The organism is Streptomyces sp. NPDC007808, from assembly GCF_042868655.1.
In the GTDB taxonomy this organism is placed as follows: Bacteria; Actinomycetota; Actinomycetes; order Streptomycetales; family Streptomycetaceae; genus Streptomyces.
This window is the reverse complement of sequence record NZ_JBIAEQ010000006.1, coordinates 341475-456462: the sequence shown is the minus strand read 5'-3', so window position 1 is coordinate 456462 and position 114988 is coordinate 341475. Positions and strand designations below refer to the sequence as shown.

Here is a 114988-nt window from a genome sequence, read left to right as displayed (position 1 = left end):
GGCGGCCACGGTCACCGGCAGCGTCTCCCAGACCCAGTACGGTGCGGTCCAGGTACGCATCACCGTCAGCGGCGGCAAGATCACCAAGGCGGAGGCCGTCCAGGCTCCCAAGGGCGGCCAGAGCGACCGGATCACCGCGAACGCCGTACCGAAACTCAACCAGGCGGCCGTGGCCGCGCAGAGCGCCGACATCGATGCGGTCTCCGGAGCCACCTACACCAGCGCCGGCTACAAGGAATCCCTCCAGTCGGCCATCGACAAGGCCAACGCGAGCGCCGGCTCCTCGCAGGGCTCGGGCTCGCAGGGTTCGGGCTCGCAGGGCTCGGGCTCGCAGGGCTCCGGCGCCGCCCAGGCGCGCACCGTCACCGGCAGCGTCTCCCAGACCCAGTACGGCCCGGTGCAGGTACGCATCACCGTCAGCGGCGGCAAGATCACCAAGGCGGAGGCCGTCCAGGCTCCCAAGGGCGGCCAGAGCGACCGGATCACCGCGAACGCCGTACCGAAGCTCAACCAGGCGGCCGTGGCTGCCGGGACCGCCGACATCGACGCGGTCTCCGGGGCCACCTACACCAGCGCCGGCTACAAGGAATCCCTCCAGTCGGCCCTGGACCAGGCCGGTGGCTGACACGGTGGCCGGGCCGGCAGAAGCTCCCGCCGCGGTACGTCGGGCGGAGGAGGCCATGGGGACGGTCTTCTCCTTCGACGTCCGCGGCGGGGATCCCGGTGCCGTGCGGTCGGCGCTGGATGCGGCGGTCGCCGGGTTGCACCGGGTCGACGAGGTGTTCAGCACCTATCGCGACGACAGCCAGATATCGCGGCTGGCGCGCGGGGAGCTGACCGTGGACGAGTGCGATCCGGAGGTCGCCGAGGTGCTCGATCTGGGTGCCGAGGCCGAGCGGACCAGCGAGGGCTGGTTCAGCACGACCTACGCGGGTCACGTCGACCCGACCGGCATCGTCAAGGGCTGGTCGGTCGAACGGGCGGCCCGGCTCCTCGCCGCCGTCCCCGGGGTGACCGGCGTGAGCGTCAACGGCGGCGGTGACGTGCAGCTCCTGGGCGTTCCGGGTGCGCAGCGGCCGTGGCGGGTGGGTGTCGCCGACCCGCTCCGCCCGGGGGGCCTGGCAGCGGTGATCTCCGCCGCCGGTCTGGACGAACTGGCCGTGGCCACGTCCGGTACCGCGGAGCGGGGCGCCCACATCGTCGACCCGCGCACCGGGCGCTCGGCGGTGACGGACCTGGTGGCGGTGACGGTGGTGGCCCCCGAGCTGACCTGGGCGGACTGCTGGGCGACAGCGGCGTTCGCGATGGGGTCACGGCAGGGACTGCGCTGGCTGGAGTCCCTGCCGGGCGTGGAGGCGCTGCTCGTCACGGCGGGCGACGAGGTGCGGTGCACGGGAGGCCTGGCGGCGCGGCTCGGCTGACCGGGCCCCGACTCACGCACCGGCTCTCGTCCCCGCCGGACATGAACGCCCAGCTCGTGTTCGACGGGCGACGGGCGACGGGGTGCAGTGATCGGGTGGCCTGGGCGCGCGGCTCGATCGGCCGAGGCCGCCCCGCGTTCAGGGGCGAGGCACCGTGTTGCCCTGCGCCGGTCGCCGTGTGGGCGCGTCCGGCCATGACACACCCCACCTGACTCGCGACCCGCGCGGCCGCCCCCTCAGTGACCGCCGACCGACCGCGACGCGCGCCCCGCTCGTCTCCCGGCCGCCCCCTCGGCGGGCCCCCCGACCGACCGCGACGCACGCCCCACTTGTCTCGCGGCCGCCGGCTCGGTGGCCGCCGGCTCGGTGGCCGCCGACCGACCGCGACGCACCCCACGCGACGCACGGCCGGGGCCGCCCGCTCAGTGGCCGTTCTGCGCCAGCCTCAGCAGATGATCGGCCAAGGCCTGACCGCCCGTGGGGTTCCGGCTGATCAGCATCAGCGTGTCGTCACCGGCGATGGTGCCCAGGATGTCGTGCAACTCGGCCTGGTCGATGGCCGAGGCCAGGAACTGCGCGGCCCCCGGCGGGGTCCGCAGGACCACGAGGTTGGCGGAGGCCTCCGCGGAGATGAGCAGCTCCTGCGACAACCGCCGCATCCGCTCCTCCTTCGCCGACTCCCCCAGCGGCGCACGGGGCGTACGGAACCCGCCCTCGCTCGGCACCGCGTAGATCAGATCACCGTCGGTGTTGCGGATCTTCACGGCGTTGAGCTCGTCCAGGTCCCGGGAGAGCGTCGCCTGCGTGACGCTCAGCCCGTCGTCCGCGAGCAGCTTCGCGAGCTGGCTCTGCGACCGCACGGGCTGCCGGTTGAGGATGTCCACGATCCTGCGGTGACGCGCGGTGCGGGTCTGCGGCACGGCAGGTCCGGCGACTCCGTTCGCCTCGTTCTGCCCGTGGTCCTGCGGCGCCTGACTCATCGTCGTCTCATTCTCCGGATCATGCGTCCCCGTCGGCCTCGCCGGCCCCGTCCAGGATGCCGGGCAGGGCCTGGAGAAGCGCTTCCACTTCGTCGACGCCGAGGTTCAGCGGCGGCATGAGCCGTACGACATCGGGGGCGGGCGCGTTCACCAGGAAGCCGGCGTCCTGAGCCACCTGCTGCACCTTGGCGGCGAGCGGCTCGGTGAGCACGATACCCAGGAGCAGACCGGAGCCCCGGACATGGCTGATCAACGGGTGACCGAGCGCCTCGATCCCGTCGCGCAGCGTCCCGCTCTGCCGCTTGACGTTCTCCAGCAGCCCCTCGTTCGCGATGGTGTCCAGCACGGCGAGACCGGCGGCGCACGCGACCGGGTTCCCGCCGAAGGTGGTCCCGTGGTGGCCGGGCTGGAGCAGGTCCGCCGCCCGCCCGAAGGCGACCGTCGCGCCCAGCGGCAGCCCGCCGCCGAGCTGCTTGGCGAGGGTGACGACGTCCGGCAGCACGCCCTCGTGGGCTTGGTACTCGAACCAGTGCCCGGTGCGGCCGACGCCGGTCTGCACCTCGTCGAGGACGAGCAGTGCCCCGGTCGCGGCCGTGATCGCCCGTGCCGCCTTGAGGTAGCCGGTCGGAGGCACGACGACACCCAGTTCGCCCTGGATCGGCTCGATGATCACCAGCGCCGTCTCCTGCGTCACCGCGGCGGCCAGCGCCTGTGCGTCGCCGTACGGCACGTGGGTGACGTCACCGGGCAGCGGCAGGAACGGCTCCCGCTTGCCGGACTGGCCGGTCATCGCGAGGGCGCCCATCGTACGGCCGTGGAATCCGCCCTCGGTGGCCACCACGTGCGTCCGCCCGGTCAGCCGGCCGATCTTGAACGCGGCCTCGTTCGCCTCCGCGCCGGAGTTGCAGAAGAAGACCCTGCCCTCCCGGCCGAAGAGTTGCAGGAGCCGCTCGGCGAGGGCGACGGTCGGCTCGGCCATGAAGAAGTTGGAGATGTGGCCGAGGGAGGCGATCTGGCTGCTGACGGCTTCGACGACGGCCGGGTGGGCGTGGCCGAGCGCGTTGGTCGCGATGCCCCCGACGAAGTCGAGGTACTGCCTGCCTTCGGCGTCCCAGACCTTGAGGCCCTCACCGCGGACCAGCGGCAGCCGCGGTGTGCCGTAGTTGTTCATGAGCGCGCCCTGCCACCGCGCGGTCAGCTCCTGGTTGCTCATGACGCCCCCTGTTCGTCCGGCACGACCATCGTGCCGATGCCCTCGTCGGTGAAGATCTCCAGCAGGATGGAGTGCTGTACGCGGCCGTCGATGACGCGCGCGGTCTGGACGCCGTTGCGCACCGCGTGCAGACAGCCCTCCATCTTGGGGACCATGCCGGAGCTCAACTCCGGCAGCAGCTTCTCCAGTTGGGAAGCGGTGAGGCGGCTGATCACCTCGTCGGAGTGGGGCCAGTCCTCGTAGAGGCCCTCGACGTCCGTGAGGACCATGAGGGTTTCGGCGCCCAGCGCAGCAGCGAGTGCCGCAGCCGCCGTATCAGCATTGACGTTGTAGACATGGTGGTCGTCCTGGGAACGGGCGATCGACGAGACGACCGGGATCCGGCCGTCGGCCAGCAGGGCCTCGATCGCGCCCGTGTCGATGTCGGTGATCTCGCCGACCCGTCCGATGTCGACGAGCTCGCCGTCGATCTCGGGCTGGTGCCGGGTGGCGGTGATGGTGTGCGCGTCCTCGCCGGTGAGGCCCACGGCGAGCGGCCCGTGCTCGTTGAGCAGCCCGACCAGCTCGCGCTGCACCTGTCCGGCCAGGACCATCCGTACGACGTCCATGGCGTCCTCGGTGGTGACGCGCAGGCCGGCCTTGAACTCGCTGACGATGCCGTGCTTGTCGAGGGCGGCGCTGATCTGCGGGCCGCCGCCGTGCACGACGACCGGCTTGAGGCCGGCGTGGTGCAGGAACACGACGTCCTGCGCGAACGCGGCCTTCAACTCCTCGTCGATCATGGCGTTGCCGCCGAACTTGATGACGACGGTCTTGCCGTTGTGCCGGACGAGCCAGGGCAGCGCCTCGATGAGGATCTGCGCCTTGGGAAGGGCGGTGTGCTTCCGCGTCGGATTGCTCATGAGCTGTAGGCGCTGTTCTCGTGGACGTAGTCGGCGGTGAGGTCGTTGGTCCAGATGGTGGCGGTCTCGGAGCCGGCGGCGAGGTCGGCGACGATGTGCACCTCGCGGTAGCGCATGTCGACCTTCTCGCGGTCCTCGCCGACGCCGCCGTTCTTGCACACCCAGACGCCGTTGATGGCGACGTTCAGCCGCTCCGGCTCGAATGCGGCGGACGTGGTGCCGATCGCGGAGAGCACCCGGCCCCAGTTGGGGTCCTCGCCGTGGATGGCGCACTTGAGGAGGTTGTTGCGGGCGATCGAGCGGCCCACCTCGACGGCGTCGTCCTCGGTCGCGGCGCCCACCACCTCGACCTTGATGTCCTTGCTGGCGCCCTCGGCGTCCCGGATGAGCTGCCGGCCGAGGTCGTCGCAGACCTGCCGTACGGCCTCGGCGAACTCCTCGTACGCCGGGGTGACTTCGGCGGAGCCGGAGGCGAGCAGCAGCACGGTGTCGTTGGTGGACATGCAGCCGTCGGAGTCGACGCGGTCGAAGGTGACCTTGGTGGCGGCGCGCAGGGCCCTGTCCAGGGTCTCGCTGTCGAGGTCGGCGTCGGTGGTGAGGACCACCAGCATGGTGGCGAGGCCGGGGGCGAGCATGCCCGCGCCCTTGGCCATGCCGCCGACGGTCCAGCCGTCCCCCGTGACGACGGACGTCTTGTGGACGGTGTCGGTGGTCTTGATGGCGATGGCCGCCTTCTCACCGCCGTGCTCCGAGAGTTGCCCGGCGGCCGTCTCGACGCCCGGGAGCAGCTTGTCCATGGGGAGGAGGACACCGATGAGCCCGGTGGAGCAGACGGCCACCTCGATGGCACCGCGGCCGAGCACCTCGGCGACCTTCTCGGCGGTGGCGTGGGTGTCCTGGAAGCCCTTCGGTCCCGTGCAGGCGTTGGCGCCACCCGAGTTGAGGACGACGGCGGACACCTGTCCGCTCTTCAGCACCTGCTCGGACCAGAGCACGGGCGCGGCCTTCACACGGTTGGAGGTGAAGACACCGGCGGCGGCGCGGCGGGGTCCGGTGTTGACCACGAGGGCCAGGTCCGGGTTGCCGTTCTCCTTGATCCCGGCGGCGATGCCCGCGGCCGTGAATCCCTTGGCTGCCGTGACGCTCACGGTGCGACTCCGATCGTGGAAAGCCCGGTGGTCTCGTCGAGACCGAGGGCGAGGTTCATGCTCTGGACGGCACCGCCCGCGGTGCCCTTGGCCAGGTTGTCGATGGCGCTGATCGCGATGATGCGGTTCGCGGCCGGGTCGTACGCGACCTGCACCTGAACGGCGTTCGAACCGTGGACGGACGCCGTGGCGGGCCACTGCCCCTCGGGGAGCAGGTGGACGAAGGGCTCGTCGGCGAACGCCTTCTGGTACGCGGCGCGCACGGACTCGGCGGTCACGCCGGGCCGCGCGGTGGCGCTGCAGGTGGCGAGGATGCCGCGGGGCATCGGGGCGAGGGTCGGGGTGAAGGAGACGCAGACCCGCTCCCCCGCGGCCGCGCTGAGGTTCTGGATCATCTCGGGTGTGTGCCGGTGGCCGCCGCCGACGCCGTACGGCGTCATGGAGCCCATGACCTCGCTGCCCAGCAGATGGGGCTTGGGCGCCTTGCCCGCGCCGGAGGTGCCGGAGGCGGCGACGATCACGGCCTCGGGCTCCGCCAGGCCGGCGGCGTAGGCCGGGAACAGGGCGAGCGAGACGGCGGTCGGGTAGCAACCGGGCACCGCGATGCGCTTGGACCCCTCCAGCGCAGCGCGGCCACCCGGCAGTTCGGGCAGGCCGTAGGGCCAGGTGCCGGCGTGCGGGGAGCCGTAGAACGCCTCCCAGTCGGCCGCGTCCTTCAGCCGGAAGTCGGCACCCATGTCGACGACCAGGACATCCGGGCCGAGCTGCTCGGCGACGGCGGCGGACTGCCCGTGCGGCAGCGCCAGAAAGACGACATCATGTCCGGCGAGGACGTCCGCGGTGGTCTCCTGGAGGACCCGGTCGGCGAGCGGCAGCAGGTGCGGCTGGAGCGCACCGAGGCGCTGCCCCGCGTTGGAGTTGCCGGTCAGGGCACCGATCTCGACCTCGGGGTGCGCCAGGAGCAGACGCAGGACTTCCCCGCCCGCGTATCCACTCGCTCCGGCCACTGCCGCACGTACCGCCATGGAATCCTCCTCCTAGACGGCATGACTATACGTTTCCCTGCACGTTTATGCAATCCTCGCCGTGTCGGCCCGCCGGGGGGCGCCACCGGGCCGCCGTCCTGCCCCCGGACGCCGAAAAAGGCACTGCCGGCGGTCCCGGGTGGGCCGCCGGCAGGTGGGACGTCGGGTCGGGGCGTCGTGTGCCGCCCCGACGCCGTCACCTCTGCTTGATCCGCAGGAACGTGACGGAGCTCGCCGGGAAGGTGTAGGTGAACTTCCCGGCCACGCCCCTGAAGGTGGACGTCACCGGTGTCACCGGCGTGTCCGTCTCGGTGTTCACGGCGTCCTGGTCGGCCGCCAGCGTGGTCACGCGGGCCGTGGAGGAGACCTTGGCGCCGCCGAGGTCGATCGCCGTACGCGCCTCGGCCGACCGGGCGTTGACGACCTTGACGATCAGGTCACCGCTCCGCACGTCCTCGGTGACGACCTGGCGGAACGGCTCGGCCGGCTTGTCGTCCCGGAAGCTGCCCCATTCCTCGCCGTCGAGGAACAGGGTGACCTGGCGGCCGCGCACCTTGATGTCGATGTCGTAGGCGCGGCCCGTCTCGATCGACCCGGGCTTCGTCATCAGGGTGCTCTTGGCGCCGTCCACGGCCTGCTCGATCGCGGACTGGGTGTTGTTCCAGCCGCCGAGGTTCCACCAGTAGTAGGTGCCGGTGTCCTTGACCCCGAAGGCGACGAGGAAGCCCTCCTTGCCGGACTTCTTGGTGGCCCTCACATGCAGGTCGTAGTCCTTCCAGGCCGGGTCGCCCGCCGTGACCATGGTGTTCTCGGCGGCGGTGTCGGTCTGGACGTAGCTCCCGTCCTGGACGCTCCAGCTGCCCGCGCCGGAGTGCTTCCACTTCGAGGCGTCACCGGAGAAGTCGTCGCTCAGCAGGGTCGAGCCGTCCGCGGAGGTGACCTCGACGTCGTCGTACGCGGCGCTGGTCGCCCAGGTGGACAGGCCGACGGCGCCGGAGATCGGGCCGCTGACGTCGGGCGTCGTGGTGGCCCGTGAGGGGACCACGCGGTCGCCGACGTTGGTCATGAACAGCTTCTGGACCTCGTAGTTCGCCGAGTTCCAGGAGGCCCGGTTGTTGAACCAGATCATGTCCGGGCGCCACTGCACATAGTCCTCGTTGGCGAGGAGCGGGGCGTACGAGGCGAGCTTGACGATGTCCGCGTTGCGCTCCAGGCCGGTCATGAATGCGGCCTCGGCGAGGCCGTTCTTCCAGGCGTTGCCCTGGGAGGCGTATTCGCCCAGGAAGACCTTGGGGCCGTTCCTGTCGTAGGAGTCGTAGCGGTCGTTGTTCTGCAGGAACCAGTTCGGGCTGTTGTAGTAGTGCTCGTCGACCATGTCGACCTTGCCCTCGCGGTTGAGCTGCCAGGCGGTGTCGAAGGTCGCGCCGGCGTCGTCCGGGCCCGAGTTGGAGATGACGGTGATGTCCGGGTACTTGGCCTCGATCGCGGCCCGGAACTGCTGGAAGCGGGCGAAGAACTCCTTCGGGAGGTTCTCCTCGTTGCCGACCCCGATGTGGGTCAGGTGGAACGGCTCGGGGTGGCCCATCTTCGCGCGGACCTTGCCCCATGTGGAGGTCGCCGGGCCGTTGGCGAACTCGATGAGGTCCAGGGTGTCCTGGATGTGCCGCTTGAGCAGGGCGTCGTCGTCGGTGGCCTTGTTCTGGCCGCAGCCGGTCACCAGGGCCGGGACGACGGGCAGCGGCATGGCGCCGATGTCCTCGGAGAAGCGGAAGTACTCGTAGTAGCCGAGGCCGTAGCTCTGGTTGTAGCCCCAGAAGTTGGCGTTGGTGGCGCGCTCCTCGACGGGGCCGATGGTGTCCTTCCACTGGTAACTGCGCTTGCGCTGCCAGCCGCTCGCCTCGCTGTAGCCCTCCATGGAGCCGGTGTTGACCAGGCAGCCGCCGGGGAAGCGCACGAAGCCCGGCTTCAGGGCGGCGATCTTCTCGGCGAGGTCCTTGCGCAGTCCGTTCGGCTGGTTCTTGTACGTCTCGCGCGGGAACAGCGACACCATGTCGAGCGCGGCGGCGTTCGTCGCGGCGACGGTGAGACGGCCGCGGTTGCTGGTGCGGGTGGCGGTGAAGGTCGCCTTGTACTTCGCCCAGCCGGCCTTGTCGACAGCGATGTGACGGGCGGTGGCCAGGGTGCCCGCGGAGTCCTTGAGGGAGACGGCGAGCGCGGTGCCGCTGTCGGCGCGGGCCCATACGGAGAAGTCGTACCGCTTGCCCTGCTCGACCCGGATGCCGGTGTTGTAGCCGGCGTTCGTGACGGACGAACCGGCGCCGAGGGAGAGGTAGTTGCGGTTGCGCTCGTTGAGCCGGCCGGCGTCGTCGACGACCTTGGCCGTGCCGCCGACCGCCCAGGAGGTCAGGGGCGTGTAGGAGCCGTTGTCGGCGGTGGAGTACTCGAAGGAGCGGTTCTGCACCAGCTCGGCGTACAGGCCGCCGTCGGCGGCCCGGTTGATGTCCTCGAAGAAGACGCCGTACATCGTGTCGTCGATCGCCGCGCCCTCGGCGGACGGGTCGACGGTGATCGCGTAGTCGGTGACGTCCTCGGCGTGCGCGGGAGCCGGAACGAGGGTGGCCGCCGTCAGGAGGGCGGTGGCCGTGAGACCGAGCCTCCATCGGCTGCGGACGGTGCGTGGCATGGATACTCCGCGCCTCTCTGGTAGAGGGTGTTCGAAATATCAGACAATGGTCAGCATTGCGAACGGCAAGATAGGGAGGGGGCGCAGGCGCGTCAATGGGTCGCGCAGGAGCGGATGCGACGAAAGAGAGGACGCCGTGGGCGAGTTCCGGTCAGTGCCCGACGCACTGGACTACCTCGCCGGAAGCTGGCGGGTGGAACGGTCCGTGCGGGATCTGGCGAGCGGGGAGGAAGGGACGTTCTGCGGTACGACGGTTTTCAGCCCGCTGGACGGCGGCGGCCTCCTGCACCACGAGTCCGGCACTTTCGTCTGGCGGGGAGAGCCCAGGCCGGCCGAGCGGACGCTGCGCTTGCTGCCGGGTGAGGCGGACGGCACGGCGGACGTACGGTTCGCGGACGGGCGGCCCTTCCACGACCTGGACCTGAGTTCCGGGCGGCACATCGCCGACCACCCCTGCTCGGCCGACCTCTACCGGGGCGAGTTCACCGTCCGGGACGAGGACCACTGGCGAACGGTGTGGCGGGTGCGCGGCCCGGCCAAGGACCTGGTGCTGACCACCGACTACGCGCGCGAGAGCCGAGCGGGCGCTCCGTCGAGGCGGAGGTTCCAGCGACCCGCCCGGCCGGTCACGGCGATCGTGGACAGGGGACGTACCTCGATGTTCCAGTAGGTGGAGGGCGGCGCCTTCAGCGCGTACACCAGGGCGGCGCGGATCACCGACGGTTCGGCCACGGCGACGATACGGCCGCCGTCCTCCACGGGCCGGGTGTCGAGCCAGCCGCCGACCCGGCCGATGAACGCCAGCAGCGACTCTCCGCCGTGCGGCGTCGCGCGCGGGTCCGCCAGCCAGGCGTCCACCGCCGCGGGCTCCCGGGCCATCGCCTCACCGAGCGTCAGTCCGCGCCAGCGGCCCATGTCGCAGTCCCGCAGGGCGAGTTGGACCAAGGGTGCGTAACCGAGGGCGTCACCGGTGGCACGGCTGCGCGGGGTCGGCGAGCAGTAGCGCAGTTCGGCCGCCGCCAGCGGCAGCAGGTCACGCGCGACACTCTGCACCTCGTCCCAGCCGGCCTGGTCCAGCGGCCGGTCGTCCCCAAAGCGCTCCGCGAGCGGAGAGGCACTGCGCGCCGCGGCGACGAAGGTGACCTGAAGTGGCATGCGTGGATGGTGTGCCCGGAAAGTGCGCAGGTCAAGAGGTGTTGTGCAGGAGTCACCGAGGGTGGACGACACCTTACTGCCGGGTCAGGACCAGGCGGACATGTCACTGGAAAACGGCTGTTGGACATTCAAGTACAGCCGCCGCGAGGCGAGCTCCTAGAAGGAGAGCGCCATGTACTGGTCCGGCGTCTCCAGCGGCGCGAAACCGAGCTTCTCGTAGACCCCGTGCGCGTCGTGCGTGGCGAGCAGCACCCGCTTCACGCCATATGTCCGCACTTGCTCGCGCACGGCTTCGACCAGGGCCGTCCCGATGCCCTTGCCGCGCACCGAGGGGTCGACGTACACATCGCAGAGCCAGGCGAAGGTCGCCCGGTCGGTGACGACCCGGGCATACGCGACCTGCTCCCCCGAAACCGTCTCGTAGACCCCGAAGTTCAGTGATCCGTCGATCGCCCGGTCCTGTTTCTCCCGCGCCCGCCCGATCGCCCAGTACGCGTCGGTGGACAGCCAGCGGTGCACCCGCTCGCGGTCGAGGCGGTGCGGGTCGGTGGAGATCTCGTGGTCTTCGGCGAGCGGTGGGGTATCCGTCATACGGCGAGACTCGCAAACCGCGGGCGGCGGAGTCGAGCGATTTCAGCGCCCCCGCGGGGCCTGCGTTCGGACCGCGCCGGAGTCGGGGTCCCCGGCACGCCTCGGGAGCACCTCGTCGCACGCCGCACGCAGCCGCCGCACCCCCTCCACGATCTCACCGGCCCCGGCCACCGCCGCGAAGCTCAGTCGCAGGTGCCCCGCCGGCGGCTCCGCGCTGAAGTAGGGCCGCCCGGGAGTGATCGCGACGCCCGCGCGCAGCGCCGCCGACGTCAGGGCCGCCTCGTCGGTGCCGTCGGGCAGGCGCAGCCACAGGTGGTAGCCGCCGGACGGGATGTGCGCAAGCGCGAGTTCGGGCAGGTCGAGGCGGAGCGCGGCCGTCATCGTGTCCCGTCGGGTCCTCAGCTCCGCCGAGACGGCCCGCAGATGGCGCGGCCAGGCCGGTGAACCGACCAGTTCCAGCGCCGCCTCCTGCAGCGGTCGCGGGACGAAGAAGGCGTCGACGACCTGGATGGCACGCAGCCGTTCCAGCACCGGACCGCGGGCGGCGAGCGCGCTCAGCCGGAAGCTCGGCGAGGTCGCCTTGGTCAGCGAGCAGACGTGGACGACGACACCGTCCGGGTCGTCGGCGGCCAGCGGGCGCGGCAGGGGACCGGCGTCCTCGTGCACCAGGCGCCGTACGAAGTCGTCCTCGACCACGAAGGCACCGGCCTCGCGGGCGATGCGCAGCACCTCCGCGCGCCGGTCGGGGGCGAGCACCGCGCCGGTCGGGTTCTGGAAGAGCGGCTGGCAGACGAAGACGCGGGCGCCGGTCGCCCGGAAGGCGTCGGCGAGCAGGGCCGGCCGCACACCGTCCGCGTCGACCGGCACCGGGACCGGACGCTGTCCCGCCGCGCGGGCGATGGCCAGCATCCCCGGGTACGTCGGCGACTCGACCAGCACCGGGGCGCCGGGCGGGGCGAGCGCCCGCAGCGCGGTCGTCAGGGCCGACTGGCCGCCCGCGGCGACCAGCACCTCGGCGGCCGTGACGGATCCCCCGGCGCCGCCGATGCTGCGCGCGAACCACTCCCGCAGCTCCGGCAGCCCCTCCATGGGCGGCCTCCCCCACGCCCCGGGGCGGCGACCGGCCCGGGACAGCGCGGCTGCCATCGCGCGCTCCGGCTGCAGCGACTGGTGCAGATAGCCGCCGTTGAACTCGATCACTCCCGGGGACGGGGCGGACAGCGAGACCAGCACTCCGGAGGCGTCCACCGAGCGCGGTACGAGTTCGGCGGCCGCGTCCGCGCTGAGGGTCACCTCCTGCCACGAGGTGTCCCCGGCGGCGGCGACCGGCGTTCGCGCCTCGGCTCGGAACGCCCCGGCGCCGGGCCGGGTGACCACGAGCCCTTCGGCCGCCAGCTGCGCCAGAGCCCGAGAGACCGTCACGGGGCTCACCCGGAACCGCTCCACCAGGGCACGACTGGACGGGAGCTTTCCACCGGGTGAGTAGCGGTCAAGCTCCCGCCGCAGGTGATTCGCCAGTTCGCCCACGCTGCTACGCTCTTGCATGAGAGCCGAGAATAGCGCTACCAGGCCGACCTCGATAGCAGTCACCGCCCCGACCGACGCCCCGGGCGGCACGGCCGCGGCCACCGCCGCCCGCCCGGCCCTGCGGGGCACGATCCAGGCCGCTCTCGGTGTCGCGGCCTTCTCCCTCACCTTCCCCGCCACCGCCTGGGGCCTGGAGGGCTTCGGCCCGTGGTCCCTCGTCGCCGTGCGCAGTGTGCTGGCCGCGCTTATCGCGGGCGGCTGTCTGCTCGCCCTCCGTGTGCCGCTCCCCGCCCGCCGGCACTGGGCCGGCCTCGCGGTGGTCGCCGCCGGAGTGGTGCTCGGCTTCCCCCTTCTCACCACGCTCGCGCTCCGGACGTCCACGACCGCCCACGCCGCCGTGGTCGTCGGTCTGCTCCCGCTGACCACAGCGCTGTTCTCCGCCCTGCGCGTCGGCACCCGCCCCTCGCGCACCTTCTGGCTGGCGGCGCTCGCCGGCGCGGCCGCGGTGGTCGCCTTCACCGTTCAGCAGAGCGGCGGCGCCCTGACCACGGCCGACCTGTATCTCTTCGGCGCGCTGCTGGTGTGCGCGGCCGGTTACACCGAGGGGGGCCGGCTGGCCCGGGTGATGCCGGGCTGGCATGTGATCGGCTGGGCGCTGGTGCTGTGCCTGCCGCTCACCCTGCCGGCCGCCGCGGTCGCGTTGTCGTCCGAGCCCATGCAGCTGACCTGGCACGGCGTCACCGGACTGCTGTGGGTGGCGGCGGGCTCGCAGTTCCTCGGCCTGGTCGTCTGGTACCGGGGCATGGCGGCCATCGGCATCCCGAAGGCCAGCCAGTTGCAGTTGGCCCAGCCCCTGCTCACACTGGTGTGGTCGGTGCTGCTGCTGGGCGAGCACCTGACAGTGGCCGCCCCGCTGACGGCCGCGGCGGTGCTCGTGTGCATCGCCGTGACCCAGCGGGCGCGTGGCTGAGCGGGCCGTACGACCCACTTCCCACCACCGCTCCACGCCGTAGACTCAAGGCCACGGACCGCTGCTCCCGTACCTGGTGAGGAGGACCGACAGATGCGTGCAACCGTGGGCGACCAGCTTGTCCAGCACGGCAGGGTGGTCGGGCAACACGACAAGGTCGGCGAGATCGTCGAAGTCCTGGGCCAGGAGGGCAATCCCCCGTACCGCGTCCGCTTCGAGGACGGGCACGAGGGGCTGTGCTCCCCCGGCCCCGACACCGAGATCCGTCACCGGGACACGACGACGCGGTAGCGCGTCACGTGGCTCGGCCTCGGGGAGCCGTCAGCGCGGGAGGGCCGCCGGCTTCTGGTAATGGTCGGCGACGACCTGCGCCATGGCTCCGATCCGGTCGGCGGCCACTTCCTTCGCGGCGAAGAAGACATGTCCGCGCGCCTGCGCGTGGTTCTTGGCCAGGGTGAGGTGCCGCGACAACTCGCCGGCGTCCTGCCACGCGGCGGGCTGCGCCGGGTCACCGGCCTTGTAGAGCGCCTCGCCGATGTACAGCTGGGTCCTGCTGCCTCGGGCGACCTCCGCCCACCAGGGCAGCAGCTTGGCGTAGTCCGCCGCGGCGAAGCCGATGTTCCAGTACAGCTGCGGGCAGATGTAGTCGATCCAGCCCTCCCTGACCCAGGTGCGGGTGTCCGCGTACAGGTCGTCGTACGTCTGCACACCGGCCCGTGAGTCCGAGCCGAGCGGGTCGGTGGCGGCGTTGCGCCACACGCCGAACGGGCTGATGCCGAACTGGGTCGTGGGCCTGAGCTTCCTGATGCCGGCCGCCATCTCCTGGATCAGCCGGTCGATGTTGTCCCGCCGCCAGTCGGCCCGGGTCGAGAAGCCGCCGCCGTAGCGGTCGTAGGCGTCCGTGTCGTCGAAGGTCTGGCCCGCCACCGGGTAGGGGTAGAAGTAGTCGTCGAAGTGGACCGCGTCGACCGGGTACCTCTCGACCGCGTCGAGCATCGCCCGCTGCACGAAGGCACGGACCTCGGGCAGCCCCGGGTTGTAGTAGAGCTTGCCGCCGTACGCCACCACCCAGTCCGGATGCCGGCGGGCGGGGTGGGACTCGGCCAGCCTGGTGCGGTCGGTGTGGTTGGCGACGCGGTACGGGTTGAACCAGGCGTGCAGTTGCAGGCCGCGGGCGTGGGCCTCCTCGACGGCCGTGCCGAGCGGGTCCCAGCCCGGGTCGCCGCCCTGGGTGCCGGTGAGGACCTGCGACCACGGCTCGTGCGGCGAGGGCCACAGGGCGTCGGCCGTGGGCCGGACCTGGAGGATCACCGTGTTCAGACGGGCGGCCGCCGCGTTGTCCAGGTGGTCCATCAGCTCGGCGCGCTGTCGGTCCGCGCTCAGCCCCGGCTTGGAGGGCCAGTCCCGGTTCGCCACGGTCGCCACCCACACGCCGCGCATCTCCCGGGCCGCCCGGCGCCGGTCCGGCCGTCCGCCCGCCGTGGCCGCGCCCGCGGCCAGCGCGCCACCTCCCGCCACGAGCGCCGAAAGAGCGGTCACCGCGAACGCCCGTCGTGACAGCCGTGACTTCCGGTGCAGCATCTCTTCTTACCTCCGTGTGCCGTGGTCAAGGGCCCACCCCGGGCCGATCCGTCCGCGCGGACCACACCCCGCGCCAGCTTTTCATGAGGCACCCGAACGATCGATCATGCTGCGCCGAAGGTAACGTGCAGGTTTGGAGCAGGCGTCGAACAACGGCGGACCTGCCGCAGTCGTGGATCAGCGAAGGGGACGATGTGACCGGCATCTCCGGAGATATTGCACGCGTCGGTGTGGTGGGCTGCGGCCAGATGGGAGCGGGCATCGCCGAGGTGTGCGCCCGCTCCGGCCTGGACGTGAAGGTCGCCGAGACCACCGGCGAGGCCCTGGAGATCGGCCGTACCCGGCTGTTCAACTCCCTGGCCAAGGCCGCCGAGCGCGGCAAGATCAGCGAGGAGGAGCGGGACGCCACGCTGGCGCGGCTGTCCTTCACCACGGACCTCGGCGAGTTCGCCGACCGCGACCTCGTGATCGAGGCGGTCGTCGAGAACGAGCAGGTGAAGACCGAGATCTTCCAGGTGCTCGACCAGGTCGTGACCCGCCCGGACGCGATCCTCGCCTCCAACACCTCCTCGATCCCGCTGGTGAAGCTGGCGGTCGCCACCTCGCGTCCCGACCAGGTCATCGGCGTCCACTTCTTCAACCCGGCCCCGGTGCAGAAGCTGGTCGAGCTGATCCCCGCGCTCACCACCTCCGAGGGCACGATCGCCCGCGCCCAGGCCTTCGCCGAGAAGCTGCTGGGCAAGCACGCCATCCGGGCCCAGGACCGCTCCGGCTTCGTGGTCAACGCGCTGCTGATCCCGTACCTCCTGTCCGCGATCCGGATGTTCGAGACGGGCATCGCCAGCCGCGAGGACATCGACAACGGCATGGAGATGGGCTGTGCCCACCCGATGGGCCCGCTGAAGCTGTCCGACCTGATCGGCCTCGACACGGTCGCCTCCGTGGCGCAGAGCATGTACGACGAGTTCAAGGAGCCGCTGTACGCCGCTCCCCCACTGCTGCAGCGCATGGTGGACGCGGGCCGGCTCGGCCGCAAGACCGGTTCCGGCTTCTACACCTACGGCTGATTACAGACCGTCAGATTCCGGCCAAGCACACGTGCCCGGCACCGATGAGGTGCCGGGCACGTGTCTTTCACACACCGTGTGCGCTCCGGGCTCGCATATGCCCCTCGCACACTCTCCCCACGTGCCCACCAGGCGAGTTCACTTTCCCTGCGCATGCAAGGGATGACAGACGACTACGGAAAGGAGCGGACTCGTGACCGCCGATCCCGAGCATCCGGTCGTGTCAGGAGAACTCGCAGAGTTACGGCGTCGCCTCGACGTCGCCTACGCCCGCGTGGAGGGCGGGCTGGCTCTGCTCACCCACCGCACCGAGGAGACCGCGAAGGAACTCGACGAGTTGAACACCCGGATCAACACGCTGGAACACGCGCGCTGGCCGCTGCCCGCGGTCGCCGCCCTCACCGCCGTGGGTGCTCTCGTCGTGGCGATCTGGCAGGCGGTCGGACACTGAGCACGGGCGGGGTGACGTCCGTCAGGGCAGGACGTCCTGACCCAGCCTGAGGTGGTGCAGCAGCAGTAACGCGGCCGCCATGTTGGCGGCCGGGACCTCCCCACGGGCGACCATGTCGGGCACGAGCTTGAGCGGGACCCACTCCCGGCGGTCCGACTCGAAGTCGTCCACGGGATGTCCGACGTACTCGCCCTCGTCGGCCCAGTAGATGTGGTGCCGGGCGTCGGTGAGCCCGTTGGAGGGCTCCACGCTCATGAGGTGGCGCAGGGGTCCCGGCCGCCAGCCGGTCTCCTCCTCCAGTTCCCTGGCGGCCGCGCGGACGACGTCCTCGCCGTCCTCGACGACGCCCGCCGGCAGCTCCCACCCCCAGCTGTCGGTGATGAAACGGTGCCGCCACAGGAGGAGGACCTCGTTGGCCTCGTTGACCACCGTGGCCACGGCCACCGGCCGCAGCCGTATGAGGAAGTGGTCCAGGTGCCGTCCGTCCGGCAGCTCCACGTCTGCCAGGTTGACGGTGAACCAGCGGTTTTCATACACAGTTTGTTCGTTCTGTTTCGTCCACTGCACGGTTCTGCCACCTTCCGTCGAGTAAGTGGCAATATCGCAGCAGGGACTATGAAGGTGTCTGGGTACGAGTACCAGCCTGCCTCCGCCTAGAGCGGTACGCGCAGCGCCCCGTCGATGAGTTCGGCGGCCTCGGCCGTGCCGGCGCAGCCGCTGCGCACCAGGTGCTGGCGTACCGCGCGGAGTCTGTCGCGCAGACGCTGGGACTCCATGCCGCGCGCCTGCTCGGCCATCTGCACCGCGGTGGCCACCGCCTTGTCGGCATGCCCCTGGCGCAGTTCGATCGTGCTGAGCATGGCCAGCCGGTGCACCCGGCCGCGGTCGTGGGCGGGGTTGCCGACGGCGGCCGCGGCGTGCTCCGCCGCGGCCGTCAGTTCCCCGAGGCTGAGCAGCGCCTCCGCCACCTGCACGTTGACGAGCCCGGGCTGGACATAACCCGTCTCGTCGGGTTCGTACCCCCGGCGGATGCGTTCGGCGGCCTGCTCGGCACGCCGGATGCAGGACAGGGCGCTCGTGCCGTCGCCGAGGTGGGCGTACGCCTTCGCCTGCATCGCGTACAGGTCGGAGGCGAGGGCCGGGGTGATGTGCTTGCCGGCGGTCCGCAGGGCGGCTTCCGCGAAGGCGACGGCCTGCCGGAACTCCCGCATGAACAGCGACTGGTTGACCAGCAGAGCGATCACGTACGCCCCGAGCCCCCGGTCGCCGCTCGCCTTCGCCAGCCGCAGCGCCTGGTGGAAGTAGCGCTGGGCGAGCCCGTGGGCGTCGGAGTCGTACGCGCAGATCCCGGCGACGGCCACCAGTCCGCCCGTGGCGCGGTGCAGTTGCCGGCCCGTGGCGTCGGTGTAACTGCCGCGCAGCAGCGGCGCGGCCTCGGCGTTGAGGAAGCCGACGATCCGGGTACGGGTCGCTATGCCGCCGGCCTTGCGGTACATCTGCTCGTAGTGCGTGCGCGCGGCCCGCAGCATCTCGATGTCGGCCGGGGTGACCCGGTGCCGGCCGCCTCGTGAGACGTCGACGTCCTCGGGCGGGTTCTCCCACTCCCACACGGGCATGACCGCGGGCGTGCCGGTGACCGCGGGCGCGCCGAGGATGTGCGGCCGCTGCTGCTCGTCGGAGCGCCACAGGGCGGTGGCCCGCTCCACGAAACCGGACAGCGAGGTGGTGTGCACGGCGGACGGATCGCCGGGGACGCCGAGGCCGATGTCGTCGAGCGTGACAGTGCGCTGCAGCCGGGCGGCGAGCACCTCGCAGATCAGGTCGGGCACCTGGCCACGTGGCCGCTGCCCCTTCAACCACCGGGCGACCGCGGTGTGTTCGTACCTCAGCGCGAGACCGCGCGCTCGCCCCGCCTGGTTCACGTGTGCGGCCAGCCCCGCGTGCGAGATCCCGGCCTCGTCCAGGATCGCGTCGAGCAAGGTGTTGGGCTGCATGGATGCCCCCCGGGTGGCTCGGTGCCGTCAGAGTAGTGCCAACCGCTTCACACGGGGTGTGAACGGAGTGCTCGAATCCGTAGCGTGCGCGCGCTGTCGCGCACAGTGGTGAGCCGGTTGACTGAAATGCCTCGCAAGAGGCCGGCCGGGCCGCCGGCTCCCCCTCGTACACAGCGGCGGCCCGCATCCGCGCCGTCCGCCCAGCCGCCTGCCCGACACTCCGTGGCTGGGCGGATGGCGACTGAACGCCGTCGCGTCATGGGTGGTTGGACGGCTGCGGGTCGCGTGCGGCGGCGCAGCCGCCTCGGTCACGGCCCCGCGCCCCTGGGGAGCCGCGGTCGGCCGTTGTTCGATCGTTCCGCAGGACAAGGAGCGCTATGTCGTCCGCCCGCCTTCCTCGCGTGTGGCGGATGAGCGCCGTGAAGAGGGTGCGCAGGACCGTCTGGGGAGTGGTCGGGTCGTGTCGTACGACTCCTGTGAGCGCCGCCTGCAGGGAGAAGAACCTGCCCCGTGCGTCCCTCGCGTCCTCGACACCGTCCGTGTACAGGACCAGGGAGTCACCCGGCTGCAGCGGCCCGCACCGCACGGGGGCCAGATCCGTCGGGAGCGGGAACGGCCCCAGCGGCGGGAGAGGATCGGCGCGGGCCAGCGGCTCGACACCGTCGCCGCTCAGCAGATACGGCCAGGGGTGACCGCAGTTGAGGGCGGTGACCTCACCGTCCCTGCCGATCTCCAGCAGCAGGACGGTGACGAACTCCTCGGCGACCGGGGTGTCCGGTGTCAGGCCGGACGACGGGTGCTCGTCGCGTGCCCGCTCGCGCAGGTGGCGGGCCAGGGCACGGTCCAGTCTGCGCAGTACGCGGCCCAGGTCGGGTTCGTCGTGGACGGCCTCGCGGAAACTGCCGAGCAGGGCGGCCACCGTGCCCAGGGCGGCGATGCCATGGCCGCGTACGTCGCCCATCACCGCCCGTACGCCGTGCTCGGTGGCGATGACCTCGTACAGGTCGCCGCCGACCGAGGCACCGCGATCCGCGGAGAGCTGGGCGGCGGCGACGTTCAGCCCGTCGATGCGCGCGGGCAGCGGCCGCAGCAACGCGCGCTGGGCGGCACCGGCGACCTTGCGAGCCTGCCGGAGCTCGCGCAGCAGGGCCTGCCGGACGTGGAGGATGAGCCCCGTCCCCACCGCGAAGAAGACGGCGCTGGTGACGACCCGCGCGCCGAGGCCGTCCTGCTGGGCCAGTGGACAGACCAGCTTGTACGAGATCGCCATCGCACCCCAGGCGGTGGGCAACCCCATCGCCAGCACCCTGTGGGGAACCCGAGCCTTGATGCGGAACATGCCGATGGCCCCCCAATAGGCCCTGACAACGCAGACGGACCGGCCTCGAAAGGCCGGTCCGATTCTGTCGGCAGATCGTCCGGAAAAACCGGATCACCCGGAGAAGTCACCCTATTGAGTGAGGTGACCTCAACGCCCGAGGAAATGCGGGGACTTGCGCCCGTCAGGAGCGCGCTACCCCCTGAGCACCGCGCCCGTACGCTCGCCCGCCAGAGCGACCGCGGCGTCCCGAGCCGCCGAAGCCTCGTCCACGGTCAGCGTCCGGTCACCCGCGCGGAAGCGCAACGCGTACGCCAGCGACTTCTTCCCGTCGCCGAGCTGCTCGTCATTGACGTACACGTCGAACAGCCGGATGCCCTCAAGGAGTTCACCCGCCCCCTCACGCAGCGCGGCCTCGACCTCGGCGGCCGGCACCGGCTTGTCCACGACCAGGGCGACATCCTGCGTGGCCACGGGGAACGTGGAGATGCTCGGCGCCTGCGGGGTGCCGTCCCCGACCTGCTCCAGGGCGTCCAGGTCCAGCTCCATCGCGCAGGTGCGCGCGGGCAGACCCAGCGTCTTGAGCACCCGCGGGTGCAGCTCGCCGGCGTGGCCGACGACGCGCTCGGCGCCGTCCACGGTGATCGCCAGCTCGGCGCACCGTCCCGGGTGCCACGGCCCGTACTGACCGGCCTTCACGATCAGCTCGGCCCCGGCCTCACGGGCCACGAGCCGTGCCGTCTCGACCGCGTCGGCCCAGTCGGCCGGACGGCCCTTGCCCCACCAGCCGGCCTGCTCGCGCGCACCGGCGAGCACGACGGCCACGTGCCGGGGCTGCTCGGGCAGCACGGCGTTCAGCCCGGCGAGTTCCTCGTCGGTCGGACGCCGGTCGACGGGCAAGTGCCCGGCGGCACCGCGCTCCTGCCTCGGCTGGAAGACCAGGCCGGTCTCGAACAGCGCCAGGTCGTGCGAGCCCCGCCCGTCGTTGCGCCGCAGCGCGCCGAGCAGACCCGGCAGCAGCGACGTGCGCAGCGCGGGCTCCTCGTCGTTGAGCGGATTGACCAGCTTGACGACGCGGCGGGCCGGGTCGTCGGCCGCCAGACCGAGCTGGTCGAAGACCTGCTCGCTGACGAAGGGGTAGTTCGGCGCCTCGACGTAGCCGGCCCCGGCCAGCGCGCGGCCGACCCGGCGGTGCAGCCGCTGGCGGTGGGTCAGGCCACGGCCGGACGGCGGCTTGGGCAGCGTGGAGGGCAGGTTCTCGTAGCCCTCCAGGCGGATGACCTCTTCGGCCAGGTCGTTCGGCTCCAGCAGGTCGGGCCGCCAGGACGGCACGGTGACGATCAGCTCGTCCTGCCCGTACACGTCGCAGCCGATCTCCTGCAGCCGCCGTACGACCGTCTCGCGGCCGTACCTGACGCCCGCGACCTGGTCCGGATGGTCGGCCGGGGTGGTGATGGTGTGCGGCGCGGACGGCGCGATGACCTCGGTGACGCCCGCGTCGGCCGTACCGCCCGCGAGCAGCACCAGCAGGTCGACCGTGCGCTGGGCGGCCGCGGCGGCGGCCGCCGGGTCGACGCCGCGCTCGAAGCGGCGGGACGCCTCGGAGGACAGCTTGTGGCGGCGGGCCGTACGCGCGATGGCGACCTGGTCGAAGTGGGCGGCCTCGATGACGACCTCGGTCGTCGCGTTCTCCAGGTCCTCGTGGTCGGCGATCTCCGTGTTGGCGCCGCCCATGACGCCCGCGAGGCCGATCGGTCCGCGCTCGTCGGTGATCACCAGGTCCTCGGCGTGCAGCGTGCGCTCGACGCCGTCGAGGGTGACGAGCTTCTCGCCCTCCTCGGCCCGGCGCACCCCGATGGTGCCCTGGACCAGATTCCGGTCGTAGGCGTGCAGCGGCTGCCCGAGCTCCATCATCACGTAGTTGGTGATGTCCACGGCCAGCGAGATCGGGCGCATGCCGACCTTCTGCAGGCGGCGCTGCAGCCAGATCGGGGAGCGCGCCTCGGGGCTCAGGCCGGTCACCGTGCGGGCGGTGAAGCGGTCGCAGCCCACCGGGTCGGAGACCTGCACCGGGTAGCCGAAGGCGTTCGGGCCGGGCACGTCGAGCAGCGCCGGGTCGCGCAGCGGGATGCCGTAGGCGATGGCGGTCTCGCGGGCGACGCCGCGGATGGACAGGCAGTCGCCGCGGTTGGCGGTGACGGCGATGTCCAGGACCTCGTCGACCAGTTCGAGCAGCTCGATGGCGTCCCTGCCGACCTCGGTCTCCGGCGGCAGCACGATGATGCCGTGGGTGCCGTCGTCGCCCATGCCCAGCTCGCTGGTGGAGCAGATCATGCCGTGCGAGACACGGCCGTAGGTCTTGCGCGCGGCGATCTCGAAGCCGCCGGGCAGCACGGCCCCGGGGAGCACGACCACGACCTTGTCGCCGACCTGGAAGTTGCGGGCGCCGCAGATGAGTTCCTGGGGCTCGCCGGTGCCGTTGGCCTGGCCGACGTCGACGGTGCAGAAGCGGATCGGCTTCTTGAACTCCGTCAGCTCCTCGATGGTCAGCACCTGGCCGACGACCAGCGGGCCCTTGAGGTCGGCGCCGAGCTGCTCGACGGTCTCCACCTCCAGGCCGGCCGAAATGAGCTTGGCCTGGACGTCGCGGCCGGTCTCCGTCGCCGGCAGGTCGACGTACTCCCGCAGCCAAGAAAGCGGGACCCGCATCAGATCTCCATCCCGAACGGCCGGGTGAACCGGACGTCACCCTCGACCATGTCTCGCATGTCTTCGACGTTGTGGCGGAACATCAGCATCCGCTCGATGCCGAACCCGAAGGCGAAGCCGCTGTACTTCTCCGGGTCGACGCCGCAGGCGGTGAGGACCCGCGGGTTGACCATGCCGCAGCCGCCGAGCTCGATCCAGCCTTCGGAGGAGCAGGTGCGGCAGGGCCGGTCGGGGTTGCCGACGGACTCACCGCGGCAGACGTAGCACACCATGTCCATCTCGGCGGACGGCTCGGTGAACGGGAAGAAGTTCGGCCGCAGCCGGGTCTTCATGCCCTCACCGAACAGCGACTGGACCATGTGGTCCAGGGTGCCCTTGAGGTCGGCCATGGTCAGGCCCTCGTCCACCGCGAGGAGCTCGACCTGGTGGAAGACCGGGGTGTGCGTGGCGTCCAGCTCGTCGGTGCGGTACACACGGCCGGGGCAGATCACGTAGACCGGCAGCTCGCGGTCGAGCAGGGAGCGGATCTGCACGGGCGAGGTGTGGGTGCGCAGCACGACACCCGACTCGGAGCCGCCGTCCGGGCCCTGCACGAAGAAGGTGTCGGCCTCGCCGCGCGCGGGGTGGTCCGGGCCGATGTTGAGGGCGTCGAAGTTGAACCACTCGGCCTCGACCTGCGGGCCCTCGGCGACCTCGTAGCCCATGGCCACGAAGATGTCCTCGATGCGCTCGGACAGCGTGGTGAGCGGGTGGCGGGCGCCCGACGGTACGCGGTCGTAGGGCAGCGTGACGTCCACGGCCTCCTCGACCAGCACCCGCTGGTCCCGCTCGGCCTCCAGCTCGGCCTGCCGGGCCGCGAGGCCCTTGTTGACCGCGCCACGGGCCTGGCCGACCCGCTTGCCGGCCTCGGCCTTGGCGTGCGGGGGCAGGGCGCCGATCTCGCGGTTGGCGAGAGCCAGCGGCGAGGTGCCGCCGGTGTGGGCGACCTTGGCCTCCTGGAGCGCGTCGAGAGAGTCCGCGGCGGCGAAGGCGGCGAGCGCCTCGTCCCGCATGCGCTCGATCTCTTCTGGTTTCAGTGCCTCGACCTCGACAGGGTCGTACGACTTATTCGGTGCCGACATCTCTTCCCGTGCTTCCGGTTGGCTGGCTGAAGGTCCCCGTACCGACTCGTGGACAGTGCGTCATCGTTTTTGGGACGCAGCGTCCTGGTTTTTGGGACACAAAGGTGCCAAAGGCCGAGTCTAACGGGGTCGAGGTGAGCGAATGCGCCCGTGGGGCTCGGTCCGGTTCTCAGGTGAGATACGCCGGTGCCGCCACGGGCAACGTAAATCGGAACCGCGCGCCGCCGCCGGGGGCGCGGCCGACCGTGATGGTGCCGCCGTGGGCCTCCACGATGCCCTTGACGATGTAGAGCCCGAGGCCCGTGCCACCGCGCTTGCTGCCCCGCCAGAAGCGGGTGAAGACGCGGTTCATGGACTCCTCCGGGATGCCGGGCCCCTCGTCGCTCACCGTGACCGACGTACCGGCGTCCTCACCCTCGCGGGGCGACGCCGTGGCCGTGATGTCGATGGTGACGGTTCCTTCGCCGTGACGCACGGCATTTTCGATGAGGTTGCTGAGCACCTGGTCGATCTTGTCGGGGTCGGCCCACAGGCCGGGCAGGGGCTGCTCGACGCGCAGCAGGAAGCGGTCGGCGGGCTGTCCGGCGGCGACGTACGCCTGGATGTGCCGTCCCACGGCCGCGCCGATGTCGACGGGCTGGCGCCGGACCTCCAGCCTGCCGCTGTCGATCCGCGAGATGTCGAGCAGCTCGGCGATGAGCCGGGTGACCCGGTCGGCGTCGGCGTCGACGGTCTCCAGCATCAGCCGCTTCTGGTCGTCGGTGAAGCGTTCCCACTTGGCGAGCAGCGTGGCGGTGAAGCCCTTGACGGAGGTGAGCGGGGAGCGCAGCTCGTGCGCGACGGTCGCGATCAGCTCGGCGTGGCTGCGCTCGGTGCGACGGCGGGCCTCGGTGTCGCGCAGCGAGACGACGACCCGGCACACCGGGCCGGTGGGTTCCCGGCGGACGTACCGCACCGTGACGAGCACCTCCCGTCCACCCGGCAGGAGCAGATTGCGCTCGGGCTGGCGACGCCGGATGGCGAGGCCGCCGTACGGGTCGGTCAGCTGCCACCAGCGCCGTCCGTCCAGATCCTCCAACGGCAGCGCCCGCTCCAGCCGCTGCCCGAGGGCGTCGGCGGCGGGGACGGCGGTGATGCGCTCAGCGGCGGCGTTGAAGCAGATGACGTGCCCGTGCTCGTCGGCGACGACGAGGCCGTCGGGCAGGTCGTCGGGATCGACGCCGAGCTCGGCGGGGTCACCGGGACCGGCCGCGGACGGCGGCCGCGCGTCCTGTGCTCCCGGCGCGCTGCTCGTGCCGACACTCATCCCCGTACCCCACCTCTCACCACGGTCTGGGGGCCCCGAGCTGGTCACCCTACTAGCTCGTGGTAACCGTGCGGCACCCTCCCGGCGCGCGCTGTGCACGGGCCGAGGCATAGAGACATACGGCGGCCGCGGTGGCGAGGTTCAGGCTCTCGGCCTTTCCGTGGATCGGTACGCGCACGACGGCGTCGGCCAGCGCGCGGGTCTCCTGCGGAAGCCCCCAGGCCTCGTTGCCGAACACCCAGGCGGTCGGCCCGCCCATGGTGCCCTTGTCGAGCTCGTCGTCGAGGTCGTCCGTGCCCGCCCCGTCGGCGGCGAGGATCCGCACCCCGGCGTCCTGCAGCCCCGCCACGGCCCGCTCGACGGGCACCCCCACGGCGACGGGCAGATGGAACAGGGACCCGACGGAGGCACGTACGGCCTTGGGGTTGTAGAGGTCCACGGACGCGTCGGTCAGGACGACGGCCTCGGCCCCGGCGGCATCCGCGCACCGCAGGACGGTGCCGGCGTTCCCGGGGTCGCGTACATGGGCCAGTACGGCGACCAGCTTGGGCCGGGCGGCGAGGATCTCGTCGAAGGGGGTGTCGATGAACCGGCAGACGCCGACGAGCCCCTGCGGGGTGACGGTGGTGGAGATGTCGGCGATGACCTGCTCGGCGGCGAGGTGCACCCGGGCGCCGGCCGCGCGGGCCTCACCGATGATGTCGGCGTACCGCTCCGCCGCCTCGACGGTCGTGAACAGCTCGACGAGCGTGGACCCGTAAGCCGCCGCCTCCCGTACGGCCTGCGGCCCTTCCGCGAGGAACAGCCGCTCCTTGCCCCGGAAGTTCCGCTTGGCGAGCCGCCGGGCGGCGGAGACGCGGGGGGAACGGGGGGAGATCAGCTCGGGGCTGGCGGGAGGCATGGGGGTCACCTTGAGGTTGTGAGGTTCACGGACACAGCAGGACCCGCAGACCTCGTCGGCCTGCGGGTCCTTCAGTCACGTCTGCTTTCGGCAGCCGGTGCGTCACGCAGCCTTCGGCGCGTTGACGTCGCTCGGCAGCGCCTTCTGGGCGACCTCGACGAGCGCGGCGAACGCGCCCGCGTCGTTGACGGCCAGCTCGGCCAGGATCTTGCGGTCGACCTCGACGTTCGCGGCCTTCAGACCCTGGATGAAGCGGTTGTACGTGATGCCGTTGGCGCGGGCAGCGGCGTTGATGCGCTGGATCCACAGCTGGCGGAAGTCACCCTTGCGCTTCTTGCGGTCGTTGTAGTTGTAGACCAGCGAGTGGGTGACCTGCTCCTTGGCCTTGCGGTACAGGCGCGAACGCTGACCGCGGTAGCCGGAGGCCTGCTCGAGGATCGCCCGGCGCTTCTTGTGGGCGTTGACTGCCCGCTTGACGCGTGCCACTTGTTAACTCCTTGTAGCGGGGCCGTGGTTGGACTCACACGACCCGGTATCGATTGGGTCCCGGTCAGAGATCAGGCGCGAGGACCGAGGTGATGCGGTCCGCGCCCGATGTCACTTGCCGAGAAGCTTCTTGATCTTCGCGGCGTCGCCCGGGGCCATTTCGGCGTTGCCGGTGAGGCGACGCGTCACGCGGGACGACTTGTGCTCGAGCAGGTGGCGCTTGCCGGCGCGCTCGCGGAGCACCTTGCCGGAGCCGGTGACCTTGAAGCGCTTGCTGGCACCGCTGTGCGACTTGTTCTTCGGCATAGCGCCGTTCTCTCCTCGTAGATGGCGCTCCGATGCCCGGTCGTGAAACCGGGCACGGTGGAGCGTCGCTCTTGTATCGATTACTGCCGTGGGGACTGGCGTCCCCCGGGATCACGCCTCGGCGGAAGCCTCGGCAGGGGCCTCGGCGATCTCGGCATCCGCGGCGTTCTGCGACTTGCCGGGGTTGGCCTTCGCTTCAGCCTTGCGGGCCTCCTGCGCCTGGCGAGCCTCGGCCATCGCCTCGGTCTTCTTCTTGTGCGGACCGAGAACCATGATCATGTTTCGGCCGTCCTGCTTCGGGTTCGACTCGACGAAACCGAGGTCCTGGACGTCCTCCGCGAGACGCTGCAGCAGCCGGTAGCCCAGCTCGGGCCGGGACTGCTCGCGACCACGGAACATGATCGTGATCTTGACCTTGTCGCCCTGCTTGAGGAACCGGACGACGTGACCCTTCTTGGTGTCATAGTCGTGCGGGTCGATCTTCGGCCGGAGCTTCATCTCCTTGATGACCGTGTGCGCCTGGTTCTTGCGCGCCTCACGGGCCTTCATGGCCGACTCGTACTTGAACTTCCCGTAGTCCATGAGCTTGCACACGGGCGGACGGGCGTTCGCCGCGACCTCGACCAGGTCCAGGTCGTACTCCTGCGCAAGCTCCAGGGCCTTGGCCAGCGGGACGATGCCCACCTGCTCGCCACTGGGACCGACAAGTCGCACCTCGGGAACGCGAATCCGGTCGTTGATGCGGGGCTCGGCGCTGATGGATCCTCCTCGGTTAGCACCACACGACCGTCTGGCGGACAGCCGCGTACGTCTGTTTTCGTAAGACCTAACCGCGCCGAAGCACAAAAAATGCCCCGGACGATCACAGGCGGGGCTCCAAAACACTTCCGGAGCACCGCCGCGATGCCGCGGGGCGCGATTTCGGGCGACTCCATCGTCCGTACGGAACGATGGTGGCCGCCTGACCGGGTGACCCGCCGTCCCAAGGGACGATCAGGTGGGAGATCGGAGCCTCCACTTGTGGGCCGGGCCCTGGTGTTCGCCTGGGTGTCCGGCCGGTCGTCACACCAGGTTAGCAGCTACCCGGGGGCGGTGCTAATCCACGTGCGCCGGGGCCTATCGTGTGGGACATGAGTGACACCCCTTCTGAATCTGCCGAGTCTCCCGACTTCGACGAGATGACCCGGGACATCGCCGAGGTCCCCGCCGTCGAGGTGATCGTGACGGTCGCCGTCAACCTGATGAGCGCCGCCGCGGTGAAGCTCGGTCTGACCGAGGAGGGCGAGAAGCACAAGGACCTGGACGAGGCCCGCAAGCTGGTGCACGCCCTCGCCGGTCTGCTGGACGCGAGCACGACCGAGATCAGCTCGTTCCACGCGGCGCCGCTGCGCGACGGCCTGAAGTCGCTGCAGCTGGCGTTCCGCGAGGCGTCGATCGTGCCGGACGAGCCGGGTCAGGGGCCGGGCGAGAAGTACACCGGCCCGGTCTACGGCTAGATCGTGCCCGCGGAGCCCGGCGTCCCGGGGCTTGCCCACTCAGGGCCGGCCGGGCCGCGGGCGCCAGGGCCCGCGACGCCGGCGTGATCCGGACGACAGGCCCTGTTCACCCGCGTACGTACAGGGGCTCGCCCGGCGGCGTCGCCTCGGCCGGCAGCAGTGCCAGGTCGAGGCCGCGCACCAGGCGGGCCCTCAGCGTTTCGTCGGCGGCGAGGCGCTCCGCCACCGCCCGCGCGGCCCGGGCCGGGGGCGCGGTCGGGTCCAGGACCAGGGCGAGGGTGCCGTCGGCCTGACCGGGGCCGAGGTGGGCGCGCAGGACGGCGGGCTCGGCGGCGACGGCGGCGCGGACGGCCGCCACGACGGCCGGGTCGGCCAGCGGGTCGGTCGTCGTACGGCCCTCGGCGAGTGCCAGCAGCGCGCGGCCGGTCAGTTCGTACGGCACCGGACCGGCCATGTCCAGCACGATCGTGTCCGCCTTCTCGTGTGCCGCGGCCTGCAGGGCCTGGTGCAGGGGTACGGCGACGGGACGTGCCGACGGGTCCCAGCGGGACAGGGCGTCGGTGGAGGTGAAGGCGGGCAGCGCGGTGCGGGCGCCGGCCTTCAGGGTCGGTACGGCCATGTCGCTGGTCTTCTCGCGGCGCAGTCCGTTCTCGTCCTCCTCGACCTCGCCGAGCACGGCCACGACGGGGACGAGCAGCCGGGCGTCCTTGAGGGCGGCCAGGACGGGCCCCTCGGCGGTGCGGTCCTCGGCCCAGGCGGCGAGCGCGGCACTCAGCCGGGGGTCGGCTGAGCCGTCGTCGTCGGAGAAGGGGGAGTCGGGAATGTTCTTGTTCGCCACGGTCACCGACCCTATCGGGGGGGCTCACGCCGCGCCGGTGCGGCCCCGGGTACGTGGCGACGCGAGGAGGTTGCGGTGGAGCGTGCGGTCCGGTCGGCCAGGGATCGCGACGGGCGGTTGGCGGCGGCCATGCGGGCGGTGCCGGTCCCGGAGGGTGCCGACGTGGCGGTGGCCGTGCTGGACGCGGAGTCGGGTGAGAGCGCCTCGTACGGGGACGGGCGCTTCGACACGGCGAGCATCGTGAAGGTCGACATCCTGGCGACGCTGCTGCTCCGGGCGCAGGACGAGGGGCGGCGGCTCACGGCGACGGAGGAGGCGTACGCGACGGCGATGATCGAGCACAGCGACAACGACGCCGCTTCAAAGCTGTGGCGCGCGATCGGGCGGGCGGAGGGGCTCGACGCGGCGAACGAGCGCTTCGGGCTCACCCGGACCGAGGGCGGCGAGGGGACGCTGTGGGGGCTGACGCGGACCACGGCGGTCGATCAACTCACACTGCTGCGGCAGGTGTTCGGACCCGGCTCGGAGTTGGACGGGGTGTCCCGGAGGTATCTGAGCGGGCTGATGGGGCGGGTGGTGCGGGGGCAGCGGTGGGGGGTCTCGGCGGCGGGTGACGGCTCCGGGTGGGCGCTGAAGAACGGCTGGCTGCCGCGTGAGGCGACCGGGCTGTGGGTGGTCAACAGCATCGGGCGGGTGACGGTCGGCGGCCGAGGCTGTCTGGTGGCCGCGCTGTCGAAGGGCAATCCGACGTGGGCGGCGGGGATCGCGCTGGTCGAGGGAGCGGCGGTGGCGGCCGTGTCACTGTTCGGTGTGGAGGATGCGGCGGGGTAGCGGTGTCCGGCGCGGCAGCCGTCGTGGCGTCACCGGAAGTCGTGGGTTTCGCGGCGGCCGCGCACCAGGGCGACCGCCGAGATCAGCAGGAGGCCGCCGGCGCCGCCCGCGAGCACGGCGGTCCAACTGGTCGCGTCCTCCTCCGACGCGGGGGCGTCGGGCCCCGGGCCGAAGTACTTCTCGCCGTACGCCGCCGGCTTCAGGTTCCGCGCTTCGACGCGGGCGGCCTTCTCGATGGCGGCCGCTGGGTCGATGAAGCCGTAGCCGCGGGAGTCGTCGCGGCCGTCGGCGGGGGCGTCGCGCGCCGTGTCCTCCAGGAGCTTCTTGATCTGGGCCGGGGTGAGGCCGGGGTGGGCCGCCTTGATCAGGGCCACCGCTCCGGAGACGAAGGCGGCGGCGGCGCTGGTGCCCCAGCCCTCGTAGTACTTGTGGTCGGGGTCGGCGATGACGACGTCGACGCCGGGGGCGCTGACCGTCGCGTACCAGCGGCGGGTGGAGAAGGAGGCGCGGGTGCCGTAGCGGTCGACGGCGGTGACGGCGATGACGCCCGGGTAGGCGGCCGGGTAGGAGATGTGGTCGCCCTTCTCGCCGCCGTTGCCGGCCGAGGCGACGACGACGGCCCCCTTCTTCAGGGCGTACTGGACGGCCTCGTCCTCGCCGGCCTCGGGGTGGGCGGACTTGGAGTCGTCGCCGAGGGAGAGGTTGATGACGTCGGCGCCGTGGTCGGCGGCCCAGCGGATGCCGTCGGCGAGGGCGTTGCCGCGGGTGCTGCGGGCCTTGGCGCGCGCGGAGTCGCCGTCCTCCAGGATGACCCGGACGGGGAGGATCTTGGCCTCGGGGGCGATGCCCATGACGCCGTCGCCGTTGCCGGCGCCGTGTCCGTGGCCGGCGATGATGCCGGCCATCGCGGTGCCGTGCCGGGCCCAGGCCCGGTCGCCGGGCTCGGCGCCGAAGCCGACCATGTCCTTGCCGTCCAGGACGTTCCCGGCCAGGTCGGGGTGGTCGGCCTCGACACCGGTGTCGAGGACGGCGACGGTGACGCCGGAGCCCTTGGTCGTCTGCCAGGCCTCCTGGGTGTGCATGGCGCTCAGGGCCCACTGCCGGGCGCGTATCGAGTCGGCGTGCGCGGTGGTCGACGGGAGGACGGCGAGGCAGGCGCCGAGCAGGACGGCGAGGGGGGCGGCGGTACGTCGCGGCATGAGGGAGCGCACGGTCCTGCGGCCGCTGTTCGGGGCGGTGGCCGCCGCGCGGCTCGTGCCGGTGACGGTGGTCGCCATGGCGCTCGTGCCGGTGGCCGGGGTCCCACTGCTGGCGCGGGTCACGGTGGCCGCCACCGCGCTCGTGCCGGTCGTCGGGGTCCCGCTGCTGTCGCGGGTCACGGTGGTCGCCACGGCGTTCGTGCCGGTGGCCGGGGCCGCCACGCGGCTCGTGCCGGTGACGGTAGTCGCCACCGCGCTCGTACCGACGGCCAGGGCCCCGCTGCTGGCGCGGGTCACGGTGGCCGCCACGGCGCTCGTGCCGGTGGCCGGGGTCCCGCTGCTCGTGCCGGTGTTCATGACGACTGCTCCGTGGACGGGCCGACGTTCTTGCGCAGGGCGCGTTCGACGCGGTCGGCGAGGCCCCGGGCCTCGTAGCCGAGGCCGGCCTGGGCCACGGACGTGGTGGCGCCGGACTGCATGGCCTCCTCGGCGGGCTCGGGCTCGTCGACGGTGCGGTCGTCGGTCCAGCCGGAGACGGCGTAGACGACGACGGGGGCGTCGGTGAGGACCGAGACGGTCCAGGAGGCGCGCTGTTCGTCCCCGAATCCGGCGGCGGGGCCGGTCCTGGGGGCGTACGGGCGGGGCATGAGGTCGGTGCGGCGGTCGAGGCCCTCTTCGGTGAACCGGGAGTCGAGCTGGCGCATCGCTGTCGCGTCGGCCTTGGTGAACAGCAGGCCGACGGTGGTCACATGGCTCTGGGTGGCGTCGGTGTAGGTGGCGCGCAGCAGGCGCTGGCAGCCGACGGGGGCGAGGGCCTTGCGCAGCAGCGGATCGAAGGCGTCGGCGCAGCCGGTGTCCGGGGCGACGGCGACGCGCGTCCAGGTACGGTCGGCGCCGCCGGGGCCGGCACCCTTGCCGTTCACCGTGGGGGGGAACAGCTGGTCGACGGGCACGCTGTGCCACAGGTCTCCGGCCGCGGCGTAAGTGTCCCGCGAGCCGTCGTCACCAGGTTCCCCGACCAGCCAACTGCCGGTCACAGCACCGCCGATGAGCCCGATCCCGAGGACCACGCAGGCGGCGGCCATGGCGATCCGGGGCCGGAACCGCGCTCCGAGGGGCCGAGGTCGCGCCTGCTCGTCGTAGCCCTCGGGCTCCCCGAACGACACGAGGGGCCGGCCGCCGCCCGGTGCCATGGGGGCGCTCCAGGAGAGGGACGGGTCCGGGGCGAACGAGGCGGGGGCGGGGGCGGGGCGGGCCGCCGGAACGGCCGCGGTTCCCTGAGTGGAAGCGGTGTTCTGCCGGGGGAGCGCGCCGGGGCGGCCCGGCGTGCCGACGGGGCGGGCGGAGGGTTCACCGGCGACCGGTCGGAGTCGGAAGGTGGTCTCCGCGGCGGTCTCGGCGGGGGCGCCCGTACGACGCGGCGGCGAGGGCCGCTCGGCCGGGCGGGGCGGTATCCCGCCGCCGGGTGCGGGCCGTGCGGTGTCCTCCTGGCGCAACGATCCGCCGGATCCGCCGCTGTCCCCGCGTCCGGCGCCGTCGTCCGGCTGCCCCGCGGTGGGCGGCACGTCCGGGAACCGGGCCGAGGCCAGGGGCGGGGGCGGGGCGGCGGGGGTGGCGTCCGGGGCCGGGGGGCGGGGCGGGGCCGCGGGGGGCATGGGGCCGGCGGGGCGCATGGGGCCGCTCCGGTCGGCGCCCGAGGCCGGGGGCGTGTCGCGGGTCACGCCGTCGTCGCGGCGCGGGGACGACGGGGCGGTGGAGTCGGCCGCGCCCGTCGACCCGGCACGGACGGCGTCCGGGGTCGCGGGCGGCTGCGCGGGGCGCGGCGGGGTCGCCGGGCGGGGCGGGGTGGCAGGCGGCGGGGGTGTGGTCGGACGCGGAGGGACGGGTGCGCGACGCGCTTCCGTGCTCATGCACCCCCCGTTTCCTCATGTCCGGGCCCGTGCTCGTACGTGGGCCGTCGCTCTGGTCCTTCCGCCCGGCCGACTCGGACTCGTCCGACCAGGCACGCATACCCGCACGGATGGAGCGTCATCCCGGCGCGGCGGTCGGCCGGGGACTTCCACACATGCGTGCGCGTCACTCTACGGGTTGATCCCGGGCGAGCGGGAACCAGTCCGGGACCCCGTGTGCATCTGCCCGGAACATCCCCCTACCCTGCGGTAATCCTGCATGGCAGGCTTCGTTCATGACTGCGCGCGCCGCCGACCGGGCCCGTTACGACCGGGCCACCGCCCATCTCGACGCCCCTCTCGCGATCGTGGACCTGGACGCCTTCGACGCCAACGCGGACGACATGCTGCGCCGCGCCGGCGGAAAGCCGATCCGCGTCGCCAGCAAGTCCGTACGCTGCCGGGCCCTGCTGGAGCGGGTGCTCGCGAAGGACGGGTTCGCGGGCGTCATGTCCTTCACCCTCGCCGAGTCCCTGTGGCTTGCGCGCTCCGGGTTCGACGACGTCCTGCTCGCCTACCCGTCCGCCGACCGTGCCGGGTTCGCCGAGCTGACCGCCGATCCCAAGCTCGCCTCCGCCGTGACGGTGATGATCGACGACCCGGCGCAGCTCCGGCTGATCGACGACGCCCGGGACGGCGGCCGGGAAGTGGTGCGGGTCTGCCTGGAGTTGGACACGTCGCTGAAGCTGCTGGGCGGCCGGGTGCGGGTCGGCGCCCGGCGTTCCCCGCTGCACTCCCCCGCGCAGGTCGCCGACATGGCTCGTCTGGTCGCCCGGCGACCGGGGTTCGAGGTCGTGGGGATCATGGCGTACGAGGGCCATATCGCCGGTGTCGGTGACGCCGTGCCGGGGCGGCCGCTGCGGTCGCGTGCGGTACGGCTGATGCAGGCCACCGCCCGCCGGGAACTCGCGGAGCGGCGGGCCGAGGTGGTGCGGGCCGTGCGGGCGGTCGCGCCGGGGCTGGAGTTCGTCAACGGCGGCGGGACCGGCAGTGTGCAGCACACGGCCGCCGAGGACTGCGTCACCGAGATCGGCGCCGGGTCGGGGCTGTACGTGCCGCGGCTGTTCGACAACTACACCTCCTTCAGCGGGCGTCCGGCCGCGCTGTTCGCCCAGCCTGTCGTGCGACGGCCGGGGGTGGGCGTGGTGACGGTGCTCGGCGGCGGGTATCCGGCCTCGGGTGCGGCCGGGCCGGACCGGTTGCCGGTGCCGTACCTGCCGGAGGGGCTGCGCTACGACCCCCAGGAGGGGCCCGGAGAGGTGCAGACACCGCTGCTCGGCTCCCCGGCCGACGATCTGCTGATCGGCGACAAGGTGTGGTTCCGGCATGCCAAGGCCGGGGAGCTGTGCGAGCGGTTCGAGTCGCTGCACCTCGTCGAGGGCGACTCGGTGACGGCGACGGTGCCGACGTACCGGGGTGAGGGGCACACGTTCCTGTAGCGCACCGGTTCCGAGTCGGTCCACGACGACGGCCGGGCGTGGGCGGTTCACCTCGGTGCCCCGCCCCCCCGGCCCGGCCCCGCCCGGCACCGCCCGGCACTGGCGGTGACCGGCGGTCCCGGGGTCCGGGAGCGCCGGCAGTCGGCCCGGGCGGTGTGTCCCCCCATTCCAGGTGCGGGGCGGACGGGTCGCGGGACGAGCCGGGCGGGGGTGCCGTGCTCGTCGCGGCGACCGCGGGGCGCCCTACAGGGGTGTGACGTACGCCCCTGCGATCCCCCCGTCGACCAGGAAGTCGGTGGCGTTGACGAAGGAGGAGTCGTCGCTGGCCAGGAAGGCGACGGCGGCGGCGATCTCCTCGGCCTCGGCGAAACGGCCGACCGGGATGTGGACGAGCCGGCGGGCGGCGCGCTCCGGGTCCTTGGCGAACAGCTCCTGCAGGAGCGGGGTGTTGACCGGGCCGGGGCACAGGGCGTTGACCCGGATGCCGTCGCGGGCGAACTGCACGCCCAGTTCACGGGACATGGCGAGGACGCCACCCTTGGAGGCCGTGTAGGAGATCTGCGAGGTCGCCGCACCCATCCGGGCGACGAAGGACGCCGTGTTGATGATGGACCCCTTGCCCTGCTGCCGCATGTAGGGGATGGCGGCCTTGCAGCACAGGTAGACGGAGGTGAGGTTGACCTCCTGGACCCGCTTCCACGCCTCCAGGCCGGTCTCCAGGATGGAGTCGTCGTCGGGCGGTGAGATTCCGGCGTTGTTGAAGGCGATGTCGACGCTGCCGTAGGTCTCGTACGCCGTCCTGAACAGCGCATCGACCTGCTCGGGGTCGGTGACGTCGACCTTGACGAAGATCCCGCCGACCTCCTCGGCGACCGCCTTGCCGCGCTGCTCGTCGACGTCGCCGCAGACGACGTGGGCGCCCTCGGAGGCGAGTCGGCGGGCGGTGGCCAGGCCGATGCCGCTGCCGGCTCCGGTGATGACTGCCGTGCGGCCGACGAGGCGACGGCACACATTCTGTTCGGTCACTGTGCGGGGCCCTCCGTGCTGATGAAGACGTTCTTGGTCTCGGTGAATGCGGTCAGGGCGTCCGGGCCCAGTTCGCGGCCGATGCCGGACTGCTTGAAGCCGCCGAAGGGGGTCCAGTAGCGGACGCTGGAGTGGGAGTTGACGGACAGGTTCCCGGCCCGGACGGCTTGGGAGACGCGCAGGGCGCGGCCGACGTCCCTCGTCCAGATGGATCCGGAGAGGCCGTAGTCGGTGCCGTTGGCCAGGGCGACCGCCTCGGCCTCGTCCTCGAAGGGGAGGACGACGGCGACGGGTCCGAAGACCTCCTCGACGGCCACGCGCGCGTGCGGCTCGACGCCGGTGAGGACGGTGGGCGGGAACCAGAAACCGGGGCCCTCGGGGGCCTTGCCGCGGATGCCGTCCAGGTCGTCGGTGACGTACGAACGGACCCGGTCCAGCTGGGCCTTGGAGATGAGCGGGCCCATGTCGGTCCGCTCGTCGGCGGGGTCGCCCACCGTCACCGCCTCGATGGCCGGGCTCAGCAGCTCCAGGAAGCGGTCGTGGACGGAGCGCTGGACGAGGATACGGGTGCGGGCGCAGCAGTCCTGGCCGGAGTTGTCGAGGAAGGACATGGGGGCGGCGGCCGCGGCGGCTTCGAGGTCGGCGTCGGCGAAGACGATGTTGGGGCTCTTGCCGCCGAGTTCCAGGGTGACGCGCTTGAGGAGTGCCGAGCCCTTCGCCAGCACCTGTTTGCCCACGGTCGTCGAACCGGTGAAGACGATCTTCGCGACGCCCGGGTGCTCGACGAGGGCGTTGCCCGCGACGGGGCCGTGGCCGGGCAGGACCTGGAACAGGCCGTGCGGGAGCCCTGCCTCCAAGGCGAGCTCCGCCAGTCGCAGCGCGGTCAGCGGGGTCGTCTCGGCGGGCTTGAGGACGACCGCGTTGCCGGCCGCGAGCGCGGGGGCGGTACCCCAGGCGGCGATCGGCATCGGGAAGTTCCAGGGGGCGATGACGCCGACGACGCCCAGCGGTTCGAGGATCGTCACGTTCAGGCCGCCGGGTACCGGGATCTGATGGCCGGTCAGCCGCTCGACCCCGCCGGCCGCGTAGTCGAGCAGGTCGCGGACGTTGCCGGCCTCCCAGCGGGCGTTGCCGATGGTGTGCCCGGCCTCGCGGACCTCCAACCGGGCGAGTTCTTCGAGGTGTTCGTCGACCGTGACCGCGAACCGGCGCAGCAGCCGGGCGCGTTCTCCGGGCGCGAGCGCGGCCCATGCGGACTGCGCCTTCGCGGCCCGTACGACGGCGGCGTCCACGTCGGCCGCGGTGGCGGCCGCGACGGTGGCGACGACCTCCTCGGTGGCGGGGTTCAGTACCTGCAGTTCGTGCTCGGAAGACAACAAGGGCCTCACATGCGTTCGAAGGAGCGGCGCAGCTCCCAGTCGGTGACCGCGGCGTCGAAGGCGTCCAGTTCGACGCGCGCCATGTTGCGGTAGTGGGCGACGACCTCGTCGCCGAAGGCGGCCTTGGCGATCGGGCTGTTCTCCCAGAGTTCGGCGGCCTCGCGCAGGGTCGTGGGGACGTGCGCGAAGTCGGCGGTGTAGGCGTTGCCGGGGCAGGGCTCGGGCAGTTCGAGCTTCTGCTCGATGCCGTACAGCCCGGCCGCGACCAGTCCGGCGACGGCCAGGTGCGGGTTGACGTCTCCGCCGGGCAGCCGGTTCTCGAAGCGCAGGGAGCGGCCGTGGCCGACGACGCGCAGGGCGCAGGTGCGGTTGTCGTGGCCCCAGGCGACGGCGGTCGGGGCGAAGGAGCCCGGCTGGAACCGCTTGTAGGAGTTGATGTTGGGGGCGTAGAGGAGGGAGAAGTCGCGCAGCGCGGCCAGTTGCCCGGCGAGGAAGTGCCGCATGACCTCCGACATGCCGCCCTCACCGTCGCCGGCCATGGCGTTGCCGCCGTCGGAGTCCGCGAGGGAGAGATGGATGTGGCAGGAGTTACCCTCGCGCTCGTTGTACTTGGCCATGAAGGTGATCGAGACGCCCTCCTGGGCGGCGATCTCCTTGGCGCCGGTCTTGTAGACGGCGTGCTGGTCGCAGGTGACGAGGGCGTCGTCGTAGCGGAAGGCGATCTCGTGCTGGCCGGGGTTGCATTCGCCCTTGGCGGACTCGACGGTGAGGCCGGCGCCCGCCATCTCGTTGCGGATGCGGCGCAGCAGGGGCTCGATGCGGCCGGTGCCGAGGACGGAGTAGTCGATGTTGTACTGGTTGGCGGGGGTGAGGCCGCGGTAGCCGGCGTCCCAGGCCTGCTCGTAGGTGTCCTTGAAGACGATGAACTCCAGCTCGGTGCCGACGTTCGCCGTGTAGCCGTGCTCGGCGAGGCGCTCCAGCTGGCGGCGCAGGATCTGGCGGGGTGCGGCAACCACGGGCGAGCCGTCGTTCCAGGCGAGGTCGGCGATCAGCATGGCCGTGCCGGCGTTCCAGGGCACGCGGCGCAGCGTGGCCAGGTCCGGGTGCATGGCGAAGTCTCCGTAGCCGCGGTCCCAGGAGGACATGGCGTAGCCGTCGACGGTGTTCATCTCGGTGTCGACGGCGAGGAGGTAGTTGCAGCCCTCGGTGCCGTGGTGCAGGACCTCGTCGAGGAAGAAGCGGGCGGCGAACCGCTTGCCCTGGAGCCGCCCTTGCATATCGGGGAAGGCCAGGACGACAGTGTCGATCTCACCGCCGGCGACGAGGGCGTGCAGCTCCTCGACGCTCAGCGGGGGTGTGCGGTCTGCCACGGGAGAGCCTCCTTCGGCTACTTCGGTCAGCCGGAAGCCATAAGGTATTGCCCAGAACCATTGATTGGGAAGGGGGTCCGGCCACATGTCGCAGGAGGGCTGGGAGCAGGGGGCGCCCGAGACGGACGACCGGCTGACCTCCGTGCTGCGTCCGGTACGGGCGGGCAACGGCTTCGAGGAGGCCCTGGAGCAGATCCTCCAGGTCGTCCGGCTCGGCCTGGTGCCGGGCGGGGAGCGGCTGCCGGCCGAGCGCGAGCTGGCGGACCGGCTCGGGATCAGCCGGGTGACGCTGCGCGAGGTGCTGAAGGTGCTCCAGGACCAGGGGCTGGTGGAGTCGCGGCGCGGGCGCTACGGCGGCACGTTCGTGCTGCCGCGCCCCCAGACGCCGGACGAGGAGGAGCTGCGCCGGCGCCTGAAGGACGTCGACGTCGAGGACACACTGCGGTTCCGCGAGGTCCTGGAGGTCGGCGCGGCCGGGCTGTGCGCGGCGCACGGGCTGGACGAGGAGCAGGCCGACCGGCTGCGCGAGGCCCTGGCGCGCACGCACGACGCCCCGCTCGCCGACTACCGCCGCCTGGACACCCTGCTGCACCTGACGCTCGCCGAGCTGTCCGGCTCCCCCACGCTCACCGCCCAGTACGCGGCCGTTCGCGCCAGGGTCAACGACCTGCTCGACTGCATCCCGCTCCTCGTGCGCAACCTGGAGCACTCCCAGCGCCAGCACACCGCCCTGGTGGAGGCCGTGATCGAGGGCAACGCCGAGTGCGCACGGGAGATCATGCGCGAGCACTGCGGGGGCACGGCGGCGCTGCTGCGGGGTTTCCTCGGCTGAGGCGTGCCACCGGGCCCGGCAGGGCAGGGATTTACGGGCTGTTCACGCACGGGTATTGCCATCACCCGGTCGGCACCGCAAAGGTATGGATCCATTCCATTGAGCCGGGGCTCGGTCGACCCCACTGTGCCCGGCTCCGTGTCCGCCGCCCCCGTGGGGAGTCCGCCCATGTCCCTGGAATCCACCAACACACCGTCCGCCGAGACGGACGACTATCTGGAACGCAGGGCGCTGCGCCGCGGCAGCGCCGGCTGGGTGCTGCTCACCGGCCTCGGCGTCGCCTATGTCGTCTCCGGCGACTACTCCGGCTGGAACTTCGGCCTGGCCGAGGGCGGCTTCGGGGGCCTGGCGATCGCCATGGTCCTCATGGGCGCGATGTACGCGTGCATGGTCTTCGCCCTAGCCGAGCTGTCCTCGATCCTGCCCACGGCGGGCGGCGGCTACGGATTCGCCCGCCGCGCCCTCGGCCCCTGGGGCGGCTTCCTGACCGGTACGGCGATCCTCATCGAGTACGTCCTCGCACCCGCCGCGATCGTCATCTTCATCGGCGACTACGTCGAGTCGCTGGGTCTGTTCGGACTGGAGTCCGGCTGGCCGCTGTACCTGGTCTGCTTCGCGATCTTCCTGGGCATCCACCTGTGGGGGGTGGGCGAGGCGCTGCGCTTCAGCTTCGTCGTCACCGGTATCGCGGTGGTCGCCCTGGTCGTGTTCGCGCTGGCGGCGCTGCCCGACTTCTCGTTCGGCTCGCTGGACGACATCCCGGTCGACCCGTCCGCCGCGGGGTCCGGTTCGTGGCTCCCGTTCGGGCTGCTCGGCATCTGGGCGGCCTTCCCCTTCGGCATGTGGTTCTTCCTGGGCGTCGAGGGCGTGCCGCTCGCGGCCGAGGAGACCAGGGAGCCGGCTCGTACGCTGCCGAAGGCGATCCGCTGGTCGATGGGCATCCTGGTGGTGCTCGCGGTGGTCACGTTCTTCGCGGCGGCGGGGGCGCGCGGCTCCGCGGCCGTCCAGGACGCGGGCAACCCGCTGGTCGAGGCGCTCCAGCCCGGCGGGGAGGCCACGACGCTGAGCCGGATCGTGAACTACGCGGGCCTCGCGGGCCTCGTGGCGTCGTTCTTCTCCCTGATCTACGCGGGCTCCCGCCAGCTGTTCGCCCTCTCCCGCGCGGGCTACCTGCCCCGCTTCCTGTCCCTCACCAGCCGCCGCAAGGCGCCGTACCTGGGCCTGCTGGTGCCCGGCACGATCGGTTTCCTGCTGGCGGCGGTGTCGGGCGACGGCGCCCGCATGCTGAACATCGCGGTGTTCGGCGCGACGATCTCCTACGCACTGATGTCCCTGTCGCACATCGTGCTGCGCCGTCGCGAGCCGGAGCTGCCGCGGCCGTACCGTACGCCGGGCGGGGTGCTGACCTCCTCCGTCGCCCTGGTGCTGGCCTGTGCGGCGCTGGTGGCCACGTTCCTGGTGGACGTGACGGCGGCGTTCATCGCGCTCGCGGTGTACGTCGTGGCCGTCGCCTACTTCGGTCTGTACAGCCGTAAGCGGCTGGTGGCGAAGGCTCCGGAGGAGGAGTTCGCGGCGCTGGCGGCGGCCGAGGCAGAGTTGACACGGGACTGAGACGTCGTACGTGAGGGAGTGTTCAGTGGCCAGGCCGTTGATCGGCGTCAGCACCTATCTGGAGTCCGGTGCGCGCTGGGGTGTGTGGGAGCTGGAGGCGGCGCTGCTGCCGGTCGGCTATCCCAGGCTGGTGCAGCGGGCCGGCGGCCTGGCCGCGATGCTGCCGCCGGACGACCCGGCGCACGCCCCGGCGACCGTGGCCCGGCTGGACGGGCTGGTCGTGGCGGGCGGTCCCGACGTGGAACCCGTTCGCTACGGCGCGGAGCCCGACCCGCGCACCGGCCCGCCGGCGCGGGAGCGGGACGCCTGGGAGCTGGCTCTGATCGACGCGGCGCTCGCCGCCCGGGTCCCGCTGCTGGGCATCTGCCGCGGGATGCAGCTGCTGAACGTCGCCCTGGGCGGCACGCTCGTCCAGCACATCGAGGGGCACGCGGAGGCCGTGGGCGTCTTCGGCGGGCACGCCGTCAAACCGGTACCGGGAAGTCTGTACGGCACCGTGGTGCCGGAGGAGACCTTCGTGCCGACGTACCACCACCAGGCCGTGGACCGCCTGGGTGAGGGGCTCGCCCCGTCGGCGCACGCGGCGGACGGGACGGTGGAGGCGGTGGAACTGCCGTCGTCCGCCGGCTGGGTGCTGGGCGTGCAGTGGCACCCGGAGATGGGTGATGATCTGCGGGTCATGCGGGCCCTGGTACGTGCGGCCGGGGGCTGACAGAGGTATCTCGCCCCGCCGCACCTGCCCCGTCCGCGTCCCGAGGGCCCGCCCCCGCGAACCCGCCGGGGGCTCGGCCCCTCCCACGCCGGAGCCGGTGGATCCGGCGGCGTGCGCGAGGAACTACCCGCGCGTCAGCGACAGCAGATCCCGGGCCGGGCCCACCGGGCGGTGACCCGTCGGCCACACCGCCCGCAGGTCCCGCGCCAGGGACACGTCCGCCACCGGCACGCTCACCAGCCGCCGCATCGCCAGCTCCTCCCCCACCGCGAGCTCGCTCAGCACCGCCGGCCCCGCCCCACCGACCGCCGCCGCCTTGACCGCGGTGGTCGAGGACAGTTCGATCAGGGGCCGGGCCAGCCCGCCCAGCGCCGCGTCCAGGACCTGCCGGGTACCCGAGCCCTTCTCCCGCAGGATCAGCGGGGTCACGGCCAGCTCCGAAGCCTCCAGTGGGCGGCGACGGCGGGACCAGGCGTGCCCCGGCGCGGTCACCACGATCAGGTTGTCGTGGGCGATGACCACGGAGTCCAGCCCGGTCGGGGCGGTCAGCCCCTCCACGAACCCCAGGTCCGCCTCGTCCGCCAGAAGCCGCTCCGCCACCGCCGCCGAGTTCCCGGCGAGCAGCGACACCGCCGTGTCCGGGCGCTGGGCACGCAGCGCGAGCAGCCACCCCGGCAGCAGGTACTCCGCGATCGTCATGCTCGCCGCGACCCGCAGCCGCGAGTCACGCCGGTCCCGCAACGCCTGCGCGCCCGCGTCGAAGGCCTCCGCGGCCTCCACGACCCGCCGCGCCCAGTCCGTCACCAGCGCGCCGGCGTCCGTGAGCCGCGATCCCCTCGGCGACCGGTCCACCAGAGCCACGCCCAGCTGCCGTTCCATCGACCGGATCCGGCTGCTCGCCGCCGGCTGGGTGATCCCCAGCTCACGCGCCGCCCCGCCCAGGCTGCCGAGCCGCGCCACCGCCAGCAACAGTTCCAGCGCGCCGAGATCCGGGACACGGTGTGCCAGGGTTCCCGCGCGAAACTGCCCCTCCGCCGCTTGAGTCATAAGCCCAGTTTATGTCGCCATAGAGGCGCACTCCCTGGTGGTGAGCGGACCCCGCGGCGACGCTGAGCGCATGGTCACCGCCGTCCGTCATCTCGGCCCCCACTGGTACGCCTCCGTCATGGGCACCGCCGCCGTCGCCACCGCCGGAGCGGCACTGCCGGCCCACGTCCCGGGCCTGCGTACCGCCTGCGCCGCCGTCTGGGCCCTCTCGCTGGCCTTCCTCGTCGCCCTGCTCGGCGCCCGCGCCCTGCACTGGGCCCACCACCGTGACCAGGCCCGCGCCCACCTCCTCGACCCGGCGACGGCGCCCTTCTACGGCTGCCTGTCCATGGCCCTGACGGCTGTCGGCGGCGGTGCCCTGACCGTCGGGCGGGACTGGCTCGGCACCGGGGCGGCGGTCGCGCTCGACGCCGTGCTGTTCACCGCCGGCACGGTCGTCGGACTGGCGGCTGCCGTCGCCGTCCCGTACCTCATGGCCGTACGCCATCGCGTCGAGCCCGCGCAGGCCACGCCCGTGTGGCTGCTGCCGCTCGTCGCGCCCATGGTGTCCGCCGCGCTCGGCCCGCTCCTGGTGCCGCATCTGCCGCCCGGTCAGGCGCGGGAGACGCTGCTGCTGGCCTGCGTGACGATGTTCGGGCTCAGCCTGGTCGGCACCCTGCTGATGCTGCCGCTGGTCTTCGCCCGCCTGATCACCGGCGGGCCGCTGCCCCTCGCGCTCACCCCGACGCTGTTCCTGGTCCTGGGTCCGCTCGGGCAGTCCACCACCGCCGTGGGCGCGTTCGCGGACGCCGCCGCGGGCGTGGTGCCGGCCCCGTACAGCGACGGGTTCGGGGTGCTCGCCGTCCTCTACGGCGTGCCCGTCATGGGCTTCGCGCTGCTGTGGTTCGTGCTCGCCGGCGCCCATGTGCGGCGGGCGCGCCGGCACGGCATGGGGTTCGCCATGACGTGGTGGGCGTTCACGTTCCCGGTCGGCACGTGTGTCACCGGTGCCGCGGCGCTCGCCCGGCACACCGGGCTCCTCGTGTACGACTGGCTCGCGATCGGGCTGTACGGCGTGCTGGTCGCCGCCTGGGCCGCCGCTTCGGTGCACACCGCGCGCGGGCTGCTCAGCGGTGTGCTGCTCGCAGCGCCTCGGACAGCACCCTCGGCGCCTCGGCCAGTGACGGGCCGTACCACGTCAGGTGCCGTCCGCTGACGAGCGCGCAGGGCAGGCCGGGAAAGGCCTCGGGGCCGTCGTCGGCTGTGAAGCGGTACGGCTCGTCGGGAAGGACGACCAGGTCCGGGCCCTGCGCCGACAGGGCGTCCAACGGGATGCGCGGGTAGCGCTCGGCGTGGGTGGCGTACCGGTGGTCCACGCCGAGGCGGGCCAGGACGTCGCCCGCGAAGGTGTCTCGGCCCAGCACCATCCAGGGGCGCCGCCAGATCGGGACCACAGCCGTCGTACGGCGTTCCGGTTGCGGTGGTGACGCCCAGGCCCGCTCGGCCTCGTCCAGCCACCGCGGGCGGACCGGGACCCCGCAGGCCGCCAGCACGCGGGTCAGCTCGCCGAAGGCCTGCGGAACGTCTCGTACCTCCGTCACCAGGACCTCGACACCGGCCGTGCGCAGGGCGGCGAGGTCGGGCTCGCGGTTCTCCTCCTCGTTGGCGATCACGAGGTCGGGTGCGAGGGCGATGATCCGCTCGATCGCGGGGTTCTTGGTGCCGCCGACCCGGGTGACGTCCAGGTCGGCGGGGTGGCTGCACCAGTTAGTGGCGCCCACCAGGACACCGGGGGCGGAGACGGCGACGGCCTCCGTCAGGGACGGCACGAGGGAGACGACGCGCATCAGCGCCCCGGCCGGTCCCGGACCGCCTCGATGTGCTCGGCCACCGCGACGACGACCACGCGGGTGTCCGGCACGGTCGCCCGCCAGCGGTGGCGCACCCCGCCGGTGAGGTACAGGGTGTCGCCGCGGCCCAGCCGGTAGGCGCGGCCCTCCGCCTCGATCTCCACGGCGCCGTCGGCGACGTACATCAACTGGTCGTTGCGGTACTGGAATTCGCGGCCCGCGTCATGGTCGCCGGTGAACTCCGAGGCGTGCATCTGGTGGTGACCGCGCACCAGGGAACGGGTGCGCGGCTGCGGTGCCAGTTCGGTGGTGTCGGCGCGTACGACGTCGACGCTGCACGCCGGGTCGGCGGCGGCGAGGAGCTCGACCGCGGTCGTGCGCAGGGCGTCGGCGACCTTCTCCAGCGAGCTGCGGCTGGGGCGGGCCCGGTCGTTCTCCACCTGGCTCAGGAAGGGCACGGAGAGACCGCTGCGCTCGGCCACGACGGCGAGGGTGAGGTCCAGCGCCCGGCGACGCCGCCGCACGGCCGCGCCCACGCGGAGGGGCTGTTCCTTGTGGTCGCCCATGGCTCCGGCTCCCTCCTTCGCTCGTCGGCCGCCGCCCTCACGCCCGTCGCCGGGCGCGGGCCTCGTGTTGAGTTCTCTGCACCCTACGCATGTTCGGCAAACCGTTGCATGCGCCCGTCGCATCGACGACACGTCGGGGGGAATACGACCCGTCGGTTCGCGCCAGTGGATCCACGCCCCGCACCTCCGTGTTCCCACGTGCCGCCCCTGACTCCCGCTCAGCACCGCAGTCGGCCACTTCTTGTCCAATGCGCCGCGAGCCGCCGGTGTTCCCTCGTGGGACCCGGGCGGAGATCCTGGTCACAAAGGTCTTGGAGGGCTCCTTGCCGTGGCGTCAAGGCGCGGCGGGCAGCGCGGAGTTGACGCGGCCGGGCACGGGGACGGGGTAGCGCTGTGTGGTTGGCCGGATCCCGTTCGTAGCGCTCCGGCAGCCGGAGGCGGACAGACCACGAGGGGCGGGCCCGCCGGTACGTGAGGGGAAAACGTACGGCGTGACCCGCCCCTCGGGCGGCGGTCCGGGCCCGTCAGGTCACCCGGCCGCCTGGTCCTTGTGCTCCGATCCGGCGACCGGGGCCCACTTGTCCACGAGACCGGGGTTCCGCTCCAGCCAGGCGCGGACGGCGTCCTGCTCCTTGCCCTTGCCCGCCTTCGTGATCCGGGACTCCAGGCCGGTGAGCTGCTCCTCGGTCATGGAGAAGTTCCTCAGCCACTCGGCGACCTCGGGGTTGTCCTTCGCGAAGCCCTTGCGGGCGAGGGTGTGCACACCGTCGCCCTCGCCCCAGGCGCGCTCGGGGTCCTTGAGCTTCTTCAGGTCGTAGTCGCTGTACGCCCAGTGCGGCGACCAGAGCGTGACGACGACCGGCTCCTTCTTGGCGTACGCCCGCTTGAGCTCGGCCAGCATCGCCGGCGTCGAGCCGTCCACGACCTCGTACGTGTCCTCAAGGCCGTACTTCTTGAGAACCGTGTCCTTGAGCAGGCCCATCATCCCGGCGCTCGGCTCGATGCCGATGATCTTGCCCTTGAACGTGTCGGCCCTGTCCTTGAGGTCCGCCAGGGAGTCGACGCCCTTCACGTACGAGGGGACGCTGAGCTCCAGGGACGTGGGGCCGTACCAGGAGCCGAGGTCGTCGAGCTGCTTGCCGTACTTCTTCCAGTACTCCGCGTGGGTGGTGGGCAGCCAGGCGTCGGTCTGGAAGTCGATCTGGCCGGTGGCGACGCCGGTGTAGAGCGGCCCGGCGGCGTACTGGGTGGTGTCGACCTCGAAGCCGCGGCGCTCCAGCAGCTCCTTCCAGAGGAACGTGGAGGCGATGCCCTCGTCCCACGGGATGTAGCCGATGGTGATCTCCTTGCCCTTGCCGACGTCCGAGGCGGAGGCCTCGGCGGTGCCGGAGGAGGGGCCGAGGACGCTCATGCCGCCCGCGACCAGGGCCAGGGCGGCCACGCCGGCGACCGCGACGACCGGGCGGGGGCGGTGGTTCCACACCTTGACGCCGCCCGCGGCGCGGGCCTTGGCGGCGGCCCGGCGGCCGAGCGGGGAGATCTGGGCGCCGAGGGCGCCGGTGACGCGGTCCAGGTAGATGGCGAGGACGACGATGCCGACGCCCGCCTCGAAACCGAACCCGATGTCGAGCTGGCCGATGGCCTCGTTGACCGCGCCTCCGAGGCCGCCGGTGCCGACCATGCCGGCGATGACGACCATCGACAGGCTCAGCATGATCACCTGGTTGACGCCCGCCATGATCGTCGGCAGGGCGAGCGGCAGCTGCACGCGCAGCAGGGTGTCGCGCGGGGTGGTACCGAAGGCCTCGGCAGCCTCGACCAGCTCGGCGTCGACCTGGCGGATGCCCAGTTCGGTCATGCGGACGCCGGGGGCGAGCGCGAAGATCAGGGTGGCGATGACGCCGGCGGCGGTGCCCAGGCCGAAGAAGAGGATGGCCGGGATCAGCAGCACCATCGACGGCATCGTCTGGAGCAGGTCCAGGACGGGCCGCACAGCCGCACTGACCGTCCTGGAGCGGGCCGCCCAGATGCCGAGCGGCAGCGAGAGCACCAGGGCGATGACGGTGGCGACGAGCACCAGGGCCAGCGTCGACATGGCCCGGTCCCACAGGTCGAGCGAGTCGACCAGCGCGAACCCGGCGAAGCCGAGGACGCCCGCGACCAGGCCGCGCAGCCACCAGGCGACAACGGCGAGGATGCCCGCGAGGACCAGGGGGGCGGGGGCGGTCAGGACGGCGACGACGACGTCGTACATGCCCTCCACGACGGCCTTGACCGCGTCGAAGAGCCAGCCCATGTGGGTGACGAGCCAGTCGACGCCGGAGTCGACCCGGTCGCCCAGACGCAGCCTAGGCATGTGCGATCACCTTCCCTTCCGGGTCGCCGCAGGGCGTCGGAGCGGCCGTCTCGTCGCCTAGGAAGGCGAGCAGCCGCTGCCGCGGCACGACTCCGACGACCCGGTTGGCCTCGTCGACCACCGAGACGCGGTGCGACAGCCGGGCGCTCATCGCGCACAGGTCCACGAACGGCGTCTCGGGGGTCGCGGTCTCGCAGGCGCAGAGGGGGGCGTCGGCGGTGACCGAGGTGTCCATGAGGGCGCCCGCGGTGAGCACGCGGGAGCGGTCGACGTCCTGGACGAAGGAGGCGACGTAGTCGTTGGCGGGGCGGACGAGGATGTCCTGCGCCGAGCCGGTCTGGACGATCCGGCCGTCGCGCATGACCGCGATGCGGTCGCCCAGGCGCATGGCCTCGTTGAGGTCGTGGGTGATGAAGACGATGGTCTTCTTCAGGGTGCGCTGCAGTTCGAGGAGCTGGTCCTGCATGTCCCTGCGGATCAGTGGGTCGAGGGCGCTGAAGGACTCGTCCATGAGCAGCAGGTCGGCGTCGGTGGCGAGGGCGCGGGCCAGGCCCACGCGCTGCTGCATGCCGCCGGACAGCTCGTCGGGCCAGGACTTCTCCCAGCCGGCCAGCCCGCACAGCCGCAGGGCCTCGGCGGCGCGCTCCTCGCGCTCGGCGCGGGGCACGCCCTGGACGGCGAGGCCGTAGGCGGCGTTCTCCAGGACACTGCGGTGCGGGAAGAGCGCGAAGTGCTGGAAGACCATGCTGATCTTCCGGGCGCGGACCTCGCGCAGCTCGCGGTCGCTGAGCGCCGTCAGGTCCTGGCCGGCGAACCGCACATGGCCCGCGGTCGGCTCCAGCAGGCCGTTGAGCATGCGCAGCAGCGTGGACTTGCCGGACCCGGACAGGCCCATGACGACGAAGATCTGGCCCGGCTCCACGGTGAAGGAGGCGTCGATCACGGCGGCGGTGGTGCCGTCGGCGCGCAGCTCCTCGCGGTCGGCTCCCTGGCGGAGCCTCGTCACGGCCTCGTCCGGTCGTCTGCCGAACACCTTGAACAGATGCTCGGCCTCAAGCCTGGATGACACGGGTACCTCTTGTCTCGACGGCAAAGGAAGGGAGTGACGGGCAGGCAGTTGAATGCGCAACCGGCGTCACTCCGAGGACGCGCCTGCCCCGGCCCCCCGGCCACAAACGCACAAGTGGTCGAGACCACAAGCGCAGCACAGAGCGCAACTCGTTGCGCACCGAGCGCACCGAAGGGCCGCTGTCAGTGGCGTGCGGCATGATGCGAGACGTGACCGGACGACTGATGCTCCTCGACACCGCCTCGCTCTACTTCCGCGCCTACTTCGGCGTCCCGGACTCCGTGAAGGCGCCGGACGGGACACCGGTGAACGCCGTACGCGGACTCCTCGACTTCATCGACCGCCTGGTGAAGGACCACCGCCCGGACGCGCTGGTGGCCTGCATGGACGCCGACTGGCGCCCCCAGTGGCGGGTCGATCTGATCCCCTCCTACAAGGCGCACCGCGTCGCCGAGGAGCACGAGACCGGGCCCGACGAGGAGGAGGTGCCCGACACGCTGTCACCTCAGGTGCCGGTCATCGAGGCGGTCCTGGACGCGCTCGGCATCGCGCGCGTGGGGGTCGAGGGCTACGAGGCGGACGACGTGATCGGCACGTTCACCGCGCGGGCGAAGGGCCCGGTCGACATCGTCACCGGCGACCGCGACCTGTACCAGCTGGTGGACGACGCGCGCGGGGTCCGGGTGCTGTACCCGCTCAAGGGCGTGGGCACCCTCCAGCTCACCGACGAGGCGTGGCTGCGTGAGAAGTACGGCGTGGACGGCCGGGGGTACGCGGATCTGGCGCTGCTGCGCGGCGACCCGAGCGACGGCCTGCCGGGTGTGCCGGGCATCGGCGAGAAGACGGCCGCGAAGCTGCTGGCCGAGTTCGGCGACCTGGCCGGGATCATGGCGGCGGTCGACGACCCGAAGGCGAAGCTCACGCCCTCGCAGCGCAAGCGCCTCGACGAGTCGCGGCCGTACGTCGCCGTGGCGCCGACGGTCGTGCGGGTCGCGGCCGACGTTCCGCTGCCGCAGGTGGACGTCGCCGTGCCACGGGCCCCGCGTGACGCCGCGGCACTGGACGCGCTGGCGGTGCGCTGGGGACTGGGCGGGTCGCTCCAGCGGCTGCTCACGACGCTGGGTGCGTGACGGTTCAGGGGCGCACAGGGTGCTCCGTGTGAGTGCATGGGGCTTTCGATGCGGGGAATTCGTCTACTGGTGCGCGACATGCGCCGTTTCATGAACGAGTCATAGCGGCATTCGCCGGGCGGAGGTGCTAACTTAGGTAAACCTAAGCTTGGAACGAGGGAGGCCTGTGATGGCACTACGCCCTGCCCGCAAGCCGCGGAAGCCCTACTCCGCGCAGGTCATCCGTACCGAACGGCTGACCCCGCACATGCAGCGTGTGGTGCTGGGCGGTGAGGGACTCGCCGATTTCGCGGCGGACACCTGCACGGACCATTACGTCAAGCTCCTGTTCCCACCCGAGGGCGCGAGTTACCCGGAGCCCTTCGACCTGGAGCGCATCCGCGAGGAGCTGCCGCGCGAGCAGTGGCCGGTGACGCGGACCTACACGGTACGGGCCTGGGATCCCGAGCATCGTGAGCTGACGCTCGACTTCGTACTGCACGGCGACGAGGGCCTGGCCGGGCCGTGGGCCATGCGCGCCCAGCCGGGCGACACCGTGCGGTTCCTCGGCCCCGGCGGCGCCTACGCCCCCGACCCGGACGCCGACTGGCATCTGCTCGTCGGTGACGAGAGCGCGCTGCCCGCGATCGCCCGCTCCCTGGAGTCACTGCCGGCCGGCGCCAGGGTCCACGCGTTCGTGGAGGTGGCCGGGCCCGAGGAGGAGCAGAAGATCGACTCCGATGTGGAGGTCGTCTGGCTGCACCGCGGGTCCCGCCCCATCGGCGAGGCCCTGCTCCAGGCCGTGCGCTCGCTGGACTTCCCCGAGGGCCGGTTGCACGCGTTCGTGCACGGCGAGGCGCACTTCGTGAAGCAGCTGCGCCATCTACTGCGGGTCGAGTGCGGTGTGCCGCGGGAGGACCTGTCGATCTCCGGCTACTGGCGGCTCGGCCACAACGAGGACGGCTGGCAGGCGTCCAAGCGGGAGTGGAACGCGCGGATCGAGACGGAGCAGGAGGGGGCGGGAGCGGCACCGGCCGCCTAGCTCACCGCACGGGGGGTCGGCACCCTTGAAGGTGCCGACCCCCTGAGCTTGGGATCCGCCTGTCCTGACGGCGCGTCTTCCGCAGTCGCGCGAACCGCAAGGCCCTTCACGACGCTGACGACCGGATCGGCCCGGCACGGACAGGCAGTCCACCGCCAGTCACGCGCTCGCGCGGTCGAGGCACTCCACTCGGACCTGGACCTGGTGAGGGCTGAGGGTCATCCGCGGTTCGACACGGGGCGGTTGAAGGTTGCCGTGCGAGAGTCGCCATCGAGTCACGATCGTGGCCAGGGCCAGTGTCGCCAGGTTCATGGCGTAGTTGTCGCCGATGCACTTGCGCGCCCCTCCGCCGAAGGGGATGAAGGCGCCGCGCTCATGCGGGTGCTCCGGTAGCCACCGGTCGGGGTCGAAGCGGTCGGGCCGCGGATTGAACCGTGCATCGTGGTGCATGAGATACGGGCTGTAGACGAGGGTGGTGTCCGGAGGGATCACGGCGTCCGCCAGCCGGGCTTCGGTGGTGGTCGTCCGCGTGAAGAGCCACCCGGGCGGGTAGAGACGCAGCGTCTCGGTGACGACCCTCCTCGCCAGGTCGAGTTGGGGGAGATCGTCCCAGGTCGCGGTCCGGGTACCGAGCACCTTGGCTGTGTGTGAACGCAACCGCTCCTGGACGTCGGGGTATTGACACAGAAGATGGACGGCCCAGGTAAGGGCCACCGCCGTGGTGTCGATGCCTGCGACGAGCAGGGTCATGATCTGAGCGTGGATCTCGGCGTCACCGAGGGCTTCTCCCGCGTCGTCCCGGGTGGCGAGGAGCATCGACAACACGTCGCCGTGGTTCTTACCGTCCTGCCGATACAAGCCGATGGTCTTGCTGACCGCGGCCCACGCCCGGTTGCGAGCCCGCTCGTAGCGCCGGTTCGAGGGCAAGGGCAGACGGCGCAGCAACGGCGGGAGCACAGCCTGCTGGTAGATGCCTCGGAAGATGTCCGGCAGGCATACCGTCACCGTGTCCACGGCAGGTCGCGCGGCGTCAGCCGTGAACAACGTCCGAGAAATGGTTTCACTCGCGAGCCCGTACATCTGCGCGCCGGCGTCGACAGTGCGTCCGTCGCCCCAGCCGCTGGTGAGAACGTCGATTTGCTCGGTCATGATGGCGGCGTATTCCCGCAGGCTGGCGCGAGAGAAGGCCGGCTGCAAGCTGCGCCGCTGTCGCCGGTGAGCGCTGTGGGGACACGAGGCGATGCCCGCGCCCAGAGCGTTTCCCACGCGCTCGATTATGGGCCCACCCTTGTCGAATATCCGGTCCTGGAGGAGAACGTCTTGCACGAGGTCAGGTCGGCAGACCACGACGGCTCTTTGTGGGCCCAGCCGAATCTGCACTAAATCACCATAGGACGGGAGGGTTTTCAAGAAATGCAGCGGATCGCGGAGCAGGGGAAACAGATGCCCTACTATCGGCAGCGCCCCTGGAGCCTGCGTGATGCCTGCATGGTCCGTTGCCACGCGCTTTCCCCCTTTTTTGTCGATGGTCGGAAGCTTTCGTGCAGGCCGGTGTCGAGAAGGCCCGGATTTGCTCACGGTCAACCGCGGCTAAGCCGATGCATGCTCCTGGCTGGGGAGCAGGAGCTGCAGGTGGGCATGTTGCTGATCCGACTGGTCCGACGTTGTGGGGATGTGGTAACGCGTGGTTTTTCCGTACCACTCCAGGCAGCCGTTGGTCCACTGCCTCATTCCGGCAGTGACCTTCAGTACCTCGTCACGCAGGCGGGGTGACACACCAAGACTCGTCAGGTAGGGCACGAGCTGCTCTTCAGCGGCCAGGAAGTCGCTCACGCGCGCCTGAACCTTGGCGACAGCCAACTCGATGGCATCCTGCAGCGAGATTCCGGCTGCATGCTGCATCACGATGACGACGTTGTGGAAATCTCCACGCTTGTGGTCCAGGTGAACCGAATGCAGGTCATTCTGCCAGGCGACCACATCACTCGCGGCTTCGATGATCTCCCGGAACAACCTGCTCTCATAGATGCTCTCGGGTACCTCCGTGTCCAGGCTGAGTTCGACCAGGTCGAAGCCGAACTCCATGCCCACGGACAGTCGCCTGGTCTGAGTGAAGCTGTCAATTCCCGGAGGGGTGCCGCGGAAACGGTTCTCAGATTCCTCGGCGAACCCCTGGAAAAACAGGTCCAAGTGCCGGTTCAGTCGTCCGCGGAGCGTTGGTGAGAGCCTTTCGCCCGTGCGGATGGAGAGGTCCGTGAGCGCCTTTGTGAAAGGCGTCTGCTCTCGTTCCGGGGCCGGATCCCGTCCGGTGTCGATGATACCCATCAGGCGCCGGTGGACCGGAGCCCAGGCCCCTGGGGCGTCATAGACCCTCAACGTGTGCAAGTCGTCCAGGATGAAAGTGACGAAAAGCCATTCTGCGCAAAGGCAGAGATCGCGGAACGAGGCTTCCGGATAGGTCCAGGCGACAAAGTGCCCGTAGCCTGCCTCCAGCCGTTCCCTGCCGCCCTGCGTCTCACTCAGCCCGAGGCTTTCTCCCAGCGAGCGGACGTACTCCTCGATCTTCTCGGTGTACGGGCTTACGGTCGGTGGGTTGGGCTCCGAATACGTCGGAATCATGGCGAGCACCAGGTCCTCCAGGTCTATGGCGCCAAAGTTGCTAAGGCGGATGCGTTTCGGTCGGGACGACTGCTCTCACAGCGAGCAACACGCGCCCCGGTCGGCGGCGAGAGGATGAACGGAGGCATGGATTCCCTTCCGGTGCCGGAGCGAGCAGGGCGCGTCACGCTTGTGCGGTACGCCCTTCAATCACATCGCAGTTGAGTCCGCACCGGAAGTGGGCACCATCGATCAAGTCGTGAATGGTTCTGAACGTTCGGCTGGACGCTCGCCGGTTCAGGGCGCGCCCACTTGAGCACATCGGTGTCGGGGACCAGGGGAACGGCAGGGATCGCCCGCCGCCGCCACGCGCCGAGTCCGGAATCTGCCGCCACTGCCTTCGACGATGCGCCGGCCCAGGACACTCGGCATCGTGCGCATCCGACCGGCGTCGGACGACGAGGAGCCAGGCAGCCCGGTGATCCGATCCGCCGGTGGAGGGCCGAAGTCCTTCTCGCGCTGGCGGCTGAACAACAGGTGAAAAGGGCAGACTGACAGTTGAGCGGTGGCCACGGCGGCTCCCATGAGGTGCCGGTCATCAGAACAACTGTGTGCGCAAAGCCATGGAGCTGCGCGGTGCAGTTCCAGTAGACGCAGACCCGCCACCCGGGACAAGCAATCGACAGGGGGCGCGTCGGGGCGCAAAGGCGATCGCGCAAGCGCAGTGAACGGTCGGTTTACCGCCTCCACCGTTCAACGCGCTCGTGCGCCGGAGCGCGAAGCAGAGCTGGCGCCCATGCAAGCCGCCTCCCTTGCGCTCCTGGAGGCGATGCGGCCCTCGTACGCTTGAGCGTGATGAGACGACGCACTTCTCCCCCGCCTTCTCCTCTGCCGCAGCGCGACGGGGTGGATCCGGTACGCGTACGGCTGCCGGGCGGGGACGCTTGGGCAACCGTGCGGGATCATCTCGTAGCGCGGCTCGCGGCCGCGGCCGAGGTGATCGACGGGATGCTGGACGCGGGGGAGATCGTGGACGCCGCGGGCCTTCCCGTTCGACGGGACAAAGAGTACGTCCCCGGGATGTACGTGTGGTTCCACCGAGAGCTGCCCGCCGAGGAGCGGGTGCCGTTCACGATCGACGTCGTCTACCAGGACGATCACGTGGTGGTGGCCGACAAGCCGCACTTCCTGGCCACCACGCCACGCGGCAGCCATGTCGCCGAGACCGCCCTGGCGCGTCTGCGGCTCCGACTGGGCATCCCGACGCTGAGCGCCGCTCATCGGCTGGACCGGCTGACGGCCGGGCTGGTGCTCTTCACCGTGCGCCCCGAGGAACGCGGCGCCTACCAGTCGATGTTCCGCGACAGGCAGGTGACCAAGGTGTACGAGGCCGTGGCCCCGTACGACGCCGCGTTGGACCTACCGCGCACCGTGCGCAGCCGCATCGTCAAGGAGCGCGGGGTGTTGGCGGCCCGCGAGGTCGCGGGCGAGCCGAACGCCGTCAGCCGGGTCGAGTTGCTGGAGCACCGACGCGAGCATGCCCGGTACCGGCTGACACCGAGTACCGGGCAGACCCACCAACTGCGGGTGCACATGAGCGCCCTCGGAGTGCCGATCCTCGGAGACCCCCTCTATCCGGTGGTGACCGGCCCCGTGGCGGCCGGCGACTTCCGACGTCCGCTCCAACTGCTGGCGCGGACGCTTGAGTTCACCGATCCGATCACGGGACGCGAACACCGGTTCCTCAGCGCGCGCATGCTGCGGGCCTGGTCGTCGTACGACGAGTGGGCCGGGTAGCCCCGGCTCCCGGCGGGCTCACTCGCCGCGCCACCAGCGCAGGAAGCGCCGGAACAGGCGCGTGCGGCGGGCCGGCTCCATCGTCGCCGGAGGCGCAGGAGCAGCGGACACCGCCGGCGAGGGCTGTGACTGCGGTGCGTCGACCTGCCAGGTGGTCGTGCGCTGCCGCGGCGCGGGGTTGTTGAAGGGGCGCTGCGTGACGTCCCGCGGAGGCTTGGGCGCGAACCTCACCGGAAGTTCCACCAAGTGCCGGTTCGAGATGGACGCACGCCAGCGCAACTCGTGTTCCTCACAGTCGAGTTGGGCGTCCGGGAGGCGAGCCAGCAACGCGTCGACACCGACGTCGGCGATGGCGCGGCCGATGTCCTGGCCCGGGCACTCGTGGGGGCCGCCCCCGAAGGCGAGGTGGGAGCGGTTGCCCTGCATGTTGGCCTTGAGGTCGGGGCGGACACGCGGGTCCACGTTGCCCGGCGCGATGCCGAAGACGAGCGCGTCGCCCTTGCGGATGCGCTGACCCCCCAGCTCGGTCTCCTGCTTGGCGACGTAGGGGAAGATGGTGCTGAACGGCGGCTCGTCCCACAGGGACTGCTCGACCGCCTCGGGGACGGTCATCTCGCCGCCCTTGAGCTGGGCGCGGAACCGTGGGTCGGTGAGTACCACGCGCAGGACGTTGGCGATCAGGTTGGCAGTGGCCTCGTACGAGACGATCAGGACGACCCGCAGGTGCTGGCCGATCTCCTCGTCGGTGAGCCGCGCCGGGTGGTTGATCAGGTGGCTGGTGAAGTCGTCCCTCGGTTCGGCCCTGCGGCTCATGGTGAGCCGCATCAGGACGTCCATGATGTAGGCGTTACTGGCGATGGCGGTCTCGGTGCCCTTGAGCATGTCGCGGGCGGCCTGCACGATCCGGTCGTTGTATTCGTCCGGCATGCCGAGGATTTCGCACATCACCGCCATGGGCAGGTGTTCGGCGAACTGGCTGACCAGATCGGCCCTGCCCTCCTCACAGAACCGGTTGACGAGCTCCTGGGTCGCACGGTTGATGGAGCGGCGGATGCCCCGGTGGTCGATGGTCGACATGGCGCCGGTGACGGCGCCGCGCAGCCGCAGGTGCTCGTCCCCCTCGGCATGGCAGCAGATGGGCTGCCAGGCGATGATCGGCATGAGCGGGTGATCGGGCTTGATCGTGCCGTCCTGCAGCGCGGTCCACAACCGGGTGTCACGGGAGTACTGGGAGGGGGTGCGCACGGTGTGCAGGTTCTCGGCGTGGCCGAGGACCACCCAGATGGGTACGTCCTCGTGCAGCAGGGCGGGGGCCACGGTGCCGTGCTCGGCGCGGAGCTTCTCGTACAAGGCTCCCAGGTCCTCCGCCTCCGGGCCGTACAGCCGGCGCAGCCCTCCGGGGCCGATGCCGTGCGCGGGGCAGCCGGGGGGCGGGGTGGCCATGGGCTCGTCCGTACCGGTCGGGAAGAGGGGTTCAGGCGTCACGATGGTCGCTCCGAAGCTGAAGTGGTTCCGGTGTACAGGAGGTGAGGGGGTCCCCCGGTTCGGACGGTTCAGCGAAGCCGCGAACGTGGGGGAGGTCGCGCGCGGAACGCAAACGGCGTGCGGGGGCCGTACGGCTCGCGGGCGCGAAGGCGCGGCCGTACGGCCCGACCGGCACGGGGCTCAGGCGGGGGCCTTCGCCGTCGCCAGCGCGTGCAGGAAGTGCATCAGGGTCATCAGGACGTCGCGGCTGGAGGCCCGGCGGCGTACGTCGCACTCGATGATGGGGATCTCCTCGGGCAGATCGAGTGCCGTGCGGAGTTCGGAGACGGCGTAACGAGGCGCATCCGGGAAGGTGTTGACGGCCACCACGAAGGGCACGCCGCACTCCTCCAGTCGCCCTATGACATCGAAGCTGACTTCGAGTCGACGGGTGTCGACCAGCACGACCGCGCCCAGCGCACCCTCGAACAACCCGTTCCACAGGAACCAGAAGCGTTCCTGGCCGGGCGTGCCGAAGAGGTACAGCACCAGCTGCTCGGTGATGCTGATGCGACCGAAGTCCATCGCGACGGTGGTCGCCGTCTTGGTGTCCGAGCCGTAGTTGTCGTCGACGCCGATACCGGCCTGCGTCATGGTCTCTTCGGTGGTCAGCGGCTTGATCTCGCTGACCGAGCCCACCATGGTCGTCTTGCCGACGCCGAAACCGCCCACCACCACGATCTTGACCGCGGCCTCGGCCGTGTGCGGCAGCTGGTCCTCGGTACGCGGGCCGGGGACGATGTCAGAGCCTTTGAAGTCCATGCATCACCGCTTCGAGAATTGAACGGTCGGCGACGGCCTGGCGCACGATCGGGGCGCGCGCCGTCACCAGTCCGGCCGTCAGCATGTCGGTGAGTACGACCGTCATCATGCTGAACGGCAGGCTGAGATAGGCCGAGAGCTCGGCCACGGACAGGGGGGTGGTGCAGAGCCGGAGCAGCGCCGATTGTTCCGGCGTGGCGGAAGGCGGCGGTTCGGCGCGCGCCACGATTAAGGTGACCAGGTCGAGGTCCGCGTCACGCTCGCCCCCGTCCGGTCCGGCCACCACGAAGAGCCGTTCCGGGTTCTTCTGCTTCCCGGTCTGGGCCGGTGGTGGAGGCGGTAGGTCCTTGGGTTGCCGCCGCTGGCGTTGCGGAGGAGTCATACGGTCTGCCCGTTGCGCCGGGGCGGGCTGGTGAGGTGGGCACCGATCCGGGCGACGAGGTCGGTCATGCGGTTGCTCATCCGGCCGGGTTCGGCGAAGGTGTCCGAGAGCACCGCGAGATATGCGTTCGCGCCGGCGGCCATCAGGTAGAAGTAGCCGCCGTTGATCTCGATCAGGACCATCTTCATCTTGCCGTCGCTCTTCGGGATCTCCTGGGCGACAGCGCTCGCCAGGCTCTGCAGCCCGGCGCAGGCCGCGGCGACGCGGTCTGCGGTGTCCGGGTCGCCGCCGTAGCGTGCGATGCGCAGGCCGTCGGCGGAGAGCACCACGATCATCTGGATGCCCGGTACGCCGTCGTGGAGCTCCTTGAGCATCCAGTCGAAGTTGGCGCGCTGCTGGATCACTTGAGGTCCCCCTCCTCGTCGGCCTCGGGGCGGGCCGGTTGGGTTCGCGGTTTGAGTGTGAGCGGGTCCGGACCGTCCTTGAGTCCGTTCCAGAACGCCTCGACCCAGGCTCCGGGGGCGGGCTCGTCCTTCGCCGGCTCGGGGTCGGGCTCGGACTTGCCTGTCGACCAGATGGTCGGCCGGCCCTCCCGTTCGGCCTGCTCGATGGCCGCCTGCTCGGCGAGCCGCTTGCTGAGCGGGGTCTTGACCCGGCTGCGGCGCTGGGGCAGCCCGTTGGCGGTCCACTCGGTGACGACGGGGACGTCGTCGCCCATGGAGAGCGCGGCGGCGATCTTGGGGCTGGTGGGACGACGCTTCTTGGGCGCGCGCTTGGGGCCTTCGAGGAGATCGGGGTCGTCGGCCTTGGGCGCCGATCCGGCGCCGATGCCGTGCGCGAGTCCCGGCGCGGGGTCGGTGGTCATCATGTCGCGCGGCACCACCAGGACGGCGCGAACGCCGCCGTACGCGGAGGACCGCAGCGAGACCTGCATGTTGTAGGCCGTGCAGAGGCGGCCGACGACGGCCAGGCCCAGCCTCGGGGACTCACCGAGGTCCTGCAGGTCGGTGCCCTGCTTGGCGCGTTCGAGCATGCCCTCGACCCTGGCGCGGGCCTCCTCGCTGAGGCTGACCCCGGCGTCCTCGATCTCGATCGCGACACCGGTCTGCACCTCGGTGGCGGTGACGTGGACCTTGGTCTGCGGGGGCGAGTAGCGCGTGGCGTTGTCGAGGAGTTCGGCCGCGGCGTGGATGATCGGCTCGACGGAGATACCGGCGATGTTGACCTTGGCGATGGAGTCCAGGCTGATGCGGCGGTACTCCAGGATCCGGGACATGGCACCGCGGAGCACGCTGTACAGCGGGACGGGCTCGGGCCACTGGCGGCCGGGGCGGCCGCCGCCGAGCACGGAGATGGAGTCGGCGAGGCGGCCGATCAGCATGGTGCCGTGGTCGATGCGGAGCAGGTCGTCGAAGACCTCGGGGTTGCGGCCGTGGTCCTCCTCCATCTCCCTGAGTTCGACGGCCTGCTGGTGGACGATCGACTGGACGCGGCGGGCGATGTTGACGAAGGAACGCTGCGCGGAGTCGCGCAGTGCCTCCTCGTGATCGACGAGTTCGACCATGTTCCGTACGAACTCGACCTGCACCGGGGGGAGTTGGGCGTAGGACGGGTCGATCTCGGCGAGGTCGCGCATCACCTCATAGGGTGAAGCGCCACAGCGCAGCCGGTGGATCGCGGCGGGAGTGATCTCCCTGGCGAGGCGGACGATCTCCTCGTCGTGGGCGGCGACGCGCCTCTCCAGATACGCGGTGTGACGAGCGTGCTCGGCTCGCGCGTCGCCAAGGGCGCGGCCGCGGCGCACGACTTCGGCCGCGGACATCAGGACCAGCACCAAGGCCACGGCACCGCACACGCCGACGGCCGTCCGGGCCGGTTCCGCCACCACGGCGACGGCGGCTCCGGTCGCCGCGGCCATCACTATGGCCGGCAGCAAAAGCACGCGCACGTAAGGGAGTTCGCGCCGACGGGGCGGGGATTGAACGCTCACCATGTGGGCCCTCTGAAATGAATCGGGTGGGTGTAGGGGGAGCTAGCAGGGGGGTACGTCATGGGTATGTCGGAATCTTCTGCATGTTTGGGAACAAGCGCACGAATACACCTCAACTCGGTGCGCTGCGGGCGAGCTTAGTCCGAGCGGATCATCGCTGTGTCATATTCAGCAAGCGCCTGAAATGGCGGGTGTGACAGGAGTACGCTCGGCTCTTTTATACGCTCGGCATACAATCGAACACGACGCGTCACGTTGTTCGGGCGTACGAAAACCACTCACCGTGACGAGTGAGAGTCGGGGTTCCCGCACCGTCCGGCCGTGAGATCTCAGCGAAAGCGGACCCCGAGATCTCTGCGAAGCGCTCGGCACGCACCCCGGGCGGCGAGCGCAGCCACCGAGGTCGCGAGCGCAGCCACCGAGGTCGCGAGCGCAGCCACCGAGGTCGCGAGCGCAGCCACCGAGGTCGCGAGCGCAGCCACCGAGGTCGTGCGGGCCGCCGCCGCACGGCGGCTTCCCCCCTCTCGGCCGTACCCGAGTCTGGGAGTGACGCGAACTCCGGGAGTCCGGCGCGCAGTTCTTCCTCCTGGCCGGCAGCCACGGACCCCGGTTCCCGGGCGGATCCCACCGACGGCGGCTGCCGATGCCGCAATCCACGGAGACGACGCGGTCCCCGGAAAACAACGAAGGCAAGGAGGTCACCACCACTCCTTGCCACTCTCAACGTATAGCGCACCGGGGGCCTTGCGGCAAGGCCCCCGTCGTGCCGCAGAATCTCCGGCCTGAGCCGGAATCTGCAAAAACGGGGAGTCACGACGTGCGTGCTTTGCTGGTGACCTACGGATCGCGCGGGGACGCCGAACCGATGGCGGGACTCGCGGTGGCGCTGCGGGCACGGGGCGCCGACGTGCGGGTGTGCGCGCCGCCGGACTTCGCGGAGCTGTTCGCGGGCATCGACGTACCCATGGCGCCCATCGGCCGGTCGGTGCGCGAGATGGTCAAGGAGAGCGTGACGGGTGCGGCACCGCTGCCACCGGAGAGCCTGCCGGAGCGTGCGGCCCGGGTGTTCACGGCGACGTACGACGCGGCCATGGCGATCGCCGGGGAATGCGACGTGGTGGTGGCCACCGGCCTGATGCCGGCCGCGGCAGGCGCGCGGTCGGTGGCCGAGAAGCTGGGCGTCCCGTACGTGTTCGTGGCCTGCTTCCCGACCTACCTGCCCTCGCCGCACCACCCGCCGCTCACCTGGCCTGGCCGCCCCACGCCACCGGACGTGACCGACAACCGGGCGTTGTGGGACCTGAACGCCGAGCACCTGAACGCGCTGTTCGGCGAGGCGGTCAACACCCGGCGGGCCACGCACGGGCTGCCCCCGGTGGACCACGTACGCGATCACGTGCTCACCGACCGGCCGTGGCTGGCGGCCGACCCGGCCCTGAGTCCGTGGCCGGAACCGGCGGACCGCACGGTGGTGCAGACCGGCGCGTGGATCCGGCCCGACGAGCGGCCGCTCCCGGCGGATCTGGAGGCCTTCCTGGACGCCGGCGCACCACCGGTCTACGTGGGCTTCGGGAGCATGGCGCTCCAGGACGCGCAGGGCGTGGCGCGGGCGGCCGTCGCGGCGGTCCGTGCGCGCGGGCACCGGGTGCTCGTCGGGCGTGGCTGGGCCGACCTGGGCCGCACCGACGACCAGGACGACTGCTTCGCCGTCGGCGAGGTCAACCAGCAGGCCCTGTTCCGACGGGTGGCCGCCGTCGTGCACCACGGTGGCGCCGGCACCACGACGACCGCCGCCCGGGCCGGCGCGCCCCAGGTGGTCGTCCCCCAGCTCGCGGACCAGCCGTACTGGGCCGGCCGGGTGGCCGAGCTGGGCGTCGGTGCCGCGCACGGCGGCCCCACTCCCACCTTCGAGTCCCTGTCGACCGCGCTCGGTTCGGCCCTGTCCCCCAAGACCCGGGCGCGAGCGGCGGCCGTCGCCGCCACGATCCGCACCGACGGGGCAACGGTGGCCGCGCAACTCCTCCTCGACACGCACGGACGCGACGGGCGGCCCGCATCCCCATGACCCGCGCGGTGCCACCGCGGCACGGGTCATGACACCCGGACACGAGAGTCCGCACCCGCCGACGACCTGACCGCCCCTGGCCCGGCATGGGCCCGGCTCCGGTTCACCCCTTCGTCACCCCGGTCCGGCCCCCTTGCCGCGAGCGAGGGTCGTCAGCGACCCAGATCGGAGCAATACGCCGTGAACCCCCTTACCGCCACCACCGTGTTCGCCCTTCCCCATCGCCTGCGTGCCAAGGCCGACCCGGCGCTGATCGCCGCTGACGAGCGGCACTTCGCGGCCCTCGCGCAGTGCCTGGAACAGTCCGTCGCGGAGGTGTCCGAGCGCCTCGCCGCCGAGCGCAGGGCGCCCGGTGGCCTGGGCCGGCACGCGATGGACCGGGACGCCGAAGTCCACCGGCTGACCGCCCGCCTGCGCACGCTGCGCCGCTTCGGCCTGGACCTGTGCCTCGGCCGCATGGTCGGCGCCGACGGCGCCGAGCCGGTGTACGTGGGACGGCTCGGTCTCACGGACAGCACCGGCCGCCGACTGCTGGTCGACTGGCGCTCCCCCGCCGCCGAGCCGTTCTTCGGAGCCACCCACGCCCACCCCATGGGTCTGACGAGCCGCCGCAGGTACCGCTGGAGCGACGGCCGGATCAGCGACTACTGGGACGAGGTGTTCACCTCGGACGGCTTCACCGGGCACGCCGCGCTCGACGACCAGTCCGCCTTCATCGCCGGGCTGGGCAGCACCAGGTCGGAACGGATGCGGGACGTGCTGGGCACCATCCAGGCCGACCAGGACGCCATCATCCGCGCGGGGTCCCAGGGCGCCCTGGTCGTCGACGGCGGCCCGGGCACCGGGAAGACCGTGGTCGCCCTGCACCGCTCCGCCTATCTCCTGCACTCCGACCCCCGCCTCGGGCAGCGTCGGGGCGGCGTGCTGTTCGTCGGACCGCACCGGCCCTACCTGTCCTACGTCGCCGACGTCCTGCCCAGCCTCGGCGAGGAGGGCGTGCGGACCTGTCTCCTGCGGGACCTCGTCGAAGAGGGGGCCGGGGCGGGCGTCGAGGCGGACCCCGAGGTGGCCCGCCTGAAGTCGTCGGCGGCCCTGGTGAAGGCGATCGAGACGGCCGTCCGGTTCTACGAGGAACCACCCGCCGAGGGGATGACGGTCAGCACCCACTGGTCCGACATCCGGCTGAGCGCCGAGGACTGGGCGGTGGCCTTCGACGCGGCGGAGCCCGGCACCCCGCACAACGAGGCCCGCGACCAGGTCTGGGAGGAGTTGCTCACGATCCTGGTCGACAGGCACGACGACGAGGCCTCGGCGCACGACGGCGACGTCTCACCCCATCTGCTGCGCAGGTCGCTGGCCCAGAACCGGGACCTGCGCACGGCCTTCGACCGCGCCTGGCCCCTGCTCGAAGCGGCCGACCTCGTCTCGGACCTGTGGTCGGTTCCGGCCTACCTGCGGATGTGCGCTCCCTGGCTCGGCCCCGACGAGGTACGGCGGCTGCAGCGTACGCAGCCGCAGGCCTGGACGGTGTCCGACCTGCCGCTGCTGGACGCGGCACGGCAGCGGCTCGGCGATCCGGAGGCGGCCCGGCGCAGGCGCCGGCACGAGGCGGCCGTCGCCGCCCAACGTGAGCGGATGACGCAGGTCGTGGACAACCTGATCGAGGCCGCGGCCGCCTCGGGCGCCGACGGTGACGACGGGGAGGGCCTGGTGACGATGTTGCGGGGCGCGGACGCCCGGGTCAGCCTGGTCGACGAGTCCGAACTGCCGCCCGCCGACCCGGATGTGCTGGCCGGCCCGTTCGCCCACATCGTCGTGGACGAGGCTCAGGAACTGACCGACGCGGAGTGGCAGATGCTGCTGCTGCGGTGCCCGTCCCGCAGTTTCACCATCGTCGGCGACCGCGCCCAGGCCAGGCACGGCTTCACGGAGTCCTGGCCGGAACGCCTGGAACGCGTCGGGCTCGACAGGGTCACCATGGCCTCCCTGAGTGTCAACTACCGCACGCCGAAGGAGATCATGACGCAGGCCGAGCCGGTCATCCGCGCCGTGCTCCCGGACGCCAACGTGCCGACGTCGATCCGCAGCGGGGGCGTCCCCGTGGTACGGGGCCCGGTCTCGGATCTCGACACGATCCTCGGCGCCTGGCTCGCCGCGCACACCGACGGGATCGCCTGCGTCATCGGCGATCCCACGTTCCGCCCGACGGACCGCGTCCGCTCGCTGACCCCGGAGCTGTCCAAGGGCCTGGAGTTCGACCTGGTCGTCCTGGTGCGTCCGGAGGCGTTCGGCGAGGGAATCGAGGGAGCGGTGGACCGCTATGTCGCGATGACCCGGGCGACCCGGCAACTGGTCGTCCTCGGGTGAGTGCACGCCCGCGGGGCCGGGGCCGCACGAAGGTGCGGCCCCGGCGCGGGCGGACGCCGCGAACCCCGCGCCCGCCCGCGCACACTCACCCCACCGACGAGTAGGCGACGACTCCCCGCAGCAGCCCCTCCACGGCCTTCCGTGCGTTCTTCGCCACGGTCGATCCCTCCACCGGAGAAGCCGCCGAGATCTGCCCCAGCACATCGATCACCTGCTTGCACCACCGCACGAAGTCACCCGCCGGCATCTCCGCCTCACGCAGTACCTCGTCCAGCCCCTTGCCGCTGGCCCACATGTAAGCGGCCCAGGCGAACCCGAGATCCGGCTCGCGCTGCCCGACGCCCTCGGTCTGATTGATCCGGAACTCCTCCTCCAGGGCATCCAGCCGACCCCAGATCCGCACCATCTCACCCAGCGCGGCCTTGGCCTTGCCCGAAGGCAACTTGGGGGCCATCGCGTCGTCCCCGACCCGCGCCTCATACACCAACGCCGATACGCATGCCGCCAGTTCGGCCGGTCCGAGCCCCTCCCAGACCCGCTCCCGCAGGCACTCGCTGGCCAGCAGGTCGAGTTCGCCGTACAGCCGCGCGAGCCGCTTGCCGTGCTCGGTGACCTCGTCGCCGCGCAGATAGTCCAGCTCGGTCAGCAGGGCGACGATCCGGTCGAAGGTGCGCGCGATGGTGTTCGTGCGGCCCTCGATACGGCGCTCCAGCTGCGAGGTGTCCCGCATCAGCCGGTGGTAGCGCTCGGCCCAACGGGCGTGGTCCTCACGGTCGTTGCAGCCGTGGCAGGGGTGCGCCCGCAGCGCCTTGCGCAGCCGTTCGATCTCGCGGTCGTCGGCGGCCTGGGAGCGCCGCTTGCGGTGCCGCTCCGGCGGGATGTGCCCGGCCTTGGTGCGCAACGCGGAGGCGAGGTCCCGACGGGACTGCGGGGAGCGCGGATTGAAGGACTTCGGGATCCGCATCCGCTCCAGCGCCTCGACCGGCACCGGGAAGTCCATCGACGCAAGCCGCTTGACCTGCCGTTCGGCGGTCAGGACCAAGGGGCGCGGGCCGTCGTGGTGCTCGAAACCGCGGTGGCCGTTGGAGCGCCCGGCCGGCAGCCCGGGGTCGAGCACCAGCGCGAGACCGGCGTACTTGCCCGTCGGCACATGGATGACATCGCCAGGCTTGAGCCTCTCCAGGGCGACCGCGGCCTCCGCGCGCCGCTGCGCCGCGCCCTGCCGGGCCAGCTCGTTCTCCCGGTCCTTGAGTTCGCGGCGCAGGCGCGCGTACTCCTCGAAGTCCCCGAGGTGGCAGGTCATCGACTCCTTGTAGCCGGCCAGCCCCTCCTCGTTGCGCTGCACCTGCCGGGAGATCCCGACGACCGACTTGTCGGCCTGGAACTGCGCGAAGGACGTCTCCAGCAGTTCGCGGGAGCGATGCCGGCCGAACTGCTCCACGAGGTTGACCGCCATGTTGTACGACGGCTTGAAGCTGGACCGCAGCGGATAGGTGCGGGTGCCGGCCAGTCCCGCCAGGTGCTCGGGGCTCATACCGCGCTGCCACAGCACGACGGCGTGCCCCTCGACGTCGATACCGCGTCGCCCCGCACGCCCCGTCAGCTGCGTGTACTCGCCGGGTGTGATGTCGGCGTGCTGCTCGCCGTTCCACTTGACGAGCTTCTCCAACACCACCGAGCGGGCGGGCATGTTGATGCCCAGCGCCAGCGTCTCCGTGGCGAACACGGCCTTCACCAGGCCGCGGACGAACAACTCCTCGACGACCTCCTTGAAGGTCGGCAGCATGCCCGCGTGGTGGGCCGCTATACCGCGTTCCAGGCCCTCCAGCCACTCGTAGTAGCCCAGGACGTGCAGATCCTCGGTGGGGATGGAGGCGGTGCGCTCCTCGACGAGCGCGCGCACCTTCTCCCGTGCCTCCTCGTCGTTCAGCCGGAGTCCCGCGTGCAGGCACTGCTGTACGGCGGCCTCGCAGGCGGCACGGCTGAAGATGAAGGTGATCGCGGGCAGCAGCCCCTCGGCGTCGAGGCGTTCGATGACCTCGGGCCGGCCGGGTGTCCACACCCGGGACCTCTGTCTGCGCTCCCGCTCGCGATCGGCCTCCCGCATCGCGCGCCCGCGTCTGCGGTCCTGGAACGACGGCCGGGTCGCCTCCATCCGCGCCAGCCGCGTGAGATCGGGGTTGACGGCCTTCTTGTGGCCCTCGCCCTCCTCGAACAGGTCGTACATCCGGCGCCCGGCGAGCACGTGCTGGAACAGCGGCACGGGCCGATGCTCGGAGACGATCACCTCGGTGTCGCCGCGGACGGTGTCGAGCCAGTCACCGAACTCCTCGGCGTTCGACACGGTCGCCGACAGGGAGACGAGCGTGACCGACTCGGGAAGGTGGATGATCACTTCCTCCCATACGGCGCCGCGGAAGCGGTCGGAGAGGTAGTGCACCTCGTCCATCACCACGTACCCGAGGCCGAGGAGGGTCTGCGAGCCCGCGTACAGCATGTTCCGCAGCACCTCCGTGGTCATCACGACCACGGCGGCGTCGGGGTTGACGCTGTTGTCACCGGTGAGCAGACCGACCATGCCGTTGCCGTAACGGCGGCACAGGTCGGCGTACTTCTGGTTGGACAGCGCCTTGATGGGCGTCGTGTAGAAGCACTTCTTGCCCTGCATCAGGGCGAGGTGGACGGCGAACTCGCCCACGATCGTCTTGCCGGAGCCGGTGGGCGCGGCCACCAGCACGCCCTTCCCCCCTTCGAGCGCCTGGCAGGCCTCGATCTGGAAGGGGTCGAGGCCGAAGTCGTACATCTCGCGGAAGGAGGCGAGCGCGGTGGCCTGCTCGACAGCGCGCCTGCGCGCTGCCGCATACCGCTCGGCCGGAGAGAGATCCTCTGTCATCGTGCTTTCGAGCGTACCGGGCCCCACTGACAACAGGACGATCATTATCGGGATCCGCACCGCGCGAACCCGTGGGTCCGCGCAGCTCACGGCGCTGACGGTGGCGCAACGCGAGCGGCCGGGCGCGCCCCGTGGGCGCCCCGGCCGTGGTGTACCTGCGGAAGAGCGGTCAGGTCACGTCGTCGTAGCCGTTGACCCGCTCCGTGCTCGCCTGCTCGGGCAGTGCCCTGGCGGCCGGGACGGCCTCGACCTCGCCGATGTCGTCGGGGGTCAGATCCAGGTCGGAGGCCTCGTCGTCGGCGGGCCCTTCCGCATCGCGGCGGGCGCGGCGCCGGTCGTTGAGCAGTGCGATGCCCGTAGCGCCGAAGTACAGGATCCAGATGGGGCCCGCGAGCGCCAGCATGGAGATCGGGTCGGTGCTGGGCGTGGCGATCGCCGCGAAGAGCGTGATGCCCATGATCATGCCGCGCCACCAGCCGGCCATCTTCTTGCCGGAGAGCACGCCGCTGAAGTTGAGCATGACCAGCAGCAGGGGCAGCTCGAAGGAGAGGCCGAAGACGACGATCATCCGCATGATCAGCTGCAGGAGGTCGTCGAGGGGGAGCTGGTTGTCACTGCCGATGATCGCGAACTCGAGCATGACCGAGGCCATCTTGGGCAGCGACCAGTAGGCGAAGTAGGCGCCCGTGACGAACAGCGGGAAGCCGGCGCCGACGAACGCGTAGGCGTACTTGCGCTCGTGCCGGTGCAGGCCCGGGGCGACGAACGCCCAGAGCTGGTACAGCCAGACCGGGGAGGCCAGCACCACACCGGACGACAGCGAAACCGTCAGGGCGAGGGTGAAGGGGCTCAGCAGGCCGTTCTGCACGATGCGCGCGCACTTTTGCTCACTGGTGTTCTTCGCCAACTCGGCGAAGCTGTAGTCGCATCCCACCGCCTCGAGGATGGGATTCGTGAAGAACTCGATGATGTCCTTGTAGAAGAAGGCTGCGACGATCGTCGTGACGAGGACCGCCAGCAGGCTCTTGACGAGCCGGTTGCGGAGTTCACGCAAGTGCTCCGCGAGGGGCATCCGCCCCTCGGGATCCTTCTCCTGCTTGCGGGCAGACTTCAGCAACCCACGTTCCCATCTCGTGCATCGGGCCGGAGGTCACCGGCCCTGCGTCAGCGCTTGGTCGTGTCCGTCGGCTCGTTGACCGGACGCGAGCTGGTCACGTCGCCGGGCGCGGCCTGGATGATGCGCTGAGCCTGGGGCTGCTCGTCGTTGTTGTTCGGCGGGTCGGCCGGCGCGGGGGACTTGCCGTCGTCCTTCATCGCCTTGGCCTCGCTCTTCAGGATGCGGGCGGACTTGCCGAGCGAGCGCGCCATGTCCGGAAGCTTCTTCGCGCCGAACAGCAGGATGATGACGACGAGGATGAGAATGATCTCGGGGGCTCCGAGCCTTCCGAACATAAGTCTTTACCTTCTCACCGAGGCAGCTGGGGTGGGGACGCTGTCCGACCGGTCGGACATATGTCCGAACGATCGTGTAGACAGCGATCGTAGCGCTCAGGGGTGAACGTCAGGCAATCCCCGTGCGTACTCCCTGTCCGCGGACCGGGCCTCGTTCTCCGACCCGCGACCAGCAGCGTACCTGGCCCACACGGCAAGTTGACAGGGCGAAGTGGCCCAAAACGCATGCGACGCAGGACTCACACCCATTCCTTGGCGACCTCAGAGAGAGTCCGCGGCCCGGGCCGCGCTCAGGCTCGCCCGCTCCAGGTCCTCGGCCGCCCTGCTGATCCGGCGCGCCGAATCCGCCACCTGGCGGCCCAGACGCTGCGCCTCCAGGAAGACCCGCACGGCGAGGACACCGAGCACCACAAGACCCAGAAAACCAACGGCTACCGCGAACATCGGCCAGAACATGACGCCGAGCCTAGACCGTCCTACACCGTGGAGTGCAGCCGCAGGGTCCTGACCCCACCGCCGGTGAGCAGCTCGACGATCCGCTCCCCGGCCGGCTTGCGGACGGCGGCGCCGCACTCGGGGCAGGTGAAGGAGTAGAAGGTCGTACGGCTGGTCGCACCGATGGCGAGGCGCAGGGCGCTCGCGGCGAGTTCGAAGGAGCCGCGGCAGTCCGGGCAGCCCGCCCTGAACATCACCGGGGCGACGCTTCTCATTCCGGCGAACGCGGACGCCACCGTCATCTCCCGCACCCCGGACATCGACTCGCTCAAAGCCCCTGCTCCCGCCTGTCGCCCTGCCTGCCCGACACCGTCGAACCTCTGTCCTACCGTCCGTCGTGAACCGGATGCGCCGTGTGAGCGCCCTGCACCTCGATCCCCTCGGTCCCGTCGTACGCGGCCAGCGCCTCGCGGGCCGCATGCCGGGCGCTGTCCGCCAGCTCCGGCGGCGACACGATGCGCCCGTCGCGTCCGAGTCGCAGCGCCAGGCGGCGCAGCGACGCCGGGTCGGGGGTCCGCAAAGTGATACGCAGACCGCCGTCCGCAAGCTCATCGGCACTGTCGTGCGGGTAGTACTCGGCGACCCAGCGGCCGCCCGGGCCGACCTCGACGACGACCTCCGGGTCCTCCGCCGCGGGCTGGACCAGCCCTTCGGACAGGTCCCGCAGCTCGATCTCGGGCGGTGCGGACGGCTCGTCCAGGATCTTGATCTCGGCGACCCGGTCGAGCCGGAAGGTGCGTCGCGCCTCGGAGCGGCGGCACCAGGCCTCGACGTAGGTGTGCCCGACGCTGACCAGGCGGATGGGGTCGATCTCGCGCTCGGTGACCTCGTCACGGGCCGGCGAGTAGTAGCGGATCCACAGCCGGCGCCGCTCGGAGATCGCACGGTCGACGTCGGCGAAGACACCGCCCTCGGACTCGAAGGTCACCGACAGCCGGGAGCTGGCACCGGCCGCCTCACCGGCCGCGGCCTCCACCTTGGCGGTCGCCCGCAGCAGCGCCTGCCGGTCGCTCTCGCGCAGTCCGGGCAGCGTGGCCACGGCCCGGGCGGCCACCAGCAGCGCGGTCGCCTCGTCGGCGGCGATCCGCAGCGGCTCGGCCGCTTCCGCACCCAGGGCGGCCGGGTTGTGCCACCAGATGCGCTCGCCGTCGGTGTCGATGTCGAGCAGGTCGCCGCCGCGGAAGCTGGTGCCGCACATGGGCAGCACATCCAGGTCGGAGACCAGCTCCTCCTCGGAGATGCCGAAGGCGCGCGCCACGTCCTCGACGCGGGCACCGGGGCGCTCCCTGAGATACGTCACCAGGGAGAGCATCCGTCTGGTCTGGTCGATGGCGTTGACGGGCCTGACCGGTTTGCCTGCCACTGTGTCGCTCCGCTCCCCCTCAGCCCTTGGCCACGGCACGCAGCCGGTCCACCACGTCGGCCCGCAGCTCCGCGGGCTCCACGACCACCACGTCCGGCCCGAACTCCACCAGCCAGGCATCCAGCCCGTGGCCGTACGGAATCTCCAACTCGTCCCAGCCGTCGCCGAGTTCCCGCACCGCCGTGGCCTTCGCCCGAAGGGGGTACCCGGCGTCCGTCCGCAGCCGGATCAGCGCGGAGCGGTCGGCGCTCTCCCCCGCCCAGCTCGCCACGGTCTCGCGCACGGTGACGACATCGGGCACGGGGGCGGTGAAGCGGCCACTGCGACTGCGGACCTTGCCGGTGATCCGCGACAGCCGGAAGACGCGCTCGGCGCCGCGGTCCCGGTCCCAGCCCGCCAGGTACCAGTGACCGCGCCAGCACTCCAGCGCCCACGGCTCGACGTGCCGGGGCTCGGGGCGGGCGGCGGTGGCCTTGCGGTACTCGAAGACGACCGGACGGCGGTCGCGGCAGGCCAGCATCAGCGGCTCGAACGCGGCCTCGTGCACCGGGATACGGGGCTCCAGGGCGCCGTGCGCCCCGTACGGGTCGACGTCCTCGGGCAGCCCGGCCGCCCGCAGCTTCTGCAGGGCGCCGCTGGCCGCGCCCGCGAGGCGGGCCTGCTGCCACACCTTGGCGGCCAGCCCCAGCGCGGCCGCCTCTTCGGCGTCGAGCGTGATGGGCGGCAGGCGGTTGCTGTCCCTGCGGGCGAGGTAGCCGACCTCGCCGTCGAGGTTCTCGACGGTCTCGATGACCAGGCCGAGCTCGCGCAGATCGTCCTTGTCGCGCTCGAACATCCGGTTGAAGGAGTCGTCGCTGCCCGCTTCGAGATAGGCCTCGATGGACTCACGCAGCTCGCGCTTGCTCAACGGACGCCGCGTCCCGAGCAGACACAGCGCCAGATTCATGAGCCGCTCGGCCTTGGCAATGGCCATCGACGCCCTTCGCCTCCCTATGGTGCTTACGACCGATGACCGTACCGCCCCGAAGTGGCGTGGCAAAAGCCGAGGGCCCATGCCCGGACAGGCATGGGCCCCAGGTAGTCGGGTCCGGTCGCACGCCGATCAGCGGTTCGCCGATCGGAAGCGGCACCGGGACGCGACGATCAGACGCCGAGCAGGTCGACCACGAAGATCAGCGTCTCGCCCGGCTTGATCGCCGGGGTCGGGCTCTGGTTGCCGTAGGCGAGGTGGGCGGGGATGGTCAGCTGGCGGCGGCCGCCGACCTTCATGCCCTGCACGCCCTGGTCCCAGCCCTTGATGACGCGGCCGCCGCCCAGCGGGAAGCGGAACGGCGTACCGCGGTTCCAGCTGGCGTCGAACTCCTCACCCGTGCTGAAGGCGACACCCACGTAGTGGACGGTGACGGTCTGGCCCGCCTGCGCCACCGGGCCGTCGCCCTCCCAGATGTCCTTGATCTCGAGGTCCGCCGGGGGCTCGCCGCCCGGGAAGTCGATCTCGGGCTTGTCGATGCTCACTTCATCACTCCTTGTTGCATGACCTGAGTCGCGAAACGGTCGCACGGACACCTCGGTCAGGCGACGTCGAGGATATCCACCACGAAGACCAGTGTGTTCTTGGCCAGCTCGCTGCCGGGGGTGTTGCCGTAGGCGAGGGAGGGCGGGATCACCAGCAGCACCCGGTCGCCGACGTTCTTGCCGACGAGGCCCTTGTCCCAGCCCTGCACCACCGAGCCGGTGCCGATCTGGAAGGCGGTCGCGCCACCGTGGTCCCAGGAGGAGTCGAACTTCTTGCCGTCCTCCCACTTGACCCCGGTGTACTGGGCGACGAGGGCCTGACCGGCCTCGACCTTCTCGCCGTCGCCCTTGATCAGCACCTGCTGCTTGAGGTCCTTGGGGGCCTTGGTGTTCTCGGGGATGGTGATCTTCGCCGCCTTCTGCGACGGAGCCTCCACCTCGGGCATGCCGGGGGCCGGGGCCGCCTGCTCGCCCTTGACCTCGGCCTTGGCGTCGACCGTGGCGGCGCCGGCCACGTCGAGCACCCAGATCAGCACGTCCTTCTCCTTGATACCGGAGGAGGGGTTCAGCGCCTCGCCGATCAGGTCACCCGCGGTGCCCTGGACGAGGACCCGGCTGCCCGGCTGCTTGCCCTTGACGGCGTCGAGGACCTTGGCGGGCAGCTGCCGGCTCGGCTTGCCGACCTGTTCGACGGACTGCTGCCGGGGCGCGCTGCCGCCGGTCGCCGGGCCCTGCCAGGTGCCGCCCAGCTCCTTGTCCTCGCCCCACTTCTGAACGGTCCAGTCCAGCCGGACGTAGTCGGAGGCCTTGATCGCGGTTCCGCTGCCCTTCGAGACCGTCTCGACCACGGTCTTCGTGGCCGGCTCACCGTCCTTGGGCGTGGAGATCTCGGGCTTCTCCCCGGCCTTCCCGTCGACCTCGGCGACCGCCGCCGTCTGTGCCTCGTCGCCATCGCCGTCCGATCCGCACGCGGCGGTGAGCAGCAGGGCGGGCACGGCCAGCAGCGCCGCGACGCGGCGTTTCGTGTTGAAGTTCATCAGTCCCACTGGGCTAGGGGGTGGCGGGCAATGGCCGCCACTTTACGACGTACGCGCTCCCGGCACCGCTCGCCGCCCTGATCGGTACTTCGGCATGTCCCCGCCGACCCGGCCGGAGAACGGGAACGCCCGGTGCCAGGAGGTGTCACCACCCCCGGGCACCGGGCGTCCCGCACGGGACGGCGCCGGAGCGTCCGCGCCCTGTCACATACCGGCGATCAGCTTCTCCACCCGGTCGTCCACGGAGCGGAACGGATCCTTGCACAACACGGTGCGCTGTGCCTGGTCGTTGAGCTTGAGATGGACCCAGTCGACGGTGAAGTCGCGGCGCTGTTCCTGCGCCCTGCGGATGAAGTCACCGCGCAGCCGGGCACGAGTGGTCTGCGGCGGGACGGACTTGCCTTCGAAGATCTTCAAGTCGTTGCAGATGCGTGCGGCTTGCCCCTTCTTCTCCAGCAGGTAGTACAGGCCGCGGCGGCGGTGGATGTCGTGGTAGGCGAGGTCTATCTGCGCGACCCGCGGGTGCGACATGGTCATGTTGTGCTTGGCCCGGTACCGCTCGATGAGCTTGTACTTCATCACCCAGTCGATCTCGGTGCCGATGCGGTCGAGGTCCTCGGACTCGATCGCGTCGAGCGTGCGGCCCCACAGCTCCAGGACCTGCTCGACGGTGCCGGTGCGGATACCGCGGCGCTCGCAGAAGTCCACGGCCTTCTCGTAGTACTCCCGCTGCACCTCCAGCGCCGAGGCCTCCCGGCCGCTGGCCAGGCGGACCTTGCGGCGGCCCGTGATGTCGTGGCTGACCTCGCGGATCGCCCGGATCGGGTTCTCCAGGGTCAGGTCGCGCATCACCGTGCCCGCCTCGATCATGCGCAGCACCAGGTCGGTCGCGCCGACCTTGAGCAGCATGGTCGTCTCGGACATGTTCGAGTCGCCCACGATGACGTGCAGGCGGCGGTAGCGCTCGGCGTCCGCGTGCGGCTCGTCGCGGGTGTTGATGATCGGCCGGGAACGGGTCGTCGCCGAGGAGACGCCCTCCCAGATGTGCTCCGCCCGCTGGCTGACGCAGTACACGGCGCCGCGCGGCGTCTGCAGGACCTTGCCCGCGCCGCACAGCAGCTGGCGCGTGACGAGGAACGGGATGAGGATGTCCGCGAGCCGGGAGAACTCCCCGTGCCGTGCCACGAGATAGTTCTCGTGGCAACCGTAGGAGTTGCCCGCCGAGTCGGTGTTGTTCTTGAAGAGGTAGACGTCGCCCGCGATTCCCTCCTCGTGCAGGCGTCGTTCCGCGTCTACCAGGAGTCCTTCCAGAATGCGCTCGCCGGCCTTGTCGTGGGTGACCAGTTCGGTCACGTTGTCACATTCGGGTGTCGCGTATTCCGGATGTGACCCCACGTCGAGATAGAGCCGGGCGCCGTTTCGCAGAAAGACATTGCTGCTACGGCCCCATGACACGACACGGCGGAAGAGGTACCGCGCCACCTCGTCAGGCGACAGGCGGCGCTGTCCCCTGAACGTGCACGTGACGCCGTACTCGTTCTCCAGCCCGAAAATGCGGCGGTCCATGACTGAACATTACGCCCGATCCCCTGAGCTGAAACGGGGTTCGACAGCACGGTTTGGATCATTTTCCGATGAAGCCGCAACAACCGCGCCCCTGGCGGGAGCTGCGAGGACCCGCCCCGTGCCCAGCAGGACCAGCAGCGACACCGCCCCCGCGGCACCCGGCACCGCGAACCCCCACAGGGCCCCGCCCTCCTCGACGACCGGCCCCGCGAGTCCCGTTCCGACCGAGGCACCCACGGTGAACGTGGTGACCAGCCACGAGAAGGCCTCGGTGACCGTGCCGCGCGGCGCGTGCCGGTCCACCAGCACGAACGCACAGGCGATGCAGGGGGCGAGGAACACACCGGCGAGCACGCTCAGCAACGTCATGGCCACGGGCCCGGGCACCAGCATCAGGGGCAGGTAACACACCGCCAGAAGCGCCACCAGCACCCGCAGTCGCCGCGCCGGCTCCCCGGCCCACTGCCGCGCCCCGTACACCGTGCCACCGAGCAGCGCACCCAGACCCACACCCGCCATCAGCCAGCCGTACACCGTGTCACCGCCGTTGTCGTCCGCGTACGACATGGCCGCGACCGCGATCGAGCCCAGCGCCATCCCGATGAACAGGAACGAGGCGAGCAGCGCGAGCAGCCCGGCCGACCGCAGCGCCCCCAGCCAGTGCGCCTCACGCGGTGCCGAGCGCCACGCGCGCGAGGGCGGCGACACGACCACCGACAGCGCGCCCAGCACCCCGAGGACGTTCAGGACCAGCAGCGCCGCCTGCGCCGACCACAAGGAGGCGCACAGCGTCAGCAGCAACGGTCCGACGGTGAACATGACTTCCTGCGCCACCGCGTCCATCGCGTACGCGGCATGCACCTGACCCTCCTTGTGGAGGACCGACGACCACAGGGCCCGCAGACCGCCCTCCAGGGGTGGCGTGAACAGCCCCGCGGCCGCCACGGCGGCGTAGGCGAGCGGCAGCGGACCGATGCCCACGAAGGCGAACACGGCCGCCGCGAGGGCGGAGGCCACGGCGGCGGGCAACTGCACCCGCGGCTGCCCGTACAGGTCCACCAGCCGCCCCAGCACCGGCTGCCCCACGGCGTTGGCGATCCCGTACACCGCTGCCAGAGCGCCGGCGAGGCTGTAGGAACCGCCCTCCTCCCGCACGAAGAGCACGATCGCGATCGCCGCCACCGCGTTCGGCAGCCGCCCCATGAGCGTGCCGGCGAGCAGCCGGGCGGCGTGCCTCACCCTGAGGATCTCCCCGTATGCGCCCGTCATCCGCCGTGCCGCCCTCCGCCAAGTTTTACGTATAACGTCTCTCGTCATACGTACCATGAGCGCTGTTCACGAGTCCAGACGGGGAGCGGGCCGAAAGACGGCCGGGGCGACGGCGTCGGACTACCGCACGAAGAGGAGCAGACGGACGGTGGCACACGGCAGCACCCGCCCCACCAGCAGGGACGTCGCCCAGGCCGCGGGCGTCTCGCAGGCGGCGGTCTCACTGGTGCTCGGCGACAAATGGCGCGGCCGGGTCTCCGAAGCCACGGCCGAGCGCGTCCGGGAAGCCGCCCGCCGGCTGGACTACCGGCCCAACCTCGCCGCCCGCAACCTCCGCCTCGGACGCACCCGAACCGTCCTCCTCGTGGTCCCCGCCCTGACCACCGAGTTCTTCGCCGGCGTCTACACCGGCGCCGCCCGCATCGCCGCCGAACACGGCTTCGGCGTCGTCCTCTACCCCTCCCCCGAAGGCATCGGCCCGGCCCGGGACCCCTTCGCCTCCGCCCAGGCCGCCCTGGACGGCGTCATCGCCTCCTCCATGGCCGCCGACGCCCTCACCGCCATCCGCGGCGACCAGCTCCCCCTCGTCATGCTCGACAGCGACCCCGAGGGCAGCCTCGGCGCGGCCACCGTGAACCTGGACATCGCGGACGGCGTCCGCCAGGTCGCCCGGTACCTGCTGGGTCTCGGCCACCGCCGCTTCCTCCACCTGGCGGCGGACGTCGCCTCCTGGACGTTCGAGATACGCGCACAGGAACTCGACACCCGGCTCGCCGCCGTCCCCGGCACCTCCCTGCTCACCGCCCGCGCCCCCATCTCCATCGACGGCGCCCTCGCCGCCGCCACGGCGGCGCTCTCCGCCGAGGGACCCCGCCCCACCGCGATCGTCTGCGACGACGACAAACTCGCCGCCGGCGCCTACAAGGCCGTACGCCGCCTGGGACTGCGCATCCCCGACGACGTCTCCGTGACCGGCCTCGACGACCTCGCCCTCGCCACCGCCCTCGACCCCGAGCTCACCACCGTCCGCCTCGACGCCGAGCTCTTCGGGGAACGGGGCATGCAGGCCCTGCTGGCGGTCCTGGAAGGACGCGTACCGGTGGACGGCGACATCCCCGTCGAACTCGTCGTACGCGGCTCCACAGCGCCGCCCAGCACGCCCTGAGCGCCTCCTGAACGCCACTGTGCCCCGGCCGAGGGACTCGGACCGGGGCACAGCACGGACAGGACGAGGCGGAACTACTCCTCGGACCCCTCGGAGTCCTCCGCCCCGTCGGCGCTCTCGGCCTCCGTCGAGGCTCCGTCCGCCTCCAGCAACCGCGCGAGCTGACGACCGACGATGCGCTTGAACTTGCGGGACTGCGGACGCGTACGATCCAGCACCGCGACCTCCAGCCGCTCCGCGGGGATCTCCCGCTGCGTGCCGTTCGTGTCACGGGAAAGAGCCTGCACCGCGAGCTTGAGGGCGTCGGCCAGACTCATCCCGTCCTGATGACGCTGATCCAGGTAGCTGCTGATCTGCTCGGCGTTACCACCCACCGCGACCGAACCGTGCTCGTCCACGATCGAGCCGTCGTGCGGCAGCCGGTAGATCTGGTCGCCCTCGGGCGTCTCCCCGACCTCCGCGACGACCAGCTCCACCTCGTACGGCTTCTCACCCGCCGACGAGAAGATCGTGCCCAGCGTCTGGGCGTAGACATTGGCCAGACCACGGGCGGTGACATCATCACGGTCATAGGTGTAGCCACGAAGATCGGCGTACCGCACGCCACCGATCCGCAAATTCTCGTACTCGTTGTACTTGCCGGCCGCCGCGAAGCCGATCCGGTCGTAGATCTCGCTGAACTTGTGCAGCGCACGGGACGGATTCTCGCCGATGAAGACAATGCCATCGGCGTACTGCAGCACGACCAGGCTGCGGCCGCGCGCGATGCCCTTGCGGGCGAACTCCGCGCGGTCGGTCATCGCCTGCTGAGGTGAGACATAGAACGGCGTCGACACCGGTTATCCGTCCCTTTCTGTCGAAGTCAAAGGATCACCTTGATAAGACCGAACCGTCGTCGCCTACAGCAACGAGGCCCGCGGGCCGTCGGGCTGCTCCAGGCGCCGCTCCAGGATCGAACGGGCGATCTCGGAGGACTCGTCGTCGCCGAGCCGGCGGAAACCGTCCTCGGTGATCACGGTGACGATCGGGTAGATCCGGCGGGCGACATCGGGACCAGCGGTCGCCGAGTCGTCGTCAGCCGCGTCGTACAGGGCCTGCACCACGAGCGTCGTGGCCTCGGCCTCGCTCAGGTCCGCGCGGAAGAGCTTCTTCATCGCGCCGCGCGCGAAGATCGAACCGGAGCCGGTGGCGGCGTAACCGTGCTCCTCGGAACGACCACCCGTGACGTCGTAGGAGAAGATCCGGCCCTTCTCCCGGTCCACGTCGTACCCGGCGAACAGCGGCACCACCGCCAGCCCCTGCATCGCCATGCCCAGGTTCGACCTGATCATGGTCGACAACCGGTTCGCCTTGCCCTCCAGCGACAGCTGGGCGCCCTCGACCTTCTCGAAGTGCTCCAGCTCCAGCTGGAAGAGCTTCACCATCTCGATGGCGAGACCGGCGGTGCCGGCGATACCGACGGCCGAGTACTCGTCCGCCGGGAAGACCTTCTCCATGTCGCGCTGCGCGATGACGTTGCCCATGGTGGCCCGCCGGTCACCGGCCAGCACGACGCCTCCCGGGAACGTCACCGCCACGATGGTCGTGCCGTGCGGCGCCTCGATCACCCCCTGCACCGGCGGCAGTTGGCGGTTCCCCGGCAGCAGCCGAGGCTGGTGCTCGGAGAGGAAGTCCATGAACGAGGACGACCCAGGCGTCAGGAAGGCAGCTGGTAGACGCCCGGTGCTACGAGTGTTGGCTTCCACGCGATTCCTTCCACGTAAGCAGCAGCCCGCCTCATGACGTCGGGCCGATCCTTGAACTGCCCCAGTGCGGCATTGCAGCTGAAGCACAGTACGTCACGGACCCTACCCGTCTCGTGGCAGTGATCCACATGCTCTGCCGGAGCAGCAAGGCATATACAGCAGGTGCCTTGCCGCCCAGGGACCAGCGCATCCAACTCCCGCGGCGTCAGGCCGTACTTGCGCTTCAGATGACCTGCACGGTTGTCGACGCACGGCAAGATCGGCACCGCGACGCCAAGCCATCCGGAGATGACTTCTTCCTGTGCCATTCCGAGTGCGGCTCGACCTCTCCGCACGCCTGACCGTGCTTGTCACCCTCTCGGACGGCTTCAGGAAAAGGGAGTGCTCTCCCCATGGCTTCCTGGCGCCTCCGGTCGGACTCGGCAGCACAGTCCCGGCAGCGGTGTTGCAGACCGTCCAGATGGGGCCGCTCGGCTGCGAAGGCTGCGCGCGGCTTGATCTCGCCGCACCGCGCACAGCGCTTCTCGATCGATCGGCCCCCATCCACTTCGTCTCACCTTCAGATCGAAGGCGAAAGCAGCCCTACTGGCCGCCCTTCTGAACGAATGACCTCACGAAATCCTCGGCGTTCTCCTCGAGCACATCATCGATTTCGTCGAGGACGGAGTCCACGTCGTCGCTCAGCTTCTCCTGACGCTCCTTGAGGTCCTCCGAAGCCTGCGCCTCGGCCGCCTGCTCCTCGACCTCCTCCGTGGAGCGCGTGGCCTTCTGCTGCCCGCCGCCGGTGTCCTTGGTTGCCATATCCCTCACCCCGCTCAGTTCGCCCCGACATGGTCGACAGGTCGGCTTTCCTGCCGATCGGTGATGATCAGACCCTACAAGCCGGGTCCGACATCGGCCCCGCAGTTTCGGCAACGTACGGGGGCCATCTCGATGATTCCCGGACGCCGGGTTTTCCACCCTGCCGGGCCGGCGTCCGCCTCGCCCGGCACGAGTACCCCTCAGTGGCCCGACAGGACCCTGACCAGGTCTTCCGCGGTGCGGCAGCGGTCCAGGAGCTCCTTGACGTGATTTCGCGTTCCGCGAAGCGGTTCGAGGGTTGGGACCCGCTGGAGGGAGTCGCGGCCGGGCAGGTCGAAGATGACCGAGTCCCAGGAGGCCGCGGCGACGTCGTCGGCGTACTGCTCCAGGCAGCGTCCGCGGAAGTACGCGCGTGTGTCCTCCGGCGGCTTGGCCTTGGCCCGCTCGACCTCGTCCTCGCCCAGGAGCCGCTTCATGCGGCCGCGGGCCGCCAGGCGGTTGTACAGGCCCTTCTCGGGGCGTACGTCGGCGTACTGGAGGTCGAGGAGGTGGAGCTTCGCGGCGTCCCAGTCGAGGTTGTCGCGGCGCCGGTAGCCCTCCATGAGCTCCCGCTTGGCGACCCAGTCCAGCTCGCCCGCGAGGCTCATCGGGTCGCGTTCGAGGCGGTTGAGGGTGTCCTCCCACCGGGACAGGATGTCCTTGGTCTGCTCGTCCGCGTCCGCGCCGAAGCGCTCTTCGACGTACTTGCGGGACAGCTCGAAGTACTCCATCTGGAGCTGGACGGCGGTGAGTGTGCGGCCGCTGCGCAGCGTGATCAGACGTTGGAGCGACGGGTCGTGCGAGACCTGGTGGAGGGTGCGAACGGGCTGGTCGACGGCCAGGTCGACGGCGATGAAGCCGTCCTCGATCATCGACAGGACCAGGGCCGTGGTGCCGAGCTTGAGGTAGGTGGAGATCTCCGAGAGGTTCGCGTCGCCGATGATCACGTGCAGGCGGCGGTATTTCTCGGCGTCGGAGTGCGGCTCGTCGCGGGTGTTGATGATGGGGCGCTTGAGGGTCGTCTCAAGGCCCACCTCGACCTCGAAGTAGTCCGCTCGCTGGCTGAGCTGGAAGCCGTGTTCATGGCCGTCCTGGCCGATGCCGACACGGCCGGCTCCGGCGAAGACCTGGCGGGAGACGAAGAAGGGCGTCAGGTGGCGCACGATGTCCGAGAAGGGGGTCTCCCGCTTCATCAGGTAGTTCTCGTGCGTGCCGTAGGAGGCGCCCTTGTTGTCGGTGTTGTTCTTGTAGAGGTGGATGGGCTGGGCACCGGGGAGCTGGGCGGCGCGTTCGGCGGCCTCGGCCATGATCCGCTCGCCGGCCTTGTCCCACAGCACGGCGTCTCGTGGATTGGTGACCTCGGGCGCGCTGTACTCGGGGTGCGCGTGGTCGACGTAGAGTCGCGCTCCGTTGGTGAGGATGACGTTGGCCAGGCCGATGTCCTCGTCGGTGAGCTGGCTGGCGTCGGCGGACTCGCGGGCGAGGTCGAAGCCTCGCGCGTCGCGCAGCGGGTTCTCCTCCTCGAAGTCCCAGCGGGCCCGGCGGGCCCGGTGCATCGCCGCCGCGTAGGCGTTGACGATCTGGGATGAGGTGAGCATGGCATTGGCGTTGGGGTGGCCGGGGACGGAGATCCCGTACTCCGTCTCGATGCCCATTACTCGCCGTACGGTCATGCGGCCCTCCTTGCCCGGCGGCACCCTCGGTCATGGGCGCCGCGCAGATACCGCTGGCGCTCGGTTGCGTGTGCGGTGCCCGTCCCCGCACTGCGCGACTCGGCGGTATGGAAGAGCCTAGAACGCCTTTGCGCTGGTGGGGAGATCATTTGCGTCATTGCCTCGCCTGAAAAACAGTGGGCTGCGGGTACCCGTCGAGGGCACCCGCAGCCGCCCTGGTTTTTACAGGTACTGACCGGTGTTGGCCACCGTGTCGATGGAGCGTCCGGTGTCCGCGCCCTGCTTTCCGGTGATGAGGGTGCGGATGTAGACGATCCGCTCGCCCTTCTTTCCGGAGATCCGGGCCCAGTCGTCCGGGTTGGTGGTGTTGGGCAGGTCCTCGTTCTCCTTGAACTCGTCCACGCAGGCCTGGAGGAGGTGGGAGACGCGCAGACCCTTCTGGTTGTGCTCCAGGAAGTCCTTGATCGCCATCTTCTTGGCGCGGCCCACGATGTTCTCGATCATGGCACCGGAGTTGAAGTCCTTGAAGTAGAGGACTTCCTTGTCGCCGTTGGCGTAGGTGACTTCCAGGAAGCGGTTCTCCTCGGATTCGGCGTACATCTGCTCGACGGCGGTCTGGATCATGCTCTGGACCGTCATCGACTTGTCGCCGCTGTGCTCCCCGAGGTCCTCGGAGTGCAGGGGCAGGCGCTCGGTGAGGTACTTGCCGAAGATGTCCTTGGCGGCCTCGGCGTCCGGACGCTCGATCTTGATCTTCACGTCCAGGCGGCCGGGGCGCAGGATGGCGGGGTCGATCATGTCCTCGCGGTTGGAGGCACCGATGACGACCACGTTCTGCAGGCCTTCGACGCCGTCGATCTCGGCGAGCAGCTGGGGGACGATGGTGTTCTCCACGTCCGAGCTGACGCCGGAGCCCCGGGTACGGAAGAGGGATTCCATCTCGTCGAAGAAGACGATGACGGGTGTGCCCTCGCTGGCCTTCTCGCGTGCGCGCTGGAAGACCAGGCGGATCTGCCGCTCGGTCTCGCCGACGTACTTGTTGAGGAGCTCGGGGCCCTTGATGTTGAGGAAGAAGCTCTTGCCCTGGGCCTGGCCGGTGACCTCGGCGACCTTCTTGGCCAGCGAGTTGGCGACGGCCTTGGCGATGAGTGTCTTGCCGCATCCGGGGGGCCCGTACAGGAGGACGCCCTTGGGCGGCCGCAGTTCGTGCTCCTTGAACAGGTCGGGGTAGAGGTACGGGAGCTCGACGGCGTCGCGGATCATCTCGATCTGGTTGCCGAGGCCGCCGATGGATTCGTAGCCGATGTCCGGTACTTCTTCGAGGACGAGTTCCTCGACCTCGCTCTTGGGAACGATCTCGTAGACGTAGCCGGAGCGGGGTTCGAGCAGCAGGGCGTCGCCGGGACGGATGGTGACACCCAGCAGCGGCTCGGCGAGCCGTACCACCCGTTCCTCGTCGGTGTGCCCGAGCACCAGCGCGCGTTCGCCGTCCTCAAGGATCTCCTTGAGGGTGACGATGTCGCCGACGCTCTCGAACTCCATGGCCTCGACCACGTTGAGCGCTTCGTTGAGCATGACTTCCTGGCCGCGCCTGAGGTCGTCGAGTTCGACGCTCGGGCTGACGTTCACGCGGAGTTTGCGGCCTCCGGTGAAGATGTCTGCGGTGCCGTCCTCGTTGGCCTGCAGGAAGACACCGAAGCCGGCCGGCGGCTGTGCGAGCCGGTCGACCTCCTCCTTGAGGGCCACGATCTGGTCGCGGGCCTCACGGAGCGTGTTGGCGAGTCGCTCGTTCTGGGCGGACACGCCGGCCAGGTTCGTCTGCAGCTCGACGATCCGCTCTTCGAGAATCCTCGTGTGTCGCGGAGAGTCGGCGAGCTTGCGTCGCAGGACGGCGATCTCCTGCTCAAGGTAGGCGATCTGCCCGGCCGGGTCGTCGGACCCTCGTCCCGGGCGGATGCCGCGGTTCATGTCGTCGTCGTGGGCTGCCACGGTCCTCACCTCCTCCAAGGGGAGCTGGACGCTTCCAGACCCTACCTGGGTGGGTGTCGATTGAAACCCCTAGATCACAAAGACTGTCGGGGTGTGTCCGATCTTCACCCTTGCGCTCTCCCTCACGCCAGGGGAATACCCACCGCACATGATTGGAACCCAGGCGGAGGTAGGGTCGAAGCGTTCAACACCCGTCAGAGCTGGCCGGATTCCCGTACGGCTCGGCGTAGGAAACGGCAGGAGAGATGAGCGTGGAGCAGACGGCCGGGGTCGAGGGTGAGGCACTGGAGGTCTGGATCGACCAGGATCTCTGTACTGGTGACGGCATCTGCGCCCAGTACGCGCCCGAGGTGTTCGAGCTGGACATCGACGGTCTGGCCTATGTGAAGAGCCCGGCGGACGAGCTGCTGCAGGCCGAGGGGGCGACAACGCCCGTACCGTTGCCGCTTCTCACGGATGTGGTGGACTCGGCGAAGGAGTGTCCGGGCGAGTGCATCCATGTACGTCGCGTTTCGGACAAGGTCGAGGTGTACGGTCCGGACGCGGAGTGACCTTGCCTGTACGGGGTGTTACTACTGTCTGATTTCTCACATGTGCCGGTGGCATGGTCACACGGGTTGGGCGCCGGCGGGTGTGGACCGGACGAACGCGCCGTTCTCCCACTGCCATTTCGCGCTGTCCTTCACGTCCGGGCAGCAGCGGGGTACGTCGTCCGAGGAGTAGCTGAGCAGGTCGGCGAGGACGGCTCCGTCCCGGACCGCGAGGTCACTGACGGTGATGCTGTCCTTCGGGTCGACGAGGGTCGCGACGACGCGTGGGGTGGCCGTCTCGGCGCCCTGGGTGAGGACGTACACGCCGTCGGGCGGGGTGCCCATGGGCGCGTCGCAGTGCACGACCGCGACCGTCTCAGGGGTGCCGTCGCCGTCGAGGTCGCCGGTCGCCTTCTTCACCACGACCGCCTTCACCGGGCCGCATTCGAGCGGGAAGTCGACGCGTGCGGGGTCGGGGGGTGCCGCCGCCGCGGGGGCGTTCTTCGCGTCGGTGGCGGGGGCTTGGGCCGCTGTCGCCGAATCCGGCTGCAGGACGGAGGAGAGGGCCACGACTCCGGCGAGGGCCGTGGCGGTGGCGAGCCAGTGGATCGGGCGGGCGTGCGTGTGCGCCAGTTCCGGGACGGCGGGTTGCTGCACTAGGAGCGTCTCCTGTGAGGGCTGTGCCGGTGGGGTGCCCAGCATCGTGCCACACGTCACAGTGCGGGGGAACGGCGGGGTGTGGAGTTGTGGTGCCGAATCTCCGTGGTCAGGGCGTACGGCGGTCGTACGAGTAGGCATGTCGTACCGGGTGCGCGCCTGGTTGGACCGTCTGTTGTCGCGCGTTGTTGCGGCATCAACAGAAAGGCGCTGTGGTCGAGTTCCCGGGGCGTCCCGGGAACTCGACCACAGCGCTTGTACGTTGAATGGGGGACGAGACCGTCTCAGCGGCCGGCGCCTCCGTCGGCGTTGGGGCCCTCGTAGTCCTCGCCGTAGGCGCCCTTGGCGGGGCGGCGGCGGCGCATGGGCGGCTCGACGCCGTCCGCGAGTCGGCGGGCGGTCAGCAGGAAGCCGGTGTGGCCGATCATCCGGTGGTCCGGGCGGACGGCGAGGCCCTCGATGTGCCAGTTGCGGATCATCGTCTCCCAGGCGGTCGGCTCGTTGAAGCAGCCGATCTCGCGGATGGACTCGACGGTCCGGGCGAGCTGGGTGGTGGTGGCGACGTAGCAGCAGACGATGCCGCCGGGGACGAGCGCCTTGGAGACGGCTTCCAGGCATTCCCAGGGGGCGAGCATGTCGAGGATGACGCGGTCGACGTCGGTGTCGCTCAGGTTGTCCTGGAGGTCGCCGACGGTGAGCTGCCAGGCGGGGTGGGGGCCGCCGAAGTAGCGCTCCACGTTCTGGCGGGCGATGTCGGCGAAGTCCTCGCGGCGCTCGTACGAGTGCAGCATGCCCTGGTCGCCGATGGCGCGCAGCAGGAAGCTGCTGAGCGAGCCGGAGCCGACGCCGGCCTCGACGACGCGTGCGCCGGGGAAGATGTCGGCGAAGGCGAGGATCTGCCCCGCGTCCTTCGGGTAGACGACGGCTGCCCCGCGGGGCATGGACAGGACGTAGTCGGGGAGCAGGGGGCGCAGCGCGAGGTAGGCGACGTTCCCGGTGGTGCGGACAACGCTGCCCTCGGGAGCGCCGATCAGTTCGTCGTGCGGGAAGGAACCCTTGTGGGTGTGGAAGTTCTTCCCGGCTTCGAGCGTGAACGTGTAGTGGCGGCCCTTGGGGTCGGTCAGCTGAACCTGGTCCCCGACCTTGAAGGGCCCGCGCCTGCGGGCGGCACCGGTCGGTTCGGACATGTGACCAGCCTACCGGGGTTTGTGGGGGCCGCCGACCACGTCCGGGTGCCCGCTGCTCGTCAGCTGGGGCGGGCCATGGCCTTGACGAAGGCCCGCTCCACGTCGGCCGCGGACAGGACCCCGTAGATCTCGCCGGTCTCCTCGACCACCAGGTACTCGGTGGCCGGGGTCGCCCGCAGGGCGTCGAGGAGTTCCTCGCCCGAGAGCTCCGCGGAGACCCGCATGCCGTCCGTGAGTTCCTGGGCGAGGCCGCTGACGGCGACCCAGGGGCGTCGGTGTTCCGGTACGCCGACGATGGCGGCCTCGCGGACGAGGGAGAGCGGGTGGCCGTCGGCGTCGACGACGACCAGGGCACGGGCACCGGCGGCGTTGGCGCGGCGCAGGGCCTCGGAGAGGGGGGTGTCGCCCTCCACGGGGACGGCGCGGCGGGTGAGTGTGCGGGCGCGCAGTTCGGGGAGGTGTTCGCGCAGGCGGGCCACGCGCAGGCTGTTGCCGGCGCCGGTCCAGATGATCGCGGCGAGGATGGCGGCGAGCAGGGCGTCCATCACGGTGTCCATGCCGACGTTGTCCACGGCGTCGGCGCCGAGCGCGCCGGACTGGGTGAGCCACGGCAGTCCGATGAGGACGGAGACGGCGAGGACCCGGCCGACCCAGGCGGCGGCGATGGTGCCGGCCATCGGTTTGCCGGTGACCTTCCAGACGACGGCGCGCAGCATGCGGCCGCCGTCGAGGGGCAGGCCGGGGAGCAGGTTGAACACGGCCACGATCAGGTTGGAGATCATCAGGCCGGCCAGCAGGACGCCGGGGACGGTGCCGGGTTCGACGGCCTGCACGGCGCCGTAGAAGACGCCGGCCAGGACGAGGGAGAGGAGCGGGCCGACGAAGGCGAGGACGAACTCGCGTCCGGGTGTCTCGGCTTCCTTCTCGATCTCCGAGACACCGCCGAAGAACTGCAGCTGGATGCGGCGCACGGGCAGCTTGAAGCGGAGGGCGGCGACCGTGTGGGCCAGCTCATGGACCAGGACGGAGGCGTAGAAGGCGACGGCGAAGAACAGCGAGACGAGGTAGCGGGCGGCACCGAGTTCGGGCAGCACGCGGTCGAGTTGCCCGCCGAAGACCCAGGTGATCAGGGCGGCCACGAGGAACCAGCTGGGCGCGACGTAGACGGGTACGCCGAAGGGGCGTCCCATCAGCAGACCGCCACGCGGCTCCGGGGGCCGGGGCGGCTGGCCCTGGGTGCCACCGTGCGCAAAGGTGCGGTCGGTGTGGTCGGTGGGCGTGGGCTGGGGGTCGGTCGGGGCAGGCCGGGGCTCGGTGGGGGCTTGGTGGCCGGTGTGGGCTTGGTGGCCGGTGGTGGCCCGGGGGTCTGCGGCGGGGACGGTGTCGCCGCCGTCGGGCGTCGTGCCCGGGCTCTGCGGCTGCTGGGCGGCGGGACGGTCGGCGGTGCCCTCGGACGGGGTCGGGCCGGGCGTGCGGGCCGGGCGGTCGGCGTCCTGGGCGACCGCGCGCGTGGCCGGTGCGTGGGCTTCGGCGGGTTCGTCGGCGTCCCGCCGGCCGGCACCCGGCGTCTGCGGGTGGGAGCCGTCGGCAGTGGACGCGGGGTGGTCATGGGGCGAGGTACCGGCCGGCGTACGGCGGCCGGTGGCGGCCGGGGTGTGTGCCGGGCCGTCGGTGTCGGCACGCCGCGCCTCGGCCGAGCCGTCCTCGGGGCGTGCGGGGGCGTCCGCGGCGGTGTCCTCGCCGGGCAGGTCCGAGCGCCGTACGACCATGGTGGGTTCGTCGGCCGGCGGTGTGGGGGCCTGGTCGGAGCCCGTGGCCCGTCGGGGCGAGCCGGAGCGTGTGGGGCCGGGGGCCGGGGTCGCAGGTGTTGCGTGGCGCTCGGCCGATTCCTCGTCGCCGGACCGCGGCTGCCCGCTGCCGCTCTCGTCCACGGTGTCCCCTCGTTCGAAGCGTCTTCCGCACCTGCCGGGCGGAAGGGTCTCGGGTCGATGGTATGCGGCGGTCGCCACGCCTCTCTCCCCGGCACCCCTCTGTTTCCCCAGCTGCTGCGGCCGTAACGGCCGCGGTTGGGTCACTGTCAGTGGCGGGCCGTATGGTCTGTGGTCATGGAGACGAGCACGGAGGGGGCCGCGGAGGACTGCGGCAGCGATGTCGCGCCGGCGGCGGACGAGTACCCGGCGGGGGCCAACGGCGCGGTGGCGACCGTCGAGGCGGGTGAGGGCGGGGGCACGGCGGCCGACGTGGCCGCTCCCCGGGTGATACCGCCGACGTCGCTGTCCCCCTCTCGCGCCAGTGATTTCATGCAGTGTCCGCTGCTCTACCGGTTCCGGGTGATCGACCGGCTGCCGGAGAAGCCGAGCGCGGCGGCGACGAAGGGCACGCTGGTGCACGCGGTGCTGGAGCGGCTCTTCGACGCCCCGGCGGCCGAGCGGACCGCTCCACGTGCCAAGTCGCTCATCCCCGGCCAGTGGGACCGGCTGCGGGAGAGCCGGCCGGAGCTGGTGGAGCTGTTCGCGGACGATCCCGAGGGCGAGCGGCTGGCGGCCTGGCTGGGTGAGGCGGAGCGGCTCGTCGAGCGGTGGTTCGGTCTGGAGGACCCGACCCGGCTGGAGCCCGCCGAGCGCGAGCTGTTCGTCGAGGCCGAGCTGGACTCCGGGCTGCGGCTGCGCGGCATCATCGACCGGGTCGACGTGGCGGCGACGGGCGAGGTGCGGATCGTCGACTACAAGACGGGCAAGGCGCCGCGGCCCGAGTACGCCGAGGGCGCGCTGTTCCAGATGAAGTTCTACGCGCTGGTCGTGTGGCGGCTGAAGAACGTGATCCCGCGCCGCCTCCAGCTCGTCTACCTCGGCAGCGGTGACGTGCTGACCTACGACCCCGTGCTCGCGGACCTGGAGCGGGTCGAGCGCAAGCTGCTCGCGCTGTGGGAGGCGATCCGGCTGGCGACGGAGACGGGTGACTGGCGGCCCAGGCCGACCAAGCTGTGCGGCTGGTGCGACCACCAGGCGCACTGCCCGGAATTCGGCGGCACTCCCCCGCCCTATCCCCTGCCGGTGAGGGCGGCCGAGTCCGGTGGTGGCTCGCAGGGCAGAATGGGGCCGGACTAGCGAAGGAGACTTACGTGGCCATCCGCGTCCTATTGGTCGACGACCAGCCGCTGCTGCGTACCGGCTTCCGGATGATCCTGGAGGCGGAGCAGGACATCGCGGTCGTGGGCGAGGCCGGAGACGGCCTCCAGGCCCTCGACCAGGTGCGGGCTCTGCAGCCCGATGTGGTTCTGATGGACATCCGCATGCCCCGGATGGACGGTGTCGAGGCGACGCGGCAGATCACCGGGCCCGGGCGGGACGGTCCGGCGAAGGTGCTGGTGCTGACCACCTTCGATCTCGACGAGTACGTGGTGGAGGCGCTGAGGGCGGGTGCCAGCGGCTTCCTGCTGAAGGACGCCCCGGCCAACGAGCTGGTGCAGGCGATCCGTGTGGTCGCCGCCGGCGAGGCGATGCTCGCGCCCAGCATCACCCGCCGGCTGCTCGACAAGTACGCGACCCATCTGCCCTCCGGCGACGAGCCCGTGCCGGACACCCTGCACACGCTGACCGACCGCGAGGTGGAGGTGCTGAAGCTGGTGGCGCGGGGCCTGTCCAACGCGGAGATCGCAGCGGACCTGTTCGTCAGCGAGACCACCGTCAAGACGCATGTGGGGCATGTGCTGACCAAGTTGGGGCTGCGTGACCGGGTGCAGGCGGCGGTGTACGCGTACGAGAGCGGGCTGGTGCGCCCCGGCGCGCAGTAGGAGCGTGCGCCGCTGCGCCTGGCCGGCGCCGGGTGCCGGTGTCCACGACGAGACGAAGAGGGCGCCCCCTTCAGGAGAAGGGGGCGCCCTCTATGCGTGTGGGGCCGGTTCGCCGGACCGTCAGTCCTTGTCGAGCTCCCAGAAGCGGAACACGGTGGAGGCGTCGAGGCAGTACTCCAGGCCGTAGACGTTCTCGTGGACGACCGCGTACTGCTTGGCCTGCCACACGGGAAGGACGGGCAGTTCCTTGGCCACGATGTCCTGGAGCTCGCCGAACTCGTCGTCCGTGGCGGAGCGGTCGCTCTCGGCGGCGGTGGTCGGGATGAGCGTGCCGGTGATCGAGTTGTTGCTGTAGTTGTTGCTCAGCACGTTGCCCTTGCCGAAGAAGGGGGCCGTGAAGTTGTCGGCGTCCGGGTAGTCCGGGATCCAGCCCTTCACGTACACGCCGTACTTGCCGGCGGCTATGTCCTTCTCGTACTGGTCGAACGCGACGGACTGCACGTCTGCGTCGAAGAGGCCGCTGGCGTTGAGCTGCTGAGCGATCGTCTTCAGTGCCTGGTCGGTGGCGGGGCCGTAGCGGGACGGGGTGGACCACAGGGTCAGCTTGACCTTGTCGTTGATGCCCTCGTCCCGCAGTGCCGCGGCGGCCTTGGCCTTGGAGGGCCGGGCGCCGTAGGTGTCGAAGAAGGCCGTGTTGTGGCCGCCGATGCCCGCCGGGATGATCGAGTACAGCGGGGTCGCCGTGCCCTGGTAGACGTCCCGGATGACGGCGTCCCGGTCGATGAGGTGGGCGATCGCCTTGCGGACGCCGAGCTGGCCGGCGACCGGGTCGTCCATGTTGAAGACGAGGTGCTGGACCTCGGCGCTGCTGCCTTCGACGACCTCGACGCCGGCGTCGGTGCCGGCCCTCTCGATGTCGGCGATGTCGCCGGCGGTGAGGCCTCGGTAGGCGATGTCGACCTCGTTGTCGAGGAGTGCCTTCTTCAGGGCTCCCTGGTCGCCGTGGAAGAACTTCAGCGTCACGCCGTCGTTCTGGACCTCGGCGGTGCCCTTGTAGTTCTCGTTGACGGAGAACACGGCCTCGTCGTCGTCGAACTTGTCGAGCTTGTACGGGCCGGAGCCGACCGCGGCTCCGTCCTTGCGCAGGCCGTCCGCGTCGTACTGGTCCTCGTCGACGATGGAGCCGGCGCCGGAGGCGATCTTGCTGGGGAAGGTGGCGTCGGGGGTGTTGAGCCGGAAGACGACCGTCTTGTCGTCCGGCGTCTGCACCTTCTCCAGGGTGGGGAACATGACCGCGGGGCCGTCGGGGTCGTTGATCTTCAGCACGCGGTCGAAGGAGAACTTGACGTCCGAGGAGGTGAGGGCGTCACCGTTGCTGAACTTCAGGCCGTCCTTGAGGGTGCACTTGTAGACCGTGGCCTTCGTGTCGGAGAAGGCGCACTGCTCGGCGGCCTCGGGCTGCGGCTCGGTGGCGCCCTTGGGGAAGCTGAGCAGCGACTGGAAGACGTTGTTGAACAACAGCCAGGAGCCGGGGTCGTAGCCGGAGGCGGGGTCGGTGGCCAGGACGTCGTCGGACATCCCCATGACCACCGAGGTGCCGGAGCCCCCGGTATCGCCCGTCTCCGTTCCGCAGCCGGTCAGCAGGCCGGAGGCCAGCCCTGCCACGACGGGCAGAACTGGCCACTGGTTGCGCATGTTCACGTACGAGTGCCTTGTCGTCGGTTGTGAGGAGCCCGGGTCTGGTCGTGTGCCCGGGCCGGTCCCGGCGCCCAGGGCCTGGGTGCCGGGGTCGGAGAGACGTCAGCCGCTCACGCCACGGCCGAGCTCCCACAGCTGAAGAGAGGATGACGAGTTGAGCACGTACGCCGTGCCCGTGACGTCGTCGCCCGCGGCGACGTACTGCTTGCCCTGCCACAGGGGCAGCACGGGTACGTCGTTCGCGACGATGTCCTGGATGTCCGTCAGGCTGTCGGCCGCGGCCAGGCGGTCGGCCGCGCGGCGGGACTCCGGGATGAGGGTGTTGCGGATCGCGCTGTTGGCGTACGGCGAACCGAGGAAGTTGTCCTTGTCGAGGAAGGGCGCGAGGTAGTTGTCGGCGTCCGGGAAGTCCGGGAACCAGCCCATCCCGTAGACCTCGTACGCGCCCTTCTGCTCGGCGGGGCGGAACGTGGCCCAGGGGGTGCCCTTGATGCTGACGTCGAACAGGCCGCTGTCGTTGAGCTGCTTGCGCAGCAGCTCGAACTCCTTCTTCGTGGCGGGGCCGTAGTGGTCGGTGGTGTAGTGCAGCGTCAGCTTCACGGGGGTGGTGACTCCGGCCTTCTCCAGCATGGCCTTGGCCTTGCCGACGCTCGGGTCGCCGTACCTGTTGAAGAACGCGTTGGAATGGCCCGTGATGCTGGCGGGGACCAGCGAGTACAGCGGTTCGGCCTGGGAGCCGTAGACCTTGGAGACGAGTTCGCCGCGGTTGACGACCTGGGCCATGGCCTGGCGGACGGCCTTGGTGCGCACGGACGGGTCGTTGGTGTTGAAGGCCAGGTAGCGGATCTCCAGGCCGGACATGTCGACGAGGTCCACGCTGTCGTCGGAGTCGGACGACAGCTTGTCGATCTGCTCGGGCGACATGGTGCGGGTCATCAGGTCGATGTCGCCCTTGTCCAGGGCGGCGCCCATGGCGTCGGCGTCCGTGAAGTTGCGCAGCTCCACCTTGTCGTTGTTCACCTCCAGACTCCCCTTGTACTCGGGGTTCTTGGTGAACACGGCGGAGACGAGCCGGTCGCCCTCGACCTCGGCCTTGAGGGTGTACGGGCCGGAGCCGTCGACCTCGAAGCCGTCGCGCAGCCTGCCCTTGACGTAGGTGTCCGGGTCGACGATGCCCGCGACCGGGGTGGACAGCTTGTACGGGAAGGTGGCGTCGGCGGTCCTGAGATGGAAGATGACCTCGCGGTCGCCCTTGGTCTCGACGGTGTCGATGGTGGACAGCAGGGCGAAGACGCCACTGTCGGCCTTCAGGGAGCGGGCGCGGTCGATGGAGTACTTCACGTCGGCCGCGGTCACGGGGTCGCCGTTCGCGAACTTCAGGCCCTCGCGCAGGGTGCAGGCGTAACGCTCGTTGCCGCTGTCGGTGAAGCCGCAGCTCTGGGCCGCCTCGGGCACGGGGTTGCCCTCGCCGCGCGGCTGGATCATCAGGGTCTGCACGGTCTGGCGCAGGATGTTCCAGGTGCCGACGTCGTAGGCGTAGGCGGGGTCGAGGGGCGCGGGAGCGTCCTTCGAGACAGTGAACGCGTCCGTGGTGCCGACGACGATCGCGTCGCCGCTGTCGCTGCCGCTGTCGGTTCCGCCGCAGGCGGCGAGAACCGGCGCGAGCAGGCCGATGACGGCCGGCAGCACCAAGGTCTTGCGGTTCATGCTCGGGTTTCTCCAGCTGTCGACTCCGTGTACCCGGCATGCAGGGGTGGCGCGGCGGGATCACGGGGTAAGTGCGATGTTCTCGCGACGAGGTTAGTCCGCGTACACAGGAGGGTTCGCAACCACCGGAGTTGAGGCCCCCTCACGCAGCGGAACCGGTCGCGGACTCAACGAAAAACTGACAGTGGAAGGATTAGTGCACCGGTCCATCAATCGGGACACAAGGGAGCACGGGAAGCTCCTCCGAGAGGGGCGGAAGCCCGTCCCGGAGGATCCGCCGGGCCCGATTCGAGTGGTGAACCTCACAAACTGAACGTTCTTGGTGCTGCCGGAATTCGGCCACCCGGCCGTTCGAATTCCTTTCGGAATTTCCCGCGCTATCGGTGTTGCACGCTGCGTGAACATCGGGCGCATTTCCGTGGTGACGGCGTTGCTCAGGGCTTGTCATGCCGCCATCAGGCCGCGCAGAAAAGCAAGATCGACCTCTTCCAGCGAGGTCACCACGGTGCGCCGGGCGGCCGGGGTGATGGGCGCCACCGACGGCACCGCCACCACATGACAGCCCGCGGCCTCGGCCGCCGCCACACCGGTCGCCGTGTCCTCGACGACGGCGCAGCGCGCCGGGTCCGCGCCGAGACCGGCCGCGGCCAACAGGTACGGGTCCGGGTGCGGCTTGGTGCGCGGCACCTCGTCGCCGGCCACGGTGAGGGCGAAGTGCTGCGGGCCGAGCGAGGTGAGCACACGGTCGATGATGCGCCGGTGCGAGGCGGAGACCAGGGCCGTCGGGATCTCGTACGCGGCCAGCTCGGCCAGCAGCCGGGCGGCCCCCGGCATCAGCGGCAGGGTGCGGTCGATGCGGTCCTCGAAGCCCTCGTTGAGCAGTACCGTCAGTTCGGCGAGGGTGATGTCGGCGCCGGTCGCCTCGATCAGGAACCCCGCGCTGCGGGTCATGGGGCCGCCGACCACGACATGGCGCCAGGAGTCGTCCAGGGCGTGCCCGAGGCCGGCGAAGACCTCGACCTCGACGTCCCACCAGAAGCCCTCGGTGTCCACCAGGGTTCCGTCCATGTCGAGCAGCACGGCTTGCAGGGCCGAGCCCTCGGCCGTGCGGGTTGCGGGCGCGGGGACCGTGCTGGTCATCCACATACCTCCTTGAAGGGACGATCAGGCCGGTTCCCCAGAGAGGAACCGGCCTGCGGTGGACCGACCAGTGTACGTCCGTCCCGGGCGAAGCGCCTCGTTTATCCGGCGTGGCCCGGGGCACATCCTCTGTACCGCCAGGGGCCGCTCCGACGTGCGCCGATACGGCCCGGAGGGATCCGTCAGCGGGCGTTGAAGTACTTCGCCTCGGGGTGGTGGATCACGATCGCGTCGGTGGACTGCTCCGGGTGCAGCTGGAACTCCTCCGACAGGTGGACGCCGATGCGCTCCGGCTGGAGCAGGTCGGCGATCTTGGACCGGTCCTCCAGGTTGGGGCAGGCGCCGTAGCCGAGGGAGAAGCGGGCCCCCCGGTACTTCAGGGCGAACATGTCCTCGATCTCGGACGGGTCCTCCCCGGCGAAGCCCAGTTCCGAGCGCACGCGCGCGTGCCAGTACTCGGCGAGAGCCTCCGCCAGCTGCACGGACAGGCCGTGCAGCTCCAGGTAGTCGCGGTAGGAGTTCGACTCGAACAGCCGGGCCGTCTCCTCACCGATCCGGGAGCCCACGGTGACCACCTGGAGGCCGACGACGTCGGTCTCGCCCGACTCCTGCGGCCGGAAGAAGTCGGCGAGGCACAGGCGGCGCCCTCGGCGCTGGCGCGGGAAGGTGAAGCGGGTGCGCTCGTTGCCGTGCTCGTCCAGGAGGATCAGGTCGTCGTCCTTGGAGACACACGGGAAGTAGCCGTAGACGACGGCCGCTTCGAGCAGGTTCTCCGTCTGGAGCCGGTCGAGCAGGCCGCGCAGGCGCGGGCGGCCCTCGGTCTCGACGAGTTCCTGGTACGACGGGCCGTCTCCGGTACGGGCCTCCTTCAGGCCCCACTGGCCCTTGAAGAGGGCGCCCTCGTCGAGCCAGGACGCGTACTCCTTGAGCTGGATGCCCTTGATGACGCGGGTGCCCCAGAACGGCGGCTCGGGGACCGGGTTGTCGGTGGCGACGTCGGAACGGACGCCGCCCTCCTCGGGCCGCTCCTCGACCACGGCGGCCGAAGTGGCCCGCACCCGGCGCTGCTTGAGCTCGGGCAACTTGGCGCCGGGCACGCCCCGCTTGACCCCGATCAGGGCGTCCATCAGGCGCAGGCCCTCGAAGGCGTCGCGGGCGTAGCGGACTTCGCCCTCGTAGATCTCGTGCAGATCCTGCTCGACGTACGCGCGCGTGAGGGCGGCGCCGCCGAGGATGACCGGGAAGTTCGCCGCCAGGCCGCGCTGGTTGAGCTCCTCCAGGTTCTCCTTCATGATCACCGTGGACTTCACCAGGAGCCCGGACATGCCGATGACGTCGGCCTTGTGCTCCTCGGCGGCCTCCAGGATCGCCGAGACGGGCTGCTTGATGCCCAGATTGACCACGTTGTAGCCGTTGTTGGACAGGATGATGTCCACGAGGTTCTTGCCGATGTCGTGCACGTCGCCGCGCACGGTGGCCAGCACGATGGTGCCCTTGCCGTCGGCGTCGGACTTCTCCATGTGCGGTTCGAGGTAGGCCACGGCGGCCTTCATCACCTCGGCGGACTGGAGCACGAACGGCAGCTGCATCTGGCCGGAGCCGAACAGCTCGCCGACGACCTTCATGCCGTCCAGGAGGGTGTTGTTGACGATGTCGAGCGCGGGGGTGTCCTGGAGCGCCTCGTCCAGGTCGGGCTCCAGGCCGTTGCGCTCGCCGTCGATGATGCGGCGCTTGAGGCGCTCCTGAAGCGGCAGCGCGGCCAGTTCCTCGGCCTTGCCCGCCTTCAGCGACTTGGCGGTGGCGCCCTCGAACAGGGCCATCAGCTTCTGCAGAGGGTCGTAACCCTCGCTGCGGCGGTCGTAGATGAGGTCGAGGGCGGTGGTCACCTCCTCCTCGCTGAAGCGGGCGATGGGCAGGATCTTCGACGCGTGGACGATCGCCGAGTCCAGGCCCGCCCTGACGCACTCGTCGAGGAAGACGGAGTTGAGCAGGATGCGGGCGGCCGGGTTGAGGCCGAAGGAGATGTTCGACAGGCCCAGGGTGGTCTGGACGTCCGGGTGGCGGCGCTTGAGTTCGCGGATCGCCTCGATGGTGGCGATGCCGTCCTTGCGGGACTCCTCCTGACCGGTGCAGATGGTGAAGGTCAGGGTGTCGATGAGGATGTCCGACTCGTGGATGCCCCAGTTGGTCGTCAGGTCCTCGATCAGCCGCTCGGCGATCTCGACCTTCTTCTGAGGGGTGCGGGCCTGGCCCTCCTCGTCGATGGTCAACGCGATCAGGGCGGCGCCGTGCTCCCGCGCGAGCGTGGTGACGCGGGCGAAGCGGGACTCCGGGCCGTCGCCGTCCTCGTAGTTGACGGAGTTGATGACCGCCCGGCCGCCGAGCTTCTCCAGGCCGGCCTGGATGACGTCGACCTCGGTGGAGTCCAGCACGATCGGCAGCGTGGAGGCGGTGGCGAAGCGACCGGCGAGCTCCTCCATGTCGGCGACGCCGTCGCGGCCGACGTAGTCCACGCACAGGTCGAGCATGTGCGCGCCCTCGCGGATCTGCTCGCGGGCCATCTCCACACAGTCGTCCCAGCGGCCCGCCAGCATCGCCTCGCGGAACTTCTTGGAGCCGTTGGCGTTGGTGCGTTCGCCGATGGCCAGGTAGGAGGTGTCCTGGCGGAACGGGACGGTCTGGTAGAGGGAGGCGGCGCCCGGCTCGGGCTGCGGCCGGCGCTCCACGGGGGTGGCGCCGCGCAGCCGCTCCACGAGCTGCCTGAGGTGCTCGGGGGTCGTGCCGCAGCAGCCGCCGATGAGGTTCAGGCCGTAGTCCCGTACGAAGGTCTCCTGGGCGTCGGCCAGGCCCTCGGGGTCGAGCGGGAAGTGGGCGCCGTCCTTGGTGAGGATCGGCAGGCCGGCGTTCGGCATGCACAGCAGCGGGGTGCGCGAGTGCCGCGCGAGGTAGCGCAGGTGCTCGCTCATCTCGGCGGGGCCGGTCGAGCAGTTCAGGCCGATCATGTCGATGCCGAGGGGCTCCAGCGCGGTGAGCGCGGCGCCGATCTCGGATCCCAGCAGCATGGTGCCGGTGGTCTCGAAGGCCATCGACACCAGCAGCGGAACCTCGGTTCCGGTCGCCTCCATCGCGCGCCGGGCGCCGAGGATCGAGGACTTGGTCTGGAGGAGGTCCTGGGTGGTCTCCACGATCAGGGCGTCCGCGCCGCCGGCGAGCAGGCCCTCGGCGTTCGCCTGGAAGCCGTCGCGCAGCGTGCCGTAGCCGATGTGACCCAGGGTCGGCAGCTTCGTACCCGGGCCGATGGAGCCCAGGACCCAGCGCTGGCGGCCATCGCGGGCGCCGAACGCGTCGGCCGTCTCGCGGGCGATACGGGCGCCCGCCTCGGACAGCTCGTACACCCGGTCGGCGATGTCGTACTCGGCCATGGCCGAGTGGTTGGCGCCGAAGGTGTTGGTCTCGACGCAGTCCACGCCCGACTCGAAGTACGCCTCGTGGACGGAGCGGACGATGTCGGGCCGGGTGAGGTTGAGGATCTCGTTGCAGCCCTCGAGGTTCTCGAAGTCCTCAAGGGTGGGCTCCTGGGCCTGCAACATGGTGCCCATCGCTCCGTCGGCCACCACCACACGGGTGGCGAGCGCCTCGCGGAGGGCGGACACACGGGTCCGGCTGTCGGCTGAAGGGGTCGGTGGCAACGAGGCCATGAAAGGGCTCCCTGGAGTGCGACGGCTGTCGGCTTTGCGCCCTACGTGGAGCCGTCCACAGCGGGCGCACGCCGCCAGACTAGCCGGGACCGCCCAGAAATGGTCAGGGCGTCCACGAGGCGGGATGACGAGGGATGATCAGCCGACTCCGGACAGCAGTGTCCCGGGGGGAGTGCACGGATGCCGACGGACCATTAGCGAGAGGTCGGCATCGACTAGTAGTGTTCGACATTGCCGAACGGCGGCAGCGACGTCGCGAGGTCGACGCTCGAAGGGGACGGAGGCAGTACGGCGATGGCACGGAACATCCAGTCGCTCGAGCGGGCGGCCGCGATGCTGCGGCTGCTCGCGGGCGGCGAGCGGCGGCTCGGCCTGTCCGACATCGCCTCCTCGCTGGGCCTCGCCAAGGGCACCGCCCACGGGATCCTGCGGACCCTCCAGCAGGAGGGCTTCGTCGAGCAGGACGAGGCGTCCGGGCGCTACCAGCTGGGCGCCGAGCTGCTGCGCCTGGGCACCACCTATCTGGATGTGCACGAGCTGCGGGCCCGCGCCCTGGTGTGGACGGACGACCTGGCGCGTTCCAGCGGGGAGAGCGTCTATCTGGGTGTCCTGCACCAGCAGGGCGTGCTGATCGTCCACCATGTCTTCCGGCCCGACGACAGCAGGCAAGTGCTGGAGATCGGGGCCATGCAGCCCCTGCACTCCACGGCTCTGGGCAAGGTTCTGTCGGCCTACGACCCGGTGGCGCACAGCGAGGCGATCGAGTCCGACCGCAAGGCGTTCACCGACCGGACCGTGTGCGAACTCGACGGGTTCGAGCACATCCTCGACATGACCCGCGCGCGTGGCTACGCAGCCGACGTCGAGGAGACCTGGGAGGGCGTCGCGTCCGTCGCCGCCCCCATCCACGACCGGCGCCGCATGCCGGTCGGCTCCGTGGGCATCACCGGGGCCGTGGAGCGGCTGTGCCGGGACGGCGAGCTGCGTCCCGAGCTGATCGCGGCGGTACGGGACTGCGCCCGCGCGGTGTCGCGGGATCTGGGCGCCGGACGGTTCTGAGGACGGGCGCGGGGCGGCTCGGGGCTGTACGGACGCTTCCGGGCGGCCCGGGGGCTGCACGGACGTTTCCGGACGGCGCGGCTTCCGGGCGACCCGGGGGCTGTACGGACGCTTCCGGCGACCCGCACGGGACGGTTCCGAGGGGTCGCACCAGACGCTTCCGCGGGCGCACCGGATGGTTCTGAGGGCTCGCACGAGACGTTTCCCAGCGCCCGCACGAGACGTTTCCCAGGGCTCGCACCAGACACTTCCGCGGGCCCGCACGGCAGGAGAACGGCCGCCGGGGCGTCGTACGACGTCCCGGTCTTCGCCATGAGCCGGGCTCGATGTCGCCAAGTCGATAAAGCAACACAACCGACAACGATCGCGCATTCAACGACAGAGCTCTTGACGCGCAGCTCACACCGGGACAAGACTCCCGTCCATCGGTCGGCATTGTCGAACACCTAACGGCAATACGCGCTAGAGTGTGACAACGCCAGAGGCCGCCACCGCTCTCACCCCCGAGGGCAACGCGAACCACCGGAGGGACCCGGGGTTCGGCTTCCCCTGGACGAAGGACAAAGGAGTCGCGGGTGTCCAGCTCCGACATCTTCATCGGCGAGACCATCGGTACCGCCATACTCATCCTGCTCGGCGGCGGCGTCTGCGCCGCTGTCACGCTGAAGGCCTCCAAGGCCCGCAACGCCGGCTGGCTCGCCATCACCTTCGGGTGGGGCTTCGCAGTGCTCACGGCGGTCTACACCTCGGCGCCGCTGTCCGGCGCCCACCTGAACCCGGCCGTGACGGTCGCCCTCGCGATCAAGGACAACGACTGGAGCAACGTTCCGACGTACGTCGCCGGACAGCTCCTGGGCGCGATGATCGGCGCGGCTCTGGTCTGGGTGGCCTACTACGGCCAGTTCCACGCGCACCTCACCGACAAGGAGATCGTCGGCGGTCCGGGTGCGCAGGCCACGGCGGCCAAGGCCGTCGAGGCCCAGGAGAAGGGCGCCGGCCCGGTCCTGGGCGTGTTCTCCACCGGTCCGGAGATCCGGAACGTGGTGCAGAACCTCCTCACGGAGATCATCGGCACCGTCGTGCTGGTGCTCGCCATCCTCACGCAGGGCCTCAACAACAACGGCGACGGTCTCGGCCCGCTGGGCGCGCTGATCGTGGCACTCGTCGTCGTCTCGATCGGGCTGTCCCTCGGCGGCCCGACCGGCTACGCGATCAACCCGGCCCGTGACCTCGGTCCGAGAATCGTGCACGCCCTGCTGCCCCTGCCCAACAAGGGCGGCTCCGACTGGGGCTACGCCTGGATCCCGGTGGTCGGTCCGCTCATCGGCGCCGCGATCGCCGCAGGCATCTACAACGTGGCTTTCGCCTAAGAGAACCGAGCTTCACCCGTTCGAGTGATAAGCACCGAAACTCTCAGCGCACGCCGTACGTAAAGCCCCATAACCACGGACTTTCCAGGAGCAGACAGTGACCGACGCGCACACCGCCGGCCCCTTCATCGCAGCCATCGACCAGGGCACGACCTCCAGCCGCTGCATCGTCTTCGACCGCGACGGACGCATCGTCTCCGTCGACCAGAAGGAGCACGAGCAGATCTTCCCGAAGCCGGGCTGGGTCGAGCACAACGCCACCGAGATCTGGACCAACGTCCAGGAAGTCGTCGCCGGAGCCATCGAGAAGGCCGGCATCACCCGCGACGACATCAAGGCCATCGGCATCACCAACCAGCGCGAGACCACCGTGCTGTGGGACAAGAACACCGGTGAGCCCGTTTACAACGCCATCGTCTGGCAGGACACCCGCACCGACGCGCTCTGCCGGGAGCTCGGCCGCAATGTCGGCCAGGACCGCTTCCGCCGTGAGACCGGTCTTCCCCTGGCCTCCTACTTCGCCGGTCCCAAGGCCCGCTGGCTGCTGGACAACGTCGAGGGCCTCAAGGAGCGCGCCGAGGCCGGCGACATCCTCTTCGGCACCATGGACACCTGGGTCATCTGGAACCTGACCGGTGGTGTCGACGGCGGCAAGCACGTCACGGACGTCACGAACGCCTCCCGCACCATGCTGATGAACCTCCACACCACGGAGTGGGACGAGAAGATCGCCGAGTCGATCGGCGTGCCGCTGCAGATCCTGCCCGAGATCCGTTCCTCCGCCGAGGTCTACGGCGAGATCAAGGGCGGCAAGCTGGGCGACCTGCTCGGCGGCATCCCGGTCGCCTCCGCGCTCGGTGACCAGCAGGCGGCCCTGTTCGGCCAGACCTGCTTCGCCGAGGGCGAGACCAAGTCGACGTACGGCACCGGCACCTTCATGGTGATGAACACCGGTGACAAGATCATCAACTCGTACGCCGGCCTGCTCACCACCGTCGGGTACAAGATCGGCGACCAGGACACGGTCTACGCCCTGGAGGGCTCGATCGCCGTCACCGGCTCGCTGGTGCAGTGGATGCGCGACCAGATGGGCCTGATCTCCACCGCGGCCGAGATCGAGACGCTCGCGCTCTCGGTCGAGGACAACGGCGGCGCCTACTTCGTGCCGGCCTTCTCCGGCCTGTTCGCCCCGCACTGGCGCTCCGACGCCCGCGGTGTGATCGCCGGTCTGACCCGGTACGTCACCAAGGCGCACCTCGCGCGTGCCGTCCTGGAGGCCACCGCCTGGCAGACCCGGGAGATCGCCGACGCCATGGTCAAGGACTCCGGCGTCGAGCTGGTCACCCTCAAGGTCGACGGCGGCATGACCGCGAACAACCTGCTGATGCAGACGCTCTCGGACGTCCTGGACGCGCCGGTGGTGCGCCCGATGGTCGCCGAGACCACCTGCCTCGGCGCCGCCTACGCCGCCGGTCTCGCCGTCGGCTTCTGGAACAGCACCGACGACCTGCGCGCCAACTGGCGCCGGGCCGCCGAGTGGACCCCCCGCATGGACGCGGAGACCCGCGACCGTGAGTACAAGAACTGGCTCAAGGCCGTCGAGCGGACCATGGGCTGGCTCGAGGACGACGAGAACTGACGACCGCCGCCAGCTCTCGAACTCTGATGAGGAGTAAGAACCCGAAATGACCAGTCAGACCACCCTGCAGTCCGTGCCTGCCCTCGGTACGCGCCCGGCCTCCGGCTCCAACCCGAGCCGCGCCGAGACCCGGGAGCAGCTCGCCAAGGCGTCGTACGACCTTCTCGTGATCGGCGGCGGCATCCTGGGCATCTCCACCGCCTGGCACGCCGCGCAGTCCGGCCTCAGGGTGGCTCTGGTCGACGCCGGCGACTTCGCCGGCGCCACCTCCTCCGCCTCCTCCAAGCTGCTCCACGGCGGTCTGCGCTACCTGCAGACCGGTGCGGTGAAGCTGGTGGCGGAGAACCACTTCGAGCGCCGTGCGGTCTCCCGTCAGGTGGCCCCCCACCTGGCGAACCCGCTCACGTTCTACCTCCCCGTGTACAAGGGCGGGCCGCACGGCGCCGCGAAGCTCGGAGCGGGCGTCTTCGCCTACTCCGCGCTCTCCGCGTTCGGTGACGGCGTCGGCCACCTCCTGTCCCCCGCCAAGGCGGCCCAGGACGTGCCCGAGCTGCGCACCGAGAACCTCAAGGCCGTGGCCGTGTACGGCGACGACCAGATGAACGACGCGCGCATGGCGCTGATGACGGTCCGCGCGGCCGTCGAGGCGGGCGCGGTCGTGCTCAACCACGCCGAGGTCACCGGCCTGCGCTTCACCAAGGGCCGGGTGACCGGCGCGGAGCTGAAGGATCGCCTGTCCGGTGACGAGTTCGGGGTGAGCGCCCGCCTCGTGCTGAACGCGACCGGCCCGTGGGTGGACCACCTGCGCAAGATGGAGGACCCGAATGCCGCCCCGTCGATCCGTCTGTCGAAGGGCGCGCATCTGGTCCTGAAGCGGACCGCGCCCTGGAAGGCGGCGCTCGCGACCCCGATCGACAAGTACCGCATCACGTTCGCCCTGCCCTGGGAGGACATGCTGCTGCTGGGCACCACGGACGAGGAGTTCGAGGGCGACCCGGCGGACGTCGGGGTCAACGACAAGGACATAGCCCAGATCCTGGACGAGGCCGCGTTCTCGATCCGGGACCAGCAGCTGGACCGGGACCTGATCACGTACGCCTTCGCGGGTCTGCGGGTGCTGCCGGGCGGCCCCGGTGACACGGCGAAGGCCAAGCGCGAGACGGTCGTGACCGAGGGCAGGGGCGGCATGCTGTCCGTGGCGGGCGGCAAGTGGACCACCTTCCGGCATATCGGCCGCACCATCATGAAGAAGCTGGAGGCGTTGCCGGGCGCCCCGCTGGGCGACGACTTCGAGCCGATCGCCTCGCTGCCGAAGAAGCTGCCGCTGCCGGGCATCGCCAACCCGCGTGCGGTCGCCCACCGGCTGCTGACCGACCGTCCGGCGCCGGGTCCGCGCATGGCGGCCGACACGGCGAGGCACCTGGCGACCCACTACGGCTCGCTGGCCTTCGACATCGCCCGCCTCGCCAACGAGAACCCGGAGCTGGGCGAGCGCGTCCACCCGGACGCCCCGGAGATCTGGGCCCAGGTCGTCTACGCCCGGGACAACGAGTGGGCCGAGACTCCGGACGACGTGCTGCGCCGCCGTACGACGCTGACGATCCGGGGTCTTGCGACGGACGACGTCCGGGCGAAGGTCAAGGATCTGCTCGACAAGAAGTGAGCCTCGAAAGGCGCTCAGGAGGTTTTCGCCGGATGAGCCTCCGACAGCGCCGGGTCCGGCCACTCCCCTGACCGACCGGACCTCACGAGGGCGGCCCCTTCCGCACCGGGGCCGGCCACCACCGGAAGGGGCGGCTCCACGCCGATGGGAGCCGCCCCTTTCGCATGGGCGGGGTGGATGGCAGCCGCTCCGTCGCCCCGGTCTCGCGCGGGGCGGACCCGCTCAGGCGTTCCCCGCCGGCCCACGGGGCGATCGCGGACCTGCTCGGCACGGCTCGGCGGTCGTCGCCCTCGACACGTCGATCCCGCAGCGGGGAGCGTCCCGCTGCGTGCCGCACCGACCCTCGTCGTGCCTCCGCGGCGAGGCCGCTCCGGACGGCGGCACCTCCCCTGGCACCGACGGCCGGGACAGCCGGGGCCATCCCGCACCCGGACCCGCCGAACTCGCCACCTCGCCGAACTCGCTGAACTCGCCGAACTCGCCTACAAGTGGGGCCGCGACCGGACAGCGGGTACAACCCGCATCGGGAGAGCGGCACATGAGACGGGGGCGAGGCGTGCGCGTCGATCTGCTGGTCCACGGTGGTGACGTCCTGACGGTCGACGACGCCGGAACCGTCGTACGGGAAGGGGCCGTTGCCGTCCACGAGGGGGAGATCGTCGCCGTCGGTCCCGCCGATGGGCTGAGGCAGCGGTTCAGGGCGCGGGAGTTGGTGGACGCCGCGGGCTGCCTCGTCCTCCCGGGCCTGGTCAACACCCACACCCACCTCGCGATGACCCTGCTGCGCGGCCGTGCGGACGACGTCACCCTCCAGGAGTTCCTCGTACGGGTGCTGCGGTGGGAGGCAGAGCTGCTGTCCCCCAAGAACGTGGCGGCGGCCGTACGGCTGGCGGTCGCCGAGAGCATACGGGCCGGGGTGACCTCGGCACTGGACATGTACTGGTTCCACGAGGCGGCCGAGCGGGCCGCCCGAGCGGCGGGCTGGCGGCTGCTGACCGGCCCCTGTTTCATGGACGTGCCCGAGCCGCCGGACGGACGCGTGTACCGGGACCGGATGGAGTGGGCCCGTCGGGACCTGGAGGCACGCGGCCCGGCGCACCGCGGCCGCCGCCCCGTCGTCCTCGCGCACTCCACGTACACCCTCTCCCCCGCCCAGCTCACCGAGATCGCCTGCCTGGCACGGGAGTTCGAGGCGCTGCTGCACCTGCACGCCGCCGAGAACGCCACCGAGGTCGCGACCGTCGAGGCGCGGTACGGCAGGCGCCCGGTGGAACTGCTCGACGCCCTCGGGCTGCTCGGGCCGGATCTGCTCATCGCCCACGCCGTGGAGCTGACAGGACCGGAGATCGCGGCACTGGCCCGTACGGGCACCTCCGTCGCCCACTGCCCGGTGTCGAACCTGAAGCTGGGCTGCGGCATCGCGCCGGTGCCACAGCTGCTGGCCGCGGGAGTGACCGTCGGGCTCGGCACCGACGGCGCCGTCAGCTCCAACTCCCTGGACGTGCTGGGGGCGGTGCGCCAGGCCGCGCTGGTGCACAAGGCGGGCGGCGACCCCACCGCGGTCGGTGCCGAGCGGGCCGTACGCATGGCGACGATCGAGGGCGCGCGGGCCCTGGGGCTCGGGGAGCACCTGGGCTCGCTGGAGGCCGGCAAGCGGGCCGACCTGATCGTGCTCGACCTGGGCGGACCGCATCTGCGGCCGCTGCACGACGCGTGGTCCACGCTGGTGTACGCGGCGCACTCGGCGGACGTACGGGACACCGTCGTCGACGGACGGGTGCTGATGCGGGACAGGGCGCTGACGACGCTGGACGAGAAGGCGGTGATCGCCGACCTGGAGGCACTCGTCTGAACAGGCCCCATAATGTGCCGGAGACATCGGACGTCTCGAACGACATCCCGAACGGCAGGGAGGCGGCCATGGCAGTCACCGACGAGGCCATCGAGAAGATCAAGGGCATGATCGTCTCCGGCAAGCTGCGCCCCGGCGACCGGCTCCCCAAGGAGAGCGAACTGGCGGCCGAGCTCGGCCTGTCCCGCAACTCCCTGCGGGAAGCGGTTCGGGCCCTGTCGCTGATCCGGATCCTGGACGTACGACAGGGCGACGGGACGTATGTGACCAGCCTGGATCCGCAACTGTTGCTGGAGGCGCTGAGCTTCGTCGTCGACTTCCACCGGGACGACACCGTCCTGGAGTTCCTCGCGGTGCGCCGCATCCTGGAGCCGGCCGCCACGGCGATGGCCGCGTCCCGGATCAGCGAGCAGCAACTGGCCGCCTTGTCGAAGCAGTTGGACAGACTCGGCGACGCCCCCTCGGTGGAGGAGCTCGTCGCCGGTGACCTGGAGTTCCATCGGGGCATCGTGCTCAGTTCCGGCAACTCGGTGCTGTGCTCGCTCCTCGACGGGCTCTCCGGGCCGACGACGCGGGCGCGGATCTGGCGGGGGCTGACCCAGGAGGACGCGGTCAGCCGGACCCTGCACGAGCACCGGGCGATCCTGGCCGCGCTGCGGGACCGGGACGCGGAGGCGGCGCGGTCGTGGGCGACGGTGCACATCGCGAGCGTGGAGCAGTGGCTCCGCTCGACGCTGTGACCGACCGCTGACCGACCGCCCTGATCACCCCCTGTGCGGACCTCGAAGACAGCTCGGATGACCAGGGGGTGTTCCAGGCCGTTGAACGGGGCAGTGATCCGTTCACCACCCCTTGCAAGGGGGCTGCGGGCGCCCCCGCCACACGCCGTAAAGTTGGGACGTCAAGCGAGGGCACGTCGGAAGGAGGCGCTGGGTGATCGAGCTCGAGGGGGTTCCCGAGCTGATCGACCCGGTCATGGTGGCCGCGTTCGAGGGCTGGAACGATGCCGGCGACGCCGCCTCCACCGCGGTCGCGCATCTGGAGAGGGAGTGGAAGGGCGAGGTGTTCGCGGCGCTGGACGCCGAGGACTACTACGACTTCCAGGTGAACCGCCCCACGGTGTGGATGGACGCCGGCGTCAGGAAGATCACTTGGCCGACGACAAGGTTGTCCGTCGTCCGTGTCGGCGGTGAGAAACCGCGTGATCTCGTTCTCGTCCGAGGCATCGAACCGTCCATGCGGTGGCGTTCGTTCTGCAACGAACTCCTGGGCTTCGCGCACGAACTGGGCGTGGAGCTGGTGGTCATCCTGGGTGCCCTGCTCGGCGACACCCCGCACACGCGTCCGGTCCCGATCAGCGGCACCACGTCCGACCCGGACCTGGCCCGCCGCATGGACCTGGAGGAGACCAAGTACGAGGGCCCGACGGGCATCGTCGGCGTCCTGCAGGAGGCGTGCACGCACGCGGGCGTACCGGCGGTGTCGCTGTGGGCGGCCGTACCGCACTACGTCTCGCAGCCGCCCAACCCGAAGGCGACGCTGGCCCTGCTCAACCGCCTGGAGGACCTGATCGACGTGCGCATCCCGCTGGGCGAGCTGCCCGAGGACGCGCGCGCCTGGCAGGTCGGCGTGGACCAGCTGGCCGCCGAGGACAGCGAGGTCGCCGAGTACGTGCAGACACTGGAGGAGGCCCGGGACACCGCGGAGCTGCCGGAGGCGTCGGGTGAGGCGATCGCCCGCGAGTTCGAGCGGTACCTGCGGCGCCGGGACGGCGGCCCCGGCGGCGGGCACGCCACGGCGGACGGCGGGGAGTCCCCGGGGCCGTTCCTGCGGGACAACCCGGGCGGCCGTACGAAGCCGCCCAAGCCGCCGAAGGCGGGCGGCACGGACGACGACGAGTCGTCGGAGGACTGAGGGTGGGGGCGGTGCGCGGCCTGCGCACCGCCCCCACTCGTCACGCCGGCACGGGCACCACGTCGTACGTCATCGTCGGCGTCGGCGTCGGCGTCGGGGTGGCATCGCGTTCCGACCGGATCGATCGAGCGCGTTGCCCGATGCGACTCGGCGGAAGCCGACTCGGCGGAAGCCCACTTGGGGAAGCCCACTTGACGCAACAGCCCTGGCCGGGCCGGCCCCCTAGTGCCTGCCTGTACCTCCGAAAACGCGCCGCACCAAGCGGACTTGGTACCCGCCGGGGCATCACGTCGGTGGCCGACGCCCACCGCGACGCGCGCGGGGCGCCTCCTCCCGCGGGGGAGGAAGCGCCCCTCTTCCGTGGCCTCGGCGCCTAGAGCGCCACGCCCAGCAGTGCGTCCACGGCGCGTGAGACGACGCCCGGGGCGCCCGTGTCCGTGCCGCCCTGCTCGTTCTGCACCGTGACCCACCGGTCGACCGCGGCGAGCGCGGCCGGGGCGTCCAGGTCGTTGGCGAGGGCGTCGCGGATCTCCTCCACGAGCGCCTCGGCGGACGGCCCGTCGGGCCGGGACACCGCGGCCCGCCAGCGGCCGAGGCGGTCGACGGCGTCCTGGAGCACCTGGTCGGTCCACTCCCAGTCGGCCCGGTAGTGGTGGGCGAGCAGGGCGAGCCGGATGGCGGCGGGGTCGACGCCGTCGCGGCGCAGCTGGGAGACGAAGACGAGGTTGCCCTTGGACTTCGACATCTTCTCGCCGTGCAGCGCGACCATGCCCGCGTGCACGTACGCCTTGGCCATGGGGAACTGGCCGGTCAGCACCTGGGCGTGGCTGGCGCCCATCTCGTGGTGCGGGAAGGCGAGGTCGGAGCCGCCGCCCTGGACGTCGAAGCCCATCCCGAGGTGGTCGAGGGCGATGGCGACGCACTCGATGTGCCAGCCGGGCCGGCCGCGCCCGAGCGAACCGCCGTCCCAGCTGGGCTCGCCCTCACGGGCGGCCATCCACAGCATCGGGTCGAGCGGGTTCTTCTTGCCGGGCCGGTCGGGGTCGCCGCCGCGCTCGGCGGACAGCAGCCGCATGGCGGCGGCGTCGAGGTTCGAGACCTTGCCGAAGTGCGGGTCGGACTCGACGGAGAAGTAGACGTCCCCTTCGAGTTCGTAGGCGGCGCCGGCGTCCCGCAGGCGCTCGACGAGCGGGACGATCCCGGGTATCGCCTCGACGGCACCGATGTACTGCCGCGGAGGCAGCATGCGCAGCGCGGTCATGTCCTCACGGAAGAGAGCGGTCTCCTTCTCGGCGAGGGCGACCCAGTCGATGTTGTCCCGCTGGGCGCGTTCCAGGAGCGGATCGTCCACGTCGGTGACGTTCTGGACGTAGTGAACCTGCCGCTTGGTGTCGAGCCACACGCGCTGCACGAGGTCGAACGCGTTGTAGGTCGCCGCGTGACCCAGGTGGGTCGCGTCGTACGGGGTGATGCCGCAGACGTAGATACGGGCGACGGGACCGGGGTCGAGGGTGACCGGACCGCCGGTCGCGGTGTCGTGGATCCTCAGGTCGCGGCCCTGACCGGGCAGGGCGGGGACCTCAGAAGCGGGCCAGGCATACATGTCATGAGCCTAACCGGACTGATGTTCCGGATACGAACCGGACCAGGCCGAATGGCCGGTAAGCCGTGCTTGTGCTTCACCGGGTGTTGTGCTGCGCGACATCCGCCCGCGGGGCGGGCGGGACTGTGCGGACGCCCCTAGACCGGAGGCCAGGGAATGGCCGGCCACTCCCCGCCCGGTTCCGGATGCCGGCCGGAGGCGAGCAGCGCCTCGACACGCGCGCGCGTGGCCTCCACCTCCGCGTCGGTGATCAGCCCGGCCAGCCGTACGGCCAGCGCGCCGCCCTCCTTCAGCCCCTCCCGGAGGGCGCCGAGGACCTCGACGGCCTCCGCCGTGAGCGGCTCCCCCGCCCAGCCCCACAGCAGTGTGCGGAGCTTGTTCTCGGCGTTGAAGGTGACGCCGTGGTCGATGCCGTAGAGCCGGCCGCCCTCGGTGGGCAGGAGGTGCCCGCCCTTGCGGTCGGCGTTGTTGATCACGGCGTCGAGGACCGAGAGCCGCCGCAGCCGCTCGTCGTCGGCGTGCACCAGCAGCGCGGTCTTCCCCTCGCCCACCTCGGCGAAGCCGATCGCCTTCCAGCCGGGCCCGGGTTCCTCGTCGTCCACCAGGGCGAGCAGCTCGGCCTCGGCGGTCACGTCGATCCACAGCTGGACCATGCCCTCGCCGTACGGCCCGTCCCGCAGCACGGTCGGCGGTACGAGCCCCCAGCCGGTCGCCTCGGAGACCTCGTACGCGGCGACCTCGCGCTGCGCGAGCGTGCCGTCGGGGAAGTCCCACAGCGGCCGCTCACCGGCGACCGGCTTGTACACGCAGGACGCCTCCTGCCCCTGGTACGCGACCGTGCAGAACAGCGCCGCGTTGGACGCCTCACGGATGCGGCCGCGCACGATCAGCTCACCCTCGGTGAGCAGGTCCACCGAGGTCACGCTCCGCGGCGGTATCCGTTCTGGCGCGGACATACGTGTCCTTCCGGGTCGAGGGGGAGGCTGCACAGCGGGCACGGCGGCCGGCCGGCGTTGACGACGTCGAGGGCGCGCTTGGCGAAGGCCCGCGCCTGCGCTCCGGTGAGCCGGACCCGCAGCATCGGGGGCCCGTTCTCCTCGTCCTGGAGGAGCCGCTCCTCGGCCTCGGCGAGGTCCTCCTCGGACTCGGCGTCGAGCTCCACGAGGGCCTGTGCCTCGACGATCATGCGCTGCTCCTCGCCGTCCCAGGCGAGGGCCATGGTGCCGACGCGGAACTCCTCCTCGACAGGGGTGTCGAGCGGGTCGGTGTCGGCGATCTCGGTGGGCGCCACGGCGGGCACGGCGGCGCTGCCGCCACTGCGCCGTACGACCTCGTCGAGCAGTTCGTCCATGCGCTCGGCGAGGGCGGCGACCTGGGTCTTCTCCAGGGCCACGCTGGTCACCCGGGAGCCTGCGGTGGCCTGGAGGAAGAACGTACGGCGTCCGGGCAGCCCGACCGTACCGGCCACGAAGCGGTCCGGGGGGTCGTAGAGGAACACCTGACGGGACACGTCCTGTCTCCATTGGATTCGTGGGTACGGCGACATCTGGGTACGGCGGCGGCGAATTCGTGCGTGCGGCGCTGCTTCGACCGCTTCACCCTACTGCGCCGGACGATCACGGTGCGCCCGCGCCGCCTCCGACCGTCGCGTCAGCGGCCGGGGGATCCTCGCGCGGGGCGAGGGAGGCGAAGTCACCGGTGTCCCCGAGGCGTACGAGGAACGGCCTCAGACGGGTGTAGCGGATCGCGGTGATGGAACACGGTTCAACGGAGATCCTTTGGAAGAGGTCGAGATGAAGACCGAGTGCGTCCGCGACGAGGGACTTGATGATGTCGCCGTGCGAGCACATCAGATACACGGCGTCGGCGCCGTGATCGCGCTCCACACGCGCGTTCCACTCCCGTACGGCCTCGGCGGCGCGGGTCTGCATCGCTCGCATCGACTCCCCGCCGGGGAACGCGGCCGCCGACGGGTGGGCCTGGACGACCTCCATCAGCGGCTCGTCCGCCAGCTCGGCGAGCTTGCGGCCGGACCAGTCGCCGTAGTGGCACTCCCCGATCCGCTCGTCGGTGTGGGCGGTGAGTCCGGGGCGGGCGTCGAGCAGCGGCCGGATCGTCTCCTGGCAGCGCTGCAACGGGCTCGCGACGACCTCGGAGATCGGCAGCTCGGCGAGCCGTGCGGGCAGTGCGGCGGCCTGCGCGGCCCCGCGCTCGTCGAGAGCGACGCCGGGTGTCCACCCGGCGAGCAGTCCCTCGGTGTTGGCGGTGGAACGTCCGTGCCGGACCAGGATCAGCGTGGGCATGCCGCCCAGCGTAGGCGTACCGCGGGCTGTGCCCGCGGCGGAAGGACGGGAGAATACGCTTCGTGATCGTCGACTGCGCCATCTATAGGGACGGGCGCCGGACGGAGGGACCGCAGGACCTCTCCGATGCCCTGGATCAGTGTCGTGTGCGGGACGACGCCTTCGTCTGGATCGGCCTGTACGAGCCCACGGAGAAGGAGTTCGACCGGGTCACCGAGGAGTTCGGGCTGCATCCGCTGGCCGTCGAGGACGCCCTGAAGGCCCATCAGCGGCCCAAGTTGGAGGTCTACGACGACTCGCTGTTCGTGGTGCTCAAGCCTGTCGGGTACGAGCCGAAGAGCGACGAGGTCTCCTCCGGCGAGGTCATGGTCTTCATAGGCGACTCCTTCGTGGTGACCGTGCGGCACGGCGAGGAGGCGCCTTTGGGGACGGTGCGCCACCGCCTGGAGCACGAGCCCGAGATGCTGCGGCACGGTCCCACGGCCGTGCTGTACACCGTCGCGGACGCGGTGGTCGACCACTACCTGGAGGTCGCCGCAGAACTGGGCACGGACCTGGAGGAGCTGGAGGCGGAGGTGTTCTCGCCGACCGTCGGCGGTTCCAGGAACACGGCGTCGCGCATCTACAACTTCAAGCGGCAGGTCCTGGAGTTCCGCCGGGCGACGGTCCCGCTGGCCCAGCCCCTGGCCCGGCTCGCCGGCACGGGCATGATCAGCGCGCGCGTGCCCTTCGTGCACGACGAGGCGCAGCCCTTCTTCCGGGACGTGAGCGACCACCTCACGCGCGTCAACGAGGTGGTGGAGGGCCTGGACCGGCTGGTCTCGGACGTTCTGTCGGCGCATCTGGCGCAGATGAGCGTGCGGCAGAACGACGACATGCGGAAGATCTCCGCGTGGGCGGCCATGGCCGCGGTCCCCACGATGCTCGCGGGCGTCTACGGCATGAACTTCGAGCACATGCCGGAGCTGAGCTGGCGGTGGTCGTACCCGGCACTGCTCGCGGTCATGGCCGTCCTGGAGGTGCTGCTGTACCGGCTGTTCAAGCGCCGGGGCTGGCTGTAGGGCTGTCGGCCGGGCGTCAGGCGAACTCGGGGGCCGAGGCGGCCGGGCCGCCCAGCGCGTCCCGTCGCTCGGGCATCTTCAGGCTCACCATGCGCCGCCAGCCCGCGATCCGCTCCCAGGCGTACACGGCGTGGATGCCCGCGGCGAGCAGGGCGGCCTTCGGCCGGGACCAGCCGAGGAGGCGGCCCATGTGGTCCATGACGGCGAGGCTGACGTCACGATAGATCCGGATCTCGGCGAGCGCGCACTCGCGCAGGGTCCGCTGGATGGCCCGGCCGTGCCCCTGGGCCGCGAAGCGCAAGAGTTCCTCGTGGCAGTAGGCGAGGTGGTTGTCCTCGTCGGCCGAGATCATCCTGACCGCGCGTCCGAGGTCGGGGTGGTCGGCGAAGTGCCTGCGCAGCAGTTCCATCTGCTCGGAGGCCCGCTGTTCGGTGACCCTGCTGTGCGAGAGGTAGGTGACGATGTCCTGGACGGTGAGCGGTTCGTCGCCCTTGAGCTTGTCGTGGGCGAGCCCGATGCCGTGTTTCTCCAGCAGCATCGTGTAGTCGGTCTCGGGCGGGACGGCGACGGGTTCGAGCCCGCGCTTCTTCAACAGGGCGTTGAAGATCCGCCCGTGCTTGTCCTCGTCCGCCCCGTGCCGGGTGATCTTGGGTGCGAGGCCGCGTGCGCTCTCCGGGACGAGCGCGGCGATGCGCGCGTTCTCCCAGCCGCCCTGGGACTCGCCGCTGGCCGCGATGGAGCAGAACAGGCGGAAGGACTCGTCTTCGTCGAGGATCTCCTGGAACAGACTCTTGGCCGAAAGCATCGTGTGGGCACCTCTCTGCCGACGCAGGATTCCGCGGGCTCCGCAGGGTTCCGCAAAGAACGAGTCAAATGCGGCGAGATGGGTGCTGCAACAGTTGTGTCCGACAACTCCGCCGAACGAATGACCCTCGGGGTACGCAGGGGGCGTAACCGCGTGGGCACGCGCGCGTTGTTCTGCGTGACGGCCGTGGCGGGGAAGACCCCCGAGCCCCCACCACGGCCGCAGAAACCTCCGCCGGTGGTACGTCGTACCCGACGCGGTCCGTGTCAGGCGAGCCCGGCGCGCTCCAGGGCCTCGGTGCCGGCGCGGAGCGAGGCGAGCCGCTCGTCGAGCGTGAAGCCGGCCGGCGCCAGGCTGAGAGTGGTGACGCCGGCCGCCGCGTACTCCTTCATCCGGTCCGCGATGCGGTCCACGGAACCGAGCAGGGTGGTCTGGTCGATCAGCTCGTGCGGGACGGCGGCCGCGGCGCCCTGCTTGTCGCCCGACAGGTACTTCTCCTGGACCTCGGCGGCAGCGGCCCCGAAGCCCATGCGCTGGGCGAGCTGGTTGTAGAAGTTCTGCTTGGCGCTGCCCATGCCGCCGACGTAGAGCGCGGTGTAGGGACGGAAGGTGTCGGCGAGCGTGGCCACGTCCTTGTCCTCGCCGACGGCCAGCGGGAGCGTCGGGCAGACGTCGAACCCGTCGAGGGTCTTGCCGGCCTTCTCACGGCCCGCGCGCAGGTGGCGGATCGTGGTCTCCTCCAGGTGCGCGGCGGAGGGGAAGATCACCAGGGCGCCGTCGGCGATCTCGCCGGTCTGCTCCAGGTTCTTCGGGCCGATGGCGGCGATGTACAGCGGGATGTGCTCGCGCTGCGGGTGCACGGTCAGCTTGATCGGCTTGCCGGGGCCACCGGGCAGCGGCAGCGTCCAGTGCTGTCCCTCGTAGGACAGACGCTCACGCGTCATCGCCTTCCGTACGATCTCGACGTACTCACGCGTGCGCGCCAGGGGCTTGTCGAACTTGACGCCGTACCAGCCCTCGGAGACCTGCGGGCCGGAGACACCGAGGCCGAGGCGGAAGCGGCCACCGGAGAGCGAGTCCAGGGTCGCGGCCGTCATCGCGGTCATCGCCGGCTGGCGGGCCGGGATCTGGAAGATGGCGGAGCCGACGTCGATGCGCTCGGTCTGGGCGGCGACCCAGGAGAGCACGGTGGCCGCGTCCGAGCCGTACGCCTCGGCGGCCCAGCACACGGCGTATCCCAGCCGGTCGGCCTCCTGCGCGACGGCGAGATTGTCCGCGTCCATTCCGGCGCCCCAGTAGCCGAGGTTGATCCCGAGCTGCATGGCGGATTCCCCTTACCGATCAGTAACGTCCCTTGTGGGGCCGACCTTAGCGCGGGGCGCCGTCCGCGGGGAGGCCGATGTGGCGGGCGTCGCCCCGCAGACCCCTCCGCATCCGCGGTCACCGTCCCGGAAACTGCTCGTCCACAGGCCCCCACATGGCAGGTTCTGGCCAGTAATCTCGGCGTTCATGGAGCAGAGGCATCTCGGACGCACCGGCCTGCGCGTGTCCCGTATCGGTCTGGGCACCCTCACCTGGGGCAGGGACACCGACGAGCACGACGCCGCGGACCTCTTGAAGACGTTCTGGGAGGCGGGCGGCACGCTCGTCGACACGGCCGACGTGTACGGCGACGGGGAGGCCGAGTACCTGCTCGGCCGGCTCATAGAAGGGCTGGTGCCGCGCCGGGACCTGGTGATCTCGACGAAGGCGGGCAGCGTGCCCGACCCGGATCGCCGCTTCGACGGCTCGCGCGGCCATCTGCTCTCCGCGCTGGACGCCTCGCTCGCCCGGCTCGGAACGGACCACGTGGACGTCTGGCACATCCACGCCTACGACCCGTCCACTCCGCTGGAGGAGACCCTGCACGCCCTGGACCTGGCGGTCAGCAGCGGGCGCGCCCGCTACGCCGGCGTCTCCAACTTCTGCGGCTGGCAGCTGGCCAAGGCGGCGACCTGGCAGCTCGCGGCACCGGGCGTGCGGACCCGGCTGGCGAGCACGCAGCTGGAGTACTCGCTGCTGCAGCGCGGCGTGGAGCGCGAGGTGCTGCCGGCCGCGCTGGACCTGGGCGTCGGGCTGCTGCCGTCCTCACCGCTGGGCCGCGGTGTCCTCACCGGCAAGTACCGCAGCGCCACGCCCCCGGACTCACGGGGTGCGTCGGAGCATCTGGCCCCCTTCGTCGCCCCGTACCTCGACGACACCGCCGGCCGCATCGTGGACGCCGTGCA

General features: G+C 70.9%; 98 protein-coding genes and 2 pseudogenes (2 of these 100 only partly in view). 32 read left to right on the top strand and 68 right to left on the bottom strand.

What is annotated here, in order from left to right:
• Together ACFYNL_RS24410 and ACFYNL_RS24405 are read left to right on the top strand one after the other, a co-directional pair.
• Positions 1-625: the 3' portion of an FMN-binding protein gene (locus ACFYNL_RS24410; protein WP_388806949.1), read on the top strand. Its footprint begins 476 nt before the window's first position; only the last 625 of its 1101 coding nucleotides appear in the window; its start codon lies beyond the left edge, outside the window; the stop codon is at positions 623-625.
• A 55-nt stretch (positions 626-680) separates the two neighbouring features.
• Entirely contained in the window at positions 681-1421 is a 741-nt protein-coding gene (locus ACFYNL_RS24405; RefSeq protein WP_388806947.1) for an FAD:protein FMN transferase, read from the top strand.
• 422 nt (positions 1422-1843) lie between these two features.
• Here the strand turns inward: ACFYNL_RS24405 and ACFYNL_RS24400 are convergent, their stop codons facing one another.
• The 6 genes from ACFYNL_RS24400 to ACFYNL_RS24375 form a co-directional block, all read right to left on the bottom strand.
• Positions 1844-2401, bottom strand: coding sequence for an arginine repressor (locus tag ACFYNL_RS24400; RefSeq protein WP_388806945.1), 558 nt, complete (start codon positions 2399-2401; stop codon positions 1844-1846).
• A gap of 19 nt (positions 2402-2420) precedes the next feature.
• A complete protein-coding gene (locus ACFYNL_RS24395) occupies positions 2421-3614 on the bottom strand; it encodes an acetylornithine transaminase (protein ID WP_388806943.1) in 1194 nt (397 codons plus the stop codon).
• Positions 3611-4516: an acetylglutamate kinase gene (gene argB, locus ACFYNL_RS24390; protein ID WP_388806941.1), complete on the bottom strand. Its 906-nt coding sequence runs from the start codon at positions 4514-4516 to the stop codon at positions 3611-3613. Before argB ends, ACFYNL_RS24395 begins: the two co-directional genes overlap by 4 nt.
• Positions 4513-5664, bottom strand: coding sequence for a bifunctional glutamate N-acetyltransferase/amino-acid acetyltransferase ArgJ (gene argJ, locus ACFYNL_RS24385; protein WP_388806939.1), 1152 nt, complete (start codon positions 5662-5664; stop codon positions 4513-4515). The genes argB and argJ overlap by 4 nt, the downstream gene beginning before the upstream one ends.
• On the bottom strand, positions 5661-6689 hold the full coding sequence (gene argC, locus ACFYNL_RS24380; protein WP_388806937.1) for an N-acetyl-gamma-glutamyl-phosphate reductase: 1029 nt from the start codon (positions 6687-6689) through the stop codon (positions 5661-5663). The genes argJ and argC overlap by 4 nt, the downstream gene beginning before the upstream one ends.
• Before the next feature lie 196 nt (positions 6690-6885).
• On the bottom strand, positions 6886-9372 hold the full coding sequence (locus tag ACFYNL_RS24375) for an alpha-L-arabinofuranosidase C-terminal domain-containing protein (RefSeq protein ID WP_388806935.1): 2487 nt from the start codon (positions 9370-9372) through the stop codon (positions 6886-6888).
• Between the two features lie 136 nt (positions 9373-9508).
• Between ACFYNL_RS24375 and ACFYNL_RS24370 the strand changes: the two are divergent.
• Positions 9509-9946: pseudogene (locus tag ACFYNL_RS24370) on the top strand (DUF6314 family protein); the annotation flags it as partial.
• Here ACFYNL_RS24370 and ACFYNL_RS24365 read toward each other — a convergent pair.
• The 3 genes from ACFYNL_RS24365 to ACFYNL_RS24355 form a co-directional block, all read right to left on the bottom strand.
• Positions 9934-10527 (bottom strand): histidine phosphatase family protein, encoded by a 594-nt coding sequence (locus tag ACFYNL_RS24365; protein ID WP_388806933.1) that lies wholly within the window; start codon positions 10525-10527, stop codon positions 9934-9936. The pseudogene ACFYNL_RS24370 and the gene ACFYNL_RS24365 overlap by 13 nt on opposite strands.
• Positions 10528-10683: 156 nt before the next feature.
• Positions 10684-11118, bottom strand: a complete 435-nt coding sequence (locus ACFYNL_RS24360) for a GNAT family N-acetyltransferase (protein ID WP_388806931.1) — start codon at positions 11116-11118, stop codon at positions 10684-10686.
• A gap of 42 nt (positions 11119-11160) precedes the next feature.
• Positions 11161-12663, bottom strand: coding sequence for a PLP-dependent aminotransferase family protein (locus tag ACFYNL_RS24355; protein WP_388806929.1), 1503 nt, complete (start codon positions 12661-12663; stop codon positions 11161-11163).
• On the opposite strand from ACFYNL_RS24355, the gene ACFYNL_RS24350 reads away from it, so the two are divergent.
• Together ACFYNL_RS24350 and ACFYNL_RS24345 are read left to right on the top strand one after the other, a co-directional pair.
• A complete protein-coding gene (locus ACFYNL_RS24350) occupies positions 12662-13615 on the top strand; it encodes a DMT family transporter (RefSeq protein WP_388806927.1) in 954 nt (317 codons plus the stop codon). The genes ACFYNL_RS24355 and ACFYNL_RS24350 overlap by 2 nt on opposite strands.
• 93 nt (positions 13616-13708) lie before the next feature.
• Positions 13709-13906, top strand: coding sequence for a DUF1918 domain-containing protein (locus ACFYNL_RS24345; RefSeq protein ID WP_019757143.1), 198 nt, complete (start codon positions 13709-13711; stop codon positions 13904-13906).
• 30 nt (positions 13907-13936) lie between these two features.
• On the opposite strand, the gene ACFYNL_RS24340 is transcribed toward ACFYNL_RS24345, so the two are convergent.
• On the bottom strand, positions 13937-15196 hold the full coding sequence (locus ACFYNL_RS24340) for a glycoside hydrolase family 10 protein (RefSeq protein ID WP_388806925.1): 1260 nt from the start codon (positions 15194-15196) through the stop codon (positions 13937-13939).
• A gap of 194 nt (positions 15197-15390) precedes the next feature.
• Between ACFYNL_RS24340 and ACFYNL_RS24335 the strand changes: the two genes are divergently transcribed.
• On the top strand, positions 15391-16263 hold the full coding sequence (locus ACFYNL_RS24335) for a 3-hydroxybutyryl-CoA dehydrogenase (RefSeq protein ID WP_388806923.1): 873 nt from the start codon (positions 15391-15393) through the stop codon (positions 16261-16263).
• Between the two features lie 193 nt (positions 16264-16456).
• Positions 16457-16714, top strand: a complete 258-nt coding sequence (locus ACFYNL_RS24330) for a hypothetical protein (protein ID WP_126390312.1) — start codon at positions 16457-16459, stop codon at positions 16712-16714.
• A 21-nt stretch (positions 16715-16735) separates the two neighbouring features.
• Here ACFYNL_RS24330 and ACFYNL_RS24325 read toward each other — a convergent pair whose 3' ends face one another.
• From ACFYNL_RS24325 to infC, 10 genes and pseudogenes are all read right to left on the bottom strand, one after another.
• Complete coding sequence (locus ACFYNL_RS24325; protein ID WP_388806921.1) at positions 16736-17281, bottom strand: NUDIX hydrolase; 546 nt, start codon at positions 17279-17281, stop codon at positions 16736-16738.
• 86 nt (positions 17282-17367) lie between these two features.
• On the bottom strand, positions 17368-18708 hold the full coding sequence (locus ACFYNL_RS24320; protein ID WP_388806919.1) for a transcriptional regulator: 1341 nt from the start codon (positions 18706-18708) through the stop codon (positions 17368-17370).
• Between the two features lie 256 nt (positions 18709-18964).
• On the bottom strand, positions 18965-20047 hold the full coding sequence (locus ACFYNL_RS24315) for a PP2C family protein-serine/threonine phosphatase (RefSeq protein ID WP_388806917.1): 1083 nt from the start codon (positions 20045-20047) through the stop codon (positions 18965-18967).
• A 174-nt stretch (positions 20048-20221) separates the two neighbouring features.
• The gene (pheT, locus tag ACFYNL_RS24310; RefSeq protein WP_388806915.1) at positions 20222-22735 is read right to left on the bottom strand and encodes a phenylalanine--tRNA ligase subunit beta; all 2514 of its coding nucleotides are present in this window, start codon (positions 22733-22735) and stop codon (positions 20222-20224) included.
• The gene (pheS, locus tag ACFYNL_RS24305; RefSeq protein ID WP_019755805.1) at positions 22735-23856 is read right to left on the bottom strand and encodes a phenylalanine--tRNA ligase subunit alpha; all 1122 of its coding nucleotides are present in this window, start codon (positions 23854-23856) and stop codon (positions 22735-22737) included. The genes pheT and pheS overlap by 1 nt, the downstream gene beginning before the upstream one ends.
• 169 nt (positions 23857-24025) lie before the next feature.
• Positions 24026-25162 carry an ATP-binding protein gene (locus ACFYNL_RS24300; protein ID WP_388806913.1) on the bottom strand — a complete coding sequence of 379 codons (1137 nt, stop codon included), beginning with the start codon at positions 25160-25162 and terminating at the stop codon, positions 24026-24028.
• Positions 25163-25214: 52 nt separating this feature from the next.
• A complete protein-coding gene (locus ACFYNL_RS24295; RefSeq protein WP_388806911.1) occupies positions 25215-26063 on the bottom strand; it encodes a TrmH family RNA methyltransferase in 849 nt (282 codons plus the stop codon).
• 102 nt (positions 26064-26165) lie between these two features.
• Positions 26166-26549, bottom strand: coding sequence for a 50S ribosomal protein L20 (gene rplT, locus ACFYNL_RS24290; protein WP_004002577.1), 384 nt, complete (start codon positions 26547-26549; stop codon positions 26166-26168).
• 111 nt (positions 26550-26660) lie between these two features.
• Positions 26661-26855 (bottom strand): 50S ribosomal protein L35, encoded by a 195-nt coding sequence (gene rpmI / locus ACFYNL_RS24285; RefSeq protein WP_004933563.1) that lies wholly within the window; start codon positions 26853-26855, stop codon positions 26661-26663.
• A 111-nt stretch (positions 26856-26966) separates the two neighbouring features.
• Positions 26967-27639: pseudogene (gene infC / locus ACFYNL_RS24280) on the bottom strand (translation initiation factor IF-3).
• A 346-nt stretch (positions 27640-27985) separates the two neighbouring features.
• On the opposite strand from infC, the gene ACFYNL_RS24275 reads away from it, so the two are divergent.
• The gene (locus ACFYNL_RS24275) at positions 27986-28351 is read left to right on the top strand and encodes a DUF1844 domain-containing protein (RefSeq protein ID WP_388806909.1); all 366 of its coding nucleotides are present in this window, start codon (positions 27986-27988) and stop codon (positions 28349-28351) included.
• Positions 28352-28457: 106 nt separating this feature from the next.
• Here the strand turns inward: ACFYNL_RS24275 and ACFYNL_RS24270 are convergent, their stop codons facing one another.
• The gene (locus tag ACFYNL_RS24270; RefSeq protein ID WP_388806907.1) at positions 28458-29189 is read right to left on the bottom strand and encodes an SseB family protein; all 732 of its coding nucleotides are present in this window, start codon (positions 29187-29189) and stop codon (positions 28458-28460) included.
• Positions 29190-29318: 129 nt separating this feature from the next.
• On the opposite strand from ACFYNL_RS24270, the gene ACFYNL_RS24265 reads away from it, so the two are divergent.
• Complete coding sequence (locus ACFYNL_RS24265; protein WP_388807294.1) at positions 29319-30020, top strand: serine hydrolase; 702 nt, start codon at positions 29319-29321, stop codon at positions 30018-30020.
• 29 nt (positions 30021-30049) lie between these two features.
• On the opposite strand, the gene mycP is transcribed toward ACFYNL_RS24265, so the two are convergent.
• Together mycP and ACFYNL_RS24255 are read right to left on the bottom strand one after the other, a co-directional pair.
• Positions 30050-31219 carry a type VII secretion-associated serine protease mycosin gene (gene mycP, locus ACFYNL_RS24260; RefSeq protein WP_388807293.1) on the bottom strand — a complete coding sequence of 390 codons (1170 nt, stop codon included), beginning with the start codon at positions 31217-31219 and terminating at the stop codon, positions 30050-30052.
• Between the two features lie 353 nt (positions 31220-31572).
• Positions 31573-33129 (bottom strand): hypothetical protein, encoded by a 1557-nt coding sequence (locus ACFYNL_RS24255; protein WP_388806906.1) that lies wholly within the window; start codon positions 33127-33129, stop codon positions 31573-31575.
• A gap of 275 nt (positions 33130-33404) precedes the next feature.
• Here ACFYNL_RS24255 and ACFYNL_RS24250 point away from each other — a divergent pair, with 275 nt between their 5' ends.
• A complete protein-coding gene (locus ACFYNL_RS24250; RefSeq protein WP_388806904.1) occupies positions 33405-34607 on the top strand; it encodes an amino acid deaminase/aldolase in 1203 nt (400 codons plus the stop codon).
• A gap of 243 nt (positions 34608-34850) precedes the next feature.
• Here the strand turns inward: ACFYNL_RS24250 and ACFYNL_RS24245 are convergent, their stop codons facing one another.
• The 3 genes from ACFYNL_RS24245 to ACFYNL_RS24235 are packed head-to-tail and all read right to left on the bottom strand — an operon-like array spanning position 34851 to position 38382.
• Complete coding sequence (locus ACFYNL_RS24245) at positions 34851-35633, bottom strand: 3-oxoacyl-ACP reductase (RefSeq protein WP_388806902.1); 783 nt, start codon at positions 35631-35633, stop codon at positions 34851-34853.
• A complete protein-coding gene (locus tag ACFYNL_RS24240; RefSeq protein ID WP_388806900.1) occupies positions 35630-37009 on the bottom strand; it encodes an aldehyde dehydrogenase family protein in 1380 nt (459 codons plus the stop codon). Before ACFYNL_RS24240 ends, ACFYNL_RS24245 begins: the two co-directional genes overlap by 4 nt.
• An 8-nt stretch (positions 37010-37017) precedes the next feature.
• Positions 37018-38382: a glutamine synthetase family protein gene (locus ACFYNL_RS24235; protein WP_388806898.1), complete on the bottom strand. Its 1365-nt coding sequence runs from the start codon at positions 38380-38382 to the stop codon at positions 37018-37020.
• An 85-nt stretch (positions 38383-38467) separates the two neighbouring features.
• Here ACFYNL_RS24235 and ACFYNL_RS24230 point away from each other — a divergent pair, with 85 nt between their 5' ends.
• The 3 genes from ACFYNL_RS24230 to ACFYNL_RS24220 all read left to right on the top strand — a co-directional run bounded on the left by ACFYNL_RS24230 (position 38468) and on the right by ACFYNL_RS24220 (position 41537).
• A complete protein-coding gene (locus tag ACFYNL_RS24230) occupies positions 38468-39214 on the top strand; it encodes a FadR/GntR family transcriptional regulator (RefSeq protein WP_388806896.1) in 747 nt (248 codons plus the stop codon).
• A 168-nt stretch (positions 39215-39382) separates the two neighbouring features.
• Complete coding sequence (gene eat / locus ACFYNL_RS24225) at positions 39383-40825, top strand: ethanolamine permease (protein WP_388806894.1); 1443 nt, start codon at positions 39383-39385, stop codon at positions 40823-40825.
• 37 nt (positions 40826-40862) lie between these two features.
• Positions 40863-41537 carry a gamma-glutamyl-gamma-aminobutyrate hydrolase family protein gene (locus ACFYNL_RS24220; RefSeq protein WP_388807292.1) on the top strand — a complete coding sequence of 225 codons (675 nt, stop codon included), beginning with the start codon at positions 40863-40865 and terminating at the stop codon, positions 41535-41537.
• Between the two features lie 123 nt (positions 41538-41660).
• On the opposite strand, the gene ACFYNL_RS24215 is transcribed toward ACFYNL_RS24220, so the two are convergent.
• Positions 41661-42584: a LysR family transcriptional regulator gene (locus tag ACFYNL_RS24215; RefSeq protein WP_388806892.1), complete on the bottom strand. Its 924-nt coding sequence runs from the start codon at positions 42582-42584 to the stop codon at positions 41661-41663.
• A gap of 70 nt (positions 42585-42654) precedes the next feature.
• Here ACFYNL_RS24215 and ACFYNL_RS24210 point away from each other — a divergent pair, with 70 nt between their 5' ends.
• Entirely contained in the window at positions 42655-43779 is a 1125-nt protein-coding gene (locus ACFYNL_RS24210) for a TDT family transporter (protein WP_388806890.1), read from the top strand.
• On the opposite strand, the gene ACFYNL_RS24205 is transcribed toward ACFYNL_RS24210, so the two are convergent.
• From ACFYNL_RS24205 to ACFYNL_RS24190, 4 genes are all read right to left on the bottom strand, one after another.
• Positions 43691-44410 (bottom strand): helical backbone metal receptor, encoded by a 720-nt coding sequence (locus ACFYNL_RS24205; RefSeq protein WP_388806889.1) that lies wholly within the window; start codon positions 44408-44410, stop codon positions 43691-43693. The genes ACFYNL_RS24210 and ACFYNL_RS24205 overlap by 89 nt on opposite strands.
• Positions 44410-44979 carry a helix-turn-helix domain-containing protein gene (locus ACFYNL_RS24200; RefSeq protein ID WP_147997057.1) on the bottom strand — a complete coding sequence of 190 codons (570 nt, stop codon included), beginning with the start codon at positions 44977-44979 and terminating at the stop codon, positions 44410-44412. Before ACFYNL_RS24200 ends, ACFYNL_RS24205 begins: the two co-directional genes overlap by 1 nt.
• 529 nt (positions 44980-45508) lie before the next feature.
• Positions 45509-47335, bottom strand: coding sequence for an ABC transporter permease/substrate binding protein (locus ACFYNL_RS24195; RefSeq protein ID WP_388806886.1), 1827 nt, complete (start codon positions 47333-47335; stop codon positions 45509-45511).
• Positions 47328-48404 carry a glycine betaine/L-proline ABC transporter ATP-binding protein gene (locus ACFYNL_RS24190; RefSeq protein ID WP_388806884.1) on the bottom strand — a complete coding sequence of 359 codons (1077 nt, stop codon included), beginning with the start codon at positions 48402-48404 and terminating at the stop codon, positions 47328-47330. Before ACFYNL_RS24190 ends, ACFYNL_RS24195 begins: the two co-directional genes overlap by 8 nt.
• A 200-nt stretch (positions 48405-48604) precedes the next feature.
• Between ACFYNL_RS24190 and ACFYNL_RS24185 the strand changes: the two genes are divergently transcribed.
• Together ACFYNL_RS24185 and ACFYNL_RS24180 are read left to right on the top strand one after the other, a co-directional pair.
• On the top strand, positions 48605-49534 hold the full coding sequence (locus tag ACFYNL_RS24185; protein ID WP_388807291.1) for a 5'-3' exonuclease H3TH domain-containing protein: 930 nt from the start codon (positions 48605-48607) through the stop codon (positions 49532-49534).
• 169 nt (positions 49535-49703) lie between these two features.
• Complete coding sequence (locus tag ACFYNL_RS24180; RefSeq protein WP_388806882.1) at positions 49704-50555, top strand: siderophore-interacting protein; 852 nt, start codon at positions 49704-49706, stop codon at positions 50553-50555.
• A 159-nt stretch (positions 50556-50714) separates the two neighbouring features.
• Here ACFYNL_RS24180 and ACFYNL_RS24175 read toward each other — a convergent pair whose 3' ends face one another.
• Together ACFYNL_RS24175 and ACFYNL_RS24170 are read right to left on the bottom strand one after the other, a co-directional pair.
• Complete coding sequence (locus ACFYNL_RS24175; protein ID WP_388806880.1) at positions 50715-52058, bottom strand: cytochrome P450; 1344 nt, start codon at positions 52056-52058, stop codon at positions 50715-50717.
• Between the two features lie 87 nt (positions 52059-52145).
• Positions 52146-53174 carry a hypothetical protein gene (locus tag ACFYNL_RS24170; RefSeq protein ID WP_388807290.1) on the bottom strand — a complete coding sequence of 343 codons (1029 nt, stop codon included), beginning with the start codon at positions 53172-53174 and terminating at the stop codon, positions 52146-52148.
• Between the two features lie 834 nt (positions 53175-54008).
• Between ACFYNL_RS24170 and ACFYNL_RS24165 the strand changes: the two genes are divergently transcribed.
• A complete protein-coding gene (locus ACFYNL_RS24165; RefSeq protein ID WP_388806878.1) occupies positions 54009-54950 on the top strand; it encodes an RluA family pseudouridine synthase in 942 nt (313 codons plus the stop codon).
• A gap of 18 nt (positions 54951-54968) precedes the next feature.
• Here the strand turns inward: ACFYNL_RS24165 and ACFYNL_RS24160 are convergent, their stop codons facing one another.
• From ACFYNL_RS24160 to ACFYNL_RS24140, 5 genes are all read right to left on the bottom strand, one after another.
• A complete protein-coding gene (locus ACFYNL_RS24160; RefSeq protein ID WP_388806876.1) occupies positions 54969-56435 on the bottom strand; it encodes a cytochrome P450 in 1467 nt (488 codons plus the stop codon).
• A 180-nt stretch (positions 56436-56615) separates the two neighbouring features.
• On the bottom strand, positions 56616-57236 hold the full coding sequence (locus ACFYNL_RS24155) for an ATP/GTP-binding protein (protein WP_388806874.1): 621 nt from the start codon (positions 57234-57236) through the stop codon (positions 56616-56618).
• Positions 57217-57618, bottom strand: coding sequence for a DUF742 domain-containing protein (locus ACFYNL_RS24150; protein WP_388806872.1), 402 nt, complete (start codon positions 57616-57618; stop codon positions 57217-57219). Before ACFYNL_RS24150 ends, ACFYNL_RS24155 begins: the two co-directional genes overlap by 20 nt.
• Positions 57615-58022 carry a roadblock/LC7 domain-containing protein gene (locus ACFYNL_RS24145; RefSeq protein WP_274237698.1) on the bottom strand — a complete coding sequence of 136 codons (408 nt, stop codon included), beginning with the start codon at positions 58020-58022 and terminating at the stop codon, positions 57615-57617. The genes ACFYNL_RS24150 and ACFYNL_RS24145 overlap by 4 nt, the downstream gene beginning before the upstream one ends.
• Positions 58019-59611: a sensor histidine kinase gene (locus ACFYNL_RS24140; protein WP_388806869.1), complete on the bottom strand. Its 1593-nt coding sequence runs from the start codon at positions 59609-59611 to the stop codon at positions 58019-58021. Before ACFYNL_RS24140 ends, ACFYNL_RS24145 begins: the two co-directional genes overlap by 4 nt.
• A gap of 814 nt (positions 59612-60425) precedes the next feature.
• Between ACFYNL_RS24140 and ACFYNL_RS24135 the strand changes: the two genes are divergently transcribed.
• Both ACFYNL_RS24135 and helR read left to right on the top strand, forming a co-directional pair.
• Positions 60426-61673, top strand: coding sequence for a glycosyltransferase (locus ACFYNL_RS24135; RefSeq protein ID WP_388806867.1), 1248 nt, complete (start codon positions 60426-60428; stop codon positions 61671-61673).
• 180 nt (positions 61674-61853) lie between these two features.
• Entirely contained in the window at positions 61854-64040 is a 2187-nt protein-coding gene (helR, locus tag ACFYNL_RS24130) for an RNA polymerase recycling motor ATPase HelR (protein ID WP_388806865.1), read from the top strand.
• Positions 64041-64125: 85 nt separating this feature from the next.
• On the opposite strand, the gene ACFYNL_RS24125 is transcribed toward helR, so the two are convergent.
• The 11 genes from ACFYNL_RS24125 to ACFYNL_RS24075 form a co-directional block, all read right to left on the bottom strand.
• Complete coding sequence (locus ACFYNL_RS24125) at positions 64126-66978, bottom strand: DEAD/DEAH box helicase (protein ID WP_388806863.1); 2853 nt, start codon at positions 66976-66978, stop codon at positions 64126-64128.
• A gap of 124 nt (positions 66979-67102) precedes the next feature.
• Positions 67103-68050 (bottom strand): twin-arginine translocase subunit TatC, encoded by a 948-nt coding sequence (gene tatC / locus ACFYNL_RS24120; protein WP_388806861.1) that lies wholly within the window; start codon positions 68048-68050, stop codon positions 67103-67105.
• A 47-nt stretch (positions 68051-68097) separates the two neighbouring features.
• Positions 68098-68385 carry a Sec-independent protein translocase subunit TatA gene (gene tatA / locus ACFYNL_RS24115; RefSeq protein ID WP_019758691.1) on the bottom strand — a complete coding sequence of 96 codons (288 nt, stop codon included), beginning with the start codon at positions 68383-68385 and terminating at the stop codon, positions 68098-68100.
• 261 nt (positions 68386-68646) lie between these two features.
• A complete protein-coding gene (locus ACFYNL_RS24110) occupies positions 68647-68841 on the bottom strand; it encodes a hypothetical protein (RefSeq protein WP_388806859.1) in 195 nt (64 codons plus the stop codon).
• A 20-nt stretch (positions 68842-68861) separates the two neighbouring features.
• A complete protein-coding gene (locus tag ACFYNL_RS24105; protein ID WP_388806857.1) occupies positions 68862-69152 on the bottom strand; it encodes a hypothetical protein in 291 nt (96 codons plus the stop codon).
• A gap of 53 nt (positions 69153-69205) precedes the next feature.
• Positions 69206-70243 carry a helix-turn-helix transcriptional regulator gene (locus tag ACFYNL_RS24100; RefSeq protein ID WP_388806855.1) on the bottom strand — a complete coding sequence of 346 codons (1038 nt, stop codon included), beginning with the start codon at positions 70241-70243 and terminating at the stop codon, positions 69206-69208.
• Positions 70244-70262: 19 nt separating this feature from the next.
• Complete coding sequence (locus tag ACFYNL_RS24095) at positions 70263-71216, bottom strand: helix-turn-helix transcriptional regulator (RefSeq protein WP_388806853.1); 954 nt, start codon at positions 71214-71216, stop codon at positions 70263-70265.
• 170 nt (positions 71217-71386) lie between these two features.
• Entirely contained in the window at positions 71387-71758 is a 372-nt protein-coding gene (locus ACFYNL_RS24090) for an FKBP-type peptidyl-prolyl cis-trans isomerase (protein ID WP_019754140.1), read from the bottom strand.
• Positions 71759-71814: 56 nt separating this feature from the next.
• Positions 71815-72795 carry an FKBP-type peptidyl-prolyl cis-trans isomerase gene (locus tag ACFYNL_RS24085; RefSeq protein WP_388806851.1) on the bottom strand — a complete coding sequence of 327 codons (981 nt, stop codon included), beginning with the start codon at positions 72793-72795 and terminating at the stop codon, positions 71815-71817.
• Positions 72796-72999: 204 nt separating this feature from the next.
• Positions 73000-74361, bottom strand: coding sequence for a Pup--protein ligase (pafA, locus tag ACFYNL_RS24080; protein ID WP_093722625.1), 1362 nt, complete (start codon positions 74359-74361; stop codon positions 73000-73002).
• Positions 74362-74370: 9 nt separating this feature from the next.
• Positions 74371-75630, bottom strand: coding sequence for an MFS transporter (locus tag ACFYNL_RS24075; protein WP_388806848.1), 1260 nt, complete (start codon positions 75628-75630; stop codon positions 74371-74373).
• Positions 75631-75778: 148 nt separating this feature from the next.
• Between ACFYNL_RS24075 and ACFYNL_RS24070 the strand changes: the two genes are divergently transcribed.
• Positions 75779-76795, top strand: coding sequence for a LacI family DNA-binding transcriptional regulator (locus tag ACFYNL_RS24070; protein WP_388806846.1), 1017 nt, complete (start codon positions 75779-75781; stop codon positions 76793-76795).
• A 74-nt stretch (positions 76796-76869) separates the two neighbouring features.
• Here ACFYNL_RS24070 and prcA read toward each other — a convergent pair whose 3' ends face one another.
• From prcA to arc, 6 genes are all read right to left on the bottom strand, one after another.
• Complete coding sequence (prcA, locus tag ACFYNL_RS24065; protein WP_388806844.1) at positions 76870-77631, bottom strand: proteasome subunit alpha; 762 nt, start codon at positions 77629-77631, stop codon at positions 76870-76872.
• A 63-nt stretch (positions 77632-77694) separates the two neighbouring features.
• Positions 77695-78540: a proteasome subunit beta gene (prcB, locus tag ACFYNL_RS24060; protein ID WP_388806842.1), complete on the bottom strand. Its 846-nt coding sequence runs from the start codon at positions 78538-78540 to the stop codon at positions 77695-77697.
• The gene (locus ACFYNL_RS24055) at positions 78492-78848 is read right to left on the bottom strand and encodes an endonuclease VII domain-containing protein (protein ID WP_388806840.1); all 357 of its coding nucleotides are present in this window, start codon (positions 78846-78848) and stop codon (positions 78492-78494) included. Before ACFYNL_RS24055 ends, prcB begins: the two co-directional genes overlap by 49 nt.
• 274 nt (positions 78849-79122) lie before the next feature.
• Positions 79123-79341: a ubiquitin-like protein Pup gene (locus ACFYNL_RS24050; RefSeq protein ID WP_030244016.1), complete on the bottom strand. Its 219-nt coding sequence runs from the start codon at positions 79339-79341 to the stop codon at positions 79123-79125.
• A 200-nt stretch (positions 79342-79541) separates the two neighbouring features.
• Positions 79542-81053, bottom strand: a complete 1512-nt coding sequence (dop, locus tag ACFYNL_RS24045; RefSeq protein WP_388806837.1) for a depupylase/deamidase Dop — start codon at positions 81051-81053, stop codon at positions 79542-79544.
• A gap of 222 nt (positions 81054-81275) precedes the next feature.
• A complete protein-coding gene (gene arc, locus ACFYNL_RS24040; RefSeq protein WP_388806835.1) occupies positions 81276-83042 on the bottom strand; it encodes a proteasome ATPase in 1767 nt (588 codons plus the stop codon).
• A gap of 245 nt (positions 83043-83287) precedes the next feature.
• On the opposite strand from arc, the gene ACFYNL_RS24035 reads away from it, so the two are divergent.
• Positions 83288-83593, top strand: coding sequence for a ferredoxin (locus ACFYNL_RS24035; protein ID WP_388806833.1), 306 nt, complete (start codon positions 83288-83290; stop codon positions 83591-83593).
• A 57-nt stretch (positions 83594-83650) separates the two neighbouring features.
• Here the strand turns inward: ACFYNL_RS24035 and ACFYNL_RS24030 are convergent, their stop codons facing one another.
• The 3 genes from ACFYNL_RS24030 to ACFYNL_RS24020 all read right to left on the bottom strand — a co-directional run bounded on the left by ACFYNL_RS24030 (position 83651) and on the right by ACFYNL_RS24020 (position 87347).
• Positions 83651-84229: a hypothetical protein gene (locus ACFYNL_RS24030; RefSeq protein WP_388806831.1), complete on the bottom strand. Its 579-nt coding sequence runs from the start codon at positions 84227-84229 to the stop codon at positions 83651-83653.
• 284 nt (positions 84230-84513) lie between these two features.
• A complete protein-coding gene (locus tag ACFYNL_RS24025; protein WP_302001929.1) occupies positions 84514-85416 on the bottom strand; it encodes a tRNA (adenine-N1)-methyltransferase in 903 nt (300 codons plus the stop codon).
• Positions 85417-85475: 59 nt separating this feature from the next.
• Complete coding sequence (locus ACFYNL_RS24020; protein WP_388806829.1) at positions 85476-87347, bottom strand: site-2 protease family protein; 1872 nt, start codon at positions 87345-87347, stop codon at positions 85476-85478.
• 174 nt (positions 87348-87521) lie between these two features.
• Between ACFYNL_RS24020 and ACFYNL_RS24015 the strand changes: the two genes are divergently transcribed.
• Positions 87522-88523, top strand: coding sequence for a RecB family exonuclease (locus ACFYNL_RS24015; protein WP_388806827.1), 1002 nt, complete (start codon positions 87522-87524; stop codon positions 88521-88523).
• Positions 88524-88537: 14 nt separating this feature from the next.
• Positions 88538-89209 (top strand): response regulator transcription factor, encoded by a 672-nt coding sequence (locus ACFYNL_RS24010; protein WP_020141342.1) that lies wholly within the window; start codon positions 88538-88540, stop codon positions 89207-89209.
• 120 nt (positions 89210-89329) lie between these two features.
• Here ACFYNL_RS24010 and ACFYNL_RS24005 read toward each other — a convergent pair whose 3' ends face one another.
• The 4 genes from ACFYNL_RS24005 to metH all read right to left on the bottom strand — a co-directional run bounded on the left by ACFYNL_RS24005 (position 89330) and on the right by metH (position 97452).
• Positions 89330-90910 (bottom strand): ABC transporter substrate-binding protein, encoded by a 1581-nt coding sequence (locus ACFYNL_RS24005; RefSeq protein ID WP_388806825.1) that lies wholly within the window; start codon positions 90908-90910, stop codon positions 89330-89332.
• A 99-nt stretch (positions 90911-91009) separates the two neighbouring features.
• Positions 91010-92614, bottom strand: a complete 1605-nt coding sequence (locus ACFYNL_RS24000; protein ID WP_388806823.1) for an ABC transporter substrate-binding protein — start codon at positions 92612-92614, stop codon at positions 91010-91012.
• A gap of 444 nt (positions 92615-93058) precedes the next feature.
• Positions 93059-93754 carry an HAD family hydrolase gene (locus ACFYNL_RS23995; protein ID WP_388806821.1) on the bottom strand — a complete coding sequence of 232 codons (696 nt, stop codon included), beginning with the start codon at positions 93752-93754 and terminating at the stop codon, positions 93059-93061.
• A 182-nt stretch (positions 93755-93936) separates the two neighbouring features.
• Entirely contained in the window at positions 93937-97452 is a 3516-nt protein-coding gene (metH, locus tag ACFYNL_RS23990; RefSeq protein WP_388806819.1) for a methionine synthase, read from the bottom strand.
• 294 nt (positions 97453-97746) lie between these two features.
• Here metH and ACFYNL_RS23985 point away from each other — a divergent pair, with 294 nt between their 5' ends.
• From ACFYNL_RS23985 to ACFYNL_RS23955, 7 genes are all read left to right on the top strand, one after another.
• Positions 97747-98511 carry an IclR family transcriptional regulator gene (locus ACFYNL_RS23985; RefSeq protein WP_388806817.1) on the top strand — a complete coding sequence of 255 codons (765 nt, stop codon included), beginning with the start codon at positions 97747-97749 and terminating at the stop codon, positions 98509-98511.
• Positions 98512-99086: 575 nt separating this feature from the next.
• Positions 99087-99881, top strand: coding sequence for an MIP/aquaporin family protein (locus tag ACFYNL_RS23980; protein ID WP_388806815.1), 795 nt, complete (start codon positions 99087-99089; stop codon positions 99879-99881).
• Positions 99882-99978: 97 nt separating this feature from the next.
• Positions 99979-101520, top strand: coding sequence for a glycerol kinase GlpK (gene glpK / locus ACFYNL_RS23975; protein WP_388806813.1), 1542 nt, complete (start codon positions 99979-99981; stop codon positions 101518-101520).
• Between the two features lie 46 nt (positions 101521-101566).
• On the top strand, positions 101567-103183 hold the full coding sequence (locus ACFYNL_RS23970; RefSeq protein ID WP_388806811.1) for an FAD-dependent oxidoreductase: 1617 nt from the start codon (positions 101567-101569) through the stop codon (positions 103181-103183).
• Between the two features lie 538 nt (positions 103184-103721).
• The gene (locus ACFYNL_RS23965) at positions 103722-105035 is read left to right on the top strand and encodes an amidohydrolase (protein ID WP_388806809.1); all 1314 of its coding nucleotides are present in this window, start codon (positions 103722-103724) and stop codon (positions 105033-105035) included.
• Between the two features lie 68 nt (positions 105036-105103).
• A complete protein-coding gene (locus ACFYNL_RS23960) occupies positions 105104-105775 on the top strand; it encodes a FadR/GntR family transcriptional regulator (protein WP_388806807.1) in 672 nt (223 codons plus the stop codon).
• A 193-nt stretch (positions 105776-105968) separates the two neighbouring features.
• The gene (locus tag ACFYNL_RS23955) at positions 105969-106949 is read left to right on the top strand and encodes a PAC2 family protein (RefSeq protein WP_388806806.1); all 981 of its coding nucleotides are present in this window, start codon (positions 105969-105971) and stop codon (positions 106947-106949) included.
• 373 nt (positions 106950-107322) lie between these two features.
• Here the strand turns inward: ACFYNL_RS23955 and mshC are convergent, their stop codons facing one another.
• The 4 genes from mshC to ACFYNL_RS23935 all read right to left on the bottom strand — a co-directional run bounded on the left by mshC (position 107323) and on the right by ACFYNL_RS23935 (position 110855).
• Positions 107323-108552: a cysteine--1-D-myo-inosityl 2-amino-2-deoxy-alpha-D-glucopyranoside ligase gene (mshC, locus tag ACFYNL_RS23950; protein WP_388806804.1), complete on the bottom strand. Its 1230-nt coding sequence runs from the start codon at positions 108550-108552 to the stop codon at positions 107323-107325.
• A gap of 137 nt (positions 108553-108689) precedes the next feature.
• Complete coding sequence (locus tag ACFYNL_RS23945; RefSeq protein WP_388806803.1) at positions 108690-109508, bottom strand: SCO1664 family protein; 819 nt, start codon at positions 109506-109508, stop codon at positions 108690-108692.
• The gene (locus ACFYNL_RS23940; protein WP_388806801.1) at positions 109472-110062 is read right to left on the bottom strand and encodes a DUF3090 domain-containing protein; all 591 of its coding nucleotides are present in this window, start codon (positions 110060-110062) and stop codon (positions 109472-109474) included. Before ACFYNL_RS23940 ends, ACFYNL_RS23945 begins: the two co-directional genes overlap by 37 nt.
• 106 nt (positions 110063-110168) lie before the next feature.
• The gene (locus ACFYNL_RS23935; RefSeq protein WP_388806799.1) at positions 110169-110855 is read right to left on the bottom strand and encodes a histidine phosphatase family protein; all 687 of its coding nucleotides are present in this window, start codon (positions 110853-110855) and stop codon (positions 110169-110171) included.
• A gap of 62 nt (positions 110856-110917) precedes the next feature.
• Between ACFYNL_RS23935 and corA the strand changes: the two genes are divergently transcribed.
• Complete coding sequence (corA, locus tag ACFYNL_RS23930) at positions 110918-111916, top strand: magnesium/cobalt transporter CorA (RefSeq protein WP_388806797.1); 999 nt, start codon at positions 110918-110920, stop codon at positions 111914-111916.
• A 16-nt stretch (positions 111917-111932) separates the two neighbouring features.
• Here corA and ACFYNL_RS23925 read toward each other — a convergent pair whose 3' ends face one another.
• The gene (locus ACFYNL_RS23925; protein WP_388806795.1) at positions 111933-112721 is read right to left on the bottom strand and encodes a ferritin-like domain-containing protein; all 789 of its coding nucleotides are present in this window, start codon (positions 112719-112721) and stop codon (positions 111933-111935) included.
• 266 nt (positions 112722-112987) lie between these two features.
• On the bottom strand, positions 112988-114043 hold the full coding sequence (locus ACFYNL_RS23920; protein ID WP_388806793.1) for an LLM class F420-dependent oxidoreductase: 1056 nt from the start codon (positions 114041-114043) through the stop codon (positions 112988-112990).
• 187 nt (positions 114044-114230) lie between these two features.
• Between ACFYNL_RS23920 and ACFYNL_RS23915 the strand changes: the two genes are divergently transcribed.
• Positions 114231-114988: the 5' portion of an aldo/keto reductase gene (locus tag ACFYNL_RS23915; protein ID WP_388806792.1), read on the top strand. 226 nt of this gene lie beyond the right edge of the window; 758 of the gene's 984 nt are visible here — the first part of the coding sequence; it begins with the start codon at positions 114231-114233; its stop codon lies off the right edge, out of view.

Coding starts and splice junctions, on each gene's coding strand:
- ACFYNL_RS23935 (WP_388806799.1), bottom strand. CDS start 110,855: ATGCCCACGCTGATCCTGGTCCGGCACGGACGTTCCACCGCCAACACC.
- ACFYNL_RS24000 (WP_388806823.1), bottom strand. CDS start 92,614: ATGAACCGCAAGACCTTGGTGCTGCCGGCCGTCATCGGCCTGCTCGCG.
- ACFYNL_RS24140 (WP_388806869.1), bottom strand. CDS start 59,611: ATGGTGAGCGTTCAATCCCCGCCCCGTCGGCGCGAACTCCCTTACGTG.
- ACFYNL_RS23965 (WP_388806809.1), top strand. CDS start 103,722: ATGAGACGGGGGCGAGGCGTGCGCGTCGATCTGCTGGTCCACGGTGGT.
- ACFYNL_RS24250 (WP_388806904.1), top strand. CDS start 33,405: ATGACTGCGCGCGCCGCCGACCGGGCCCGTTACGACCGGGCCACCGCC.
- ACFYNL_RS24405 (WP_388806947.1), top strand. CDS start 681: ATGGGGACGGTCTTCTCCTTCGACGTCCGCGGCGGGGATCCCGGTGCC.
- ACFYNL_RS24345 (WP_019757143.1), top strand. CDS start 13,709: ATGCGTGCAACCGTGGGCGACCAGCTTGTCCAGCACGGCAGGGTGGTC.
- ACFYNL_RS23960 (WP_388806807.1), top strand. CDS start 105,104: ATGGCAGTCACCGACGAGGCCATCGAGAAGATCAAGGGCATGATCGTC.
- ACFYNL_RS23985 (WP_388806817.1), top strand. CDS start 97,747: ATGGCACGGAACATCCAGTCGCTCGAGCGGGCGGCCGCGATGCTGCGG.
- ACFYNL_RS24095 (WP_388806853.1), bottom strand. CDS start 71,216: ATGGCCATTGCCAAGGCCGAGCGGCTCATGAATCTGGCGCTGTGTCTG.
- eat (WP_388806894.1), top strand. CDS start 39,383: ATGTCCCTGGAATCCACCAACACACCGTCCGCCGAGACGGACGACTAT.
- ACFYNL_RS24035 (WP_388806833.1), top strand. CDS start 83,288: ATGAGCGTGGAGCAGACGGCCGGGGTCGAGGGTGAGGCACTGGAGGTC.
- metH (WP_388806819.1), bottom strand. CDS start 97,452: ATGGCCTCGTTGCCACCGACCCCTTCAGCCGACAGCCGGACCCGTGTG.
- argC (WP_388806937.1), bottom strand. CDS start 6,689: ATGGCGGTACGTGCGGCAGTGGCCGGAGCGAGTGGATACGCGGGCGGG.
- ACFYNL_RS24350 (WP_388806927.1), top strand. CDS start 12,662: ATGAGAGCCGAGAATAGCGCTACCAGGCCGACCTCGATAGCAGTCACC.
- ACFYNL_RS24315 (WP_388806917.1), bottom strand. CDS start 20,047: ATGTTCCGCATCAAGGCTCGGGTTCCCCACAGGGTGCTGGCGATGGGG.
- ACFYNL_RS24255 (WP_388806906.1), bottom strand. CDS start 33,129: ATGAGCACGGAAGCGCGTCGCGCACCCGTCCCTCCGCGTCCGACCACA.
- ACFYNL_RS24265 (WP_388807294.1), top strand. CDS start 29,319: ATGCGGGCGGTGCCGGTCCCGGAGGGTGCCGACGTGGCGGTGGCCGTG.
- ACFYNL_RS24340 (WP_388806925.1), bottom strand. CDS start 15,196: ATGCTGCACCGGAAGTCACGGCTGTCACGACGGGCGTTCGCGGTGACC.
- ACFYNL_RS24295 (WP_388806911.1), bottom strand. CDS start 26,063: ATGCCTCCCGCCAGCCCCGAGCTGATCTCCCCCCGTTCCCCCCGCGTC.
- ACFYNL_RS24320 (WP_388806919.1), bottom strand. CDS start 18,708: ATGCAGCCCAACACCTTGCTCGACGCGATCCTGGACGAGGCCGGGATC.
- ACFYNL_RS24365 (WP_388806933.1), bottom strand. CDS start 10,527: ATGCCACTTCAGGTCACCTTCGTCGCCGCGGCGCGCAGTGCCTCTCCG.
- pheS (WP_019755805.1), bottom strand. CDS start 23,856: ATGTCGGCACCGAATAAGTCGTACGACCCTGTCGAGGTCGAGGCACTG.
- ACFYNL_RS24185 (WP_388807291.1), top strand. CDS start 48,605: ATGCGAGACGTGACCGGACGACTGATGCTCCTCGACACCGCCTCGCTC.
- ACFYNL_RS24155 (WP_388806874.1), bottom strand. CDS start 57,236: ATGGACTTCAAAGGCTCTGACATCGTCCCCGGCCCGCGTACCGAGGAC.
- rpmI (WP_004933563.1), bottom strand. CDS start 26,855: ATGCCGAAGAACAAGTCGCACAGCGGTGCCAGCAAGCGCTTCAAGGTC.
- ACFYNL_RS24355 (WP_388806929.1), bottom strand. CDS start 12,663: ATGCAAGAGCGTAGCAGCGTGGGCGAACTGGCGAATCACCTGCGGCGG.
- ACFYNL_RS24210 (WP_388806890.1), top strand. CDS start 42,655: ATGGTCACCGCCGTCCGTCATCTCGGCCCCCACTGGTACGCCTCCGTC.
- ACFYNL_RS24375 (WP_388806935.1), bottom strand. CDS start 9,372: ATGCCACGCACCGTCCGCAGCCGATGGAGGCTCGGTCTCACGGCCACC.
- tatA (WP_019758691.1), bottom strand. CDS start 68,385: ATGTTCGGAAGGCTCGGAGCCCCCGAGATCATTCTCATCCTCGTCGTC.
- ACFYNL_RS24165 (WP_388806878.1), top strand. CDS start 54,009: ATGAGACGACGCACTTCTCCCCCGCCTTCTCCTCTGCCGCAGCGCGAC.
- pafA (WP_093722625.1), bottom strand. CDS start 74,361: ATGGACCGCCGCATTTTCGGGCTGGAGAACGAGTACGGCGTCACGTGC.
- ACFYNL_RS24300 (WP_388806913.1), bottom strand. CDS start 25,162: ATGAGTGTCGGCACGAGCAGCGCGCCGGGAGCACAGGACGCGCGGCCG.
- ACFYNL_RS24025 (WP_302001929.1), bottom strand. CDS start 85,416: ATGTCCGAACCGACCGGTGCCGCCCGCAGGCGCGGGCCCTTCAAGGTC.
- mshC (WP_388806804.1), bottom strand. CDS start 108,552: ATGTATGCCTGGCCCGCTTCTGAGGTCCCCGCCCTGCCCGGTCAGGGC.
- ACFYNL_RS24230 (WP_388806896.1), top strand. CDS start 38,468: ATGTCGCAGGAGGGCTGGGAGCAGGGGGCGCCCGAGACGGACGACCGG.
- ACFYNL_RS24360 (WP_388806931.1), bottom strand. CDS start 11,118: ATGACGGATACCCCACCGCTCGCCGAAGACCACGAGATCTCCACCGAC.
- pheT (WP_388806915.1), bottom strand. CDS start 22,735: ATGCGGGTCCCGCTTTCTTGGCTGCGGGAGTACGTCGACCTGCCGGCG.
- ACFYNL_RS23925 (WP_388806795.1), bottom strand. CDS start 112,721: ATGCTTTCGGCCAAGAGTCTGTTCCAGGAGATCCTCGACGAAGACGAG.
- ACFYNL_RS24150 (WP_388806872.1), bottom strand. CDS start 57,618: ATGACTCCTCCGCAACGCCAGCGGCGGCAACCCAAGGACCTACCGCCT.
- ACFYNL_RS24215 (WP_388806892.1), bottom strand. CDS start 42,584: ATGACTCAAGCGGCGGAGGGGCAGTTTCGCGCGGGAACCCTGGCACAC.
- ACFYNL_RS24275 (WP_388806909.1), top strand. CDS start 27,986: ATGAGTGACACCCCTTCTGAATCTGCCGAGTCTCCCGACTTCGACGAG.
- argB (WP_388806941.1), bottom strand. CDS start 4,516: ATGAGCAATCCGACGCGGAAGCACACCGCCCTTCCCAAGGCGCAGATC.
- ACFYNL_RS24395 (WP_388806943.1), bottom strand. CDS start 3,614: ATGAGCAACCAGGAGCTGACCGCGCGGTGGCAGGGCGCGCTCATGAAC.
- ACFYNL_RS23920 (WP_388806793.1), bottom strand. CDS start 114,043: ATGCAGCTCGGGATCAACCTCGGCTACTGGGGCGCCGGAATGGACGCG.
- ACFYNL_RS23970 (WP_388806811.1), top strand. CDS start 101,567: ATGACCAGTCAGACCACCCTGCAGTCCGTGCCTGCCCTCGGTACGCGC.
- ACFYNL_RS24075 (WP_388806848.1), bottom strand. CDS start 75,630: ATGACGGGCGCATACGGGGAGATCCTCAGGGTGAGGCACGCCGCCCGG.
- ACFYNL_RS23995 (WP_388806821.1), bottom strand. CDS start 93,754: ATGACCAGCACGGTCCCCGCGCCCGCAACCCGCACGGCCGAGGGCTCG.
- ACFYNL_RS24180 (WP_388806882.1), top strand. CDS start 49,704: ATGGCACTACGCCCTGCCCGCAAGCCGCGGAAGCCCTACTCCGCGCAG.
- ACFYNL_RS24170 (WP_388807290.1), bottom strand. CDS start 53,174: ATGATTCCGACGTATTCGGAGCCCAACCCACCGACCGTAAGCCCGTAC.
- ACFYNL_RS24085 (WP_388806851.1), bottom strand. CDS start 72,795: ATGAACTTCAACACGAAACGCCGCGTCGCGGCGCTGCTGGCCGTGCCC.
- mycP (WP_388807293.1), bottom strand. CDS start 31,219: ATGCCGCGACGTACCGCCGCCCCCCTCGCCGTCCTGCTCGGCGCCTGC.
- ACFYNL_RS23945 (WP_388806803.1), bottom strand. CDS start 109,508: ATGTCCGCGCCAGAACGGATACCGCCGCGGAGCGTGACCTCGGTGGAC.
- ACFYNL_RS24110 (WP_388806859.1), bottom strand. CDS start 68,841: ATGTTCTGGCCGATGTTCGCGGTAGCCGTTGGTTTTCTGGGTCTTGTG.
- ACFYNL_RS24400 (WP_388806945.1), bottom strand. CDS start 2,401: ATGAGTCAGGCGCCGCAGGACCACGGGCAGAACGAGGCGAACGGAGTC.
- ACFYNL_RS24200 (WP_147997057.1), bottom strand. CDS start 44,979: ATGGGCGACCACAAGGAACAGCCCCTCCGCGTGGGCGCGGCCGTGCGG.
- ACFYNL_RS24050 (WP_030244016.1), bottom strand. CDS start 79,341: ATGGCAACCAAGGACACCGGCGGCGGGCAGCAGAAGGCCACGCGCTCC.
- ACFYNL_RS24055 (WP_388806840.1), bottom strand. CDS start 78,848: ATGGCACAGGAAGAAGTCATCTCCGGATGGCTTGGCGTCGCGGTGCCG.
- ACFYNL_RS24125 (WP_388806863.1), bottom strand. CDS start 66,978: ATGATCGTCCTGTTGTCAGTGGGGCCCGGTACGCTCGAAAGCACGATG.
- dop (WP_388806837.1), bottom strand. CDS start 81,053: ATGACCGTACGGCGAGTAATGGGCATCGAGACGGAGTACGGGATCTCC.
- ACFYNL_RS24015 (WP_388806827.1), top strand. CDS start 87,522: ATGGAGACGAGCACGGAGGGGGCCGCGGAGGACTGCGGCAGCGATGTC.
- ACFYNL_RS24205 (WP_388806889.1), bottom strand. CDS start 44,410: ATGCGCGTCGTCTCCCTCGTGCCGTCCCTGACGGAGGCCGTCGCCGTC.
- ACFYNL_RS24195 (WP_388806886.1), bottom strand. CDS start 47,335: ATGCCTAGGCTGCGTCTGGGCGACCGGGTCGACTCCGGCGTCGACTGG.